Origin of the sequence: Nodosilinea sp. FACHB-141, from assembly GCF_014696135.1 — a bacterium.
Lineage (GTDB): Bacteria > Cyanobacteriota > Cyanobacteriia > Phormidesmidales > Phormidesmidaceae > Nodosilinea.
This window is the reverse complement of sequence record NZ_JACJPP010000012.1, coordinates 115,344-230,686: the sequence shown is the minus strand read 5'-3', so window position 1 is coordinate 230,686 and position 115,343 is coordinate 115,344. Positions and strand designations below refer to the sequence as shown.

Annotated in this window: 95 protein-coding genes and 1 riboswitch (2 of these 96 cut by a window edge); of the genes, 35 read left to right on the top strand and 60 right to left on the bottom strand. The window is 57.4% G+C overall.

Features of this window, described 5'->3' with window-relative positions; genetic code table 11:
- From H6F59_RS13435 to H6F59_RS13425, 3 genes are all read right to left on the bottom strand, one after another.
- Positions 1–7,490 carry the 5' portion of a LamG domain-containing protein gene (locus H6F59_RS13435; RefSeq protein WP_190700518.1) on the bottom strand. It extends 3,940 nt beyond the left edge of the window, so 7,490 of the gene's 11,430 nt are visible here — the first part of the coding sequence; the start codon lies at positions 7,488–7,490; its stop codon lies beyond the left edge, outside the window.
- A 293-nt stretch (positions 7,491–7,783) separates the two neighbouring features.
- Positions 7,784–8,248 (bottom strand): carboxypeptidase-like regulatory domain-containing protein, encoded by a 465-nt coding sequence (locus tag H6F59_RS13430; RefSeq protein ID WP_190700515.1) that lies wholly within the window; start codon positions 8,246–8,248, stop codon positions 7,784–7,786.
- Positions 8,249–8,564: 316 nt separating this feature from the next.
- Positions 8,565–9,908 (bottom strand): acetamidase/formamidase family protein, encoded by a 1,344-nt coding sequence (locus H6F59_RS13425; RefSeq protein ID WP_190700511.1) that lies wholly within the window; start codon positions 9,906–9,908, stop codon positions 8,565–8,567.
- 190 nt (positions 9,909–10,098) lie between these two features.
- On the opposite strand from H6F59_RS13425, the gene H6F59_RS13420 reads away from it, so the two are divergent.
- Together H6F59_RS13420 and H6F59_RS13415 are read left to right on the top strand one after the other, a co-directional pair.
- Positions 10,099–11,325 carry a glycosyltransferase family 2 protein gene (locus tag H6F59_RS13420; protein WP_190700508.1) on the top strand — a complete coding sequence of 409 codons (1,227 nt, stop codon included), beginning with the start codon at positions 10,099–10,101 and terminating at the stop codon, positions 11,323–11,325.
- A 171-nt stretch (positions 11,326–11,496) separates the two neighbouring features.
- On the top strand, positions 11,497–13,425 hold the full coding sequence (locus H6F59_RS13415; RefSeq protein ID WP_190700505.1) for an amino acid transporter: 1,929 nt from the start codon (positions 11,497–11,499) through the stop codon (positions 13,423–13,425).
- Between the two features lie 6 nt (positions 13,426–13,431).
- On the opposite strand, the gene H6F59_RS13410 is transcribed toward H6F59_RS13415, so the two are convergent.
- The 4 genes from H6F59_RS13410 to H6F59_RS13395 all read right to left on the bottom strand — a co-directional run bounded on the left by H6F59_RS13410 (position 13,432) and on the right by H6F59_RS13395 (position 16,677).
- Entirely contained in the window at positions 13,432–13,755 is a 324-nt protein-coding gene (locus H6F59_RS13410; RefSeq protein ID WP_190700843.1) for a YnfA family protein, read from the bottom strand.
- The gene (locus H6F59_RS13405; RefSeq protein WP_190700839.1) at positions 13,755–15,128 is read right to left on the bottom strand and encodes a cytochrome P450; all 1,374 of its coding nucleotides are present in this window, start codon (positions 15,126–15,128) and stop codon (positions 13,755–13,757) included. Before H6F59_RS13405 ends, H6F59_RS13410 begins: the two co-directional genes overlap by 1 nt.
- Positions 15,129–15,255: 127 nt before the next feature.
- On the bottom strand, positions 15,256–15,459 hold the full coding sequence (locus tag H6F59_RS13400) for a heavy metal transport/detoxification protein (RefSeq protein WP_190516723.1): 204 nt from the start codon (positions 15,457–15,459) through the stop codon (positions 15,256–15,258).
- Between the two features lie 201 nt (positions 15,460–15,660).
- The gene (locus H6F59_RS13395) at positions 15,661–16,677 is read right to left on the bottom strand and encodes a formamidase (RefSeq protein WP_190700502.1); all 1,017 of its coding nucleotides are present in this window, start codon (positions 16,675–16,677) and stop codon (positions 15,661–15,663) included.
- Positions 16,678–16,857: 180 nt separating this feature from the next.
- On the opposite strand from H6F59_RS13395, the gene H6F59_RS13390 reads away from it, so the two are divergent.
- On the top strand, positions 16,858–18,171 hold the full coding sequence (locus H6F59_RS13390; protein ID WP_190700499.1) for a glycosyltransferase: 1,314 nt from the start codon (positions 16,858–16,860) through the stop codon (positions 18,169–18,171).
- Positions 18,172–18,187: 16 nt separating this feature from the next.
- Here H6F59_RS13390 and H6F59_RS13385 read toward each other — a convergent pair whose 3' ends face one another.
- Together H6F59_RS13385 and H6F59_RS13380 are read right to left on the bottom strand one after the other, a co-directional pair.
- On the bottom strand, positions 18,188–18,508 hold the full coding sequence (locus H6F59_RS13385) for an AzlD domain-containing protein (protein ID WP_190516716.1): 321 nt from the start codon (positions 18,506–18,508) through the stop codon (positions 18,188–18,190).
- A 38-nt stretch (positions 18,509–18,546) separates the two neighbouring features.
- A complete protein-coding gene (locus H6F59_RS13380; RefSeq protein WP_190700496.1) occupies positions 18,547–19,284 on the bottom strand; it encodes an AzlC family ABC transporter permease in 738 nt (245 codons plus the stop codon).
- Between the two features lie 75 nt (positions 19,285–19,359).
- Between H6F59_RS13380 and H6F59_RS13375 the strand changes: the two genes are divergently transcribed.
- Positions 19,360–20,553, top strand: coding sequence for an NAD(P)/FAD-dependent oxidoreductase (locus H6F59_RS13375; RefSeq protein WP_190700493.1), 1,194 nt, complete (start codon positions 19,360–19,362; stop codon positions 20,551–20,553).
- Between the two features lie 138 nt (positions 20,554–20,691).
- On the opposite strand, the gene H6F59_RS13370 is transcribed toward H6F59_RS13375, so the two are convergent.
- The 6 genes from H6F59_RS13370 to H6F59_RS13345 form a co-directional block, all read right to left on the bottom strand.
- Positions 20,692–22,179: a diguanylate cyclase domain-containing protein gene (locus H6F59_RS13370; protein WP_190700489.1), complete on the bottom strand. Its 1,488-nt coding sequence runs from the start codon at positions 22,177–22,179 to the stop codon at positions 20,692–20,694.
- Positions 22,172–25,276: an ATP-binding protein gene (locus H6F59_RS13365; RefSeq protein WP_190700470.1), complete on the bottom strand. Its 3,105-nt coding sequence runs from the start codon at positions 25,274–25,276 to the stop codon at positions 22,172–22,174. Before H6F59_RS13365 ends, H6F59_RS13370 begins: the two co-directional genes overlap by 8 nt.
- Before the next feature lie 296 nt (positions 25,277–25,572).
- The gene (locus H6F59_RS13360; RefSeq protein WP_190700465.1) at positions 25,573–26,535 is read right to left on the bottom strand and encodes a sulfotransferase domain-containing protein; all 963 of its coding nucleotides are present in this window, start codon (positions 26,533–26,535) and stop codon (positions 25,573–25,575) included.
- Positions 26,536–26,750: 215 nt separating this feature from the next.
- On the bottom strand, positions 26,751–27,581 hold the full coding sequence (locus tag H6F59_RS13355; RefSeq protein WP_190700461.1) for a DUF5602 domain-containing protein: 831 nt from the start codon (positions 27,579–27,581) through the stop codon (positions 26,751–26,753).
- Positions 27,582–27,815: 234 nt separating this feature from the next.
- The gene (locus H6F59_RS13350; protein WP_190700459.1) at positions 27,816–28,298 is read right to left on the bottom strand and encodes a hypothetical protein; all 483 of its coding nucleotides are present in this window, start codon (positions 28,296–28,298) and stop codon (positions 27,816–27,818) included.
- Between the two features lie 38 nt (positions 28,299–28,336).
- Positions 28,337–28,789, bottom strand: a complete 453-nt coding sequence (locus tag H6F59_RS13345) for a cupin domain-containing protein (protein ID WP_190700454.1) — start codon at positions 28,787–28,789, stop codon at positions 28,337–28,339.
- 421 nt (positions 28,790–29,210) lie between these two features.
- Between H6F59_RS13345 and H6F59_RS13340 the strand changes: the two genes are divergently transcribed.
- From H6F59_RS13340 to H6F59_RS13330, 3 genes are all read left to right on the top strand, one after another.
- Positions 29,211–33,197: a WD40 repeat domain-containing protein gene (locus H6F59_RS13340; RefSeq protein ID WP_190700450.1), complete on the top strand. Its 3,987-nt coding sequence runs from the start codon at positions 29,211–29,213 to the stop codon at positions 33,195–33,197.
- Between the two features lie 237 nt (positions 33,198–33,434).
- Positions 33,435–33,701: a hypothetical protein gene (locus tag H6F59_RS13335; RefSeq protein WP_190700445.1), complete on the top strand. Its 267-nt coding sequence runs from the start codon at positions 33,435–33,437 to the stop codon at positions 33,699–33,701.
- A 50-nt stretch (positions 33,702–33,751) separates the two neighbouring features.
- On the top strand, positions 33,752–35,956 hold the full coding sequence (locus H6F59_RS13330; RefSeq protein ID WP_190700441.1) for a hypothetical protein: 2,205 nt from the start codon (positions 33,752–33,754) through the stop codon (positions 35,954–35,956).
- Positions 35,957–36,039: 83 nt separating this feature from the next.
- Here the strand turns inward: H6F59_RS13330 and H6F59_RS13325 are convergent, their stop codons facing one another.
- Entirely contained in the window at positions 36,040–36,192 is a 153-nt protein-coding gene (locus H6F59_RS13325) for a hypothetical protein (protein ID WP_190700438.1), read from the bottom strand.
- 104 nt (positions 36,193–36,296) lie between these two features.
- Between H6F59_RS13325 and H6F59_RS13320 the strand changes: the two genes are divergently transcribed.
- The 3 genes from H6F59_RS13320 (at position 36,297) to H6F59_RS13310 (ending at position 39,824) form a co-directional block, all read left to right on the top strand.
- Positions 36,297–38,039: an adenylate/guanylate cyclase domain-containing protein gene (locus H6F59_RS13320; RefSeq protein WP_190700435.1), complete on the top strand. Its 1,743-nt coding sequence runs from the start codon at positions 36,297–36,299 to the stop codon at positions 38,037–38,039.
- Positions 38,040–38,109: 70 nt separating this feature from the next.
- The gene (mtnA, locus tag H6F59_RS13315) at positions 38,110–39,213 is read left to right on the top strand and encodes an S-methyl-5-thioribose-1-phosphate isomerase (protein ID WP_190700432.1); all 1,104 of its coding nucleotides are present in this window, start codon (positions 38,110–38,112) and stop codon (positions 39,211–39,213) included.
- The gene (locus tag H6F59_RS13310; protein WP_242021455.1) at positions 39,162–39,824 is read left to right on the top strand and encodes a class II aldolase/adducin family protein; all 663 of its coding nucleotides are present in this window, start codon (positions 39,162–39,164) and stop codon (positions 39,822–39,824) included. Before mtnA ends, H6F59_RS13310 begins: the two co-directional genes overlap by 52 nt.
- A 274-nt stretch (positions 39,825–40,098) precedes the next feature.
- Here H6F59_RS13310 and H6F59_RS13305 read toward each other — a convergent pair whose 3' ends face one another.
- Complete coding sequence (locus H6F59_RS13305; protein WP_190700430.1) at positions 40,099–40,674, bottom strand: HD domain-containing protein; 576 nt, start codon at positions 40,672–40,674, stop codon at positions 40,099–40,101.
- Between the two features lie 375 nt (positions 40,675–41,049).
- Between H6F59_RS13305 and xdhA the strand changes: the two genes are divergently transcribed.
- From xdhA to H6F59_RS13290, 3 genes are all read left to right on the top strand, one after another.
- Positions 41,050–42,510 (top strand): xanthine dehydrogenase small subunit, encoded by a 1,461-nt coding sequence (xdhA, locus tag H6F59_RS13300; RefSeq protein WP_190700427.1) that lies wholly within the window; start codon positions 41,050–41,052, stop codon positions 42,508–42,510.
- A gap of 88 nt (positions 42,511–42,598) precedes the next feature.
- Complete coding sequence (xdhB, locus tag H6F59_RS13295; RefSeq protein ID WP_190700424.1) at positions 42,599–44,929, top strand: xanthine dehydrogenase molybdopterin binding subunit; 2,331 nt, start codon at positions 42,599–42,601, stop codon at positions 44,927–44,929.
- An 84-nt stretch (positions 44,930–45,013) separates the two neighbouring features.
- Entirely contained in the window at positions 45,014–45,979 is a 966-nt protein-coding gene (locus H6F59_RS13290; RefSeq protein ID WP_190700421.1) for an XdhC family protein, read from the top strand.
- A gap of 364 nt (positions 45,980–46,343) precedes the next feature.
- Here H6F59_RS13290 and H6F59_RS13285 read toward each other — a convergent pair whose 3' ends face one another.
- From H6F59_RS13285 to glnT, 11 genes are all read right to left on the bottom strand, one after another.
- Positions 46,344–46,586 (bottom strand): ChaB family protein, encoded by a 243-nt coding sequence (locus H6F59_RS13285; protein ID WP_190700418.1) that lies wholly within the window; start codon positions 46,584–46,586, stop codon positions 46,344–46,346.
- A gap of 375 nt (positions 46,587–46,961) precedes the next feature.
- Entirely contained in the window at positions 46,962–47,234 is a 273-nt protein-coding gene (locus H6F59_RS13280; RefSeq protein ID WP_190700415.1) for a hypothetical protein, read from the bottom strand.
- Between the two features lie 185 nt (positions 47,235–47,419).
- Complete coding sequence (locus H6F59_RS13275; RefSeq protein WP_190700413.1) at positions 47,420–48,808, bottom strand: reverse transcriptase domain-containing protein; 1,389 nt, start codon at positions 48,806–48,808, stop codon at positions 47,420–47,422.
- A 475-nt stretch (positions 48,809–49,283) separates the two neighbouring features.
- Positions 49,284–50,417 (bottom strand): DNA replication/repair protein RecF, encoded by a 1,134-nt coding sequence (recF, locus tag H6F59_RS13270; protein ID WP_190700408.1) that lies wholly within the window; start codon positions 50,415–50,417, stop codon positions 49,284–49,286.
- A gap of 83 nt (positions 50,418–50,500) precedes the next feature.
- Positions 50,501–52,570 carry a glycogen debranching protein GlgX gene (gene glgX, locus H6F59_RS13265; protein ID WP_190700405.1) on the bottom strand — a complete coding sequence of 690 codons (2,070 nt, stop codon included), beginning with the start codon at positions 52,568–52,570 and terminating at the stop codon, positions 50,501–50,503.
- Between the two features lie 173 nt (positions 52,571–52,743).
- Entirely contained in the window at positions 52,744–53,529 is a 786-nt protein-coding gene (locus tag H6F59_RS13260; RefSeq protein WP_190700402.1) for a hypothetical protein, read from the bottom strand.
- 147 nt (positions 53,530–53,676) lie between these two features.
- Positions 53,677–54,828 (bottom strand): aromatic ring-hydroxylating dioxygenase subunit alpha, encoded by a 1,152-nt coding sequence (locus tag H6F59_RS13255; protein WP_190700398.1) that lies wholly within the window; start codon positions 54,826–54,828, stop codon positions 53,677–53,679.
- Positions 54,829–54,844: 16 nt separating this feature from the next.
- Complete coding sequence (locus tag H6F59_RS13250; RefSeq protein WP_190516652.1) at positions 54,845–55,618, bottom strand: ABC transporter ATP-binding protein; 774 nt, start codon at positions 55,616–55,618, stop codon at positions 54,845–54,847.
- A 249-nt stretch (positions 55,619–55,867) separates the two neighbouring features.
- On the bottom strand, positions 55,868–56,659 hold the full coding sequence (locus tag H6F59_RS13245; RefSeq protein ID WP_190516945.1) for an ABC transporter permease: 792 nt from the start codon (positions 56,657–56,659) through the stop codon (positions 55,868–55,870).
- Positions 56,660–56,794: 135 nt separating this feature from the next.
- Positions 56,795–57,838: an ABC transporter substrate-binding protein gene (locus tag H6F59_RS13240; RefSeq protein ID WP_190700395.1), complete on the bottom strand. Its 1,044-nt coding sequence runs from the start codon at positions 57,836–57,838 to the stop codon at positions 56,795–56,797.
- 77 nt (positions 57,839–57,915) lie between these two features.
- A complete protein-coding gene (glnT, locus tag H6F59_RS13235) occupies positions 57,916–59,277 on the bottom strand; it encodes a type III glutamate--ammonia ligase (protein ID WP_190700392.1) in 1,362 nt (453 codons plus the stop codon).
- Positions 59,278–59,383: 106 nt separating this feature from the next.
- Positions 59,384–59,525, bottom strand: a riboswitch (guanidine-I (ykkC/yxkD leader).
- Between the two features lie 259 nt (positions 59,526–59,784).
- On the opposite strand from glnT, the gene H6F59_RS13230 reads away from it, so the two are divergent.
- The 3 genes from H6F59_RS13230 to H6F59_RS13220 all read left to right on the top strand — a co-directional run bounded on the left by H6F59_RS13230 (position 59,785) and on the right by H6F59_RS13220 (position 62,795).
- Positions 59,785–60,195, top strand: a complete 411-nt coding sequence (locus tag H6F59_RS13230) for an Npun_F0494 family protein (RefSeq protein ID WP_190700389.1) — start codon at positions 59,785–59,787, stop codon at positions 60,193–60,195.
- Positions 60,196–60,351: 156 nt separating this feature from the next.
- Positions 60,352–61,842, top strand: a complete 1,491-nt coding sequence (gene cobQ, locus H6F59_RS13225; RefSeq protein WP_190700385.1) for a cobyric acid synthase CobQ — start codon at positions 60,352–60,354, stop codon at positions 61,840–61,842.
- Between the two features lie 26 nt (positions 61,843–61,868).
- Complete coding sequence (locus H6F59_RS13220; protein WP_242021454.1) at positions 61,869–62,795, top strand: carbohydrate ABC transporter permease; 927 nt, start codon at positions 61,869–61,871, stop codon at positions 62,793–62,795.
- Positions 62,796–62,920: 125 nt separating this feature from the next.
- Here H6F59_RS13220 and H6F59_RS13215 read toward each other — a convergent pair whose 3' ends face one another.
- The 3 genes from H6F59_RS13215 to trmD form a co-directional block, all read right to left on the bottom strand.
- Entirely contained in the window at positions 62,921–63,307 is a 387-nt protein-coding gene (locus H6F59_RS13215) for a phospholipid-binding protein (protein WP_190516637.1), read from the bottom strand.
- Positions 63,308–63,667: 360 nt separating this feature from the next.
- Positions 63,668–64,150: a 2-C-methyl-D-erythritol 2,4-cyclodiphosphate synthase gene (ispF, locus tag H6F59_RS13210; RefSeq protein ID WP_190700381.1), complete on the bottom strand. Its 483-nt coding sequence runs from the start codon at positions 64,148–64,150 to the stop codon at positions 63,668–63,670.
- A 144-nt stretch (positions 64,151–64,294) separates the two neighbouring features.
- On the bottom strand, positions 64,295–65,017 hold the full coding sequence (gene trmD / locus H6F59_RS13205) for a tRNA (guanosine(37)-N1)-methyltransferase TrmD (protein ID WP_190700377.1): 723 nt from the start codon (positions 65,015–65,017) through the stop codon (positions 64,295–64,297).
- Between the two features lie 177 nt (positions 65,018–65,194).
- On the opposite strand from trmD, the gene H6F59_RS13200 reads away from it, so the two are divergent.
- Entirely contained in the window at positions 65,195–66,013 is an 819-nt protein-coding gene (locus tag H6F59_RS13200; protein ID WP_190700374.1) for a cyanophycinase, read from the top strand.
- Here the strand turns inward: H6F59_RS13200 and H6F59_RS13195 are convergent.
- The 3 genes from H6F59_RS13195 to H6F59_RS13185 form a co-directional block, all read right to left on the bottom strand.
- Complete coding sequence (locus tag H6F59_RS13195) at positions 66,010–68,130, bottom strand: serine/threonine-protein kinase (RefSeq protein WP_190700370.1); 2,121 nt, start codon at positions 68,128–68,130, stop codon at positions 66,010–66,012. The two genes, H6F59_RS13200 and H6F59_RS13195, sit on opposite strands and share 4 nt — an antisense overlap.
- Before the next feature lie 115 nt (positions 68,131–68,245).
- Positions 68,246–69,358, bottom strand: a complete 1,113-nt coding sequence (locus H6F59_RS13190; protein WP_190700367.1) for a YgcG family protein — start codon at positions 69,356–69,358, stop codon at positions 68,246–68,248.
- Between the two features lie 178 nt (positions 69,359–69,536).
- Positions 69,537–70,421, bottom strand: a complete 885-nt coding sequence (locus H6F59_RS13185) for an EamA family transporter (RefSeq protein WP_313887205.1) — start codon at positions 70,419–70,421, stop codon at positions 69,537–69,539.
- 475 nt (positions 70,422–70,896) lie between these two features.
- On the opposite strand from H6F59_RS13185, the gene H6F59_RS13180 reads away from it, so the two are divergent.
- Entirely contained in the window at positions 70,897–71,394 is a 498-nt protein-coding gene (locus H6F59_RS13180; protein WP_190700829.1) for a DUF456 family protein, read from the top strand.
- Between the two features lie 3 nt (positions 71,395–71,397).
- Here H6F59_RS13180 and H6F59_RS13175 read toward each other — a convergent pair whose 3' ends face one another.
- The gene (locus H6F59_RS13175; RefSeq protein WP_190700359.1) at positions 71,398–72,048 is read right to left on the bottom strand and encodes a class I SAM-dependent methyltransferase; all 651 of its coding nucleotides are present in this window, start codon (positions 72,046–72,048) and stop codon (positions 71,398–71,400) included.
- 353 nt (positions 72,049–72,401) lie between these two features.
- On the opposite strand from H6F59_RS13175, the gene H6F59_RS13165 reads away from it, so the two are divergent.
- The 3 genes from H6F59_RS13165 to H6F59_RS13155 all read left to right on the top strand — a co-directional run bounded on the left by H6F59_RS13165 (position 72,402) and on the right by H6F59_RS13155 (position 78,737).
- Positions 72,402–72,581: a hypothetical protein gene (locus H6F59_RS13165; RefSeq protein ID WP_190700353.1), complete on the top strand. Its 180-nt coding sequence runs from the start codon at positions 72,402–72,404 to the stop codon at positions 72,579–72,581.
- 501 nt (positions 72,582–73,082) lie between these two features.
- A complete protein-coding gene (locus H6F59_RS13160; RefSeq protein ID WP_190700350.1) occupies positions 73,083–75,914 on the top strand; it encodes a caspase family protein in 2,832 nt (943 codons plus the stop codon).
- Between the two features lie 57 nt (positions 75,915–75,971).
- A complete protein-coding gene (locus H6F59_RS13155; RefSeq protein WP_190700347.1) occupies positions 75,972–78,737 on the top strand; it encodes an AAA family ATPase in 2,766 nt (921 codons plus the stop codon).
- Positions 78,738–78,876: 139 nt separating this feature from the next.
- On the opposite strand, the gene H6F59_RS13150 is transcribed toward H6F59_RS13155, so the two are convergent.
- Positions 78,877–79,107: a photosystem II protein, Psb35-related gene (locus H6F59_RS13150; protein ID WP_190700344.1), complete on the bottom strand. Its 231-nt coding sequence runs from the start codon at positions 79,105–79,107 to the stop codon at positions 78,877–78,879.
- A 428-nt stretch (positions 79,108–79,535) separates the two neighbouring features.
- Here H6F59_RS13150 and H6F59_RS13145 point away from each other — a divergent pair, with 428 nt between their 5' ends.
- Entirely contained in the window at positions 79,536–80,096 is a 561-nt protein-coding gene (locus tag H6F59_RS13145; RefSeq protein WP_190700340.1) for a pentapeptide repeat-containing protein, read from the top strand.
- An 86-nt stretch (positions 80,097–80,182) separates the two neighbouring features.
- Here H6F59_RS13145 and H6F59_RS13140 read toward each other — a convergent pair whose 3' ends face one another.
- Entirely contained in the window at positions 80,183–80,914 is a 732-nt protein-coding gene (locus H6F59_RS13140) for an MlaE family lipid ABC transporter permease subunit (protein WP_190700825.1), read from the bottom strand.
- 716 nt (positions 80,915–81,630) lie between these two features.
- Between H6F59_RS13140 and H6F59_RS13135 the strand changes: the two genes are divergently transcribed.
- The 5 genes from H6F59_RS13135 to H6F59_RS13115 all read left to right on the top strand — a co-directional run bounded on the left by H6F59_RS13135 (position 81,631) and on the right by H6F59_RS13115 (position 87,397).
- Complete coding sequence (locus H6F59_RS13135; protein WP_190700337.1) at positions 81,631–82,650, top strand: hypothetical protein; 1,020 nt, start codon at positions 81,631–81,633, stop codon at positions 82,648–82,650.
- Positions 82,651–82,694: 44 nt separating this feature from the next.
- Positions 82,695–83,108: a hypothetical protein gene (locus tag H6F59_RS13130; RefSeq protein WP_242021451.1), complete on the top strand. Its 414-nt coding sequence runs from the start codon at positions 82,695–82,697 to the stop codon at positions 83,106–83,108.
- Between the two features lie 133 nt (positions 83,109–83,241).
- Positions 83,242–83,682 (top strand): hypothetical protein, encoded by a 441-nt coding sequence (locus H6F59_RS13125; protein ID WP_190700332.1) that lies wholly within the window; start codon positions 83,242–83,244, stop codon positions 83,680–83,682.
- Between the two features lie 74 nt (positions 83,683–83,756).
- Positions 83,757–85,808, top strand: a complete 2,052-nt coding sequence (locus tag H6F59_RS13120) for a hypothetical protein (RefSeq protein WP_190700329.1) — start codon at positions 83,757–83,759, stop codon at positions 85,806–85,808.
- 389 nt (positions 85,809–86,197) lie between these two features.
- The gene (locus H6F59_RS13115; RefSeq protein ID WP_190700326.1) at positions 86,198–87,397 is read left to right on the top strand and encodes a hypothetical protein; all 1,200 of its coding nucleotides are present in this window, start codon (positions 86,198–86,200) and stop codon (positions 87,395–87,397) included.
- Positions 87,398–87,563: 166 nt separating this feature from the next.
- On the opposite strand, the gene H6F59_RS13110 is transcribed toward H6F59_RS13115, so the two are convergent.
- The 10 genes from H6F59_RS13110 to H6F59_RS13070 all read right to left on the bottom strand — a co-directional run bounded on the left by H6F59_RS13110 (position 87,564) and on the right by H6F59_RS13070 (position 93,989).
- Positions 87,564–88,088 carry a PAM68 family protein gene (locus H6F59_RS13110; RefSeq protein ID WP_190700323.1) on the bottom strand — a complete coding sequence of 175 codons (525 nt, stop codon included), beginning with the start codon at positions 88,086–88,088 and terminating at the stop codon, positions 87,564–87,566.
- Positions 88,089–88,276: 188 nt separating this feature from the next.
- Positions 88,277–88,546 carry a 30S ribosomal protein S15 gene (rpsO, locus tag H6F59_RS13105; protein WP_190516600.1) on the bottom strand — a complete coding sequence of 90 codons (270 nt, stop codon included), beginning with the start codon at positions 88,544–88,546 and terminating at the stop codon, positions 88,277–88,279.
- Between the two features lie 92 nt (positions 88,547–88,638).
- Positions 88,639–89,265, bottom strand: coding sequence for a Holliday junction branch migration protein RuvA (gene ruvA / locus H6F59_RS13100; RefSeq protein WP_190700320.1), 627 nt, complete (start codon positions 89,263–89,265; stop codon positions 88,639–88,641).
- Positions 89,262–90,086, bottom strand: a complete 825-nt coding sequence (locus H6F59_RS13095) for a hypothetical protein (RefSeq protein ID WP_242021450.1) — start codon at positions 90,084–90,086, stop codon at positions 89,262–89,264. The genes ruvA and H6F59_RS13095 overlap by 4 nt, the downstream gene beginning before the upstream one ends.
- The gene (coaD, locus tag H6F59_RS13090) at positions 89,996–90,547 is read right to left on the bottom strand and encodes a pantetheine-phosphate adenylyltransferase (RefSeq protein WP_190700317.1); all 552 of its coding nucleotides are present in this window, start codon (positions 90,545–90,547) and stop codon (positions 89,996–89,998) included. Before coaD ends, H6F59_RS13095 begins: the two co-directional genes overlap by 91 nt.
- A 77-nt stretch (positions 90,548–90,624) precedes the next feature.
- The gene (locus H6F59_RS13085) at positions 90,625–91,143 is read right to left on the bottom strand and encodes a GNAT family N-acetyltransferase (protein WP_190700314.1); all 519 of its coding nucleotides are present in this window, start codon (positions 91,141–91,143) and stop codon (positions 90,625–90,627) included.
- A 9-nt stretch (positions 91,144–91,152) separates the two neighbouring features.
- Entirely contained in the window at positions 91,153–91,743 is a 591-nt protein-coding gene (locus tag H6F59_RS13080; protein ID WP_190700311.1) for a tRNA-(ms[2]io[6]A)-hydroxylase, read from the bottom strand.
- A 42-nt stretch (positions 91,744–91,785) separates the two neighbouring features.
- On the bottom strand, positions 91,786–92,247 hold the full coding sequence (gene aroQ / locus H6F59_RS13075) for a type II 3-dehydroquinate dehydratase (RefSeq protein WP_190700307.1): 462 nt from the start codon (positions 92,245–92,247) through the stop codon (positions 91,786–91,788).
- Between the two features lie 157 nt (positions 92,248–92,404).
- Positions 92,405–92,536 (bottom strand): hypothetical protein, encoded by a 132-nt coding sequence (locus tag H6F59_RS26750; RefSeq protein ID WP_255524794.1) that lies wholly within the window; start codon positions 92,534–92,536, stop codon positions 92,405–92,407.
- A gap of 127 nt (positions 92,537–92,663) precedes the next feature.
- Positions 92,664–93,989, bottom strand: a complete 1,326-nt coding sequence (locus H6F59_RS13070) for a competence/damage-inducible protein A (protein WP_190700304.1) — start codon at positions 93,987–93,989, stop codon at positions 92,664–92,666.
- Positions 93,990–94,145: 156 nt separating this feature from the next.
- Between H6F59_RS13070 and H6F59_RS13065 the strand changes: the two genes are divergently transcribed.
- Positions 94,146–95,888 carry a glycosyltransferase family 39 protein gene (locus H6F59_RS13065; protein WP_190700301.1) on the top strand — a complete coding sequence of 581 codons (1,743 nt, stop codon included), beginning with the start codon at positions 94,146–94,148 and terminating at the stop codon, positions 95,886–95,888.
- Here the strand turns inward: H6F59_RS13065 and H6F59_RS13060 are convergent.
- Positions 95,844–96,902: a glycosyltransferase family 4 protein gene (locus H6F59_RS13060; protein ID WP_190516582.1), complete on the bottom strand. Its 1,059-nt coding sequence runs from the start codon at positions 96,900–96,902 to the stop codon at positions 95,844–95,846. The two genes, H6F59_RS13065 and H6F59_RS13060, sit on opposite strands and share 45 nt — an antisense overlap.
- A 319-nt stretch (positions 96,903–97,221) precedes the next feature.
- Positions 97,222–98,505 carry a serine hydroxymethyltransferase gene (gene glyA, locus H6F59_RS13055; RefSeq protein ID WP_190700298.1) on the bottom strand — a complete coding sequence of 428 codons (1,284 nt, stop codon included), beginning with the start codon at positions 98,503–98,505 and terminating at the stop codon, positions 97,222–97,224.
- Positions 98,506–98,962: 457 nt separating this feature from the next.
- On the opposite strand from glyA, the gene crtB reads away from it, so the two are divergent.
- Positions 98,963–99,889: a 15-cis-phytoene synthase CrtB gene (gene crtB, locus H6F59_RS13050; RefSeq protein ID WP_190700294.1), complete on the top strand. Its 927-nt coding sequence runs from the start codon at positions 98,963–98,965 to the stop codon at positions 99,887–99,889.
- Positions 99,890–100,012: 123 nt separating this feature from the next.
- The gene (locus H6F59_RS13045) at positions 100,013–100,531 is read left to right on the top strand and encodes a thiol-disulfide oxidoreductase DCC family protein (RefSeq protein ID WP_190700291.1); all 519 of its coding nucleotides are present in this window, start codon (positions 100,013–100,015) and stop codon (positions 100,529–100,531) included.
- Positions 100,532–100,647: 116 nt separating this feature from the next.
- On the opposite strand, the gene H6F59_RS13040 is transcribed toward H6F59_RS13045, so the two are convergent.
- From H6F59_RS13040 to H6F59_RS13030, 3 genes are all read right to left on the bottom strand, one after another.
- Positions 100,648–100,974 (bottom strand): DUF2973 domain-containing protein, encoded by a 327-nt coding sequence (locus H6F59_RS13040; RefSeq protein WP_190700289.1) that lies wholly within the window; start codon positions 100,972–100,974, stop codon positions 100,648–100,650.
- A 103-nt stretch (positions 100,975–101,077) separates the two neighbouring features.
- Complete coding sequence (locus H6F59_RS13035; protein ID WP_190516570.1) at positions 101,078–101,344, bottom strand: TIGR02450 family Trp-rich protein; 267 nt, start codon at positions 101,342–101,344, stop codon at positions 101,078–101,080.
- A gap of 114 nt (positions 101,345–101,458) precedes the next feature.
- Positions 101,459–101,911, bottom strand: coding sequence for a hypothetical protein (locus tag H6F59_RS13030; protein WP_190700286.1), 453 nt, complete (start codon positions 101,909–101,911; stop codon positions 101,459–101,461).
- A 110-nt stretch (positions 101,912–102,021) separates the two neighbouring features.
- Here H6F59_RS13030 and H6F59_RS13025 point away from each other — a divergent pair, with 110 nt between their 5' ends.
- The 4 genes from H6F59_RS13025 (at position 102,022) to H6F59_RS13010 (ending at position 107,627) form a co-directional block, all read left to right on the top strand.
- Positions 102,022–103,467, top strand: a complete 1,446-nt coding sequence (locus tag H6F59_RS13025) for a phenylalanine--tRNA ligase subunit alpha (RefSeq protein ID WP_190700283.1) — start codon at positions 102,022–102,024, stop codon at positions 103,465–103,467.
- 66 nt (positions 103,468–103,533) lie between these two features.
- Positions 103,534–105,552, top strand: coding sequence for a CHASE3 domain-containing protein (locus H6F59_RS13020; RefSeq protein ID WP_190700281.1), 2,019 nt, complete (start codon positions 103,534–103,536; stop codon positions 105,550–105,552).
- Positions 105,521–107,038, top strand: coding sequence for an ATP-binding protein (locus H6F59_RS13015; protein ID WP_190700277.1), 1,518 nt, complete (start codon positions 105,521–105,523; stop codon positions 107,036–107,038). The genes H6F59_RS13020 and H6F59_RS13015 overlap by 32 nt, the downstream gene beginning before the upstream one ends.
- A gap of 139 nt (positions 107,039–107,177) precedes the next feature.
- Positions 107,178–107,627, top strand: a complete 450-nt coding sequence (locus tag H6F59_RS13010) for a response regulator (protein WP_190516558.1) — start codon at positions 107,178–107,180, stop codon at positions 107,625–107,627.
- A gap of 207 nt (positions 107,628–107,834) precedes the next feature.
- Here H6F59_RS13010 and H6F59_RS13005 read toward each other — a convergent pair whose 3' ends face one another.
- From H6F59_RS13005 to H6F59_RS12970, 8 genes are all read right to left on the bottom strand, one after another.
- Positions 107,835–108,140 carry a hypothetical protein gene (locus H6F59_RS13005; protein ID WP_190516556.1) on the bottom strand — a complete coding sequence of 102 codons (306 nt, stop codon included), beginning with the start codon at positions 108,138–108,140 and terminating at the stop codon, positions 107,835–107,837.
- A 68-nt stretch (positions 108,141–108,208) separates the two neighbouring features.
- Entirely contained in the window at positions 108,209–108,814 is a 606-nt protein-coding gene (locus tag H6F59_RS13000; protein ID WP_190700807.1) for a hypothetical protein, read from the bottom strand.
- Between the two features lie 181 nt (positions 108,815–108,995).
- Positions 108,996–110,168 carry an MSMEG_0565 family glycosyltransferase gene (locus H6F59_RS12995; protein WP_190700274.1) on the bottom strand — a complete coding sequence of 391 codons (1,173 nt, stop codon included), beginning with the start codon at positions 110,166–110,168 and terminating at the stop codon, positions 108,996–108,998.
- Position 110,169: 1 nt separating this feature from the next.
- Positions 110,170–111,162: a sll0787 family AIR synthase-like protein gene (locus H6F59_RS12990; protein ID WP_190700271.1), complete on the bottom strand. Its 993-nt coding sequence runs from the start codon at positions 111,160–111,162 to the stop codon at positions 110,170–110,172.
- A gap of 315 nt (positions 111,163–111,477) precedes the next feature.
- On the bottom strand, positions 111,478–111,996 hold the full coding sequence (locus H6F59_RS12985) for an MSMEG_0567/Sll0786 family nitrogen starvation N-acetyltransferase (RefSeq protein ID WP_190700268.1): 519 nt from the start codon (positions 111,994–111,996) through the stop codon (positions 111,478–111,480).
- A 5-nt stretch (positions 111,997–112,001) separates the two neighbouring features.
- A complete protein-coding gene (locus H6F59_RS12980; RefSeq protein ID WP_190700265.1) occupies positions 112,002–113,090 on the bottom strand; it encodes an MSMEG_0568 family radical SAM protein in 1,089 nt (362 codons plus the stop codon).
- A gap of 100 nt (positions 113,091–113,190) precedes the next feature.
- Positions 113,191–114,237 (bottom strand): Nit6803 family nitrilase, encoded by a 1,047-nt coding sequence (locus H6F59_RS12975; protein WP_190700262.1) that lies wholly within the window; start codon positions 114,235–114,237, stop codon positions 113,191–113,193.
- A 61-nt stretch (positions 114,238–114,298) separates the two neighbouring features.
- On the bottom strand, positions 114,299–114,781 hold the full coding sequence (locus H6F59_RS12970; RefSeq protein WP_190700261.1) for an MSMEG_0572/Sll0783 family nitrogen starvation response protein: 483 nt from the start codon (positions 114,779–114,781) through the stop codon (positions 114,299–114,301).
- A 369-nt stretch (positions 114,782–115,150) separates the two neighbouring features.
- On the opposite strand from H6F59_RS12970, the gene H6F59_RS12965 reads away from it, so the two are divergent.
- On the top strand, positions 115,151–115,343 hold the beginning of the coding sequence (locus tag H6F59_RS12965) for an MSMEG_0569 family flavin-dependent oxidoreductase (RefSeq protein WP_190700259.1). The gene runs 1,088 nt beyond the window's last position; only the first 193 of its 1,281 coding nucleotides appear in the window; it begins with the start codon at positions 115,151–115,153; its stop codon lies off the right edge, out of view.

Sequence of the window (115,343 nt, the reverse complement as noted above, 5' to 3'; positions counted from 1 at the left end):
GGATTGCTGAGGTCAAACAGCACTTCTCCCGCTTCGTCGCGCAGAAATACATCGCGCTCGACCTCATCGACATTCACCTCGACCGAGAAGCTATTCTCTGACTGCACGCTCTTGGTGGCCTGCACGTTGAGCCGGCCGCCAAACATGGCCTCAAAGCCAAACTTAAAGCCCACACCGCTGATGGCCACGTCCAGGTCGGCAAAGATGCCCGCCTGCCCCTTGAATGCGTAGGAGCCGCCGTAGCTCTCCTGCACCACGTCCATGGTTTCCTGGGTTTCGGCAAACAGCCCGCCGTCCGCCGTCCAGACGTAGGTGTTGGCCAGGTTGCGCTTCTCTAGCCGGGGCAGGTTTTGCAGCACTTCTTCACTGCCCAGGTCACCGCTCTGGCCAAACAGCACATTCTGGCGGCGGCCTACAGCTCCCGCGTCGTACTGGTCGTAGTAGGCTTGCACCCGCTCCTCTTCGCGCTGGATGCGCTGCTTGAGGGCAAAGGCCTCAATCGGCTTATAAAAGCTGCTGTCGCTGCTAAAGGTGAGGGCATTGGGGTAGGCCGCATCGGGGGTGAAGCCGATCTTGCCGTCGAGGGTGCCCTGCTTGGTGTAGGCGGGGTTGATGGGGAAGTTGATGATGTTGCGATCGGGCGGGATGTCGGGGTTAGGGCGCATCTGGTACGACACCAGGGCGCTGTTGTGCTTGAGGCGCAGGGCAAACACATCGGCGGTCTGCGACTGCACCAGGGCAAAACCCGTGTTTTCGGGAATAAACCGCCGACCGACATCGCCAAAGGCAACGGCATTGGCAGGCTCGACAAACCCTTGCAGCTGCTGCTTGCTCGATAGGTTGGTGGTCAGGCCCAGGCTGGTGCTGCCCGAGCTGAGCCAGCCCAGGGAATTTTCAAACTTGGCCTTGATGCCAAAGGCGCTGTCCGCGTCGGCCACCTCGGTTACCAAGCCAATACCGGCTTCGACATTGGCCCCGGTCAGCAGCCCGGCAGTCAGATCAAAGCTGGAGTCAAAGCCGCTTTCTTTATCAGCGGAAAAGGTGAAGTTAGTTTTGCTGGCCTGCTTGAGTTCAACGGAGCTAGCCCCGTTGTAGTTGGCAAATTCACCGAGCACGGCCCCGCGACTGGTAAGGTTTTCGCCGGGGACTGGCGGCGCCCCTTCGATAAAGCCGATCAGCTGCGGATCGAACTGCACCTGGCCGACCCATTCGGTGACCAGTTCGCCCACCTTAAAGCCAGTGACTAGCTCCCACTGGCCGTCTTTAATCAAGCCGTAGCAGCGCTTGTAAATGCCGAACAGGTTGCAGTCGACATCGGTTTGCAGATCGCCGTATTCCTGCACGGCGGGGGTGCTTTGGAGGCGATCGCTAAAGGGAGTCCTCACCCCCGCCAGGGCGCTGCGCACCTGGGGAGTGTCTTCGCCGATGGGGGCAGTGGAAAGCACAAACTCAGCGTCAACTGGCGTCAGATCATTGCCCAGCAGCGAGAAGTCGGAGAGCACTCCGGCCCTCTGAGTGTCAAAGGGATAGTAGGCGAGCAGGTCTTCGCGGTTGTCGAGGAACTGCCCATTTTCGCCCAGTAGCCGCCGGAACAGGTTATCTTGCAGCTGCTCTGGGGTGCGAGCCGTTTGCCAGATTCGCACTTCCTCCAGTTCACCCTGGAAGAATTCCTGGGTTCTGTTGCCGCGTTGCAGCGCACCCAGGGTGAACTGAGCCTGAGGCGAGAGCAGGACGGCGCGGCTGGCCGCTGGCACGAGTTCACTACTCAGCAGCTGCCCGTTCCGGTAGAGCACCAGCTGCGACCCGCTGGGGTTGGGGTCTTTGACCCACTGCACCGCTCCTTTGAAGCGGGCATGGCTGCTGCCCTTGGAGTCCAAGGCGATCGCGCCCTCCGCCTCCTCAAAGCGCCACCAAGCGAGCAGTCCCTTTTCGCCACCCTGAATTGTAGGTTTGATACTGCCTGCCTCCAAAGGCACATTCCACAGGCGAATTTCGGCCAGGGTGCCGCTGAGGGGGGCGATCGCAGAGCCGTTGCCGAACCCGTTGCGGACGGTATTGAGCAGATCGCTATCCCGCTCTAAATCACGCGCCCCAGCGTTGACCCCAACCGCCAAGGCTACCATTTCGGCTTGCTGGGGGTTGGCCATGCCGCCGTTATTAGCAACAAACAGAGCCTCAGCGGAAATGTACACGCCGTTGATGCTGTCCAAATCGTCGCCCGCTGGGTCGAAGCTGGCCAGACTAAAGCCCGAGCCAAACTCTAGTGGAGCATTGCTGTTACCAATGTCCAGGGGCTGCTGGGGCTGTCCGGCATTGAAGCCGGGGCTGGTGCTGCCTCCATTGCGGCCGTCCTCCTGGCGGGGGGTGCCGGTGGTGTCGCTGCCGGCTTTTTTGTATTCAAACAGGCCGTAGGGCTGGCCGATAGGGGTGTTCGCCTTGCCATCCACAAAGAACTGAATCGCATCCCAGGAGACAATATCGACTCCAGTTTGCTGATCGCTATTGTTGCGCACCGGGCTGGTGATGGTATGGCGCTTGCGGGTGACGGTGACGGTGTGAAACTCGGTGGGGTTGGGAATGGGCTGGGAGATGAACAGGTGTTTTTTGCCCCTGACATCCTCAAAGGCGAAGACCAAACGGCCTGCCGAGTTGAGGTAAAGGGCGTAGGGCACGCGCTGCTCGGAGTCTTCGGTAGCGCTAAGTTTGCCCTTAGTGAGCAGGGCGCGGGGCTGGCTCAGATCATTGACTTTAAAGGCCGCTTCGATGGTCAGATCGCGGTTGAGGTCGAGGGTGAGGTCAGCGCCTGCATCCAAAAAGGTGCCGGGCTGGCCATCGAGCTGCACTCCGTAGGACTGGTTGAAAACCGCTGCCAGGTGGTTCCAATTGCCCGCGGCAATCTTTTGCGATGACTGCACCAGTTGCTCACCCACTCCAGCAAACACCGAATAAGCCGGAATGGGAGACTCTGTCGGCTGGGGATTGCCTTCGAGCTGACCGTGGTGGCCAAAGCGGGCGTGGTCAGTGGCACGGCGATTGCCAAAGTCGTCGAAGCGCCAGCAGCCCACCAGGTCGGTTTCGTTGCCGCTGAGTTCGCGGGTCATGTCAACAGCGATTTCGGTCTGGGTGCGGCCCCGCTGCCAAATGCGAGCCTCAGCGATCGCCCCAGTCAAAATTCGCACGCGATCGCTCGGGTTAGGGTGAGCCCCCAGGCCCCAGTCAGCATCAATGGGGATGGCCCCGATCGCATCGGCCTGTTCACCCAAAGCAATGCCGTTGCGGTACAGCCGCCAGTGGGTGCCGTCGTAAACCCCGGCCAGGTGAACCCAGGCGTTACCGGTGCGATCGGCGGCGGGCATGACGATGGCCACCTTGTGGTCGGTGCCGTTGTGGCTGCCCGCTTCGTAGCGTCCTTCGTTAATGCGCAGAAAAACCTGGGGGCCGCTGGCGTTGCCGTGGACAATGATGTTGCCCAGGTTCTCGTTTTTGGCGGGTTTGACCCAGGCCTCTATGGTGATGGCCCCAGCAAAATTGAGTTGGGTAGCGTTAGGAATGCGCACCAGGTCAGTGCTGCCGTTGAGGGCGATCGCCGTGGTCAGCTCCTCGCGCTTCAGCCCCAACAGATAACGGGTGTCGGTGGTATTTGCCGCTGGTTGGTAGTGGAGCAGGCGCGATCGCAGACTGGCCTCGGCGATTTGGCTGGGGCGCACCCAGGCTTCTAGCGTCAGGTCAGCCTGGGGCGAAAACCGCCGTAGCTGCTGGTCAAAATCGGCGCTGGAGGCCTCCAGCCGAGCGTGGCTGTCTTGGCCGTCGAAGGCATAGGTATGGCCTGGAGCCTCAGAGACCCAGCGGCTAGAGAGCGTCAGACCGCTGTGCACGGTGCCATTCTTCACCGCCTGGCCGGCGCCATTGGCAATAAAAGCCAACAGCTTAGAGCCGGAGGAGAGGTCAGCACCGCCCTGGGTGGTGCTGGCCTGCACTGCATAGTCATATTCCAAAAAGAACACGGGTAGCGGTGCGGTGGTGGAGCTGGCCGCCTCAGTGCGAATGGCCAGCTCCGTTGCGCCTTGGTCTACGGCGGTTTCGAGAGTGGCCTTAAAATCGCCGATAAACAGCGTGGCCCCAGCCGGTAGCGAGCGGTGCAGCCCCCCCGCTACGGTTAGGGTGTCGGCGCGCCCAGAGGTGAGAACGATTTCGCCGCGACCGACAAAGGTGCGATCGCCCGCGAGGCCATTTAGCACCTTGGCAAAGCCCTCGGGAGCGCGGGGTACTTGGTGCCAGGTTTCAATAATTGTCTGGCCGCCGGCTTTGTTCTGAATGGTGACAGTGCAGGCGGAGTCAGCTGCCTCCCCAGCCACATTGAGGCGAATGCGATCCATCTCGGCCTCGGTGGAGCGGGCAAAACCCACTACCGCCTCTGCCCCCAGGGCATCATTTAGGACATAGCGCGCCCGCTGGGTCAAGGTTTTGTAGTAGGCCACAAAAAATTGGTCATCGGTACCGCGAAAATACATCGCCACGTTGCCCACGGCGCTATCGAACAATAGCGGGGTGTCATCTGACCAGGCGAAGGTGAGCAGCCCGCCCGCCACCGACAAGCCGTTGACATCGCTGTGCACCAGCGGCATGGTGGCGGCAAACCCCTTATTCAGCAGGTTTTGCAGCGCAGCCAGGGCGGTGCGATCGCTCGTCACTGCCTGCTCTAGCTGCTGCCGCTGCTGGTCTTGATCGGCACGCAGGGCTTCAATGCTGGTGCGAATGCCGCGCAGCTCGTCGAGCAGAGTGCTGAGGTCGGTGGTCAGGGAGTCGAGCGATCGCTGCAGCGCGTCGCAGTGATTGCGAAAGGCTGAGTTTTCGGAGATCTCTAGGCTGGAAATGCGATCGTTAAAATTGCGACCGACAAAGGCCGTAGTATCGGTAAACGTGTGGGCAAACCCATTTTGGCCGCTGTTGCGGTTGGCGTGCTCGAAAACAGTGACTTGCAGCGCCGGCAAAAACAGCTGTGACCCTCGCCCGACGCGAATAAAAGCCGAAATGCTAATGCTGCTGATCAGATCGTTGAAGTTGTGCTGATTGAGCTGGGTATAGCCCACAAAGCGGGGCGAAAAGCTGTTGCCAATGGCATTCAGACCAAAGGATAGAGAGCGGCCACCAAAGTTAGCGTGCTCGTGTAGGGTAACCCGAGCATTGCGCAGAAAATCTAGCAGCTGCTGTAGCTCTTGCTGGCCATTCGCCTGGAGATTACGCAGCTCGCGCAGTCGGCTGAGCTTAGCCGGTAGATTGAGACTATCTAAACTGCCCGCCGGCACGATGAGCCCGGTGCTGCGGTTAGCGATCGCATCATCCACAATCCTAAATACCCGATTGAGGTAGTCGATTTCCTCGCTCAGGGTTGTCACGCGCTGGGTCTTTTGAGTGATGGCGCCCTGCAAGGTACCAATGCGATCGAGTTCGGCGTTGACATCCACGGTGCGAGCCGCCTGCTGCTTTTGGCTGATCGCGGCCTGCAACGCCTCAATCTGGGCCAGGGCAACACTCACATCGGCAGTGTCGTCGGCGCTTAGGGTTTGGTCAATCACCTGCTGAATTGCCTGAATTTGGGCTAATTCAGCGCTCACATCCACTGGGTCGCCGTCGCGCTCCACCGCTACGGGCTTGAGCCGCAATTTGTCGGCGACCTTGGCCAGGCGGCCGTTGGCAGAAACACCAAAATCAAGGGTGGCAATTTCTTTGCGATCGCCCCCAGACGCTTGGGTCGCCACCGCCAGCATCACCCGCGCTCCCTGACGCAGGGGTTTGGCCTGTTGGTCGTAGCCGGTGCGGGCCTCCTGCTGCTGGAAGTAGAGCAGCGAGGCGATACCCGACTCGACGGTGCGCCCCTCAAAGCGGAAGCTGTCGCGGTTCACTCCGGCGTTTTCGCCAATGGGTGCGTCGGAGGCTACCCAGGCGCGGTTGGCAAAGCCCGCCGTCATGGTGCCGGGGGCATGGTTGCTGGTGTGGTCAAAAATTTCGCGGCCAGAGCCTTCGTCGAGTCGCCAGTAGGCCGCTAGCCCCAGCTCGTGGCCAGAGAGGCGCAGGCCGCGATCGCTGCGAATTTCTCGCTCCGATCGCGGCCGATTCCACAGGCGAATCTCGTCGATCAGGCCAGAGAAGCTGTGGCTGGGCGCGCCGATCAGCGTGATGGCCGCATCCACTGGCACCTTACCCACACTGGTGCCCGCTGTGCCTTCCTGGCGCACATCCACGGGCAGACCATTGACGTAGAGGTGATAGCCCGCATCGTCGGGGTCGTTGCTAAATACCACCGCCAAATGGTTCCACTGGTTCGATCGCAGCACCTCTCCGGTGATGAAGGACTGAAACCCAGCGCCATCGCCAAAGCCCACCCGCACCCGGCGGTTGTCCACAATCCAGATCGAGGGTGGTGCCGTGGCGGTCTTGTCGTCATTCCCCAGCAGAGCCTGCTCTAGCGCTTCCCCCGGCTCCGGTGCGGTAACGCGGGGGAAAATCCACGCCTCCTGACTAAAGCCCTGGCCGAGGCGAACTCCTGGGGCCAGCACCACGTGGTCACTCTCCTGGCTGAAGTTCAGCGCCGTCTCGGCGGCATCGCTGCTGGGGGCAGATTGAGTGCCTCGGGTGTTGAACAGGCCCTCTAGCGATCGCTCCACGTTGTAGGCATCGATCATTCCTGTGGCGCTGTTAAAGGCAAAGATCTGCCAGCGCGACACCTCGGCAATGGTGGTGGGCAGCAGCACGATCGAAAACCGTCCCTCCTGCAAGTTGCGAATAAACGACAGCTCCTGGGTGGGCTCAAAGAAGGGCTGATCCTGCATGTCGCGCGCGCCCAGGCTGTCTTTGGTGCTCTGGGGGCGAGTCTTGCTGCGGCTGCGGCGAAAGCGCACCTCTAGATTGAGTTTGAGCTGCGGTACCGGGGCAGCTTCCCCAGCCTGGGATGCGCCCGACGCCCCCGACAGCACAAAGCGATCGACCAGCAGCGTCGAGTCTACGATTGGGATCTGGCGGTTTTCGGGGCCTTCAACGGTGATTTGGTCGGGGTGGTTAGCGGCGATCGCCTGGCGAAACACGTAGACAAACCGCCCATCTGACATCGCTTGAAATGGAGCATCTGCCGTCAGCCGCGCGGTTCTAGAGAGAAACTTGTCTACTTCGTTGTCGGCTACCACCACACCCGCATTGACCGGGGTGCGGCTGCCCTTCTTCACCGTCGGCAGCAGCAGCTGATCGGCGAGGCCGAAACCTACTTCAGCAATTTCTTTGGGAAACTCCAGCTCCTGGGGCTGGTCAGCCCAGCTATTCACGTCGAGGGAATTTCCCTGACCATTGAGATTTAGCACGGAATAATAGATGCGGCGCTGGTCATCCATCGCCAAGGCAATCACGGTGCCCTGGTGGCGCACCAGCACGGGGTAGCGGTAGTTGCGATCGCTGTAGCGCTTGATAAAGCCTTCTAAAACGGGGGCTTGAGCAGTCATGGAAAGGTTCTCCTGAGGGGCTTTGCGATGTCTAGCTAGGAGCAGCGAACCAGAGCGCAGCGCTGGAACTCTCCCTAGCAATTTTGGGGAACGCAGGAGAAGCTACAGAGAAAACACTGTTGACTACGGCGAGGGTTTGGTGATCGTTCTCACCAACCGCAATGATTAAAGCCAGTGCCTTGGGGTGACAGGTCAGCTTGGCGAAAGCAGGAAAGGCCCATAGCAAAAACCTCCGGCATCCCAACGTTGAGGGATACTGGAGGTCAGTTGTTTTAAGTGTTTGAGGAGACTGTCTAGCGACGGCGGCGGGTAAACCCTAGCCAGGCCAGCGCTCCACCAATCGAGATCACCAGCGGCATGAACGCAGCGGCGGCGCGGTAATGCACATCTTCGGTCGAGTCGAGGCTGATGCCGTCGTAGATGATGCCCTTGTCGCCCACGGGCACAGTCCAGTAGTCGGCGTGGCTCTGGGTGTCGTCCTCAATCGAGACTTCCCAATCGCCGGGGATCGACTCGTCGGGCAAAAACGCGAACCGGCCCTCGCGATCGGTGGTGGTGGTCATCCAGGGTTCGTCGGGGTTGTTGGGTGCATAGATGTTGACCGTTGCCCCCACAAAGGGTTCGCCCGAGCTAAACAGCGACTGAAACTCTAGCTGATTGTCGAGGGTGTAAAAGGTTTCAACCTGGTGCGCATCGGCCTGGGCCGGAAACCCCACCAGCACTAAACACATTACCAGAGCAACAAGCAACCGTTTCATAGCACAAGCAATCCGTAATTCGTGTGGCCTTCATTCTAGCGAGAGTTGCGGCGAGCTGAAGACCACACGCTCAAGTCAAGCAAGCGACTATACCCAGGACCTGCGCTGGAAACCCACTATCGGCGTGGATGACTGCTTGTCTTGAAGTCTTATCGGCAAAGAACGGGCTTTGGCCCTAGGAGAGCCAAACCGCTAGGCGTAGCTGAGGTGGAACGACATGTAGCCCAACGCCACCGTTTGAATTTTGCTGGATTCTGCTAGCGCGCCACCTAACCTACACATGGGGTCATTGGACTCAGACGGCTGTCACCCATCCTTAGGCACCGGGCAGCACGGCCTTTTTGATCACGCCGTGGACGCCCCAGTTGCCATCGACAATTTGGGTGACGCCAAAGTCGGTCGCCACCGACATGAGGCTAATCGCTTCATCTTCGCCCATACCTTGAGTGGTCATGAGAAAGTGGCGCATTTTGTGAAAAGCATCGCGCATGGCCTTGTCGATGGACGACTGGCCAAAGATGTCTTTTTGGGCTGTATCGCCCAGTTCTTCGAGGTAGTTGGCGTAGCTAAAGCCATGGACGACGTACTCTTCGTCGTTCTCAAGCAGTGGGTAGTAGAGGTCTTCGAGGATGGTGCCCGCCAGATCGCTCTGCTTATGCACCGTGACCTGAATTTTGCCAGTGAGAGAAGTTTCAATCGCCGTGCCCGACAATTCGGAGTCACCTTGGGCAGCGTGGGGGTCGCCCAGCGACAGCAGCGCCCCTTCAACGGCAATGGGGTAATACATAGTGGCCCCTTCGCCAATGCGCCAGTTATCGATATTGCCGCCAAAGTAGCTGGGGGGCACCGAGTCAACAAAGTCGGCCTCACGGGGAGCCAAACCAATCAGGCCAAAGTGGGGGCGAATCGGCACCTTGACGCCCTCTAGCACCTCATAGTTTTTGTCGATGGTGGCGGGGTCAACGGGCACACCGGGGTAGTCGATGGTCTCGTGGACAACGCCAAAGGGGTCGGTTTGGGGCGTCCAGCGGAAGTTGTAGAGGGCGGTGGCGTAGTCTTCGGTTTCAGTGGCGTCTAGCTCGTAGATGGTGATCACTTCACGGGGTTTGGGATCTTCAATCAAGTCTTTGTAGTGGAAGCCCCACCAGGCGGCGGCATTGCTGCCGAAGGTGCGCCCCTGGTATTCGGGGTTGCCGCTGGGTCGCGGTGCCACGTCTAGGATTTTGACTTCGAGTACGTCACCGGGTTCGGCCCCGTTAATGTATATAGGTCCCGTCAGCACATGCACGCCCGCCCCTTCGCCTGCGCCCGTGGTGTAGACCTCGGGGTCAACGGAGCCCGCCCCCCGGCGATCGACGCCTTTGCCCTCAGGAGTCCAGGCGAAGACGCTCTCGGCACCAGGGTCGCCCATGACCATGAGGGAGGCGTCGTCGTTGGCGTGGTGGGTGAGGGTCTCGACAGTGACAATGTCGCCGGAGTTGACCGTGAGCTTAGGCTCTAGGGATTGGCTGAAGTAGCCCCAGTGCACGGTGTCGGCATTGGCCGCGAGGTAGTGCTCTTTGGGGGTCTGGGCGATCGCCCGATTGATCATCAGCCCACCAAAGCCTAGGGCCACGGCCAGGCCCAGCCCTAGTAGGCCAAAACGCCATTGTCTAATCATTCAAAAACTCCTCAATTCTGACCAGGAACGACTTAATCGACGTGGCTACGATGCTACGGGGGGGGATAGATAGGGGTTGTAGTCTAAAGAACATTCCAAAGTAAAGAATTGAGCCGGTGGGCGGCATCGAGGGGCGATCGCTGAAATCATCGCCCCCCAATCCGAGCTGCACATAGTAGATTGCTACAGGATGGCGGCGGGGAAAGCGGGCATGGGTTTAGACAAGTTCATTTTGGGGCTCGACGGATTGCTGGGGGTGGCGCTGGTGGCGATCGCGGCGTTCTATTTCAAGCTCACCCAGTCGCTGGCGTCGGCTCCTCGTCTTCAGCCGGTAGGGACATCCCTGCCCTCAGCACCCTCTGTGGATGTGGTGATTCCGGCCTACAACGAAGCTGACAATATTCGCGCCTGTGTGGAAGCGGTGCTGGCGACTGAACTGTCGGGGGCGCAACGGTTTGACGTTTGGATTGCCGATGACCAGTCCACCGATGCCACTGGGGCGATCGCCGCAGAGCTGGCGGCCCAGCATGGCAACGTTCACCACTTGGTGGTGCCGCCGCGCCCTGAGGGCGAGGTGTGGCGCGGCAAAAACTGGGCCTGTGCCCAGGCGGCAAACGTTGCCCAGGGCGACTACCTGCTGTTTATCGATGCCGATGTGCGGCTGTCGCCGGGGGCAATACCCGCTGCCCTGGCCGAAGCCCAAATCCACCAGGCCGACCTGCTGAGCTGTGCGCCCAAAATTGAGTGCAGCTGCTTTTCAGAGTGGCTGGTGCAGCCGATTATTATGAGCGCGATCGCGATCGCCTATGACTTTGAAGCCATTAATGAGTCTACCGCCGTAGACAATGCCTTTGCCGCTGGGCCGTTTATGCTATTTCGTCGCGCCGCCTACGACAAAATCGGTGGCCACGCCGCCATCGGCGACGTGATTGTAGAAGATGTCGAACTCGCCCGCCAGATTCGGCGGCACGGCCTCAAGCTGCGCTACGTGCTGGGCATTGATCTGCTGAGCGTGCGGATGTATTCCTCTTTTGCCACCCTGTGGGAAGGGTGGACCAAGAACTACTACTTGGGCACCGAAGAAAACCTGCCGCTGACGCTGCTATCGGCCTTCACCATCGCCATGGTGTTTGTCATGCCCTGGGTGGGGTTGCTGGCGAGCCTAATCGTCACCCTACTCAAACCCGAACTCTCCTCGTCTATAGCGCTCTTATACGGATTGACGGTGTTGACCCTGGCGGGCTATGGGCTGCTGAGGATCACGGGCTATCGCCAGGTGGGGGTGCCGCTGCGCTACTGGTGGCTGAGCAGCGTGGGCGGACTGGTGGTCGTGGCGATCGCCCTCACCTCCATCGTCAAAACCAAGACCGGCTGGGGCTGGACCTGGCGAGGGCGATCGCTCAAGCCTCAGCATTAGCGATCGCTTCATCCCTGGGCCACCTGCCGGCACCTCAATGTCTTTTGCCCAGTCACCCTACGTACTTTGGCGGCAATGGCTACAGCGGCAAACCTCAATACAGTTGATCAAGGGTGACACTAAGCGGTTGACTAATTAATGTACTGCCACTACCCCGTAGGAATGCCGTAGATGGTTAAACGAATGAGGCCATCAGCCACATACCGCAGACGGTTGCTGCGCTGGTTAGTTGAGTCCGATCGCTCAGGGAAGAGCAGCCACGCGGTGAAACACCCCTGGTGGCAGGTCATGTGCCTGACTGGGGTTGATTACTTCTCCACGCTGGGCTACCAGCCCGGCATTGCGGCTCTAGCGGCTGGGGCGCTATCGCCTATTGCGACGCTGATTCTGGTTTTACTCACTCTGTTTGGGGCGCTGCCGATCTATCGGCGGGTGGCCTCGATGAGCCCCCATGGCGAGGGGTCGATCGCCATGCTCGAGCATTTGCTGCCGTGGTGGCAGGGCAAGTTTTTTGTGCTCTGCCTGCTGGGGTTTGTGGCGACTGACTTCATCATCACCATTACCCTCTCCGCTGCCGACGCTACGGCCCACATTGTCGAAAATCCCTTTGTCCACGATTTTCTACATGGGTACGAAGTGCCACTGACTATCTGCCTCATTGCTTTCCTAGCAGCCGTTTTCTTAAAGGGGTTTCGGGAGGCGATTGGGATAGCGGTTTTTCTAGTCGCAGTCTACCTGCTGCTCAACCTGGTGACCATTGGTGTGGGGGGCTATCAGATTTTGACCCATCCCACAGCGATTGCCGATTGGTGGAGCCTGCTATTTTCCAGGAATAGCAATCCGGTGGTGCTCCTGGCCTTGGCCGCGCTGGTATTCCCTAAGTTAGCGCTGGGCCTGTCTGGGTTTGAAACGGGGGCAGCGGTGATGCCTTTAGTCGAAGGCGATCGCAGCGATACCGAAACCGCTCCAGCTGGTCGTATCCGCAACACCCATAAGCTGTTGACCACCGCAGCGGTGATCATGAGTTTTTTCCTGATTACTAGCAGCTTGGTCACGACGCTGCTGATTCCGCCGCCAGAATTTCAGGCAGGAGGAGCCGCTAACGGAAGAGCGCTGGCCTATCTGGCCCACGAGTACCTGGGGGATGGGTTTGGTACCCTCTACGACCTGAGCACGATCTCGATTTTGTGGTTTGCTGGGGCCTCGGCTATGGCTGGGTTGCTCAGCATTGTGCCCCGCTATCTGCCCCGCTATGGCATGGCTCCCAGCTGGACCTTGGCCGCCCGACCGCTAGTGCTAATTTTTACGGTAATTGCTTTTGCCGTCACGATTATTTTTCGCGCCAGCGTTGAGGCCCAGGGTGGAGCTTACGCCACGGGGGTGCTGGTGCTGATGAGCTCAGCGTCGTTGGCGGTGACGTTGGCGGCTCGACAGGCGCGATCGCGGCGGGGCATGGTCGTGTTTGGCACCATTACCCTGGTGTTTTTCTACACCACCATTGTCAACATTATTGAGCGACCTGACGGGGTCAAAATTGCCGCATTCTTTATTGGTGCCATTGTTTTCACCTCACTGATTTCGCGCGTTTGGCGCTCTACAGAGTTGCGGGTTGAGCGGTTTGAAATGGATCCCATCGCTCGGCGTTTCATTCTAGAAGAAAGCGAGCACACCATTCGCATCATTGCTAACCGCAAGCAGGCCGGGGATGAACAGGAATATTCCCTCAAGGAAACCGAGGTGCGGGAAGACAATCACATTCCCTCGACCGATTCCATTCTGTTTTTAGAGATCGAGGTTTCAGACGCTTCAGACTTTATGGAGACAGTGCAGGTAGAAGGAGTGCAGGTGGGCAATTACCGCATTTTGAGAGCCAGAGGGTCGGCGGTGCCCAATACGATTGCTGCTATTCTGCTCTACATGCGCGATGAAACCGGCAAATTGCCCCACGCCTACTTTGGCTGGATTGAGGGCAACCCAATTCAATATCTGCTGCGCTTCATGTTATTTGGCGAAGGCGATATTGCCGTGGTTACTCGGGAGGTACTGCGCAAAGCTGAAAAATCCCCCAGACGCCGTCCGGTAATCCATGTGGGAGGGTAGTGGTCGCTAGCTGCGAGGGGCGTACATTATCATCAAAACGCCCAGCAGCACCACCCAGCCACCCAGCAGATCGAAGCGATCGGGTTTCACCTGGTCAACCAGCCATCCCCAACCAATGGAAAGCACGATAAATACGCCACCGTAGGCGGCGTAGGCCCGACCAAAATGCGTGGGCTGGAGGGTGGGCACTGCGCCATAGATTCCCAAAACGACCACCCCAAGCACTGCTAACCAGGGGCTCTTGCCCTCGCGCAGCGCCAGCCACACCAGGTAGCCCCCACCGATCTCACACAGGCCTGCAAGGATAAAAAACAATAGAGATTTCACCATCATGGTTGACGCTGCCCAGTTTGGTCGGCGGTAACCTGCGTTGGAGCGATCGCGCGTTTTTTGAAAACGACCTTCAGCCCCGATCGCGGCCTGAGCGTCGGAATCGGCGTCATCTCCAGGTTCTGATCGGGCACCAGATCCCAGGTGTAGTAGCGCAGCAGATGGGCCGCCACTAGCTTGATTTCGAGCTGGGCAAAGGCCAGGCCCAGACAGATGCGGGGACCGCCGCCAAAGCCCACCAGGCTAAAGTCGGCCCGCTTGTGCTCGGCCCGCTCGGGGCTAAAGCGATCGGGGTCAAAACGGTCGGGGTCGGTGTAGATGGTGCGATCGCGGTGGGCGGCGTCAATTCTATACAGTGCCATCCAGCCCTTGGGCACGCGATAGCCGTTGAACTCAAAGTCTTTGACCACACCGCGAAAGCCCCCCGCCACGGGTGGGTACAGCCGCTCCACCTCTTTGACGATCTGGTCGAGGTAGGGCATCTGCCGAATCTGCTCTAGGGTTACGGCGTCACTCGTCTCCATCAGCTGCGCCTGCTCCTGTCGAGCCTGCTCCCACACATCGGGGTGCTGCGCCAGCGACATCACCAGCGAGGTCAGCATCGAGGTGGTGGTCTCGTGCCCCGCAAACAGCATTAGCAGCGCCTGAGCCTTGAGTTCTTCGAGACTGAGGCGGTTGCCCTCCTCATCTTCGCTGTGCACCAGCAGACCCAGGGCATCTTGGGTAGGTCGGGCCTGGCGCTCTTTCACTACCTGCTCAATGTGGTGCAAAAGCTGGTCTCGCGCTTTGACAGCTTTGCCAAAAGGGGTCCACCCCCAGTGAATCGGCGGGGCAAACAGGCCGTTGGTCAGATCGGCAAACCACTCCGACATCTGTGTGGTCTGGCTACCTGGCTCACTGCCCAGCAGCAGCGTGCTGGCGATGTCAAAGGTGAGTTGCTTCATTTCGTCAAACCAGGTGAGCTGTCCCTGAGCGGCCCATTTTTGGGCGTAGCGCTCGGTAAGGCTCTGCATGGTTTCTACATACCCAACCAGGGCCGGGCCGTGAAAGGCGGGCATGAGGAGCTTGCGGTTGCGGCGGTGTTCTTCACCCTCTTGCAAAAACAGCGACTCACCCAAAAGCTGTTTGAATGTGCCAGGCCACCCCTCCCGCCACGAAAAGCTGTCCATATTGGTGGAGAGCACAAACTGGTTAGCCTCTGCCCCCATCAGCACTACCGTGGGACGGCCCAGCAGACGCGTCTTAAAAATAGCCCCATACCTAGCCTGACGCTTTTTGGCGAACTCGCGGTCAAACAAAAAGTTGAGGGTTTCGCCGACAACCGGCAGGCCAAAACTCCCAGGGGGCAGCGGGGCAGGGGTAGAAGCAACCATGGGCAGCAATAGAATGCAGTGGTCAAAAACCGCTCGCGAAGACATGGTCAAAGACCAGTCCCCGAAACCAGTGCATTCTAGAGTAGCGCGGAGCTGCGATCGCAGGCCTTGGACAATCTGGCCGAACCTAGCTAGCAGAAGCTATTTTGTGCCCCGATGCGGTGATCAGCTGCTTGAAGGTTTCTTCGGAGGCTTGAGAGCTAATGGTGACGGTTTTTGCCTGAGTATTGATGTCAATATCAGCCTCAGGTTCAGTGGTCAAAATCAAATCTTTTAGCTCTTGCGCCGATTTCTGATCGCTCAGCGTCGGAACTTGGAACGTTAATGCCATGCTGATTTCTCCACTTCTACGCCCATACTGTAGGCCGCTCAGGCAGCGCTGCCGTCTGTAAAAGGGCAGAAGTCGGGCATAAATGGGAGAGATTTATTAGGGCGATCGGGGTGTGATGTATGGGGTATAAGGTATAAGGTCCGCCATAAACCCTGCACCCTATACCGCTACACCCTTTTGGGATAGAAACTAGCCGCTACCTTAGTTCAAGACCGGCGATAATTCTTCGCCCTTGTAGTCGCGGGTAGGCACCGGAAAACCGCAGGCGGTGCCGTCTTGGTGCACTACCTCATCCTCCCAGGGCAGGCGGTAGCGCTCTTTCACCATGTCCTTCATATAGGTGTAGGGACAGTCTTGGGCACCGCCTTTGACCGCTACATAACCGCGATGGCCAAACTGGTAAATGTTGTTCTCCACTCCCCAGTGAATACGGGCCTCGCGCACCAGGTCGGGGCGCACCTCAGCGGTGATGATTTCGTCGGGGCGGTGGCTGCCCATCACCAGCGGCGTGCCGTCGAAGTTGACGATCATACCTTCGCCCATGGAGTCGAAGCTACCGTCGCTGCCGCACATGCACACCGACGCCGTCACCATCAGGTTGCAAAAAGCGTTGGCCTGGTTGGTGATCTGCCACGAGTGGCGAATGGGGGCCGTGTAGCCTGCCGTGCGAATCATGATCTCGGCTCCCTTATAGGCGCACTCGCGGGCTATTTCGGGGAACATACCGTCGTGGCAGATGATCAGTGCCAGTTTGCTGCCGTTGGGACCGTCACAGACGGGAATACCCACATTTCCAGGTTCCCACGGCTCTACAGGAATCCAGGGGTGGAGCTTGCGGTAGTAGAGCTTGATTGAGCCCTGGTTATCGATAATCAGGCCGCTGTTGTAGGGGTTGCCGTCGGGGTTGTACTCCATAATCGAGAAGCAGCCCCAGATGTCGTTGTCGATGCAGGCCTGGCGAAAGGCGCCGACTTCGGGGCCATCCAGACTGCACATGATCGCAGGGTTGGTGTCCATCGACAGCCCGTGGAGCGAATATTCGGGGAACACCACCAGGTCCATCGTGGGCATGTTGCGGCGGGCTTTGGCAACCATTTCGCAAATGCGCTGGGTTTGGGCGGCGAGATCGCCGGGGGTGACGACGTTGGGCAGTTGCAGTTGCACCATGCCCAGCACCACGCCGTTAGGAGATTTGTTTAGGCCACCAAGTCCACTCATGCTGATTTCTCTCTGGAACAACCTGACTCGAAAGTCGAAGAGCACTATAGGTCTAAGGCACTGGGGTGTTGGTGTTCAATATTACGTAATTCTTGCCGCTTCTCTAACTGGGCTATGGCCACAGCTACAGTTCAGCGGCTGCTACAGTAAAGGCGCTTGTATTGCCGGATCCTTAGCGCTATGCCTATCTCAAAAATTACCCTGGTTGCGCTCGGATCTACGGGCGACTGTATGCCCATGCTCGCTCTAGCTCAGGGTCTTCTGCAAGCCGGATACCAACCTACTGTTGTCACCCACGAGGCCTTCACAGACTTGGTGGAATCCTACGGTATAGAGGTTGCGCCCCTGGCGGGAGACTATCGGGCATTCTTTCGATCGCAGGAGGGACAGCGGTTTTTGAGGGGCGAGTTTCTGCCCTGGGAACAAGCGCCCCAGTTTGCCAAGAATTTGCCGAGACAGCTAGAGCAGGTTTTGGCGGCGGCCCAAGGCAGTCAGGCCATCATCGCGGGGCCACTGGCGCTGTGGAGCTATCACGTCGCCGAAGCGCTGAATCTGCCGCTGATTGTTGCGGCCAGTCTCCCCATCGTAGAAACCGGGCTGTTCCCGTTTCTTGGGTTTGGCGACATCCCAACGAGCGTCAATCCAGTGCAGTCAGCGCTGAATTGGGCCAGTTATCGACTGGTGGATGTTTTGGGCTGGGTACGCGATCGCCCTACCCTAGAAGCCTTTCGGGAGAGACATCAGCTACCAACGCTGCCGCCGCTTGGCCCTCGGTACCGCGCTCACCATCCCAAACAGTTGCAGCAGGTGCCAATTTTGCACCTCTACAGCGAAGCCGTCATTCCCCGCCCTGCCGACTGGGCTCAGTCATCCCATTCGGTGCATGTGACCGGCTACTGCTTTCCTCAAGCGTCTCAACCCTACCAGCCGTCCCCAGACTTGCAAAACTTTCTCGCCCAGTCTCAGGGAGAAAGTTCTACTCCGACGATTGCCCTTGGCTTTGGCAGTATGGCGGTTGCCGATGAGCAGGCGATGCTTCAGCTGTTGCTAGAAGCGGTAGATCGAGCCAACGTTAGGGCGGTGCTGCTGGCCGGCTGGGGGCTCACCCAAGCGGGGCAATTGACTGACCGGGTTTACGCCGCTCCATCCATTCCCCACGACTGGCTGTTTCCTCAGGTGTCGGCTGTGGTGCACCACAGCGGCTCAGGAACAACCGCGGCTGGGCTGCGGGCTGGTTTACCCGCTATAACGGTGCCTTTTTTTGGCGACCAGCCTGCTTGGGCAAACCGCCTCACTCAGCTTGGGGTTGCGCCGCCGCCCATCCCCATTCAAAATCTGACGGCGCAAAATCTGGCTGCTGCGATCAAGCAGGTATTGAGCAACCCAACCATGGCCGCAAAAGCCAGAGCCCTAGGAGAAACCATTCGCGCTGAGGATGGCGTCAACTGCGCTGTCAGTATTATCCAGGCCTACGTAGATTCGGTGGGTTGGTAATCAGATGCTCTGTGGCTCAGCCCACCAGCCACTGCCAGCCCCAGAATGCGGCCATGCCGCCCGCGATGGTGAGCAGCAGGTTTTTGCGCCAGAGAGCGAGGACGACGCAGGCGATCGCCCCCACCAGTCGTGCATTCTGCCAGCCCAGCCACAGCGTCTCACCATCGGGCAGCACCACTGCGGGGACGACGATCGCCGTCAGCACCACCGGGGGCACGTAGCCCAGCGCCCGCACCACGGTCGGCGACAGCTGAATGCGCCCGCTAAAGGCCAGCAGCACATAGCGAATAACGAAGGTTACCAGGGCCATGGAGGCGACGAGAAGCCAGTCATTCATAGAAAATTTTGAACTTTGAATTTTGAATTGGGCAGACGTTATCTTTTGGACTTGGGTCTGGGAGTGAGCTGGGTTTCGAGCCAGTAGCCGCTGGTGACGCCTGCGATCGCCGCCACCATCAGTCCCAATTTGTGGGGCAATCCGTTCGCTAGCACGGCCACAATTCCGGCAACGAGAATCGCTCCTACCATCGGTCGCGTCGTCGCGTAGGGAACGATCATGCCGATGAAGGTCGCCACCATGGCAAAATCTAGCCCCCAAGCAGCCGCGTTGGGGATTAGCTGACCCACCGTTAGCCCCAGCCAGGTGCAGAGAATCCAGTTGCCGTACATCGTGACCGCTGCACCCAAGTAGTACCAGTGCTTGTGGGGGCTAGGGTCGGGCTGCACATAGCGGCGAATGGCGATCGCAAAGGCTTCATCCGTCAAAAAGAAGCCAATCACCGCTTTCCACCGCTGGGAGGAGCGCTGCACGTAAGGTAGCAGGCTGGCGGCGTAAAGCATGTGGCGCAGGTTCACGACCACCGTGGTGAGCACGATCAACGGTAGGGTGCTGCCCGCCGCCAGTAGCCCCAGGGCAATAAACTGCGATGACCCGGCAAATACAAAGGCCGACATGCCGATCGTTGCCCCAAACGATAGGCCGCTGCCCTGGGCCAGAGTGCCAAAGATAATGCCAAAGGGAATCGCCCCCACTACCAGGGGAACAATGTCTCGCGCCCCGGCCAGGGCCTCTTGGCGGGGAGAGCGGCTGCTCAAGTCGGTCACTGTAGCCAAAAGAAATCTCCGCAAAGCAGGATGACTCTTTCCATTTTGAGTTAGAAGGTAGAAGAGGTATCACGGCTTTTCACTATGGCAGACGCTCCCCAGCAAATTTGTATCCTCGGCGGTGGCTTTGGCGGCCTCTACACCGCTCTGCGCCTCAGCCAGCTGCCGTGGGAGGGTACCCCACCAACGATTACTCTGGTTGACCACCGCGATCGCTTCCTCTTCCTGCCCTTGCTCTACGAGCTGGTCACCGACGAACTGCAAACTTGGGAAGTGGCTCCGCCTTACGCCGAGTTGCTGGCCGGTACTGCGGTGCAGTTTCGTCAGGCAGAAGTCACCGGCATCGACCTCGATCAGCACCGCGTCAGCCTCAGCGACGGAGTGACACTTACCTACGATCGCCTGGTTCTGGCCCTGGGCGGCAACACCCCAATGCACATGGCCCCAGGTGTGGCCGAGCATGCCCATGCCTTCCGCACCCTGGAAGATGCCTACCACTTAAAGGAACGGCTGCGCCTGCTTGAAGCTTCCAACGCTGAGAAAATTCGCGTGGCGGTGGTGGGCGGCGGCTATAGCGGTGTCGAGCTAGCCTGCAAAGTAGCGGAACATTTGGGGGAACGAGGCCGAGTACGCTTGATCGAAAGCACCGACACGATTCTCCGCACCTCGCCTGAATATAACCGCGAGGTGTCCCAAAAGGTGCTCTCTGACCTGGGAGTGTGGATCGATCTCGAAACCACCGTAGACAACGTCACCACCGACACCATCAGCCTCACCTTCCGCGAGCAAACCGACATTTTGCCGGTCGATCTGGTGCTGTGGACTGTGGGTACCCAGGTCAACCCCGTCATTGCCGACCTGCCCCTCAAGCACAACGAGCGCCAGCAGGTGGTGGTGAAGCCCACCCTAGAGGCGATCGATGTCCCCGGCGTCTATGCCCTGGGCGATGTGGCCGACTGCCGCGATGCCGAGGCTCAGCAGGTGCCCACCACGGCCCAGGTCGCGCTGCAACAGGCCGACTTTGTCGGGTGGAATATCTGGGCCGAGCTTAGCGATCGCCCCCAGCTGCCCTTCCGCTACCGCCACATGGGCGAAATGCTCACCCTTGGCACCAGCCGCGCCACCCTCACCGGGTTGGGCATTCAGCTCGACGGCGAGCTGGCCCACGTGGCTCGACGCTTGGCCTACCTCTACCGCATGCCGACGTTCTCGCACCAGGTGCGCGTCGGGCTAAATTGGATGACCAAACCCCTGCGAGATGCGCTGGCAGCAAAGTAGGCAGCAGTCGCAAGATTTGGTGTTGCTGACTTGAAGCATGGCTTTGGGTAGGGGCACGGCCGTTTGCCCCTACGAGAGACGCTTTTGTGTGAGGACATTAAGCCGCTCTAAAAGCGTTCAACCATTTGAACGGTTAGATTAAGGCGATGTCTCGATTGAGCTGGCGACGCTTATATCTGGGGCGATGACGTATTGATTGCGCCCAGCCTGCTTGGCGGCATAGAGCGCCCGGTCGGCCAAGGCCAGGGCAGCGGTAGCCTGGGTGCCATGCTGGGGCACCGCCGCATAGATGCCAAAACTCAGGGTAAGTCGGTGGGTGGGGGCGTCGGCGATCGCCACTTTAGCGATTGCGCCTTGCATCTGCTCGACCACCCCAATGGCACCCGCCAGCTCAGTATTGGGTAAGAGCACCACAAACTCTTCACCCCCATAGCGAGCTACCAGGTCGGCGGGGCGCTTCAGGCAGCTCTGAAGCGCCTGGGCCACCGCTACCAGGCAGGTGTCGCCGCTGGGGTGGCCATAGGTGTCGTTAAACTGCTTAAAGTAGTCGATATCGCATAGAATCAGTGCTAGAGATTGCTTTTCCCGCTGTAGACGCCGCCATTCTCGCGTTAGCCGCCGATCAAAGCAGCGTCGATTGGCAATTTGCGTCAGCCCATCGGTATTTGAGATACGCTCTAGCTCCTGGTTGGCCGCGCTCAAGCGCTGATGCAGCTCGGCATGCTGAATCGAAATTTCGAGCTGCTGCACAATTAGGGTCAAGGTCTCGACCTCTTGCTGAGCCCAGGAGCGGGCGCAGGGATCATTTTGCACCACCAAGCCGCCCCACAGCTGACCCTGCTGGTGAATTGGCAAATACAACTCTTGGGGAACATCGGACCTACAGGAAGATGGCGCGGTGGGGGGAGGGAGCGGAGCCGCTTCGATCAGAGAAATCTGCTGCTTGGTGAGGTTGGGCACCACCGGAGGGTGGTGCTCTAGGTAGGGGCAGCCCAGCCCTTGAACGCAGAGTTCTGAGGACAGACCGTCGCCAGAAAGCGCCAGCAGTTTGCAGCCCTGGGGGTCGCAGGAGCGGTAAACCATCACCCGACGCGCCGTCAGCAACTGCTGAATGGCCTTGACGGTGTTGTTGAGAATGTCTTGTAGATGGATAGAGGCGTGAATGTCCTGCACGATCTGCCGCGAAATCGCCTCCCACTGGGCTTGAAACTGGGCTCGTTTGCGCAGCTGGCTCAGCTCTAAGTGGGTGCGAATGCGGGCTAGCAGCTCGACTACGTTGAAAGGCTTGGTGACATAGTCGACTGCGCCACATTCAAAAGCCTGGGCCAAATGCTCAATTTCATGGCTAGCCGTCAAGAAAATAACGGGAATATGTGCCGTTGACAGATTCTGCTGGAGCTGGGCGCACACGTCGATGCCACTCATTTCTGGCATCATCAGATCGAGCAAAATCAAGTCGGGTTTGACGTCGTTTAGCCGGTCTAAAACCTGCTGCCCGCGAGTGGCAAAGGTGGTGCGATAGCCCACCGTGTCCAGCACCTTCTGCAAAATCTTGAGATTGGCGGGCACGTCGTCGACGGCCATAATCAGGCACTGAGCAGGCTCAAACACCGGAGGGTTAACCATTGGCAGGAGCCTCACCCAAAGCCGCGACCTGGTGAGTCAGCGTCTCTAGCAGGGGCGCAAACGCATTCACGGTGTGGGGCAAATGTTCCCAATCAAACTCTTCTAGCTGCGTCGTCAGAGTGGTCAGGTAGTCAGACAGCGGTGGGTAGGGGTAAACCACGAGCGCCCCTTGCAGCCGTTCGACAAAGGTTTCGAGCGATCGCGTTTCCAGGGTTTGCCGCAGCGGTTGCCAGCAGTCAGCGGCGATCGCCTGGAGCTGGGTGAGCAACGCCAACAGCCGCTCTGGAGTCAGGGTCGCCAGAGCCACCGCACCAGGATTCGCGGCCTGGGTGCTAGAGCGTCTCTCCAAGGTGGGGAGCACCCCAGCGCCCACCACGCGCTGCATCAACTCTAGGAGCTGCTGGCGCTTGACGGGCTTGTGCAGCAACCCGTCGTACAGGTCGTTGGCGAGCATGGCTTCGCCCTCATAGCTGAGCGAAGCCGTAATCAAAATAATCGGAATCGAGCGGGTTAGCTCATGCTGCTTTAGGGCCAGGGCTGCCGCCTGCCCATCCATCAGCGGCATGCGCAGATCGAGCAAAATCAAATCGGGCAGGTGCGTCTGCGCCATCTGCACCCCCTCCAATCCGTTCTCGGCAAACAACAGACGATGGTGGGTATTGCGAAAGTAGCCCGCAATCAAATCCTGGTTTGACCGAGCATCGTCTACTACCAAAATTTTGAGCGGTGCCCACTGGTTTAAATCGGTTTCAGCCTCGGCCGCCGTCGGCTGGGAGCTACCCTCAGGGGCGATCGCCACTCGATTAAACTCACAGATAAATGTGCTCCCCCGCCCCAGCTGACTCTCGACGTCAATAGTGCCGCCCATCAGCTGGGTGAGCCGATAGGTGATCGCCAGCCCCAGCCCAGTGCCGCCAAACTTGCGATCGCTCTGGCCGTAGCTCTGGGTGAAGGCATTAAAAATTCGCTGCTGGTCGGCTTCGGCAATGCCAATGCCCGTATCGGCCACAGAGATCTTTAGATTGACCGAGGATTCACCCGGTACCGCCGGCAACCTCGTACAGGCCACCTCGATATCGACATGGCCCTGCTCGGTAAACTTCAGCGCATTGCCGACCAAGTTAAACAAAATTTGCCGCAGTCGCACCTCGTCTAGCCACAGCGCCTTGGGCAGCCCCGTGCCCAAAATCATCCGCAGCCGAATGCCCTTCTGCGCCGCCTTCTGCTGAAAAATGTGCTGAATATCTTGGATCAACAGTGTAATATCCGTCGGTTCCAGCTTGATATCCATCTGGCCCGCCTCGATTTTAGACAGGTCAAGAATGTCATTAATCAGCGACATCAGAGTTTTGCCGCTAGACGAAATCGCCTCTAGATAGTCAAGCGCCACCGGGTTTTGAATAATGGTTTGCAGCAGATCGGTAAACCCCAGCACGGCGTTCATCGGTGTGCGAATCTCATGGCTCATGTTGGCCAAAAACTCGCTCTTGGCCCGGTTCGCCACCTCGGCGCGCTCTGCCGCCTGCTCTAGGGCCACATTCGAAAAGTTCAGCACGGCCAGCATGAGGGTGCTGCGCAAATCGGCCGCTGCTTCGAGCTGCCGGGGCGACCAGGCCACCGATCGCTCCCTCACCAATTCTTTCCACAGGTCGAAAGAATGGCGGGGGCAGAGCTTGGGTTCTCCGGCCTCATCGAGGGTGACGCTGGCGCTCAGCTCACCCGCCCAGTGCACCGTTTCGATCTGTTCGGGGCGAAACAGCAAAATGTGGTACGACACGGGCCGGGGCTGCTGCAGAAAGATCGAGATCGCCAGCACCCCAGCTAACTTTACCGACCACTGCTCGCTTGGGGGGTACGCCTGCGCCAGCGCCGGGGTGGCAAACACCTGGTCTTCGCCCTGCTCGGCCAGCCAGTCAATCAGGGCTTTGACCTCGGCCTGGGCCGGAGTAGACCCCACCAGGGCATAGTCCTGATCTAAAACCAGAGCAACCCCCTCGGCCTCAAACATATCCAACAGCAGATTGGCATTGGTGGTGAGGGTTTTGAGCACCGCGTCTTCGGTTTCGTTGATAGCGATGCCGAGCTGCCCCAGCAGGGTTTTGTTTTGGGCTTGGTAATAGCTGCGCTCCTGCTCCTGGTGCCGCATCAGCTCTAGGCTGGCCACCTTGACCAGCATCGTAAACGCCATGCGGGTAATTTTGGGCACCGGCTTGGGCTGGTAGTGATGGCAGGCCACCAACCCCCACAACCGCTGATCGTCGGTGAGCGAAAAAGTCATGGAGGTGCTGACGCCCATGCGGTGTAAATAGTCGATGTGGGGTAGCGATACCCCCCGCAGTTCGGCAGCACCCAGGTCTAGGGGGCCTTTGACCGGGTTCTCCTCCGGTACCAACGGCACGGGCACATAGTCGAGATTGGGAATAAACCGGAGCGGGTTTTCATAGAACAGCGATCGCGCCTCGCGGGGGATATCGGTGGCTGGGTAGTGTAACCCTAGATAGCTCTCGTGGTCGCTGCGGTTGACTTCCGCCACCACCACCCCGCTCTGATCGGGCTGAAAGCGATACACCATTACCCGGTCAAACCCGGTCAACCGCTGAATTTCGTGGGCAAAAATCTCGACCAGCGCCTGCAGGTCTGAGGCGGTGCCAAAGGCGGCGATCGCCGTGTTGATTTGGCAGCATAGCTCCTCCGACATGGGTTCGTTGGTGGTCTGCGGCTCTAGCTCCATCAGCACAGTCTCTTGCTGCCAGTGCAGGCTGACCGCAAAGGACTGCTCGGTTGTCGAGTGGGTTAGGGTGAGGTAGGCCGACGCCTGGGTTTGGTCGAGGCAGTGGCGCAGCAGCTCAATATCGGCGGCGGCAAAGACCACGGTTAAGGGCTGCCCGATCAGCGCGGCGGGGGGCTGGTGCAGCAGCGTCTCGACATTGGCGCTCACCTGCAAGATCGTCAGGTCTGGGTAGCTCAGGGAGAGCAACAGGCCGTGGGGCTGAATGCTCTTGATGAAGCGGATCGGATAGGGATTGCAGACCTCTAGGGCAAGCAAATCGTCATTGTTGAGCGATCGCAGGGGTCTATAGTCAAGAGTTTCAGCCATGCCAACCTAGCCGAGGAAGTGCTAGCAGCTAGCAGCTGTTAGCGTTTACATCATGTCCAGCTGAGAGTCGTTTTCCTACCGACAGTTACTCGCTATACCGTTCATAATGCCCACAACTAAAGCCACCAGGAGCTAAACTACCCAACCTAAAGTAATTCGAATTATTCGATCGCAGCGTGACGATTTCTGCTCTAACCGCATCAAAGGTGCGGCTCCATCATCCCTACGGCAAAGCCACCCTAGGCGTCTGGCTAGGGTGGCTTTGACCGCAGTGACTGAGCTTTTACAAGAGAAGCCTAACCTACTGGTAGTTCGCCATTGGCTAGCCAGTAGGCGCAATCTTTGCCGAGCTGGGCCTGGGCCACAGACTCATACCATTCGATATCCTCAGCCGTGAGAATGTCGCGCCAGCGACCATTGGTGCCTTTGTTGATAAAGGTTTTGGCCCCACCCGCAAAGATTTGACCGGCCAGGGGCGCGACCTGCTCAGCGTGGCACTTCATATAGTCGAAGGTGCAGTGCTCTACAATGCTGTCCCACTGGGCTTCGTCTACGGAAATTTCCAGAAATTCAGCAATGCGGTGCATTTGACCGGGCAGATCGGCCTTGAGCTGGGCGTAGTGCACCATCAGCACGTTGGGCAAGTGGCGCACCTCCCACCACGATCGCATGTTGTCCCACAGCGACCAGAAGGGGTAACCGTCGCCCTGCAACCAGTCATGGAAGTACTGCCGAATTGAGCTGCAAGGCGGTTCGAGGGGTGGCCCTACTAAGCCTGGCGTGTTGTTCACCAGGTCATAAAATAGGTCATTGGCGTTAGCGTGGTGGTTGTAGAGGCTCCACAGCACGTCACGACCATCGCGGCCAATGTAGATGTACTTCGCCTGAGGCGAAAAGACCAGGGCATCCACCGGCAGGTGCGTCTTGAGAAAGCGGCGGTGGGTTTGGGCCTCCATGGCGGCCAGTTTCACCGGGGCGGGGGGCACCCGCAAATCCATCCAGGGCGACATATCGCCGACATTGAGCCCCTCCTGGCCGTTAAAAATCAGCTGGGCGATAATCTGCTGCATCCAGGTGGTGCCAGACTTGCCGTAGGTGGCAATTACAACGTCGTCGTCGCGAAACTGAAAGTCATTCCAGATGGTGGAGTCAAAGTGGTGGCTATGCAGTTCGTGGGTCTTGACGGGCCAGTTGTTTGCCCAGGCTCGGTTGGGGTCTGCAACTGGGGTTTGAGCAGGCTTGTGAATGGCTTGGGTCATCGGTGGCTCTCCTTGGCAAGAGGTGAAATGTAGTGGTTGTTACACAGCTTCAATAGCTACAAGCGGCGGCGCAGGCTTTCCTGACAGACGATGATTTCGTTGAGTTAACGTCCGTGGGTAGCATTCCCAACGGGGTCGGCTTAGCTGTGAGAACAGTTGAGCGTTACAGAACAGACAGAACGGCGAGTTTGCGATCGCCCTACCATGCCCTGTTTCTAGGGCTGCCAAAAATCCGTCAGCGCCACGGTATAGGTCTGGTCGGCTTCGTTGTAGGCGATGCGGTAGCGGGTGGGGTAAAGCCCTGGTTTGGCGTAGTTTTGGGGGAGGGCAAAGGCCCCTTCAAAATCCTGTTGGCTGCGGAGAAAATCGAAGGACACCATGGGTTCAATGAAGGCGATCGCCCCTTCATAAAAACCGTAGATCAGCGTGTGGTCAAAGCCGTGGGGATGGCCCTGAAACTCTGCCGCCGTGGGGTCGGCCCAGTGGGCCCCCATGCGGGGTTCGGCACTGTCGGGGGCCATTACGTAACCCGCCGGAATGTACTCTGGGGCCGGAGTTTTGTAGGCTTTCTCCAGGTCGGCCCCCTGAGCAGTAATGGCCTCGCGCTCAGCGGGGGTCAGAGTGTAGGCGTGAATATCGAAGTGGGCATCGCCGTAGATCGGTTCGGGGGGGTGCCCGTGGGGCCGCCAGTCGATAGCAATGTGGTCGATCGCCGTAGATTCAGCCTGAAAGGGCAGGGGCAAGATGAGTTCGGTGCCCTCCTGGGGCAGCCCAGCTAGAGCCGCCGCTGTGATCGTCACCCCCACCTCTTGGGGATGGTTTTGGCTGTCTAGCGCAACGTAGGTGCGCACGGTGCCGTTGCCCAAGGTCTGGGGCTCGCCTTCGATCACAGACGGGTCGGTGTTGTCTTCGGAGGCCGAGGCCATGCCCGCGATCGGCTGGGGATTGCTGTCCAACGCCATGTCTGACACTTGAGAGTAGCCAGTGGCCGAGAGCAGCACCAGGGCAGCGCTAGTGCTGTAGAGCAGAATTTGAAAAGGACGCATGGGGGCTCCGTGGGGGTAAGGGGGTAGGGGGTGGATGGGTGGGAGGGTAGGAGGGTGGATGGATGGGGAGTGATGGGGTAGGGGGCGGGGGGTTAGTTCGTGGGGGGTGGTGATGGGTTAATCGAGGGGGTGGGGTATTGAGGAGAGAGGGGACTCAACTTAGCCGAGGGAATGTCTTGCTCAAGGCGATCGCCAGGGGCGGTAAAAGCTGAGGGGGAATCCGGCTGGCCTGGACTAGCGGGCTGGGGCGAGGGCGAACTGATCGACTAGGGCGGGCAGATGCTCGGGGCTAAAGACGGCCTGGTATTTAACGGCCATGACTGGAGTGAGCAGCTCTAGCATGAGCCGGTTTTCGACCCAAAATTCGACTACGTCAAACAGGCCGTCGCGGTTGGCAAAGAGTACGCGCCAGCCTTCGCGATCGCCAATTCGCTCAATTTCTTCGAGGCTCATGGGCACCGAAATAGCGGCGTGAAATGCGGAGTACTGAGGCCGCTGTGAAGTTAGCTGAAAGCCTGCCTGACCCTCGTGGCTATCGGGAAAGATCTCTGATCCGGTGGGGTAGACCTCGATCGCGGTGCCATGGACATCGGCGGCTAGGGTCATGTAGCTGCCTGGGTTTGGCGGAAAGGGAATCACATAGCCCTGAAAAATTTCGGCCATGACGGTGGCTACGTGGAGCGGATCGTTAGCGCTGATAGAAATGTGGTGAATCATTGAAATCTCCTTAGTTGCTAGGGGTGGCAGTAGGCGAGTTAGCGCAGTTCTAGACCGTACTTGGTGCAGATTTCCTGCATGGTTTCCATATCGGTGGTGAGATCTGAGACGCGATCGCTCACTTCGAGATAAAACGCTTCGGCAGAGGCTGGGGCAATCAACAGCAGGGCGCGACCCACCGGGGAGAGAATCTTAAAACCGTGCACTGCACCGGCGGGCACATGGGCAGTGCTGCCTGCGGGGCAGATCTGCTGCTGGTTGCCGATCAGCATTTCGAACTCCCCTTCGAGGACGTAGAACGTTTCTTCCCAGGGGTGGCTGTGCAGGGGAGCACCGCTACCGGCGGTATCGGTGAGTTCAGCTAGAGCGTAGTAACCATTGGTGTCTACGGAGGTCAGTTTGCGAGTGATGGTGTGGGTGAGCATCTGGTAGGCTCGACCCTCGTCAGACTCTAAAAAGATGGGGCGTTGGCGTTGCAGAGTAATCGTCATCGGAGTTCTCCTTACAGCATTGATAAAGGGGGTTGGACAGAACATTTCCCTGCCGGGAGGCTTGGTGAAGCAGAGACGCAACCTACACGGCCAGTCTTGGTTGGCGCTGCCTCACTCAGCCGACCTGGTGTTTAACCATGTCCCCAATATCGTCAGAAAGCCTTGCTGTCACCAGAGAAGATACGGATAGTTAGGCGATCACTTAGATCCCTTAGTTAGGCATCAGTTTCGAGTTAGTCGAGCCTGCTCAAGGAGCGGCGCATTCAGGGTTGTGCAATGGTCAAGGCCAACCCGACGTCGCCGCCCTAGCCCATGCTTAACTCGAACTTATCTCGGTTAACTGACGTAAAATAAGTAACATTCCTGGGTCTGCGGCTGACCGTATGCCTGATTGTTATTCTTTGATCCACCTTGACCCGCTATGCCCGCTAAAAAGAGTCGCCGTCGGGGAGTAGTTTTATCGCTAGCGGGCCAGCGCAAACTGGATGCAGCACGCCGACAGCTAGAGGCAACCCTCAACAACGGCGATCGCTTCACCCTCGAAGAAATTAGCGATCGCACCCGCCTCGCCCTCAGCACCGTCACCCGCGTGCTCGACGGTCAAAACGGCGTTGACAAACAAACCCTCGACCAATTCTTCGCCGCCTTCGACCTACTCCTAGAGCGCACCGATTACCAACACCCCAACCCTGGCGAACTCTCCCCACCCGAAACCCCAGCAACATCCCAACCCCCTACCCCCTACCCCTCCACCCCTTCACCCCCTACCCCCCTTACCCTTGACTGGGGCGAAGCCATCGACGCCTCCCTCTTCTACGGCCGCGCCACCGAGCTTGACACCCTAGCGCAGTGGATTCAACGCGATCGCTGCCGTCTGGTCGCCATCCTCGGCATGGGCGGCATCGGCAAGACGGCGCTGTCGGTAAAGCTCGCGCAGAGGCTGAGTGAGCGGGAGGGTGGGAGGGTAGATGGGTGGGAGAGTAGAAGGATGGATGGGTGGATGAGTCCGCCAAAAGCCGATGCCTTAGAAAACCAAGCAGCAAATTCCCTCCCTACCCCCCTACCCTCCCACTCGCCTACCCATCCACCCTCCCACCCATTCACCCATCCACCCTTCTCCGCCATCATCTGGCGCACCCTCCGCAACGCCCCGCCCCTAGAGCTGCTGCTCACCGATCTGATCCAGGTGCTCTCGGGTCAGCAGGAAAGCCCTTCGACGCTGGCGGTTGCGCCGCTGCTCTCGCGATTGATGCATTACCTGCGGCAGCAGCGCTGTCTGCTGGTGCTCGACAACGGCGAAACGCTGCTGCAAGAGGGAAAACTGACCGGGGCCTACCGCGAGGGCTACGAAGCCTACGGCGAGCTGCTGCGTCAGGTGGGCGAGCTGCCCCACCAGAGCTGTGTGGTGCTGACCAGCCGCGAAAAGCCCTCGGTGCTAGCTGATATGGAGGGGGCGACGCTGCCGGTGCGATCGCTGACTCTGCCCGGCCTACCGCCGGCGGATACTGACCAAATTTTTGATGCGATTGGGCTGTCGCGATCGCCCACCGGACGCTACCAGCTGCTCAACAGCTATAGCGGCAATCCCCTAGCGCTCAAGATCGTCGCCACCTCCATTCGCGAGCTGTTTGGCGGCGATGTCGATGCGTTTGTGCAGGAAGAAACTACCGTTTTCAACGGCATTCGCCGCCTGCTCGACCAGCAGTACCAGCGCCTCGCGCCCCTAGAGCAGCAGATCATGGGCTGGTTGGCGATCAACCGCGACTGGGTAACCATTGCCGATTTGCAGACCGACATCGTGCCCGCCATCCCCAAGCAGCGCCTGCTCGAAACCCTAGAGTCGCTGGCGCGGCGCAGCCTGATCGAGCAAAAGCATGCCCGCTTTACCCAGCAGCCCGTGGTGATGGAGTATGTGACCGAGCGCCTGATTGAGCAGATCAGCGACGAGATTATCGCTATGCCTCAGGTGGCCCCAGCCGAGGGGCTGCTGATTGACCGCTATGCCCTGCTCAAAGCCACCGCCAAAGAATATATCCGCGATAGCCAGACCCGGCTGATTTTGCAGCCCATTGCCCAAAACCTCTGCGCTCGCTTTAATTCGACCGCTGCCCTCGATCGCCAGATGCGGCAACTGCTGACCCTGCTGCGGCAGACCTTTACCCAAAGCTATAGCTACGGGGTCGGCAACCTGCTCAACCTGATGCAGTACCTCAAGCTCGACCTCACCGGCTACGACCTCTCGGGGCTGACCATTCGTCAGGCCGGCCTGCAAAAGACGCCTCTGCAACAGGTCAATCTGGCCCACGCCAACCTAATCGCCTGCCGCTTTGCCGAGCCAGTGCCCCACCCCAACGCGCTGATTGCCAGTGCCGACGGTGACTTCATTGCCATGGGTGGTGAAGACGGCATGGTGCAGGTGTGGCAGGCCTCTACCGGGCTGCCGGTCTTCATCATGCAGGCCCACAGCACCTACATTTTTGCCCTAGCCTTTAGCCCAGACGGGCAAGTGCTGGTCACCGGCAGCATGGATACGGGCGTCAAATTTTGGGATATGGCCACCGGCCACTGCCTGCAAACCTGGCACTACGACCACCCTTGGGGGCTGACCTTTAGTCCTGACGGCACCGTGCTGGCTGGCAGCCTAGGCGACACCAGCCGCTCCATTCTGTTGTGGAACTGGCGCACGGGTGAGGTGCTGCAATCGCTCACCGGGCACAGCGGCCCCGCCAACGGCATTGCCTTTGGCCCCCACCCGATCGCCATGGCCCCCGGCGAACCGCCCCGCCGCATCCTCGTCAGCTGCGGCCAGGATGGCCTGGTCAAAGTGTGGGATATCGACAGCGGTGAATGCCTGCACACTATGACCGAGCACATCGGCATGTGCTGGACGCTGGCCATGCACCCAGGGGGCGATCGCTTTGCCACCTCCAGCTTTGACCACACCGTCAAAATTTGGGACATCGCCACCGGCACCTGCCTGCACACCCTGCGCGGCCACACCGCCGAAGTCTGCGGCGTTCACTTCAGCCCCGACGGCCAGCTGGTCGCCAGCGCCAGCAGCGATCGCACCCTCCGCCTCTGGGATGTCGCTACCGGCCAGTGCCTCACCGTGCTCACCGGCCACACCGACAGCGTTTGGGGCACAGCCTTCATCAACGGCAACACCCCCGACGGCCAGTGGCTCCCCGGCCAAGCCCTAGTCAGCATCGGCATCGACCAAACCATCCGCTTCTGGGACGTCAGCCGCCCAGTAACTCCGTCTTCTCCCCAGCCGCCTGAACAGACACACAAGTCTCCCCCACCCCTTCACCCATCCACCCTCCTACCCTCCCACCCTCCCACCCTCCCACCCTCCCACTCCCCCACCCCCACCCCAATCTCCGGCCACTGCCTCAAAACCATCCAAGGCGGCAACGCCGGACTGCGCTCCATCGCCTGTCACCCCCACCGTCACCTGATCGCCAGCGGCGGCCTGGGGGGCACCATTCGCCTGTGGAACGAGGCCGGTGAATGCGTGCAAACCTTCACCGGCTACGAAGGCAGTATTTGGAAGGTCGCCTTTCATCCCCGAGGCGATCTGCTGGCTAGCGCCAGCCTCAACGGCGAAGTACATATTTGGGAGTTGGCCACGGGCCGCTGCCGCTACACCCTGCGTCGCGAGAACAACTCGTGGATTCAGGCCTTTGGCTACACGCCCCAAGGCTACCTGCTCAGCGCCACCAGCTCCGACGCCACCATTCGCTATTGGGATAGCGACAGCGGCGAATGCCTGCGCAGCATCGTGCTCGACCCCGACGCCTATCTGTTGGGCCTAGCTGTAGAGCCCCAGGGTCAGTATTTTGTCACCGTTGGCAACGACGGTGCTCTGCGCTGGTGGGATGTAGAAACCGGCGCAAGTCTGCGGGTGGGCGGTGGCCAAGAGGGCCACACCTGGGGGGTTACCATTCATCCTCACGAGCCACTGATGGCCACTGTCGGCAACCTATCCGACATCAAGCTTTGGAATGTGGAAACCGGGGAATTCCTCCACAAACTGGAGGGGCACACCGGTATTCACGGCGGGCTAGTATTTAGCCCCGACGGGTCGCTGCTGGTGAGCGGTCGCAGCGATCGCACTATCCGCGTCTGGGATGTCGCCACCTGGAATTGCCTGCGGGTGATCGAGGGCCATACTTCAATCGTCACCGCCGTCATTTTTCTGCCCACCCCCGCCCCCGGTAGCCGCTACCCCATGCTGGCCAGTTGCAGCCTTGATGAAACCATTCGACTGTGGAATGTGGAAACTGGGGAATGCCTCGCCATCATGCGCCCCGATCGCCTCTACGAAGCAATGAATATCACCGGCATTACTGGTCTCTCTCCCAGCGAAATCGACATCCTCAAAAGCCTGGGGGCGGTAGACCTGTAACTTAAGTTGCGGGGTTGGCCAGCCCAGGGGCAGGCAACGGTGAAACCAGCCCAATCCTCTGTCAACGGTGACAGTGTCGCTTTAGCAGTGCCACTTTGAACGAGCGTCTATTTCAACCCACTGCTCCGCATGGCCTAGGACAAGATTGACGGTGTGGAATGCTGCGACTTTTTGCCGCTTGCTAACCTTGGCCAGCGGCCCCACCGTTACCCTCCACCCCTGTCTTCCGCCGTTTCTATGCAGCGCAGATTTTTACCTCTTACCGCTCCGGCCCAGCCGGTGGCGGCCACGGCTGACCAGGTGGTGTTTACGGCCCCGCTACGTCCGGAGTTTAGGGATTGCACGGGCAGCGCTAGCGCTGAACAAATGGCCATGTATCAAGCCGAGTTTGCCGGGGGTCAGGTGCGCTTTACCCTCAATCTGCTCGGCGACGGCACGCGAGAGGTGCTGGCCTCTAGGGTTTCTGTGGATCGCCCCTATGTCTTTTGGCGAGCGGTTGAATAGACCTCGCGATCGCTCACTCTTCCCTCTGACCCAACCATTCTCTGGCAACCATGATTCGCTCTATTCAGTCGGTTTTATTGTTGGGTGTGCTGGCGATCGCGCCTTTGGAAAACGCCATCAACCCCATTTATGTAGCTCAGGCTCAAGCGGCGGCTACTGCCGTTTGCGACCCCAATGCTCCCCTGCAAAACCGGCTGGCCATGGCGGAGGATCAGGTGCGGTCTGCCATGGAAAGCGCTCAACCCGATATGGCCCTGTCATCGTTACAAGAGACTTTGACGATTGCTGGGCAGCTGCAAGACGGGCGGCGGCAGGCAGATCTACTACAGCAGTGGTTGCTCGATGCTAACGAGGGCTACCCAACGACGCGGTGGCAGCGATTGACCCAAGGTGATCAGGCGGCGCGTTGGCGTAGCCTCCCGGAACGGGAATCGCCCCAGCTTCGGGCCACCCTGGATCAGTTTTTGGCGTTGGCCAATCAGCTGCCCTCGGGCTACAGCTATGTCAAAGCGCGATCGCTCGCGGCGATTGCCCGCTACTACACCGTTTTAGAGCAGCGTGAAACCCCATCTGCTAGGCAAGCCCAAGAGCAGGCGCGGCAGGCAGCAACCTTGATTCGCGGCAGCGATTTCACCGCCAGTGCGCTGATCGATATTGCTGAAACCTACGCATTCATGGGCGATACAACCTCGGCGTTGGTAGTGCTGATCCAGGTGGGGGGAGCGGTTGAGCAAATTCCGCCCGGCACCTCTGAGAGGCTGAAGCTATCTATTTTGCAGCGCATGGCAACTACCTATGCCCACATTGGCCACTTCGCACCCGCCGAAGCCATTGCTGCCGATTTGCCCGATGAGTATGAGCTGAGGTCGATCGCGCTGCGGGGGATAGTGGAAGGGTCAATTACTGTGCGAAATCTGAGCGCGGCAGAGACGACAGCGCAAGCTATTCCTGCTGCGACCCAGCGCATTTTGGCCCTGGGCAAGGTGGCGATCGGCTACCACAACGCTAACCAGCCCGCCTATGCCGCTCGGGTGATGGCCCAGGCCAGGGAGCAGGCCGAGTCGGCTACGGGCTTAAATGCAGAGTTTGTCTTTGGAACCTTAGTTGACACCTACCTTCAGCTGGGGCAACGGGACGAAGCCCTTGAGCTGGCCCAAACTCAGCTCAAGGTCACTCAACAGGAGTCGATTAAATCGGTGATGGTGGCTTACAGCCAGGCCGGGCAGCAGGATGTGGTTGAGGCGTGGCTGTCAGGCCAGTTGAGTGACCTTCAGGCGATCGCTGACCCCTGGGAACAAAGCTTTTCCTTAGGGAGCCTGCTGGAACTGGCGATCGACATCCAACAATTTGACTGGATTCGTCAATCCTGGAGCCAGCTTGCGGCTATCAGCTACGGCCCTCAAGATGAGCAAATAGTCAGTGTCGTCACCGCCTACGCGGCCACGGGGCAATACGACCAGGCAGCGGCGTGGGCCAAACAGCTGCCCCTGGCCAATCGGCCCGTCTTGCGGGTTCGGCTGCTAGCGGCGATCGCGCTGAGCGCTCATCAGGCCGGTCAAACTACCTGGGCCAACAATTTGCTCCAGCAAACGTTGCAGAGCATAGACGATCTGGTCGCCACTCATCAGCGCCAGTTCCCCGAAGAGGTGACGCAAAGCGCGGCGATCGAGCCCGGTGCCCTCGTCGCCATTGCCGTTGTCTATGCCCAAATGGGGCAAGCCGACCTCACCCGCGAACTGCTGCAGCGGGTCGGTACCATCGAACAACCCTTTGAGGTATTTATGGCGGCGAGGCAGTATGTCGGGGCGCTGCAGATCGCCCGGGCTACCTCTCCCGCAGAGGTACGCATTGAGCGCTTGCAGAGAAGTGCAACAGCTCTGCTGCAGCAAAACCGTTTTGATCTGGCCCTGCCCGTGGTCAACGAACTCTCTGAACCCAGCCGTCAGGCTCAGCTCCTGCTGGCGATCGCCCAACGCTATGGCGATTTGCAGCAGGTCGAGGCCGCGCTGCCCATCTTGGCTCAAGCCTTCCAGGTGGCGCAGACCATCCCTGGCGAAGAATCCCAGGTCGATCGCTTCGGGACCGAGGGCTACACAGTCATCGATAGGGAGGACGATCGAGGCAGTTTGCTAGAAGCGATCGCTCTGCAATATGCCCAGCTGGGGCAGGGCGATCAAGCCCGGCAGGTGGCCAATCAACTTCGGTCAACTCATTTACGCCAGCAGGTCATGGCATCCATTCGCTGCATTCTATAGCTGTAGCCAGTTCGGTTCAGACCTTTTCTGAGCGAACAGTGAAACGTTTGAACGTTTCAGCATTGCTGAACTGAGGCAGGAATTTAGGTAAGGGCGCGCAGCCAAGTCAAAGGTTTTATGGCCGCTTGCCCTGACAGGCAATGCCGCATCAGCCTCAAGCGCCGCTGCATGTTTTGCCAAGCGTACAAACCCTTGGCCAGGGTGGTTGTGTTGTGGCCGTTGTAAACCGCAGCCATGACCATACAATTTGGCAGTGGTCAAATACGAGCCTGCTCCCTGGTCGATGAGGGTATAACTTGACAACGCAGGGATCTGCGAACCGGCAGTAGAGCGAGGGTGCGTGAGTAGTCAGAGCAAACTGATTGTGGCCAAGCTGCGGCGGAAGAATCGGCGGCTAGGCCTATTTCTGTCGCTGGGGACGCTCGGCGTGTTGGGACTGCTGTATTTGATTTCGGCGGCCTTCGTCACCCAGAGCCTGGGTCGGCTGGAGACCGTTACCGTTCGGCAGGATGTGCGTCGGGCCATTGATGGGGTTGACCGCGAACTCCGAGGGCTGTTGGTCAGCACCTGTGACTATGCTCGCTGGGACGAGTTTTATGCCTACATGACTACCAGCGATCGCACCTTTGAGCGCGAAAACTTTGCTTCCAGCAGCCACTTCACCAACCTGCTGAATGTCGATGTGCTGGCCGCCGTACTGCCTGACGGGCAGATGCGCTATGGGCAACAGCTCTCTCAACAGGGTATTGCGCCGACCCCGCTACCGACATCGGTGAAGACTTACCTGCAAAACTGGGCTCAGCAACAGAGCATTGCTCAGACCCAAGATACCCAGACCGGTTGGCTTGCCAGCGAGTCAGGCCCAATGCTGCTGACCATTTGTTCCGTCACCAACAGCGCCGAGACAGCTCCGCCCCAAGGGGGGTTTGCTATGGGCAGAGTACTCAGCCGTTCTCAGATTCAACGTCTGGAGCAGCAACTGCAAGTGCAGATGAAACTAGTGGATCTAAACGGCTCCCTCAGTCCCAGCGAGGCCGAGATCCGCGATCGCCTGATCCGCCAGCCCAAAATTGGTGACAGTGCCCTGCCCGACGATGCGATCGCAGTTGTCCCAATCACGGGCGATCGCATTGCTGGCTACGCCCGCATAGACGACATCAACGGCACCCCCCTAGCGTTGTTGCGGGTGGAGCTGAACCGCGACCTGCACCAACAGGGCTGGCTGGCCAGCCAGCTGCTGGGCGGGGTGTTGCTGGCGGCCGGGGTGGGGTTTGGCTTGCTGGGCCGGTGGCTGCTAAAACAACTCATGCAAGAAAGCCAGCGTCTGGCGCGGGCTGAGCAAGCCCTAGCCCACGAGAGCGTCCTGCGCCTGGCCAACGCCCGCTACCAGGAAAAGGCCGTGGAGCTAGAAATTACGCTGAAGGAGCTGAACAAAGAGAAAGAGCGCTCCGAGCAACTGTTGATCAACATCCTGCCCGAGTCGATTGTGCAGCGGCTGAAGGAGAACGACACTTCAATTGCTGAGCACTTTGACGAGGTCACAATTCTGTTCGCCGACATCGTCAACTTCACCCCCATCGCGGCCCGCCTGCAGCCCTTCGAGGTTGTAGAGCTGCTCAACGGCATCTTTTCCGAGTTCGACGACCTAGTAGAAGAATTTGGGTTGGAGAAGATCAAAACTATCGGTGATGCCTACATGGTGGCAGCGGGGTTGCCTGTGCCGCGCACCGACCACGCAGAGGCGATCGCCAATATGGCCCTGGCTATGCAGCAGCGGGTTGCCGACTTCCGCTCAAAGACAGGCGAGGCGTTTCAAATTCGTGTTGGCATCAACACTGGCACTGTGGTCGCCGGAGTGATTGGAACCAAGAAGTTTATCTACGACCTCTGGGGCGACACGGTTAACGTGGCCTCGCGGATGGAATCGACTGGATTAGCTGGCGGCATTCAGGTAACAGCAGCAACCTATAACTGGTTGAAAGACCGCTATGACTTTGAGGTGCGCGGCACAGTGCAGGTGAAGGGGAAAGGGGCAATGGAGACCTACTGGCTGCGGGGCAAACAGTCCACTGAAGAGGGATAGAGCCCAGCACGCATTGAGCTAGGCGGTCTGTCATAATAAATATTGGAATTTTGGGGGCTAGAACAGGCCTGTGAAAATTAACGGCGAGCCAACAAGAAGCATTCGTTTACACCCAGACAATCCTCGCGTTGTGCAGGTGATTGACCAGCGCCAGCTGCCCCACCAGCTCACCTGGATGGACCTGAGCTCGGTGGATGAGGCGGCCTATGCCATCAAAGATATGGTGGTACGCGGTGCTCCGCTAATTGGGGCCACCGCCGCTATGGGCATGTATTTGGCGGCCCTTGATGCGGTTTCTGAGCCAGACTTTCGCGACGTTTTGACCCGGGCCGCCAACGCTCTGGGCCAAACCCGCCCCACGGCAGTCAATCTGCATTGGGCGCTGACCTCCCAAATGAAGGCCCTACAACAGGCGACAACGGCCTCAGAAGCAGTCAATTGCCTGCGGCAGAACGCTGAGGCCATCCTCGATGCCGACGAAGAACAGTGCCGCCAGATCGGGCTCCACGGGGTGCAGCTGATCGAAGATATCTACGCTCGCACTGGGCAAACCGTCAATATTTTGACCCACTGCAACGCTGGCTGGCTGGCCTGTGTTGACTGGGGCACCGCCACCTCGCCCATCTACCAGGCCCACGATCGCGGCCTGCCCATTCACGTTTGGGTCGATGAAACCCGCCCCCGCAACCAGGGGGCCAAGCTCACCGCCTGGGAACTGGGACAGCATGGCGTGCCTCACACGGTAATTCCTGACAATGCCGGGGGCCACCTGATGCAGCACGGCATGGTAGATCTGGCGATCGTGGGCACCGATCGCACCACCCGCCAGGGCGATGTCGCCAACAAAATTGGTACCTACCTCAAGGCCTTAGCTGCCCACGACAACGGCGTACCTTTCTACGTGGCCCTGCCCTCCTCCACTATCGACTGGACCCTGCGCGACGGGGTGAAAGAGATTCCCATTGAGCAGCGCAGCCAGGACGAAGTGAAGTACATCGATGGGCTGTCTCCCCACGGGGTCACCTCGGTGCTGATCTGCCCCGAATCTTCCCCCGCCGCTAACTACGCCTTTGATGTCACCCCCGCCCGCCTAGTGACGGGCTTGATCACCGAACGGGGCATTTGCCCCGCCTCAGAGGCCGGGCTGCTGAGCCTGTTTCCAGAGGCGGCCTAGCGGCGATCGCCATGATTCCCGACGAAGGTGTAATCAAGTACGTCGGCCACTGGACACCTGGCGCGCCGCTGGACACGGCTGAGCTAGCAGAGTTGATGGCGTGGCGCGATCGCATGTGGCAGGCACAGCAAATTGGGCTATACCCTAACGGTATTGGCTACGGCAATATCAGCCTCCGGCGATCGCCCCGCAGTTTTGCCGTCTCGGGCACCCAAACCGGGCACCTGGCCCAAACCACGACTCACCACTACACCCTGGTCGACTCCTGGGATATCGATCGCAACGCCCTCCACTGCACTGGGCCGATCCAAGCTTCCTCAGAATCGCTTACCCACGCGGCCCTATACGACTACAGCAGCGCTATTCAAGCAATTATTCACGTGCACAATCGCCCGCTGTGGCAGCGTGGCCAGGGGGTGCTGCCCACCACCGCCGCCAGCGTTCCCTACGGCACCCCAGCGATGGCCTACGAAATGAGGCGGCTGTTGGATCATGATGACCTGATGCAAACCCGCATTTTGATCATGGCGGGACACGAGGAGGGGGTCTTGGTGTTTGGCCCCACCCTAGAGACTGCGGCTCAGGTGCTGCACCAGCATATAGACAACTAGTGTTTCGTCACATTTAAAGCCAAGGATCGCACTAAATCTGTGTGCAACGCTATAAAGTGAGATCCCCCACTTCACCGCCCCCTACCAAAGGGGTTCTCAAGAGCCTACCACCCCCTTTCAAGAGGGGAGGGGATCGGTGCAAGATAATTTGTAGGGTGCATTCGCGAAGCAATGCACCACACCCAAGGAACAGGCTAGAAGCAGCCACGATCCCAATTTTTAGTATCAACAAACCACTAGCGGCCCCCGTTCCTTACCCCTCAAGCCTCTTGATCTACGCAACTACCGCTGCCAGCGCCTGTCGTCCCTGGGCAACGATCTCGTCATAAACTGCTTCTAGAGCTGGATTGCAGCCTCGGCACCCGGCCACGACTCGATCAGCCCAGTCTAAATATTCGCGCTTTCGCTCTAGCGACCAGCCGTCGGGGGGCGAGGTGGTAATGTTTTGCACATTGGCGGCTTTGTCGGCGATTTTAAGCTGCTTCGCCTGGGGCGACAGGTGGGGGGCGTGCTCCACTTGCTGTTGTTTGCGCTCTGCCTTGGGCAAAGTTTTATCGTCAGTGACTTCTTCCACCACTCGCCGCACCTCGGGGCCAAAGTGGCGCTCGATCTCCTCTGGAGTGGTGTCGGTATCTTCTACCGTGTCGTGGAGAATGGCGGCCTGTAAGGTCACCAAATCGGTCACGCCGCCTTCGCTAGCTAAGAGTTGCGCGACCCGAATGGGGTGGTTGATGTAGGGCGAAGCTTCTTTATCTTTGCGGCGCTGGTCGCTGTGTTTGGTAGCTGAGAAGTGCAGAGCCTCTAGCAGAGCAGTAGTAGCAGGGGCGGAAGCCAAAGCAGATGAAGTCATGGTTGTGCAGAAAATCGCTTTCATCCAGCATGACCGATCGCGATGGGCAACGACATCAATTTGGGGTGTGGCCAAGGCAATGGTTAAGCACCTGCAGAATTGACAAGCGCGCCTTACCTGGTTCGCTAATCGCCATTGGCATCGCGAGTCATTGATTTAATGAACTTTACCCACTGAAACCGCAACGCCAACTAGTCGGCAGCGATCGCCACCTAACGCACCGGTCCAAACCACAGCTCGCGCAGTAGGCTTTAATCAGTGTCCTAAACACAAATTAAATTTAGTCAATTTGTCATTCTGCCTACTAAATTGTCGCTAAGTTGAACACTAATCTCATGGCCCGTGGGTACACGTTTTTAGCCGCATAAAGCACCTGTGACTCAACAACTCGACATTCAACTCAGTTTTACGGTCAATGGAGAGCCTGTCTCTGTTAAAGACGTTTCGCCCGCGATGACATTGCTGGAGTATCTGCGCCTGGGCGGGCGAGCAGGCACCAAAGAAGGCTGCGGCGACGGCGACTGCGGGGCCTGCACCGTAGCCCTGATTGGCGAAGGAGCCAACGGCCAACCCCAATATCAAGCGGTGAATAGCTGCCTGATTCCCCTAGGGGCGGTGGTGGGGCGGCAGGTCTTAACCGCCGACGGCATTACCCAATGCCAAATTCCTAAAAATGCCTTTGTTAAGGAGCCCGTCACCGCCGACCAGCTTCACCCTGTGCAGGCCGCCATGGTCGAAACGGGCGGCTCTCAGTGCGGCTACTGCACCCCCGGCTTCATCATGAGCCTGTTTGCCGCCTACTACGACGGCACCCCTAACGATCTCTCAGTGGAGGGCAACCTCTGCCGATGTACGGGCTACATCCCCATTCGTCGCGCTGCCCAAATGGTGGCCGATGCCACCGTTCAAGACCAATTCTCAGAACGGCTGGTCTCTGCCTCGACAGAACTGATGCCCCTAGCCTACACCACCCAAAACAATGGCCACAGCGAGCAGTTCTACCGTCCCACTCAGCTATCAGAGGTGTTGGACTTGTTGCAGCAGTACCCCGATGCCACCTTGGTCGCTGGGGCCACAGACCTGGGCCTGGAGATGAGCTGGCATCGGCAGCACTACCCCGTGTTGATCTCCTTGGAATCGATCGCCGAATTGAAGCAGATCCACCAAACCGAGGACCATGTTGAAATCGGCGCGGCGGTGCCCCTCAGCCACATCGAGGCCAACCTGCACGGCATCTTCCCCAGCTTGGATGAGATGATCCACTGGTTTGCTGCTCGCCAGGTGCGCAACCGGGCCACTCTGGGAGGTAACATCGGCACCGCTTCCCCGATTGGCGACCTGCCTCCAGTTCTCCTGTCGCTGGATGCGACCCTGAAGCTGGCTGGCTCCGGGGGTGAAAGAACACTACCTTTAGCAAACTTCTTCATTGGCTACCGCCAAACCGAATTGCGGCCTGGTGAAGTGATTGTCTCCGTCCAAATTCCAAAAGCCCCGACAAACGGTACCGATCGCCGCCTGAGCCAGTCTTACAAAATTGGCAAGCGCGGCACCGACGACATCAGCATTGTGGCAGCGGCTTTTGTGGTGGATGTGGATAGTAGCAATCAAATTCTCCATGCGCGGTTGGGCTATGGCGGGGTGGCGGCGACTCCGGCCAGGGCGATCGCAGCCGAAGACTTCCTTGTGGGTAAACCCTGGACTGCTGACACCATTCAAGCCGTGAAACCTATTCTTCAAGAAGCGTTTACGCCCCTCACTGACCTGCGGGGCAGCGCCGAGTACCGCCAGCGCCTGGTGGTGAATTTGTTCGAGAAGTTCTTTGTGGAGTTTTCGTAGCGTAGACCCTGCTGCCTTCTCCCCCAGCCCCTCTCCTAGGGAGGAGAGAGGGCCAGTTCACAGTCAAAAATCCCTAGCGAGATACCCCATGAGCCCAGTTGGCAAGCCCAAAAGTCATGAAAGCGCCGTGGCTCACGTCAGCGGCACGGCCGTCTACACCGACGACCAGCGCGAACCGGCGGGAATGCTGTCGCTGTATCCGGTGCTCTCACCCCACGCGCGGGCGAGAATCACCAAGCTAGATGTGGCCCCAGCGCTAGCGGTGGCGGGCTGCATTACCGTGCTCACTGCCGCTGACGTGCCGGGAGAAAACAACACTGGCGTCATCATCCACGACGAAGTGCTGCTGCCAACTGACGAAATTAGCTACTACGGCCAGGTCGTAGCCTGGGCCGTGGGTGAAGACGAAGCAGCCGCCAGGGAAGGGGCAGCCAAAATTGTGGTGGAGTACGAGCCGCTGCCGGCGATCAAGACGGTGAAAGAGGCGATCGCAGCCAACAGCTACCACAACGATCCCCAAATCATTCGCCGAGGTGACCCCGATGTGGCCCTGGCCGAGGCCGAGCATACCTTTACGGGCGAAATTGAAATCGGCGGCCAAGACCACTTCTACCTTGAGACCCAGGTCAGCTGGGCCATTCCCGATGGCGAAGGCAACCTTCAGCTCTACACCTCGACCCAACACCCGACCGAAACCCAGGAGATCGTCGCCCGTATTCTCGGCCTACCCAAAAACCGGGTGGTCTGCACCTGCCTGCGCATGGGCGGTGGCTTTGGCGGCAAAGAATCCCAGTCGAACCCCTTTGCCGCGGCAGCCGCCCTAGCTACCTACAAAACCGGCCGACCCGCCCGCTGCCGCCTGCGCCGCCACCACGACATGCTGATCACCGGTAAGCGCCACGGTTTTCTAAGCCAGTATGAGGTGGGCTTTAACAGCGACGGCACGATTACCGCTATGAAAGCAGTGCTGACCGCCGATGGCGGCTGGAGCCTAGATTTGTCGCCTCCGGTGCTGGGGCGGGCCATGCTGCACGTGGATAACGCTTACTACGTGCCCAACCTAGTGATTGAAGGGCACATCGCCAAAACCAATCGGGTGTCGAACACCGCCTATCGCGGCTTCGGCGGCCCCCAAGGCATGATCGCGATCGAGGAAGTGTGCGATCGCATTGCCCGCACCCTTAACCTGCCCCCCGACGTGGTGCGCGAGCGCAACTTCTACCACGGTGAGGGCGACACCAACCGCACCCACTACGACCAAGACATCGTTGACAACCGCATCGCTCGCGTTTGGCAAGAGGCCAAGGCCGGGGCTGACTATATGGTGCGGCGGGCGGCGATCGCCGCCTTTAACGAAACCAGCCCCTACAAAAAGCGCGGGCTGGCTATCACCCCAGTCAAGTTCGGCATTTCCTTCAACAACGTGCAGTACAACCAGGCGGGGGCGCTGGTGCTGATCTACACCGACGGCAGCATTCAGCTCAACCACGGCGGCACCGAAATGGGGCAGGGGCTGCACACCAAAATGATTCAGATCGCCGCCAAGGCTTTAGGGGTGAAGGTCGATCGCCTGCGCATGATGCACACCAGCACCGACAAGGTGCCCAATACCTCGGCCACGGCTGCCTCTAGCGGATCAGACTTGAATGGCCAAGCGGTGAAGAATGCCTGTGAGATTTTGCGCGATCGCCTCGCTGCCGTCGCCGTGCACATGCTGAATCTCGATGCCCCCGAAGACATGGTCTTTGAGGACGACTGGATCTACTGCCGCACCTACCCCAGCGCCCGCATCACCTTCGATGAAGTGGTGAAGCAGGCCTACAGCGAACGCATCAGCCTCTCCGCCACCGGCTTTTACCGGACCCCCAACATCTTTTGGGATGCAAAGCTCAGTAAAGGTCGCCCCTTCTACTACTTCGCCTACGGTGCCGCCGTTTCTGAGGTCGAAGTTGATGGCTTCACCGGCACCTTTAAGCTGCGCCAGGTTGACATCGTTCACGACGTGGGTGAATCCCTCAATCCTTTGGTAGATAGAGGCCAGATCGAAGGGGCCTTTGTGCAGGGCATGGGCTGGCTCACCATGGAAGAGCTGGTATGGGACGGCGAAGGCCGCCTGCGCACCTTTGCTCCCAGCACCTATAAAATTCCCACCATCAGCGAAGTGCCTGAGCAGTTCACCGTGCACCTACTCGAGCGCGCCGCCCAGGATGGCGTGATCTACGGCAGCAAGGCCGTGGGCGAACCGCCGTTTATGCTGGCCATGTCGGTGCGAGAGGCGATTCGCGCCGCGGTGGCCGCCTTTGGAAATGCTGACTATGTGCCTCTGGCGCTACCAGCGACCCCGGAAGCAACGTTGTGGGCGATCGAGGCGGTGAAAGCAATGGTGAGGCAGGGGCAACCTGTGGAAGTTGTATCGTAATTTGCTAAGTGGAAACGGGGTTTGTTGGGCGATCGCCTATTCAAACAGCAACCCCGTTTCTTGCCATACGAAACTTGTCTACTCATGGTGAACTGCTTTCAACAACTGGCGCAGGCTCTCGCCTATGGCCCGACGGTTCTTGCCACCGTTACCAGCGTGAGGGGTTCCGTTCCTCGCGAGGTGGGAGCCAAGTTAGTCGTTGATGTTAATGGCCAAGCCTTCAACACCATTGGCGGCGGTGCCGGAGAAGCTAAGGTGCTGCGCCAGGCTAAGGAAGTGCTGCAAACCGGCCACAAGCAGTTTGTAGACATTGACCTTTCTGGCACTCCCCAGGGACAGACCCAGGGGATTTGTGGGGGTCACATGCGGGTGTGGCTTGAACGATGGCAGGGGGAAGCGGCGAAATTTCTAGTTCAAACGATTTTGCACCAGCTCCATCAGGGGCAGTCGGTAACGCTGGTGACACCTTTAGATGGAGTTCACGATCCGTACCTGGCAGATGAACCTGTTTCAGTAGACGCGGCGATCGCCTTTGTAGAAACCCTCGAACCGCCGCCCACGCTGCTGATTGTCGGAGCGGGTCATGTCGGCATTCAACTCGCTAAAGTCGCTGCTCTGATCGGCTTCCAAATAGTTGTGCAGGACGATCGCCCCGAGTGGGCTAACCCAGAGCACTATCCCCAGGCCAGCCAGATTTTGACGGGGGAGGTTGAGGGGGCGATCGCCGCCCTCGCTGCCCACCAAAACCTTTACGCTGCCCTGGTTACACGCGGCTACACCTACGATCTCGACGCTTTGCAGCAGTTGCTTCAGCGTCTCATTCCCTGTCGTTATATCGGCATGATCGGCAGCGAAAAACGGGTGCGCCAAGTCTATGGGGCGATCGCCCAGGCAGGCATTGCTAAAGAAAGGTTAGCCAATATCTACGGCCCCATCGGGCTAGATATTGGGGCGCTCACTCCAGAAGAAATTGCGGTCAGCATTAGCGCTGAGCTAATTTTGGTGCAGCGGGGAGGCACGGGGCGATCGCTTTCTGAAGGGTTACGCTAAAGTCTGTTTAATAACTAAAACTGTCAAACTGTTACATGTAAATTTTGTCTAGCACGTCCAAATCAACAGAGCATATCTTTAAGGGATTAGCTCTTTTCAGACCAGAAATACTAAGTACAAGTTTAATGCTAGCTACAGCAGGCTAAATGCGAATCAAGATAGCCCAAGATATCAGGATTCCAACCTGTCGAGCATGTTTTAATTCTTCGTTATTCTATTTTCGTTCATATAAAATGAGTGGGCAAAACTACGACCTTGAATTTGGTCGCAGCAATGCCCACTTTACATCTAATAACTCCAGCTAGAAGCCAGTTTGAGTGGCACCCATGTCACAACTGTGCAGAACGCCAACTCTCAAACAAGCCTAGTTACCAGGCATGGTACCTGTGCTGCTTCTGGAATCACGGTCTTCAGCTCTGAAGTACCACTCGCCATTGCTATCTTGGGCAAAGGTGTTTTTCACCGAGCTCCAAGCCACATCGCGGGCACCGTCTTCGCTAAAACCGTCGCTCGAAGCAGCATTAAAAGCTGCCATAAAAATTTGCTTAGCCTCTTGGGGCAGCGACTGAGTATCTTGGGGCAAAGCTTCTACATTTTCGTAGGGCATTGGATTGTCTCCTTAGTCATGCGGTAGTTCTTGCATAAACCTTAAAGCACTCGAAGCGGCCTCAACCTCCTTCTTCAGCTGTAAAATTTCCTCTTCTAACCGCTCCTTAAGATGGAAATTGCGACCGCTTGAGTAGTATCTCAATTTTCTCTTGTCAGACTAAATTGCAGTACTGATTTGGCTATCGCCGTTGCTGGCGTTCTGTCTCAGACAACGCCGGGAGTTTGAGCCATAGTGAGCACTAAAACGTACTGGCAACTGTGCGATCGCCCCACCTCACCTTGCCCATAGCCAAACTCCACATTCCCATTCCAGGCTCCCTTGAACCCGAGATGATGGTAGCCCTAGCCCAGCGCAGTAGCCATCGCTATCTATTCAAAATTGACGAACTGCCCAAAACTGCAAGACGCTAAGAATGCTGTCCAGGCTCAACACCGACAGCACGCTACCGGCGCTGCCAACGCTCAAAATGCTGCCTGCACTGCCAATGCTCAAGATGCTACCCGCGCTGCCGATGCTGAGAATGCTGCCGGTGCTGCCAATGCTGAGAATGCTGCCCGCACTACCGAGGCTCAACAAGCTAAAGTAGCTCCCTCGACTTAAAACAGCGCGATGCCGTAGGGGAACAGCGTGACCAATAGAAGGCATGTTTTATCCGTAGTATTGCAGATTGCTGAAGATGAATAATACATTGCCCATATGATTTGATATAGCACCTGCTGTCAGTATGCAGGCATCCATCTTTGTTTATTAGTACTTGGATAGGAAAATGCGGATTGATCTTAATAGAGAGAAGCCACTCTAAAACTAACTAACAAAAAATTTTCACAGCATCAGATGACTTCAGCAGAATTGATACACTCACATTTCTTAACTCCTTTAAGACGAAAGAATTCCTGACTCAAGCTAGCTAGTCGTGCATTCCTGAAATCAGAGCGCTTCAATCTAAGGCCATACTTTCTGTAAAAATAGACACTTACCGACTGACGAATCCACTTGTCTAATTCATACAACTGCTGAACGTTTGTCGTGACCGAGAAAAATCCAATCCAACTTCTTGCGCGATCACCATTCACACCTCCACACAAGTTACAGAGTTCTGCACCACACCCAAGCACCTTTCGATTGATGACGTTCTTGATAAGGAACTTAAACCTATAAAGCGTATTACTCCCAGTCTCGTAGCTTGACTCTTGAAAAAGCTTAGCAGAGATTCTTTCTTTAAATTTTTGAACGTTTTTATCTTGAATCTCGATACAATCAGTAGAAAAAGCAAAACCCACAAAGTTTAAATACTTGTTTTGAATATAAACGTGCTTAGTCTTAGGCTCTTTATGTAGTTCCAGTTCCAACTTTGAAAGCTTCTCACCTATGATCGCATGAACATCTACAAGCAGCTCACCTCGCCGTAAAAGCACAATAAAATCATCTGCATATCTTACATATTTAAGTTCGTATTGTTTAGACAGATCCTCAACGATATACTTGTCGAAATCGTGCAAGTAAAGATTTGCCAGCATTCCAGACAAGACGCCTCCTTGAGGAATGCCAATTCTTCTGCTCCTAACCCCTGGCTTTCTATGGTGACAATTTCCTCGCCTCCTTCCTGGAGTTTTCAACTTTAAAGAAGTCCCATTAGTTTTAAAGAACCTTTCCAAAAGACTTGTCGTCATTGTGTTAAGTCCAAAAGAGTCTTGGACTTTTGCCGTTAACTTATCATGCGATATATTGTCAAAAAATTTAACAATATCTGCATCCAAGGCATAACAAAATCCACGTTCTATATGCCGGTGTATTAATTTTGCAGCAAGGGGAGCTGACTTACCTTTCCTGTAAGCAAATGAAGCGAGATTGAGCTCCAAAGTTTTGTTGAATAAACGCTCAAGATGCCTGTATGTAGCTTCATAGAGTAACCTTTGAACAAGCACATCTCTTATCGAAGCAATCGATAAAACACGCTCGCCACCATCAGGTTTAGGTATCTTGATTTCTCTATATGGATAGAATTGGTATGTATTATTGCTTATACGCCTGGCAATATTGTTAGAACGAAACTCAATATCTTCTTTAAATGCTTTATACGAAATACCATCAGCACCAGTAGGAATGTCAATTTTTTTTGTAATCCTATCAGTCTTAGTCAACTCATATTTTATAAATTCAGCCTTAATTCTCTCAGGAGTGAAAAATCGCAAAAGCTCTTCATCAGGGAAAAATAACATGGTAAGTCTATATACTCTACAAAGCCCCGATTGTAGAGTTCCCTTAAGATGCTCGCTTCCAATATTGAGTACAGAAATGTAAAAATATTTTATAAAGCGCTCCTATCGAGACAGGGATCGTGGAGCGCTATGAAATCACCTGTCGGCCTTGCTTAGCAAGGCAATCCATAATACTCATTTTTCAAATGAGTATTAGAGGAACCATATGTCAAGGTTATGATCCATGATTTGGTGGTCCTCTGTTTCTGGTTCCAAAACCATTATAATGGTTAAGGAACCTGGACCCACTCGGGACGAGAGAGTGTCTCGTGTCAAGCTCAAAGGCTTAAACTCCTACATTATTCTACACGAAATATAAGAAGAGCGCCCTTTTCTCAGTCCCACACCCTTCCAACCTACAATCGACGTAATGTAACCCCATAGTTTGGAAGAGTATGAAAATACAAAGGTGACTGAAGGTAGCTTAAAAAGCCTCTTAGTTGCCCTCAATCCGCCCCGCCTTCACCGTCAAAATTTGCGATGAGGTCATCCACTGGCTGCCGAAAGCCCCCAGGTGGGTGGTGGTGATGATGGTTTGAAAGCGGTCTTGAATGGCTTCTAAAAGCTGGTTTTGGCGGTTGAGATCCAGCTCGGCCAGCACATCATCGAGCAGCAGAAGAGGTGGTTCGCCAACAACCTCGTCGATCAAATGTAGCTCCGCCAGCTTGAGCGCCAGCACCAGGGTGCGCTGCTGGCCCTGGGATCCGTACTGCCGGCTGGGGGTGTCATTGATGGTGAACTCAATGTCGTCGCGGTGGGGACCAACCAGAGTGGTGCGCTGGTGCTGTTCTGCGATCGCCCTCAACTTAATCTTCTCCAAAAAGCTGGCCTGAATCACCTGCGGGTCATCCTCTGTCATTGGCACATTGGGCTGGTAGTGCATGCGCAGGTCTTCTCGCTGGCCGCTGATCGCCTGGTGCCACTGGTGGGCAATCGGGGCGAGGCGATCGATCGCCCTGGCCCGACGCCGAATCACCCGCGTGCCCAGGGCCGCTAGCTGGGCATCCCACAAGGCAAACTCGGTGGCGTCTAAGGCCGGGGCAGGCTCGCCGTCGTCATCGCCAAAGGATTTTTTGATCAGGGCGTTGCGCTGCTTGAGCACCTGGTTGTACTGGCTGAGAATGTGGGCATAGACCGGCTCTAGCTGGATCAGCAGCGTGTCGAGCCAATCGCGCCGCCCGCCCGGCCCGCCCCGCACCAGGTCGAGATCGAGGCTAGAGAACTGCACCGCGTTGAGGGCGCCGAGAAAGTCGAGCTGTCGCCGCAGCTTTTCGCCGTTAAGAACGGCCGTGCGCCGTCCCGCTTGGCGCAACACCAGTGAGAGGTCGGCTATGCCCAACTCTTTGCGCACCGAAGCGGTGATTTGGGCCATGGGCTGGTCTTGCTGCACTAGGTCGCGATCGCGGCTGGTGCGGTGCGACTTCAGCGTCGCCAACAGCTCCACCGCCTCTAGCAGATTCGACTTACCCTGGGCATTTTCCCCCACCAAAATGGTCTTGGGAGCGGCAAAGTCAATCTGCTGCTCGCCGTAGTTGCGAAAGTGCCTGAGCGATAAATGGGTGAGGTACAAGGGAGAAAGCCAAGGCTGATCTGGGTTTAGGATACAGGACAGCGTAGAGGATCTAAGCATTGAGCCTGCCGAGCCATGGAACGCTAGCCCTGCGGCCGGCTCATGAGCACTACGGTCGATCGTGGCCCCACCGGGTAGCGATCGCTTTCAAACACCGGGGCTTCCTCGGGGTAGCAAAAGTCGCGGGGGGGCGGCACGGCGGTATCAACAATGCGGTGCCAGCGATCGTGGGGGCCAAGCCCCGGCAGGTCAAACATCAGCGCCTCCCAGTAGGCATTGAGCATGACGTGAATTTGCTCCTTAGCGTCGGGGTAGCGCAGGGTAAAAGCCAGGGTGCGGGAGTGCTCCGACCAGTCGGGCTGGTTGAGGGTGGTGCCATGCCAAACGATGTGGGGTTCGTAGTGCCAGGTGGTAGTTACCCGCAGCAGGTGCTGGAGCTGAAATACCTTCAGGTTTTGAATGAAGTGAATTAGCCCCTGGGTAAAGCGCAGCAGCGGTTGTTCTTTCTCTACGGCATCCCAGTTAAACCAGCTCAGGTCGTTGTCTTGGCAGTAGGCGTTGTTGTTGCCGCGCTGGGTGCGGCGCACCTCGTCGCCCATCAGCAGCATGGGAGTGCCTTGGGACATAAACAGCAGGGTGAGAAAGTTTTTGATCTGCCGCTGGCGCAGCTGCTCGACCTCAGGCGGGGCAGTGAGGCCCTCTACCCCGCAGTTCCAGCTGTAGTTGGCGTCGGTGCCGTCGCGGTTATGCTCGCCGTTGGCCTCGTTGTACTTGTGGTCGTACGAAACCAGGTCGTTGAGGGTAAAGCCGTCGTGGCAGGTGACAAAGTGAATGCTGCGGTTGGGCTCGCGGTTGGGCTTTTGGTAAATGTCGGGGCTGCCCAACAGGCGGGCGGCTAGGTCGGGCACCACGCCCTCGTCACCTTTGATAAACTGGCGCACGTGGTCGCGGTAGGGGCCATTCCATTCGGCAAAGCGATCGCCGATAAAGCTGCCCACCTGGTATAGCCCCGCTGCATCCCAAGCCTCAGCAATGATCTTGGTACCCGCCAAAATCGGCTCCGACTCAATGTTCCACAAAATCGGCGGGTCTTCTAAGGGGTTGCCGGCCATGTCGCGCGACATCACCGAAGCCAGGTCAAAGCGAAAGCCATCCACGTGCATCTCTGACACCCAGTAGCGCAGACTGTCGAGAATCATGCGCCCGACAACGGCGTGGTTGGGCGACAGCGTATTGCCGCAGCCGCTGTAGTTGGAGTAGTAGATGGGGTTGTCTTCGAGCATATAGTAGGTTTCGTTGTCGATGCCCTTAAAGCTCAGGGTGGGGCCTTCGTGGTTGCCCTCAGCAGAGTGGTTAAACACCACGTCGAGAATGACTTCGATACCGGCCCGGTGTAGGGCCTTGACCATGTCGCGAAACTCGTTCACCGGCCCCAGAGGGTCTTTGCGGGAGCTGTAGGCGCGGTGGGGGGCAAAAAAGCCCAGGGTGCTATAGCCCCAGTAGTTGTCCCGTCCGGGCATCGCATCTTGGGCATCGAATTGGTGAATGGGCAGCAGCTCAACAGCCGTAATGCCCAGTTCTTGCAGGTAGGGAATTTTTTCGATTAGCCCGGCGTAGGTGCCCCGCTGCTCGTCGGGCAGGCCAGAGGACGGGTGGTGGGTAAAGCCACCCACGTGCATCTCGTAGATGACGCTGCTGGAGTAGGGAATGTGCAGGGGGCGATCGCCCTGCCAGTCGTAGTTACGGGTATCAACTACCACTCCTTTGAGGGCGGTGGCGCAGTTGTCGCCGGGGCCAATGGCGCGGCTGCGATCGTAGATGTCGTCGCCGACAACGGCGCGGGCGTAGGGGTCGAGCAGCACCTTGGTGGCATCGAAGCGGTGGCCGCGGGCCGGATCAAAGGGGCCGTGAACCCGATAGGCGTAGATCTGGCCACTCTTTAGCCCCGGCACAAACAAGTGCCAGTAGTAAAATGTGCGGTTCCACAGCGGGTCTAAAGCAATTACCCGGCTGGGTTCGGTGAGGTCGTCGGCCTCAAACAGCAGCAGGTCTATACCAGTAGCGTGTTTGGAGTACAGGCAAAAATTAACCCCCACAGCGTAGACGGTGGCCCCCAATGGGTAGCTTTGGCCAGGGAGAACTTTTGGACTCATACGCGACCTGTGTGCTGAATGCTGACAGTACCTCTGCCGATGTTGCCTAGACTGTCCTACCAGCCCTGAAGCAGAAACCGGCCCGATGAGGGCGACCATGCCCCCAGAGATAGCCTTAGAACGTCAGGCTTTACCTTATCACCGAGAGTTTGTCAGATACCCAGGCTCAATACTTAGTTAAGCTCTAGGCTCTGGCTCACTGGGGCCGATCGCTCTAGCTGCCACAGACCAAGCGGGTCATCCAAATCCAGCGGTGTCCAGTGGGGTGGGGTGCCCAGGCTGGCCTCAGTGCCAAACAGAGCCTGCCAGGTGCCCTGCCGATACTCCCAGGCAGTGGCAGAAAACGCGCGAAAGTTCTCTGCCTCCAGCGAAGAGTCAGCGGTGGGCGACTCTCCGCTGGAGACACTTTGCGATTCTCTAGTGGAGACGCTCTGCAATTCTCCACTGGAGACGCTGCGCGAACGCCACTGATGCACCAAAACGGCCCAGTTGCCCACCCGGAGGGCCTGCCCCTGCTGATCTGACCGTTCTAGACGCCACACCTGCACAGGGCCAGGGTGAAGGCGATACCAGTGCTCAACAAAAGGGTGGAGACCGCCCTCATCATCCTCACAGGTGCCATGCTCTAAAAAATCGTCTGGCCCCAGCCAGTGATAGTTGCTGGTGTCGGGCCACTGCCGTGGGGTAAGGGCAAGGCGATGGTGCCAGGTACAGATCGGGGGGGACTCAGTCCAGCTAAAGGTGCCGGCAAAGCCCAGCAGGTCGGCGTCAAAGCGCGATCGCCAATCCATCGCCCGATACCGCTCTGGCGTCAACCGTCCTGCAAAGGGAGCACTGCGCACATCGGCAAAGTAGGTTTCGGCTTGAATCCACAGGACCGATTGGCTGGTTTCGATGGGGCCTTGGTCGAACTGGATGGAGCGGCGTTGCCAGACGCCGAGGAAAGGGTTGGAGGGCATGGGGAGGGGGTGGGAGGGTAGGCGGGTGGATGGGTGGGAGGGTGGATGGGTAGGGTGGGCAGTGCCCCACCAGCGTTAACCCTAGCGCTATACAACTAGGGTTCCGCGAGGGGGGAACGGTGGTTTGCCCGCGCTCAAGCCGTGCTGTTATTCGGTACCACCAACGGCGGCAAGGGCGTCCCAAATCAGTTTTTGCTGGTGGATAATTCGTGATTCTAAACCGTTCACCGGGCCGGGGGTGTAGGCACCGCTGGCGTAGCCCTGCTGGACACTTTCGGTGAGCACCATGTCTTCCTGCATGAAGGCTTCAAATTCGGCTAGCAGGGTTTCGGTGGGTGGACAAAATGCGGGGTCGCCGTAGAGGTCTAGGGAAACTTGGCAAGACTCGACGGTGAGCGGCTCAATGTGCAGCCAGGCTAACAGACCGTTGGGTAGCCCTAGCAGGTGCAGGTTAGGGTAAATGCCGTAGGTAAAAAATCCCTCGCGGCTGCGGCCCTGGAGGGCCGGTGAAATAGGGTTTTCGGCCTGCCAGTCGGCAGTAGTGGGTGTGTAGAGCAGGTTAACGAAGGCTTCGAGCTGGTGCTGGTAGCGGCGAATGGGGCCTTGCACTTGGTTTAGGGTGGTGCGGTGGGCGATCGCCACGTGGTAGTCGCACAGGGTGTTGTCGTGGTAGTTCTTCCAGTTGCAGGCGACGGTGTATTGCTTGGCCGCCAGGGGTTGGGTGGCGGGGGTGCGGTGCTGCCCTAGGTGCTCGGGGATGCTGCCGAGAAACTCGACTAGCGGCGGCGCACTGTCGTCGAAGCAGACAAACATAAAGCCCGACCAGGTCTCTAGCCGCAGCGATCGCAGGGGGAAATTCTGCTTCTCAAACGACTCCGGAAACTGATTTTGGGAGGGCACACCCACCAAATCTCCAGAAAGGTCATACACCCAAGCGTGGTAGGGGCAGACCAGCTTTTGACAGGGGTGAATGCCCGCTTGGGGCGACAAAATTGCGGCCCGGTGGGGACAGAGGTTGTAAAAGGCCCGTAGCTCGCCATCGTTGTCTCGAACGAGCAGCAGGGGAGCGCCCGCCACCGACTTGGCCCACACCATGCCTGACTGAAGGCGATCGCCATCGCCCGCGTAGAGCCAAGTGCGACGAAAGATCGCCCGCTGCTCTATCGGAATCCATTCAGGATTGGTGTAGTGGTCAGCGGTGAGTAAAAATTGTTCTGGCAGCCCGTGAACGTCGGGAGGAACCGGTGAGGACCCTTGGGGGCCGGTCTTCGACCATTGCAGCGGCAGACTGGAAACCATCAGCGTTCACTCCCCATCAGCTCACTAAGGCTGGCGTCGTCTTTCCCCGCAGCAGATCCATAATGCCTTCGCGGTAGTCTTGAAAAGCGCGATCGCGGCGAATGGTGTAGGTGCGATCGCTGGGCAAATCCACAAACACCTCCCGCTGAATGGTGCCGGGGTGCGCCGTCAGCACGTAGATTCGCTGGGAGAGAAACACCGCCTCATCAACATCGTGAGTAATCATCAAAATGCTCACCCCGGTGCGGTTCCACAGGTCGAGCATAAACTGCTGCATGGTTTCCTTGGTCTGCACATCTAGCGCGCCAAAAGGCTCATCCATCAGCATAATTTTGGGCCGGGAGGCCAGGGTGCGGGCGATCGCCACCCGCTGCTTCATGCCGCCAGAAAGCTGCTTGGGCAGCGATCGCGCAAACTTAGTCAGCCCCACCACGTCTAGATAGTAGGAAGCCATCTCCCGCCGCTCCCGTGGTCCCACGCCCTGAAGCTTGAGGCCAAATTCGACATTTTTCTGCACCGACATCCAGGGGTACAGGGTGTAGCTCTGGAAGATCATGCCGCGATCAGATCCTGGCCCCGTCACCACTTGACCATCCACCGTCATTTCCCCCGCCGTGGGCATATCTAGCCCTGCCACCAGCCGCAGCAGGGTAGATTTTCCGGAGCCTGAGGCCCCTACCACGCAGACAAATTCGCCCGTTTCCACGTGCATGTTGATGTCATCGAGCGCCAGCACTGGCCCTTGGCGGGTGTCGAACTGTTTGCTGAGGTTGTTGATTTCTAAGTGCATGGTGGGGAGTGGGGGTAGGGGGTGGATGAGTGGATGGGGAGGAGGGTGGATGGGTATGCCGTAGGGTGGGCACTGCCCACCAAAGCTAGATTGAGTCGGATTCAGGATGAATAGAGAGGGTGGGATAACCCTGGTTAGATCCCCCTTGCCCCTTTTTAAGGGGGTTACGGAGTGAATCTTAGAACGTGAGAATTTGAGGGGATCTATCTGAGCGATCGCGCACCTCACAAGCTGAGGGAACACCAGCGCTCAATCTATCGCCCATTTACAAGTGGCTTTCATCAACCCTCGCAATGACAAATCTAGGGCAAAGCCGATTACGCCCAGAATGATCAGGCAGGCAAAGATTTCATCGGTGTTGAAAAACTTTTGGGCCAGCACAATCCGTTTGCCCAGGCCGTTTTCTGCCGCCACCAGCTCCGCCACTACCACCAGGTTCCAGGAGGTGGCAATGTTGATGCGAAAGGTGTCGATAATGTTGGGCACCACGTAGGGCGTAATCACCTGAAACAGCGCCTGCCGCCGCTGCCCGCCTAGGGTGTAGGTGGTTTCGAGCAGGGCCTTGGGCACAAACTTCACCGCATCCATGATCATCAGGATGTTGAAGAACACGGTGCCCATAAAGATCAGGGCGATTTTGGGTGCTTCGCCCAGGCCCAGATAGATCAGCAGCAGCGGAATGAAGGCGGGGGCGGGCATATAGCGCACCACGCCAACAATGGGTTCGAGCAGCGATCGCACGCTAGCAAAGGCTCCCATGGCAATGCCGATGGGGATCGACACCAGCGCTGCCAGCAAAAAGCCCACAGTCACCCGCATAATGCTGGCGGCGGTATCTTCCAGCAGAAAGCCATCCGTCCACAGCCGCCCTAGCGCTTGAGCCACCTGAATCGGCGACGGCAAAAACTTGTCATTCACCAGATCCAGGCTAGCCACTATCCACCACAGAGCAAAGGGCACCGCAATGGAGAGCACCATCAGCGCCGTGCTCATCGGTTTGGGAATGTCGTCGGCCAGTCGCCAAAAGACACTAGGCTTCATGCCTTGGGGGGCGGTGGACGCGGTGGAAAAGGAAGGGGAAGCGGGAGTCACAGGGGTTAGCCCAAACGTACAACAAACCTGAAAAGCATTAGCCCCCATCATCCACAGAACGGCGATCGGGGCTTGCATCAACGGCTACTTCTTGGCGGTATAGGCCTTAATAAATTGGTCATCGAGAATAGCCTCTAGGTCGGGGGCCTCGGGGATAAACTTAAGCTCCACCATGAATTCGGCCATTTTCTGAGAGGCGTAGGGCATGTACTTCATGTCATCACCGCCTGCGCTAAAGGCTTCTAAGTTTTCGTCTAGGGTGAAGATTTTGGTGCCCTCGGTATACTTCTCAAACTCGGTGTCGCTGACGCTGGCTCGCTTTGCCATAATCTCGTTGGCCCGCTCAGGGTTTTCCTCAATAAAGGCCAAAATGTCGAACCAGGTATTCACCAAGGCTTGCACCTGGTCGGGGCGGCTGTCGATCAGCTTTTGGGTCACTACCAGCAGGTCAGGAATCGCGCCTGGGAAATCTGCCGAGCTCGCCAGCTCTTTGCTGCCTTCGCGCGAAAGCGCCGTTTCCCAGAAGGGTACCCAACCCGCAAAGCCATCTACCTGCTCGGCAGCAAAGGCCGTGGCCGCAGCCCCGGTTTCAAGATTTTTAATTTCTACAGCGTCGCGGGTTAGGCCAGCATCTTCGAGGGCCAGGCTGAGCAAAAAGTCACCCACTACGCCCTCTTCTAGGGCAACGGTTTTGCCAGCCAGATCGGCGACGGTGTCGATGCCCTCAGCCCCAATCACCTTGTCGTTACCGGCAGAGTTGTCGTTGACCAACACCGCCACCATGCCGTTGACGGCATCCCCTGCGAAGGAGATGGTGTCGTTGAGGGTTTGGCTGTTGGCATCGAGCTGCCCGGCGGCTAGGGATTGAATTGATTCTAGGTAGCCGTCAAACCAGATCAGCTCGACGTTGGCCCCATTCTTTTCGAATAGGCCCTCTTCTTCGGCGATCGCCCAGGGCCACCAGCCCGCCCAGCTGCTGTAGCCGAGCTTTATGGGTTCCCCCGCTGTAGCAGTCGCAGGGGCATCGGCGGGGGCATCGGCCTGGGGCGCGTTTTGAGCACAGCTAACGGTAATCAGCAGGCTGCAAAAAAAGGCAAACAGCGTGGGTAAAAAGGTACGTCGTTTCATGGCGGTGGATGTTTGAGACTCAAAAACTACAGGGAAAGCTGTGGGTGTTTGGGACACCCTGGAGCGAGGGGCGAGCGCTAGAAAAACTTGAGATACCGCTTAATTTCCCAGTCAGAAATGTGGGTGTGGTACTCCTCCCATTCCCGACGGCGAAAATCAATGTAGGTCTGGTACATCAGCGGCCCCATCACGGCCTGGCTGAGCGAGTCGGCCTCAAAGGCGTCGATCGCCTCTTGCAGCGTGCGAGGCAGCATGTCGATGCCCATCGCCTGCAGGTCAGCTAGGGAGTAGTTGTACATGTTTTCGGTGTGGGGGTCACCGGGATCAATCCCCTCAGCAATGCCCTCTAGCCCGGCGGCGAGAATCATTGCGGCCCCCAGATACGGGTTGGTGGCAATATCGGCAGCGCGGCACTCGACCCGGCCTCCCGCCAGGGGAATGCGCAGCATGTTGGTGCGGTTGTTGTTGCCGTAGCAGATGTAAACCGGGGCCCAGGTAAAGCCCGACATGCTGCCCTGGCGCAGCAGCCGCTTGTAGCTGTTGACCGTGGGGCAGGTGACGGCGCAGATCGCCTTGGCGTGGCGCAGCACCCCAGCAATAAACTGGTAGCCCAGCTTAGAGAGCTTGCAGCCGCGTGGGTCGTCCGGGTCTTCAAACAGGTTTTGCCCGGTCTGGATATCGGCCAAAGACATGTTGTAGTGGGCGCCGCTACCGGTGCGATCGCCGAAGGGCTTGGGCATAAAGCTGGCGAAATAGCCGTATTTGCGGGCGATCTCCTTCACCATCAGCCGAAAGAAGGTGAGGCGATCGGCCATGGTCAGGGCGTCGCTGTAGGCAAAGTCGGTCTCAAACTGGCCGTTGGCGTCTTCGTGGTCAAAGGAATAGACATCCCAACCGAGCTGGTTCATGTATTCCACCAGTTCGCTCAGCCAGGGGGCGTTGTCGAGCAGGCTGGGTAGGTCGTAGCAGGGTTTGGCAAGGTGGTCGCGATCGCTCACCGGCCCAAAGCTACCGTCAGCGTTTTCCTTGAGCATGAAAAACTCGGTCTCGATGCCCAGGTTAAAGGTAAACCCCATCGCCGCTGCCTTGGCCAGCATTTGCTTGAGAATGGTGCGGCAGCAGGCCTCAAAGGGTTGTCCCTTGAGGTAGAGATCGCTGGCAAACCAGGCGACTTCGGGCTTCCAGGGCAGCACCGTGGCCGAGGCCGGGTCGGGCATCGCCGCCACTTCCTCATCGCTAATCTCCTGGGGCACCCCATCGAGGGCCGCGCCGGTAAACAGCTCTGAACCCGCCATCATTTGGCCCAAGTGAGCCAGAGGCACCATTTTGGCCTTGCCCATGCCGTGGATATCCACATAGCTGGCCAGGGCGTACTTGACACCTTTATGCTCCAAAGAGGATTTCAGCGCTTCGATTTCAGGAGTTAGCGGGTGGGCCATAGGTGGGTAGGGGTAAATGGGCGGATGGGTAATGAATAGGTGCTACAGGAGGCAAACCGTCATGAAACACAACAGCCCGAGAGAATGGCCAAGCAATGCTTCGCTATCCTCCCGGGCTTTTATCCCGCCGTGTACCAGAGGCCGTGAGCCCTGCTGTTGAAGCGAGGCCAGTAACTTATCTGGCGGTTTCTCTCGGACCAGACGCTCCACCGCAGCGGCGGCAAGCCGGAACCCTAGAAACCGTTTGGCTATTAAAACTAGTTGAGTGACTGGTGACTTAAGTCAACGGTTGATGCACTAATAGGCTTAGCAATTGCTCAACCATTAGAAAGTAACCGCTGTTACTAATAAACCAAATTCAGGCCTAAAAATAGAGTTTTTTCCATAAAAACTAAGGATCCTGAGCTGCACTTAAATATATTCGGATAGGCAGAATTCTTCTCCGCTTTTCGCCCGACCGACGGTGAAATAAACCTACAATTTAAGGCAGTCACATTTTCTAAACCCATGGCCCCAGTTGAGTCTGATTACGCCATTGCCCTTTGCTATCCCCGGCGATCGCTCAAGCGGGCCGAACGCGCCTTTCGGTGCTCTTCTTTTCGGTTAGATCTGCTAGCGGATATGCGATCGCAGAGCATTTCCATTCGCCAGGTGAGTGGACCAGCCGGGGTTAAAAGCCGCTATAGCCGTCGAAATCTAGCCGAGCTTCAGGCCGAAAACGAGATGATGTGGCTGATTGCCGTGGGCATCTTGCGCCGCGAAGTCGATGGCCAGGGCCTCACCGACAGCTTTCGTCTCACCCCCATGGGGCGGCAGGTGTTTGAGCACCTATCTCCCCTGAGTCCGGCCCAGTATCGCCCCACCCTAGGCGATCATCTTTATAATGCATGGTGCCGGTGGGTGCGCTGGCCCTTCTAGGCCGGTTATCATCGCCCAGCTGGTAGCAGGGCTATATCGTCCTGATGGGTTGCGTTGTTCCTGAAGAATCTGCATAGACAGTGGCTACGGCTCGGCAAGTAAATCTACTCCGGCTCTAGCCCTACCATCGAACTCATTCAATTTTGGAGACGCTCCATGAGAGCAATCATGGTAGTGGGAACAGCCTCCCACGTGGGTAAATCATTGATTACCACGGCCCTTTGCCGCATTCTCAGCCGTCGGGGCTGGCGGGTCGCCCCCTTCAAAGGGCAAAACATGGCCCTCAACTCCTACGTCACCGCCAACGGTGGTGAAATGGGCTATGCCCAGGCAGTGCAGGCCTGGGCCGCAGGCGTGCCCCCCCAGGTAGAGATGAACCCTATTCTGCTCAAGCCCCAGGGCGACATGACCTCCCAGGTCATTCTCAAGGGCCGAGCCGTGGGGCGCACCACCGCTATGCAGTACTACGAAAACTTTTTTGACCAGGGCTGGCAGGCCATTCAGGAAAGTCTCACTCGCCTCAGCCAAGACTTCGACTTTTTGGTTTGCGAAGGGGCCGGTAGCCCGGTGGAGGTCAACCTCAAACACCGCGACCTCACCAACATGCGCATCGCCAAGCACCTCAACGCCCCCACTGTGCTGGTGGCCGACATCGATCGCGGCGGCGTGTTTGCCCACATCATTGGCACCCTAGAGCTGATGGATCCTGAGGAGCGCGCCCTAGTCAAAGGGATCATCATCAACAAATTTCGCGGCCAGCGCGAGGTGCTTGAGCCCGGTCTAGCCTGGCTCAAAGAGCGCACCGGCATCCCCGTCCTCGGCGTGGTGCCCTGGGTTGAAAATGCCCTCCCTGCCGAAGACTCCCTCAGCCTGCTCGATCGCACCCCCGGCAGCAAAAAACAGGCCGACATCACCATCGCCGTCATTCGACTGCCGCGCATCTCTAACTTCACCGACTTCGACCCGCTGGAGGCCGAGCCAAACGTGCGGGTGGTTTATCTCAGCCCCAAAGAGAAACTCAGCTACCCCGATGCGGTGATCATCCCCGGCACCAAGACCACCATTGCCGACCTACTGATTTTGCAGCGCACCGGCATGGCCGAAGAAATCCAAAACTATGTCGCTGCAGGGGGCACGGTGATGGGCGTCTGCGGCGGCTTCCAAATGATGGGCCAGTTCTTAGCCGATCCTGAAGGCATTGAGGGCCATGAAGGCCGCTTCCCCGGTCTCGATCTATTCCCGCTGAGAACAGTTATTACCCAGCAAAAGATCGCCCGCCAGCGCACCGTCAGCTCCCGATTTCCCCAGGAGGGGCTACCGGTGTCGGGCTACGAGCTGCACCAGGGCCGCACCCAGCTCCTCCTCTCCGAGGGGCAAGACGAAAAGGGCACCAAGTTCGAGTTCCTATTTGAAGACCGCAGTTTAGGCGTAGTCGATGTCAGTCAGTCGCTGTGGGGCACCTACCTGCACGGCATCTTCGACAACGGCCCCTGGCGGCGGGCTTGGCTCAACCGTCTGCGCCAGCAGCGGGGTCTAGGGTCACTGCCCACCGGCATCCCCAACTACCGCGAACAGCGCGAGGCCATTCTCAATGAACTCACCGAGGCAGTAAGCGAACATTTGGATTTAACACCGCTGCTGGGATAATCATCTTCAGCTATTTTCGGTATCCCATGACTGCATCTCCGCACAATCCAACGGGTAAACCCTGGCCGCTCAATATCACAGTTCCTCAGGTAGCGATCCCCTACCTATTTCTGCTGCCGGCACTGGCGGCACTGGGAATATCGGTATTTTGGCCTGCTCTTCGAGCCTTTTATCTCAGTTTCACCACCTTTGGAGTTGACCTGACGGCGGCCCCCACCTGGGTAGGCTCGGCCAATGTGCAGCGGCTGAGAACCGACCCAATTTTCTGGCAGACGGTACGCAATACCCTGATTTATCTAGCTGGAGTCGTGCCGATCTTGACCTTTGCGCCACTGGGATTGGCGATTTTAGTCAACCGGCAACTACGGGGCATTCACTGGCTGCGGGTAGCCTACTATTCTCCGGTGGTGGTGTCGATGGTGGTGGCAGGCATTGCCTGGCGCTGGCTCTACGCTGAGACCGGTCTGTTTAACCAAGTACTCAAATCTTTGGGACTGACGGAGAACGGTATTCCCTGGCTCACCAGCCCAGCCCTGGCGCTGTTTAGCGTCATGGTGGTGACGGTATGGAAGGGGCTGGGCTACTACATGGTGATCTATCTGGCGGGGCTCCAGGGCATTCCCCAAGACCTGTACGAGGCGGCGGCGCTGGATGGCTCTGACGGCTGGCGACGCCATTGGGATATTACGCTGCCGCTGATGCGGCCCTACCTGGTGCTGGTGAGTGTGATCTCGGCGATCGCCGCCACCAAAGTCTTTGAGGAGGTCTATATCATGACCCAGGGCGGACCGCGCCACAGCTCTAAAACCGTGGTCTACTACATCTACGAGCAGGCCTTCCAAAAGCTCGAAATTAGCTACGCCTGCACCATTGGGCTGGGGCTGTTCTTAGTCATTCTCGTGCTGTCTGCCCTGCGTCTGACAGTTAACGATGGCTCAACGCCTATGGCTTAAACAAATTAGCGGTCTGCCAAGCCAAAACTAACAGTCAAACGACAGTTTGGAATTAAGGTGTCCAGTTCATAACCGGCCTTAAATCCGATACCTTAAGCCCTAAACCCTGGCTTATTGGAGCTTGCTTAAGCTACCCGCGCTGGCTGGGCTAGCTCTAGAACGTTAACCTGCACGTCGTGCACTTCGACGTGGGTTGCGCCTTCAGTATGCAGCGCCAAATTAACTAGCTGATCGAGCAGGTCTAGGGTGTCTACCTGGCCGCTGAGAATGACAGCCGAGCCGCGCTGCTTGACAGTGATTTGCTTGACAGCATCGCGCCCGACCTGACTGTGGTAGCTCGCCTTAATGCGCTTAGCCAAGCCGTAGTAATCGTATTCGCCGTTTAGACCTACCCGCTCGGGGGGAATGGCCGATAGTGCTGCGATCGCCTGGTTTAAATAGCTAGATTTGGCATAACAAACTCCACGAATGGTGTGGCCCGTTGCCACCAGCGATTGCATGACGTTAGTCATTTGAGCCCTACCCCTTTGTCTCTGGGACAAAAACCAGCACCTACAGCTACCAACCCACCTGGATTAGCTTTGAGACCAGACCTAGATCGAGGCTCAGCAGTAGATACACGGCCATTACCGCAAATTCCGCTTCAAAACCTTGTCAAACTTGAAGATATTATAAAGTAAGTTTACGGGTTTCTCGAACAGATTAAGTATCTTTTACAACCATTGCCGAGAGTTGTGCTGTCAAAGCTACATCTACTGCGGACTGGCCATAAAGATTTAACAAAGTGGTTTGACCCACGCCAAAACAAAAGGTTCCCGCCTCGGGTGGGCTAAATTTTCAGCATCCTGTGAAACGCTTGTGGGGAAAGCCTCTTAGTCAGCAGTCGTTAGGAGCGCTACGGCATAGGCGGCGATTCCCTCCTGGCGTCCCACGGGGCCAAGTTTTTCGTTAGTGGTTGCTTTAACCCCTACCTGATCGGGGGCCAAGCCCAGCTGATCCGCTAGGCGCGATCGCATCGCCTCGATGTGGGGCTTTAGCTTAGGCTGCTCGGCCACCACCACCGAGTCAATGTTGCTCACCTGCCAACCCCGCTCCTGCACCATCGCATTCACCTGCGCCAGCAGCTTTAGGCTGTCGGCCCCTGCCCACTGCGGGTCTCCCGGCGGAAAGTAGAGGCCGATGTCGCCCAAACTCAGCGCCCCCAGCAGCGCATCCATAATCGCGTGGGTCAGCACATCAGCATCGCTGTGGCCATCCAGCCCCAAGTGATGCGGGATGGTGACGCCGCCCAGTATGAGCGATCGCCCCTCCACCAGCCGATGAATGTCGTACCCGTTGCCAATCCTGATCCCCATAAGTTCTCGTCCCTATATCTCTTAAATTCTTTGGATGAATACGTTTTCCTGAACGGTGCATTGCTCCGCTAATGCACCCTACGTCCTGCATGATTATCCGCTCACCCTTACTCATCCCTCCTACCCATCCACCCATCTACCCACCTACTCCCCACACTCCTCCACCCACCGCTCATATAAATCGGGCCGCCGCTGCTGTGTACGCTCAATCTGCTGCTGCCGTCGCCACTGGGCGATCGCCTCGTGGTTGCCCGATCGCAGCACCTCCGGCACCTCCCAGCCGCGAAAGCTGGCGGGGCGAGTGTACTGGGGATAGTCGAGCAGTGGGGTTTCAAAGCTCTCGTAGCGCAGGGAGTCAGTTTTACCCACGGTGCCCGGCAGCAGCCGCACCACGCCATTGATCAATGCCAGGGCCGGAATTTCGCCGCAGGTGAGCACAAAGTCGCCTAGGGAAACCTCCCGCGTCAGCAGATGGCTGACGCGCTCATCGACCCCTTCGTAGTGGCCGCAGATCAGCACCAGCTGATCGAGCGTGACGAGATGGCGAAACAGGTCTTGAGTCATCGCCTCGCCCTGGGGGGTGAGCAAAATCACCTCGCGCCGGGGCAGCACGGGCAGCGATTCTACCGCCGCAAAGATGGGGTCAGGCTTCATCAGCATGCCCACGCCACCGCCGTAGGGTTCGTCATCGACCCGGTGGTGCTTGTCCGTTGTAAAGTCCCTGGGATTGGTAAGATAAACTTCTGCAATTTGGCGGGCCAGGGCTTTACCAATCAGCCCTGACTCTAGAGGGGATGCAAAAAAGTCTGGAAACAGGCTGACAACATCTACTCTCAGATGGGAAGCCCCCGAAATGCCAGTTGTCATAGCCTAGACTGCTGAGGCCTAACGACCTGATGGGTTGAGTAAACGTCATCCATGTCCAGAAGTGGAGTCCTACCGGTAGGAAAACTACAGATCTTGAGCTGGACTTGGTATATAACGCTCTCTATCATGCAGTAATTGAGTCTAGGTAGCAATTTTCGTCCCTTTGTTGAGCGGCCCATGTCTCCCGTCAAGCACCATGCGATTCTGGCCATTGGTGGCGCAGAAGATAAAGTTCACGGCAAAGAGATTTTGCACACCTTTTTCGAGCGGTCTGGGGGGACGGCGGCCTGCATTGGTATCATTCCCTGCGCTTCACGGGATCCGGTAGCAATTTCAGGTCGCTATCAAGAGATTTTTGCCGAGATGGGCGCTCCCAAGACGGTGGTGATGGATATTCGCGATCGCGCCCAGGGGGAAGACCCCACCTGGGAAACCATCGTCGAACCCTGCACCGGTGTCTTTATCACTGGCGGCGACCAGGTGCGCCTCTGTGGCCTACTGGCCGATACTCCCCTCATTAACCTGGTGCGGCAGCGGGCCCAGCTGGGCGAAATCACCCTGGGCGGCACCAGCGCTGGAGCTGCTGTCATGGGCCACCACATGATCGCTGGGGGCGGCAGCGGTGAGTCGCCCAATCGGTCGCTGGTAGATATGGCAATCGGTCTGGGCTTTGTGCCCGAGGTGATTGTCGACCAGCACTTTCACAATCGCAACCGCATGGCCCGGCTGATGAGCGCCATGGCCATGCAGCCCAACCGTCTCGGGTTGGGCATTGACGAAGACACCTGTGCTCTATTTGAGAGCGACGGTAGCTTTCGGGTGATCGGCAAAGGAGTAATTGCCGTGGTCGACCCCAGCGATATGACCCATACCAACGAGCCCGACATTACCGCCTCCGACCCGCTCAGCATCCACGGGCTGCGGCTGCACCTGCTGGCCCACGGCGATCGCTTTGACGTTAACCACCGCAAAGTCTTAACTGTGGCCAAGAGCTAGGGCTCTGGGGGCTGATCCAGACTCCAGAGTCGAATGTAGGGCTGGGTGCCACCAATGGTAATAATTTGGCCGTTGGGCTGCACCGCAAAGCGCCAGATATCGGTTTCAAAGCCGGTAATCCGTTGAATCGGAGCCTTTTGCTGCAAATCCCACACCAAAATCGTTTTGTCAGCGTCAGCGCTCCAGAGCTGAGGCCCCTCTAAACGCAAGGTGTTGACGTAACCTTGGTGACCTTCCAACGCTGCGCTTTGGGACTTTGTAGCCATATCCCAAAGCAGCACATTTTGATCGGCTGAGGCACTCACTAGGGTTTGATCATCGTCGGTAATTTCAATGCGGTTGACAAAGCTGGTATGCCCTTCCAGGGTGGTGGGCAAACTAGCCGCGCCCGTGGCGCCATCCCTTAAACTGGCCCAATCCCAAAGCTGGAGGCTTTTGCCGCCGCTGATCAGCATGGTGTTATCGCGGGTGAACAACAGATCGTTTAAGGTGCCATCGGCCTGAAGAGTGTGGCTAGGACCAGCTGCCGACATGCCCGATAGGTTTAGGGAGCCGGTGGCGTCGGTCAAAGGCCACAGTTTGATGCTCCCCTCGCTGTCAGCACTCACCAGCGTGCGGCCATTGCGACTGACCTCCAAAGCGCGGATGGGTGTGCCGTGGGCATTGTCAAGCTGTCCTAGGGGTTGGCCATCGGGCAGCGACCAAAAGCGAATGGCGCGATCGTCCCCGGTGCTAATTAAGGTTGTCTGGTCAACGGTGGTGGCGATCGCCTGAACCACATTGGCATGAGTCAGGGTGTGACGCAGGGTGTTGTCCTCCAAATCCCACATTCGAACCGTGCTGTCAGCACTGGCAGAGATCAGCGTTTTGCCGTCTCGTAGCAGCAATAGATCGTAAATATCATTCTCGTGTCCAGTCAGGATCGCCACCGGGCTGACGGTCAAATTCTGGAGAGCCGGTGCTGTCACCCGAGAGTCACTCAAGGCCAAGGGTAGTGCCCCTCGGCTCAGCGCGTACCAGCCTAAGGGCACCGCCAGAGCTAGCCCCGTGAGACCGGCCAGCAGCCAGGGGCGTTGGTCTAACCAGGGGGGCAAAAAGCTGCGCGAAGGTTCAGGGAGAGTCTGGGCCTCGTGGGGGTTGAGGGTCGTTAGGGGCCAGGTCGGTGCCGAGGTGTTGTTAGTCGAGCGAGGCAGGCCAGAGACTTGGCGCGATCGCACCTGGGCCAGACGTTCTAAAATTGCCTCGGTGTTTTGGGGGCGATAGGCGGCCGCCGGAGCGATTAGATTGTCAATCAAATCGGCCAGAGGGGCAGAAATCTGCGGCGCTGCCGACCGCCACGCAAACGCATTGGTACGCGAGTTGTAGATCGCTGGGTCGTTGGGCAACTTGGCCGTCATTAAATAGATGAGCGTGCGACCCAAGGCATAAAAGTCAGACTGGGGCACCGCCTGGCCCTGCTCCTGCTCGGGGGGCGTGTAGCCCGCCGAACTCACAGTCGTAATGCCGCTATCGCCCAGGTTAGCCATGTAGGTTTGGGTCATCTCGCGGGCCGCCCCAAAGTCAACCAGCACCAGCTGCCCCGAGGGGCGCAGCATAATGTTTTCGGGCTTGATGTCGCGGTGAAAATAGTTGTGCTGATGCACCAGATCGAGCACATCGGTCAGCTGGGTGAGCCACAGCATGGCCTGCTTTTCACTGATTGGGTGGTTGCCCTGCTGCACCATCCACTGCTTCAGGTTGGGACCTTCGATCTTCTCCATCAACAGACAGTGAGAAGGCTCGCCACCATTGGCTGGGTAGTAGAGGAAATAGCCCTCAGGCTCAATCCGAGGCACCCCCGGATGGTTGAGCTGGCTCAGCACCTGGGCCTCGCGGCGAAACAGCTCCACCACTTTGTCGTTGGTGTTGTAGCCCTCTTTGAGCACCTTGAGAATTTTGGGGACGTTGCGCTCGTAAGCTTCATACACGCGGCCAAAGCCGCTGTCGCTGCTAATTAGCCGCATCACCCGGTAGCGACCCTGGAGCACTAAAGCCGACCCACAGGCCATGCAGGTAGGACTGCCCCCATTATCGGGATGGTTAGGCTGACGGCAATTTGGGTTGATACAAAGACTCATAGCCGACGTTAGAATGCATTCCCTGTGTAGCAACAGTGTTCCACGGAATGCAGGCGGTTTGTCTAGGCAACGGCCTTTCTTTGCAATTGGTCAACCGCCAAAAGGTAGGGTTCAATTACCACTTGCCGCTGGCTCCGCCCCCTGAAGACGACCCACCCCCCGAAGACGAGCTGCCCCCAGAGGTTGAGCCACCGCTAAAGCTACTGGAGGATGAACTAGTGCTGTGATGCAGCTGAGCTAAGGTAATGGTCGTTTGGTCGCTATGGTCGCAGTGGCGGCAGTGCCGTTTGGCCAGCGCTTCTCCCGACGAGTAATAGGTTGGCTCTTTTACTGTGGTGCGCTGCACCTCTTCCAGCGTTTTGTAGTGACAGCTCGGACAGGACTCAAAGGAAGTGATTAAGTTATCGAAGTGACGAGCGGTGTGCTTATGGCATTGGGGGCACTCAGCAACGGTGTGAAAGACCGACTGCAGCTCCAGCTCTAAGATTTGCCCTGCGTCTAGGTGGGCTTTGGCCTCGGTATCACTCAGATTGGTCATTCGCACCTGGCATAGCTCGCACTGGGGTCGCCATAGGTTGAGCAACAGTTTATAACCCGCAATCGCAACTCCACCAGAAACGAGCCCGCCTAGGCCGAGAATCAGCCACCCCCAAGGCAGTTTCTCTAGGGCTGTAGGCGGTGGCCCGGTCAGCTGTCCAACCAAGGCCTGGGTGCCTTCATACAAGCCTGTGCTGTAGGCCGAGGTCCGAAAGCGCGGCAGCATGTATTCATCAATTACGGTCTGCATGCGAGCGTCGTAGACGCGGCTGTAGCCCTTACCTAGCTCAATGCGCACGGCGCGATCGCCCTCTGAAAACAGCACCAGTACCCCATCGTTGCGTTGGGCATCGCCAATGCCCCAGGCGTTGAAAAGATTGGTGGCAAAACTTTCAATAGCATCATCCCCGGTTTCGTAAACCCCGATTGAGGGCACTGTCACCACCACGATTTCGATGCCATTAATTGTCTTAACCTGCTCCAACAACTCTCGCAGGTGAGCGGCATCAGCCGGTAGCAGCACCTCGCCGTAGTCGTTGATCTGGGCGTCTTGGCGCTGGGGATAGCCCGTTCGAGCCTGAGCCAGCAGGGAGTCGGCAGCAGTTTGGGTCAGAACAGACTGGACATTAGCGTTGCCTAGGGCTGAGTCAGGAGCGCAGAACACTAAACCCATCACGGCACTCACGCCCATGATTAAGATCCATCTCTGCCGCAGTTTTCCACTGATTGTTGCCACCGGTTAACCCCGCCTCCGCCGTGTTGATTAACTCCAGAATTCCCCTGAACTCGGCGGCGATCACTTCTGCTGTAGGGCAGGCAAGACTCTATTAAATTCAGCAGATCGGCGCGCTTTTGCCAGTACGCTCAACTCAAACAGCCTTGGTAGCAGGCTGGGATAAAGACACACCCGCTGCGGCGAGCGTGACTAAACCAATGGCACCAATCATGGTCAAGCTCAGGGTTTCGCCGAGCCAAAAAAAGCTGATTACGGCGGCGATCGCAGGTTCTAAACTCATCAGCACGCCAAACACGTTCACCGGCATACGGCGCAGCGCCGTCATTTCTAAAGAATAGGGCAGAGTCGAGGCCAGCATCGCCACCCCCAACCCCAGCAGCAAAATATGGGGTGACAGCAGCAGTCGGCCCTCCGCCGCGATCCCGACGGGCAGCAGCAGCAATGCACCCACCGCCATCGACAGCGCCAGCCCCTCCCCACCGCGAAAAGCCTGTCCCATGCGGGCCGACAGCACAATATAGCTGCCCCAGGCCACCCCGGCCAGCAGCGCCATTACCACCCCCCAACTGTCGAGCGCTGGGGTGTTGAGGGGCGATAGCAACACAATGCCCACCGCCGCCAGAGCAACCCACAATCCGTCGAGCCAGCGGCGCGAGTGCAGCAGCGCCACCGCCAGCGGGCCGGAAAACTCGAGCGCGACCGCAACGCCGATGGGAATCCGGGCGATCGCACCGTAAAACAGCGCATTCATCACCGCCAACGACAGCCCAAAGACCACCAGCAGCCGGTAGTCAGCCGGACGGTGCCCTCGCCAACGGGGACGGCACCAAGCCACTAACACCACGGCCGACAACCCCACCCGCAGTAGCACCATGCCCAAGGGTCCCACCTGGCCGAATAAGCTCTTGGCCAAGGTTGAGCCCAGCTGGGTCGAAGCCATAGCGGCTATCACCAACAGCGGCGCTGGCGGGTTAAAGGTAGGCAGCAGGGACTTGGGTAGCCAAGAGTTAGGCAGCACAGGGCAAAGCTCCAAGATCAAGGAGGCGAAAAAGCGTCCTCCAACTCTAACGCTCTCCGACCACTCCATCTAGCGACGGCATCGATACGCTGCTATCACCAGCATAAATATATAGATGTATGGATGGCCGCACCTTCAGCCGTCCTAATAGTGACCCTGGTTTTGGCTATGATCCGCTTTAGACTGTGGCAATTACTCCAGCACCCTGCTCCTAGAGGTGCAACATTTCTCCAGGATGCTTTCTATGCCTGATTTTTTAGCCCTTGACCCGACTCCATCACCGCTCCCACAAGGCCTCTCTGGAGTTTACTCTCAAGTGACTCAGTGGATAGCTGGCTTAGTCAACAGCAGCAGCAACTCCCTGAGTCAGATCGGTCACAGCATCGCTAGCTTGCCTGCTCAGGTGCAGGTATCCACAGCGATCGACACCACCGCGGCGTGGCATTTAGCCCTGTATTGGTTGCTGGTGCTCGTCATGGTGGTGGGGGTAATTGGCGCAGTAGTGCCGGCCCTGCCCGGAATCACGCTGATTGTAGGGGCCATGGTGATATGGGGCTTAGTTGTCGGGTTTGTCGGCCTCAAGTGGGCGTTGGGGGTCGCGATCGCCGCTCTCATCCTCAGCTTTGTCATCGACTACTTGGCTGGGGTGCTGGGGGCGCAGCGAGTAGGGGCCAGCAACTGGGGTCAAATTGGGGCTTTTATAGGCATGTTTTTTGGCCTGTTTGGGTTGCTACCTCTTTTGCCGACGGGCATTCCCCTGCTCGGGCTTTTGATCGGCACGGTGATGGGGGCTTTTATTGGCGAATTTCTGCACCGCCGCGAGCTGAAGCTGCTCCAGCGGGTCAAGCAGTCGGCCAAGGTAGGCTTGGCCATTGTGGTTGGTACGCTAGTCGGCAATGTTTTACAGGGCATTCTTGCCCTGATTAGCCTAATCGTGTTCTTAGCCACTACTTGGCCAGGAAGTTGGGCCTAAAGTTCACCTCTTGAGCGGCTTGAGACCCGCTAGCAGCGCCATCTCGCGCCATTTCCAGTGGCAGTCAACATCGTCAAGCCCAAGCTGCCTTAGCCAGCCCAGCTGAGTTTCCACATCCAGCAGTTGGTTGGAGGGATCTTCTTCGTCGGGGGTATAGCCAATGGCCGCTAAAAACTGGTGGTGCAGCCGCTCTGTAGGAGAAGCCACATGCTCCAGGTTGCAAAAGCAGCCTTCGGGTTCCAGAATTTGGCATATCTCTGCGTAAAGGGCTGCCTTGCGGGGATGTTCGAGGTGGTGAATAGCAAAGCTTGAGACCACTGCGTCAAAGGTGCCGAGGTTGGGTAAAGGCTGAGATAGGTCGTGGCTAACGATAGTAACGTTGGGGTCTGCACCAAAGCGATCGCGCACCGCCGCCAGCATGGTCGGCGAAAAATCCAGCGCTACGCAATTGGCCTCAGGCCGATCAATCTTCAGTAGTCTCAGGAGTCGTCCATCTCCTGTACCCAGGTCGAGAATACGACGAGCCGTTTTGGGCACCAGATCCAGCAGTACAGCCTCCCCCTCGGTGCGGTGCGGAATCGTATCAGCCCGGGCTAGATAATCTAGGGCATGGCTGGCCGAGGTCCATTGGTTGCCGGTCGGAGATAGGGTCATGGCGTTTGCGGATGTAAAGGCGTCTGACATTGCCCATTGTGCAGCGCAGAGATCTCCTCAGCCAGGGCAAAATCTAGGCTCGTCGAACCTTAGCGTCATGGGTGGTCACCGAGAGCGTGACGCGGTTGACGATCGCTAGATCGGGGTGGTGCTCCAACCTATCAGCGGGTTCTACGAGACGCATTTACAAGGGCGACGGCGGCAGCAAAGTCAGCAAATTGGCAGACCGTCCTCAGGCTCTCGCCCTCCTATAACCACTCAGAAGATATGTTCGCTACACCGGGCAGTGGATAACTTCCCCCAGCGTCATCCCCAAACTCAGTGCGCCCAGCTTTCTACCCAAGCCGCATCGCATGGGGATCCGCCTCCCTACGTCAGGCTTCACCAATGAACCCCTAGGCCGTGATTCTGACATAGGGCTAGATATAGAGTATTACCGCCAAATTAAACTATCGGTAGCGCAGAGATGTCAAACCCTGGTGGCGATCGCCCACCAAATCGGCGATCGCCAAGGGCTCAATCACATCATTTAGACAGTCGCTCTAGCGATTCAAAAGACAACAAATTCGCGAAAACCTGAACCCGCATTTAGAAACCAAGAAATAAACTTTCGTTTCGGCCAGATGACGGAAGTACAAAATTACCTATGTAATTTTACGGAAGCCTACTACCAGTTGGCCGATTTGACCCACAAAAGCACGTCATATTTTTCGGATTTCTCTGTTGCGATTAAACCTACAAGGCGCTCAAAAATCGAATGTTTACGCAGATCTACGGATTGATTTATTCCTAAAAAAAGTTTGCTCCTTCAATATTTCTCGTAGGGGTGAAACCCCTCTTAAAGGATTTTGGCCTCTTAGATAAACTTAACCTATTGAGGCGTGAGCACTCAGTTTGAGAGCTAGTTTTCTACAGTTCTCGATTAGCTGAGTCACTGAAAATCTCACCTGAAGTAATGGCTAAAGTTTTTATGTTCCCCTTTCTATTTACTAGTCAGTCAAATTTAGAGAACGCCAAAACAGGGTGCGAGGAAAATGTCAAGGGATGCGCTTGTTGTCGGGATCAATGCCTATCAGCACCTGCCGGTTTTGCAGGCACCAGCCCACGATGCTGAGTCAGTGGCCCGCTGCTTAGAAAGCTTCGCTGAATGCCGCGTAGTCAGGCTTCCAGAGGCCATCACCCATCAAAAACCGGAGATTAGTCAGCGAGGCGGTGTGACCACAGCGCTACTTGAAGAAGCGCTCATCAAACTATTTAAGCCAGCCGGCAAAACCATTCCTCAAACCGCCATTTTTTATTATTCTGGCCACGGTTTACAACGCCAGGCCGGCATTCAAGAAGGCTATTTAGCAACTAGCGATGCCAACCCGGCCGCAGGGCATTACGGGCTGTCGCTGCACTGGCTGCGGCGACTGTTGCAAGAGAGCCCAGTGCGTCAACGAGTCATTCTGCTCGACTGCTGCAACAGCGGCGAGTTTTTTAACATGCTAGAGGCCGATCCGGGTGCCCGAGCCGGCACCGATCGCCTCTTTATGGCAGCGGCCCGCGAGTATGAAGCCGCCTACGAATCTCTCAACAGCAACCACAGCGTCTTCACCCAGGCGCTACTGTCGGGCCTCAATCCCTACAAAATCAAGGGAGGCATTGTTAACAGCCACTCCCTCACAGACACGGTCAACCGAGAACTCAAGGGCGAGCTACAGCAGCCTCTGTTTGAAAGCTCTGGCAGCGAAATTGTGCTCACTCGCGTGTCAGGCATGGTTGCCCCCGCCGGAGATACACCGCCCCCACTGCTAGAGAGACTGCAAAAGCTCCGCTATGGATTTTGCCCCTTTCCGGGAATTGCCCCCTTCGAGGCTGCCCATAGCGAATTCTTTTTTGGCCGTGACGAAATCACGCAAACCCTTGTCGAGCAAGTGCAGTCGTCTCGGCTGTGTGTGGTCACAGGGGCATCAGGCATTGGCAAGACCTCGCTATTGCGGGCCGGGCTGCTGCCCCGCCTAGCTAAAAGCGAAGGCACCACCGCCTGGACGCTGCGCTACTTGGCCCTGGGGTCTTCGCCCCTCACCAGTCTGGCAGACGCCTTTGTTGACCCCGGTGCTACAGGCTTGCATCGAGCCGAACAACTGCGTCGGGCCGAATCGTTTTTGCAGCAAGGAGCAGAGGGATTTTGCCAGCTGATCCAAGCCTTAATGGGGGAACAAGGTCCAGAAGCCCGCCTGGTACTCGCTGTTGATCAGATAGAAGCGCTGCTAACGCCTGGTTCAATCTCCGATCGCGATCGCCGTCTAGTGATCGATTGTTTGACAGCCGCAGTACAAAACGTCCATATTCCGGTTCACTTAGTGCTGGGTCTGCGGACTCACCACCTTGAGAGCCTGAACGAGTTCCCAGACTTTCAGGCTTTGGTAGCGGCCCACAGCCTGGCCGTACCGGCCATGACCTACAACCAGCTCAAGGCCACCATTGTTGGCCCCCTCGAAAAGGTGGGGCTGAGCTATGACGCCAACCTGGTCTACACGCTACTGCTCGACATTGTCAGTGCCCCCGCCGACTTGGCTCTGCTTCAGCTGGTCCTGAAAGAGCTGTGGCTACGGCGAGAAAACACCCCTGACCTCTCCAAGCCGCCGCATTTGACCCTAGCCGCCTACGCAAAGATGGGGGGCATTCGTCACCTGCTTAACCAGCGGGCTAACGAGTTGTACGAGAGCCTTACGGCTCCTGAGCAAGCCGTTGCCCAGCGCATATTTCTGAGCCTTTGCGACCTAGGCGATGGCGCCATGGTGACTCGCCGTCCAGTGTCTTTGCCTGAGCTAGTCACCGAGGCCATGTCCGAGCCCGCTGTTATTGCAGTGCTAAACAAGCTCATAGCAGCCCGGCTGGTGGTTGCCCAAACCCAGTCACAGTTCCCCAGGTGCAATATCGCGGCCCATTCGGTGCCCGGATGGGCACCGGCGGATCCTGACGGTATTCTTTTCACTATTACGGGTGAGCTGTTGAATTCTCAGCCAGCTACCACCAGCATCCCCTGTTTTGACATTGCCCATGAGGCTTTGATCCGCAACTGGCCGCTACTGCAAGAATGTTTGCAAACCCAGGGGCCACGGGTCAGGCAGCAGCGGACCATTGAGGGTGCCGCCCAAGAATGGCAACAGCAGGAGCAGCCTAACCATCCCGACTATTTCTTGAGCAAAACTCGCCTTAACGAGGCAAAAGTTTTTCAGCAGACTCACCCCGAGCAGCTCTCGGTGCTGGCTAACCGTTATTTGGAGGCCTGCGATCGCTACACCAAGCGCTGCGGCCGTCAGCGCCACCTGGTCCGACTGCTAATTCCGCTGAGCATGGCCACCGGCATGTTGACGGCCTACGGCCACAGCTACCTCAGCCAGCCAGCGACTGGGTTTAGCTTGGCGAAACCTGGGGTCAGCGCGGTTACCCCTTCCTTCAACCTTGCCGACCCGCCAACCTCTACCGATGCAGACATTCCCACCCATCTGGGTTCGCCCCAGACAGGAGTAGTGCGCACCAACATGCTTCCTCTGGGGTCGCCCCTGCCCAGCCCACCGCCTCAAGAGCATCGGGCGGCCGCACCGCAGCTGCAGGCAGCCCTGGCCAAGACGGCCCAAAAATTGAAGCCGCTCCCCCGTACCGATGACTCAGAGGCAGCTCAGACCACCCTTGCCACCTCAGCTGCCGCTAGCGAAAGCAGCAGTCTGCCCCCAGCTAACCAGGTAGTCAAGCTTGAGGCTTGGTGGGTTTCGCCCGACGACCCATCAGTGATGATTCAGATTTGGTGTACGCGCACCCAGGCAGAACCGGTGTGTTTTACCTCCACCGCCGCCCGCAGCCAACCGGGGCAGCCCTAGCTCCAGCAAAGAAAGCTATCCTAGTCTTCGTGGCTGAAGCGATGGACGGGGCAAGCAATGCAAATTTTGTCGGTGGCGCTGCAAAACTTTAAGACCCACCGCGATCGCTACTTTGAGTTTCAACCGGGCACCAATGCCATCTGCGGCGAAAATGGCGCGGGCAAGACCAGCATTTTAGAGGCGATCGCCTGGGTGCTCTTCAATTACCAGGGCGACTACGGCAAAGACGATCTGATTCGCAACGGCAGCGGCAGTGCCCAGGTTACGGTGGCGTTTACCTCCAACTATGATGGCCGCACGTACCATGCTCAGCGCTGTACCCAGCGGGGCTACGCTCTATTTGACCCCCAGCTTAACGAGCGGCTACCCTACACCCGCATCAAAGACGAGGTGCTGCCCTGGTTGCGCCAGCACCTTGGGTTAGGCCCCACCACCAACCTAGCTCAGCTGTTTGCTCGCACCTTGGGGGTGCCCCAGGGCACCTTCACCGCCGACTTTTTACAGCCTGCTGAACAGCGCAAAGCGGTGTTCGACGCCATTCTCAAGGTTGAAGACTACAAGCTAGCTTTTAAGCAGATGAACGCCCTGCGCCGCTACGCCGAGGATCAGGCGGAGGCCACTAAGCGAGAAATTACTCAATACGAAGAAGCGCTTACCCTTTGGGATGACCTGCACCAGCGACAGCAACACCTGACCAACGCAATTGGGATCAGCAAACAGCGTTTAAAGGCTTTGCAGACTATACTCGCCACTCTGCAGACCCAGCGGGACGCGCTCAAAGCCCAAGCCCAGGCGGTGCAAACCTTGGCTACTCAGCGCCAGGGGCTGGTGCATCAGTTTGAGGTCAAGCAGACCGCATTAGTCCGACTTCAGCAGTCAGTGCAGCAGGCTGAGCAGGCGATCGCCCTGTGTCAAACCCATCAGCAGGCCTTCAAAGCCTATCAAGCAGCGGAGCAGGCGTTAGAGGCGCTAGGTCAAGCCCAGCAGCAGCGCCAGCACTTGCAGATCGAGTACCAAACGCTGCAAACTGCCCAGAACAAAGCCCAGGTTGAGCTGGCTAGGTGGCAAACCCAGCTCGAATCGTTTGCGGCGACAGAGCGGGAGCTAGCCCAACTTGAGCCGCAGATAGCCACCCAGACTCAGCTTGAGGCCCAGCGCCAAGACCTGGTGCAGCAGCTAGAGCAGGGCCAGCGGTGGCAGCTCCAGCAGCAGCAGTACCAAGCGGAGCTGAAGCAGCTCAACCAGCAGCGGCAACAAGCAATCCAATCTCGCGATCGCTTGCTAGCTCTACAACCCCAGGTCGAGGCCATCGCCGCCCTCGAAGACCAACGCGATCGCCTCCAGCAGCAGCTCAGCCGCCTGGCCGCTGCCCGCCAGTTTGAAGCGGAAATTAATGCCCTGGTGGCAGACAGCCGCCGCCAGGGTCAAGTCCAGCAGTCTGAGATTGAAGCAGTGCTAAGAGATTTAGCGGTGTTAGCCGAGAGCCTGCCGTTGCTCTCAGGCCCAACCTTAGACCGTCTGGAGCAGTCGCTCCAGGGAGCTACCAAGCTGCACGGATCATTGCTGTCAGCCCTAGACGCCATTCTCAGCGACCTAGCAGATCAAACCGACGAGGCCGCCCTTAAGACCGCGCTGCACACCTTAGAAAACGACCTCAAACAGCGCTATGGCTGGCGAGCCGAGTTAGCGCAGCTGGGTAGCATCGCCGTTCAGCTAGAGCACATTCAGCAGGCCCAGGCTGAGTTGACTGCGCAGGGAGAAACTCTTACCCAGCAGCTGGCCCAGCATACCCAGGTACAGACCACCTTAGAAAAGCTGGAGCGAGAGCTTGAGACCCTGGGGCGACCGCGCGAAAAAAGCCAAATTCTCGGACGCACCCTGCAAGACAAAGCCCGGGTGGAGCAGGCCGCCACTGCCCAAGCCACCGCCCTAGACGCGCTAGACCAACAGCTCAAAGCGCTGACCAGTCAGCTAGAGCCCTTTGCCGACCTAGACCAGCGTCTGGCTCAGGTGCAGCGCGATCGCGCCCAACATCAAACAGGCTACAGGCTATATCTACAAAACCAATCGCTGGCTAATCAGCACAGCCGGCTGGAGGCCGAACTCGCTGAGGCTGAGGCCGACCTTGCCAAGGCGTTGCAGCAGCAGCAGGAGGCTGACCAGGCCTACCAAGCTGCCCTAGCGGAGTTCAACCCTGAGGCTGCTGCCACATTAGAAGCCAACTACAGCACGACCAAATCCGAATCTGACCAGCTGGCAGGGAGCCTACCCCAACAGCGTCAGCGACTGACCGACATCGACCAGCAAATTGCTGGGCTTGAGGCGATCGCCCAGCGTCGCGACAGCGCCAAACAGCGGCTCCAGGCTCAGGAAAAGGCTAGACGCTTTATCAATTTTGCCCGTAAGGCCTATAACGAAGCGGGGCCACGCATTACTGAGCAATATCTGCGCAGCGTTTCCCAGCAGGCCGATCGCCTATTTCGTGATCTGCTCAACCGCCCCAACGTAGCTCTGCAATGGACCAGAGACTACGAAATTGTGGTGCAGGATGGGCCTAACCAGCGGCGGTTCATTAATCTATCGGGGGGCGAGCAGATGTGTGCAGCCCTGGCGGTGCGCCTGGCTCTGCTCAAGGTGCTGGCCGATGCCGACATTGCCTTCTTCGACGAACCCACGACTAATATGGATCGCCCCCGTCGCCAGGGGTTAGCCGAAGCGATTGGCCGCATCAAAACCTTTGAGCAGCTATTTGTGATCAGCCACGACGACACGTTTGAGCAGGTAACCGAAAACGTGATTGTAGTAGAGCGGGAGGCCAGCTAATCCTCCCTAAAAAAGCAATGCTGCTCGCTCAGACCCAACGTTGGCGGCAACAAAAAACCGTCCCTGGCTTGGGGACGGCTCTAGAGGTAGAAGTTCTACAGAAAACAACTGCTGCTGGATGGGAATCAGCAGCTAGCTATTACTTAGAAATCACGCTGCTCGAAAAGGCATCACCGCTGTAAGCAGGTACGCGATCGCCGAAGTCGGTGGACTGGCCAGTCACAGACAGAGCCAGTTGATCAAAGGAATCAGAACGCCAGTTGCGCTCGTGGATTGGCTTAGTTTGCTCACCCCGGAAATAAGCTTGGGTGCCAATCAGTGCAGCAGCGACCCAGCCAATGACGAAAAGAGAAATCAATAGGGCAGTCATAAATAAACCTCCAGTGCGGGATGGTGACGGTCGCAAAACGCGCCGCTCACCTAACTCAGCGATGCAATCGATGCCGATGCATTGCGCTTATGTAACTTAATGTAAATCAAATGTAACAAAATGTCAAATTAGATTGCGGAGAATGGCTGCAAATGATATCTCTCTTGACCAAGTGGCGGAGCCAGTGCTCATCGCTCCCCTTACCCTCCCAAAGCTGACCACGAAGCAGCTCTAGGAGGACACAAATATTAAAAGGTCCCTTGGGTATATGCTCTGCAAAAGCGTCTAGGATGAGATCCACGGTAAATGCGTCAATAGCCCTCACTGCAAGGGTTTGAGCAATTGATGAGACGCACGGGTCATTTGCATTGCCCAGACGATTGCCTGTCTGCGATCGCTCAATCTAGCCTTCTCTACACGGCCTTCCCATGCATTCCTACACGCGCTACTCCCTTGACCTACTCACCCAAAACTACAGTCGTGGGCAGCTCAAGTTCCACCATTTAGATCTGCGGAACGTATCGCTGGAGGGTATGAAGCTGCCCTTCGTTGAATTTATTGACTGCAACCTCTCGGGCCTAAATCTATCGGGGGCTTTTATGCCGGGAGGCGTGTTTACCCACAGCCTCTTGCGCAAAAGCAAACTCAACTGGGCCAACCTCATCGGCAGCGACTTCTTTCGGGCCGATTTATCTGGCGCTCACCTCAACCGCGCTCTGCTTTCAGGAGCCAAGCTGACCGGCATCAATCTTCAGAGTGCTGTTCTTAAAGAGGCCGTGCTCAGTGGCAGTGACCTGCGCGGCGCCAACCTCAAACGGGCCTGCCTGCGGGGCGCTAACCTCAGCCACGCCAACCTCCAGGGAGCCGATCTGCGCGAAGCTGACCTGACCAACACTGACCTCGACGGGGCCAACCTGATCGGGACCATGATGCCCGACCACACCTACATAGACTTTAATTTTGACATGCTGCCAGCCGGGGCAGAATAGCACTCCAGCAGTTTTGTCCAACCGTCGTCGCTATAGGACTGCGGTTTTGGCAAGGGAGCCTGAGTCGATTGCAAGCTAGCAATGACCTAGTGCAGCGCCACCTCAGCACCGCCGAACAACACCAGCGATAGAAAGAAGTCGACCATAAACAGCCCCACCCAGGTGGTAACCACCGCTGAAGTCGCAGCTCGACCGACCGACCGGCTACAGGTGGTCGTCAACCCCCAGGTGCAGCCCGCCAAAGCGACGATGGCCCCAAACAAAACCGATTTGATCAAGACAGCAATCAGGTCGTTGAGCACCATCAGCGATCGTACTGAGTCTAGAAACTGTTCCACGGGCATTTCGTAGAACAAAAAGGCCACCCCAGCTCCGCCGACAATTCCCAGCACGAGGCCCAGCACCGTGAGCACTGGCAGCATCACGCAGCAGGCCACCACCCGAGGCACCACTAGGTAGTCAATGGGGTCTGTGCGCAGCACCTTGAGGGCATCGATCTGGTCGGTCACCTTCATGCAGCCAATCTCAGCCGCGTAGGCTGTGCCCACCTGCCCAGCCATGATTGCCGCCGTCAAGATGGGGGCCAGTTCTCGGCAGAAGGCCATAGCAAAGGCCCCACCCAGGGCGTGCATTGCTCCAAAGCGCTCCAGCTCGCGCGCGGTTTGCACAGTAAAAATCATGCCAGCAAAAACATTTGTCAACAGCACTGGAGTCAGGGTGAATGGCCCTGCCGCAACCATTTGCTCTAAGGTCCGCTGGCCATTGACTCGGCCACGCAGAATGCGCATGAGCACCTGTCCGCCCAAAAAGCAGGCCATCACAATGTGATAAGGGCAAGATTTCGCCCGCACGGTCACTGCCGGTCGGGGTTCAGGCCGGGAGACACAGCCGGAGTTGGTCAACTCTGGGAGGGCAAAGGAACGCCGCAGGGCTTTGTCGTAGGCCTTAACCATGGCAACAACTCGTAGGGTAGATGGGCAGAGGTAAATTACCAAGCTCAGAGTGCCCTAATAGAGCAGTTCTATGGAGCTGTACTGCAACGGCAGCGACGACGAAGATGCCCTCTACTCAAGCGTGAAATTAGGCCTGAATCAGGTTAATGCCGCGCCCCAAGCCAGCGCAGCCAACATTGGCCAAGGCCAAGCACTAAAGGCAATTGTGATAAATCGTCACCAAGGTGCCCCCAATTTACAGAGCCTGACCGGGTTACCGACGTTTCTTCCGACAATTTTCACAATTTTGGCTGCTTTTTGAAGCGAAACCCGTTCTTAGGGGGATGCCCGGCACTGCCGCTTCAAACCACATCAACGCTTACCTACTGCCAACTCTCCTAGCCCAGCTTCTCTAGAAGCCGAAGAAGATAGTACGTTCTTTAGTACGAATCCCAAAAGAGCATGGTACACTTGTACCAAATCTTTCGGGACTGCCCCTTGGCCAGGTGATTGTCGGTCATAAGCGATCGCTCTACACCAGCCAGGTGAGTTGATGGGCAGGGTTAATGGTTTTTGGCTGCTCCTCACACGGTTACCAGACAATGGATTTTCAAAGCATTCAAACCAAACTCACCAACACAGTCAACGCCCTGAGCCAAAACGATGCCCCCGTACAAGTTGACTGGGCCAGTGAACCATCGCTGCCAAGCACAGTGGTGCGAGGGTCTCAGGCTGTCCCTGGAGGGCCATCGCGCCCCAGCGTAGATTTTTCTACGGCTATTAATGCTCTGCAATGGCGCTCTGAACAGGCAGGGGGAGCCGATCTAGCGGCCAGCTTACCCGCTGGATCAGCGCCTGCAGAAGTCTACCTCAAACGCCTGAACGCTATGGCGCACAAGATTAACCAGCTATCGTCAGAGCAGGAACGGGCGATCGCAGAAATGCAGCTGATCCGGGCTCGCTTGACTCGCACTCATCCCATTGCCAACGCCCAGGGGCAGCCTATAGCGCCTCCCTACCTCGACGTCGAGCGGGCAGTTCTAGCGTCGGCAGAGATGGATAGCCAAGGCAATATCGTATTGGCTTACCGTACCGTTAGCCCCACCCCATCCCCTGGGCCTCGGGCCAATCCTATTGGAGCCGAGGTCAACCAGCTGGCTGGCCATTTGCGCACCACCTATGGTCCTTCTAAACGTCGGGGGCGAAGCCAGTGGAGTGCCCTAGCTTCTGATTTGGTCGCCCTGGGGCAAGAGCCGTCTGAGCTGGTTGCTCGCCTGAGCCGCACCGTATGGAATACCGGGTTGGCGATCGCTCGCTTTGTGGCCCCTCAGCAGGCCAGACCCTCGGTTGCGTCTAGTGCTCCACTGGGGCAGCCGCAGCGAGGAGCATCTCTTTCTGTGGTTGACGGGGTGCTGTGGTTGGGGGGTGGAGTCATTGGTCGACTGGCTTTGAATCTGCTACTGGCCGCCTTTCCAGCGCTTTGGTCAGTAGCAGTAGCAGCAATTACCGCGATCACAGCCTATGCCCTCTACCGAGCAACCCTGGCCCCCAAACTAGCCTTTGGCCCAGCCATTCGGGTGTTTTTGCTGGTTTTAGGACTGGTTGTGGGCGGCCGGCTCTAGCGCGGGTTAGCTCTATTCTTCATTGAGTTTTAAGGAGGCAGCTGATGGTTCCAATGCATCCCCAGAGAGAGAAAATCACTTTGGCAAATGCCAAGCCCTTTATCGCAGGGGCCATTGTGTTAGCCATCGGGTTACTGGCCATCGACGGTCAGAGGCTGGGCGGCTGGTTGCAGGCGGCTGGTACCCAGAGCGTTGAGGGATGCGAAAAGATTGTGCAGAGCACTGCCCAGTTGAGCCGTGAGCAGCTCGCTCAGCTGCTGGTCGTGCCCGAGCGTGACCCGAAAGAGAATGTGCGCAAGATTGTTGCCGAGCCCTACTGTAGCCTGCCTCAGCTCCAAGTACGCTCTGGGGTAGTTTCAGAGCGCGAAGCATACCCCATGGCGTGGGATCCGACCGTTCAGCTAGTAATTCTGTACGAAAATGACGAGTACGCTGGCTACCGCTTTCGGTTTCAATAGTGCCCTGCTGCTGAGCGGCCAATTTGGCTGGAGACCCCTAGGCTCCTGGGCAAGAGGTCGGTTTTCTCAGCCCTGGCGCTCGAGCAGACTACCCCTTGGACTCGGCCGACTGGCCCTAGGTCTAGGATTGGGCATGCTGCTGCTTGGCCTGGGTGGTTGCGGCAGGCTGACGCCGATGGCGCCCCGTCAGATTGTGCTGAAGCAAGCTTGGGAGATCGAATCGGGCGATCGCGTGGCTGGGCAATTAGTAACCGGCAGCCTGGGCGATATTTCGATCCGGCTGCAGGGTGCTCGGCTGCGCGCTCCTTTTACGGGCCAGGTAGAACTGGCAGCCAAGGGGTTTAACTGTATTTACTTTTCGAGCCCAGAGGTACCGGCCTACCTGTTTCGCTACTGCGGTGTTAGCCGTCCCCATTTGGGACCCATTGAAGCCGGAGACGTGATGGGGCGCGGGCGCTACATTCACTTTGCCACCCTGCGACGGCAGCCCGATGGCTCCTGGGCTATGGTCGAGCCCTCCGATCGCGTGCTGGAGCGATCGCTCAATCGACCACCGCCACGCTTACCGTTCTAGGCCTAGCCGCGCTGTTTCAGAACTCCAATCAACTCCTTTAAGCCTGCTCCCGGCAATTTAACCTCCTTCTGCCCATGAAGCTACATCTCACTCTCCTAGCCGCTAGTGCTCTGCTGGCACTGCTTTGCCCGACTGCGGTGCAGGCCGACGACGGCATTCTTAGCTTTGAGCTCTCGCCGCCTCAGTGGGTGGAGCCGCCGCCGATCGCCGAGGCTGTCGCACCAGCGGTAGACAACGCCAACCAGCCCCTGCCCATTCCGGCCCAGGCAGCCAATCCCCCAATGCGCTACCACTCCCCCCAGCAGCTGCCGGCGGGGGTATATCAGCGCGGGGTAGCCGTAGGTCTGAATGAGAGCACATCGGCCACTGCCCTGTTGCCACCGGCTCCACCGCTGTCCATGGCCCCAGTGATGGTGGCTGCAGCTCCTGAACCAGTCGCCCCAGAACCCAAGGTTGAACCACCAAAGGAAACGCAGCGGCTAGCCCTCGATTTTGGGTTGGAACCCTCAGCGGCGGTGATCATGGCCCAGGCAAAATTGTCTGAGCCTAAAGCCACTCCCAACCCATTGTTAGGTCTATTTGAAGGCAACTCAGATTCTCTAGTAGCCAGGGCAGTGGGCAGTGCTGAGGGCACTCGCACTCCCAACGGCGCGATTAATCCTGCCTATTTTGGCCACACCGACCCCGGCAACCGTGTGTGGAACATGGGCACGTTTTCCTACCAGCACGGGGCTCAAACTCCCGAAGAAGCCGACCAAAAACAGCTGGCCCGACTTCAAAATCAAGGGGATGTGCTGCGCCAAAGAGCCCTCAAGCACGGCCTGAACCTTACCCTTGAGGAAACCCTCAACGGGCTGGACCTGGCCAATCAATCGCCCCTAGCCGCCATCGGGCAGGTGGGTTACATTGAGCGTCTCGCTGAGGCTAAGGCGAATGGATACGAGGGTTCTGAGGCCATTTTGGTGGCTCGCACCCGTTCCTATATCAACCCCAACACCGGGCGCTGGAATGCCCCTGGGTTGGGCAACACCGAAGCCGGCATTCGCCGTGACCAGCAGCGCCGGGCCAGTGCCGTAGCCCAGGCGATCGCTGCCTATGAGACCCAAAACCCTGACCTCCATCCCCAGACCTGGGTGCTAACCCCTGCCCCCGAGCCTGAAAGCTTGGTGGCTCTGAACAGCTCTGAGGCGGAGCCTGTAGATGAGGTACTGCAAATGTGGACTTCTCCCAGTGACCCTGTTGCCCAGATTGAACCGACCAACGAGGCGGTCGCCGCTTCGCCAAACCCAGCTGAGGCCAGTGACACCGATCCGCTAGCAGCACTATGGCAGGTTACCGTCGAACGCTTCTCCCAAGCGGCGTTCCCGTCAGGAGCTGGCACCTCGCCGCAGACAGCCTCCCTTGCTAACGCCCTGTTTAACCGGGGCAATGGTTCTGCTACCACAACCGCCGTCCCAGACCACGACGAGGCAACAGCTCCACCGCCAGCATCGGTTGCTAGTAGCGATAGTGCACCTTCTGCCGATGAGACATCACCGACCCCGATACCAGCAGCGGCTACCGACAGTGGAGCTCAAGAGCTTGGAACAGATTTGGTGCCGTCTGCCGCTGCACCTCCAGCAGAGACGGTAGCGGAGCCAGCTGCGATCGCCCCTCCATCCTGGGCCGACGCAAGAGAAGGTAGCCAATCCGTTGTTCCAATCACTACTACATCCCCTGTACCTGGGGCATTCCCCGACAGCACGATCTATATGCCTCAGGCTACCGTTGCAGAACCCGATGCGCAGCCAGCTACAGCGCCTCAGGAAGACCCTGTGTCTCCGGCAACCGAGGTTACCGCCAATCCAGAGGCCGAACCGCCCGAGGCCCCGGATGCCCTAAATACTTCAGCAGCGCCTTTAGCTGTTCTAGAAGCGGAACCTACCGCTGTCCCCGCTGACGCGGCGAGCACTCCTGAGCCAGAAAAGCCCTTGGGGTTCGAGCAGGTCAGCTCAGACGACCTGTCGCTGAGGACCTCTCCCACGAATGTCGAGCCTTTAGAACCAGAGGCGATCGCCCTACCAGATGCAGAGCCAAGCCAAGTCATTACCCCAGACGCTGCACGGGAAGGCGCCTCAGCTCAGTAGTCCCTTGGGTATCTCTAGTTGATCTACAGAAGCAGAGCTTGGGTATAGAGAGAACACCATCAGCATTGCCTGGGTTGCTGACAGAAAGTCGTCGACCGAAAGACGCGACGCCGCAAGAATTGCGATCGCGAGCAAAGCAGCCAACTTTTAGCGGTTGACCAACAACAGCACTGATCACAACACTGGAACAGTCCTTTCTAGTAGTGTTTTAGTCCTTGTAATGTCCTTTTCGTCACTGCCGATTCTCCAACAGCCTGGGCAACTGACTGCAAATCCAGCAAAATAGTAAAGTCTCTCATAAAGATTAATAGGCTGATCTTAAGAATTTACCTTCGCGTCTTGCCCCACGCCTAGCATAAGGAAATCCTGATCGTTATCTTGCCAGGCCCATGCCGGAGCCCGACACTCACTCTCCATCCAACGACCTTTCTGCCCTTGACGTGCAAAGCGGCAGCCCGGCTATTGATAGCCGCCTCAATGTGGACCAAATGCTCTCTCTAATCGATAGCATCTTGCCCTTTGAGGCCTGTCTCTACCACGAGATTATTCCTCTCTCTGTGGAGTCGAGTTGCCTACACCTCGGCATGGTCAACCCGTCGGACACCGTCGCTACGGAATATGCCCGCAAGCAAGTCTCCTTCATTCACTGCTCTGTAGTGTCGTGGCCCGTAGCCTCTGACTGGCAGCGCAAAATGCTCTCTAAGTATCTAAGTCACGCATCTCGGCAAAAAGCTAAGCCCCAGCCGCAAGATGAGGCAGTGCCCCAGCCGCAAAACCAGGTCGATGAGTTTCTCACGTTTATTGTTGATAGCCCAGAAGATCTGAGAAGCGATCGCCCCACCCCAGTCGCTGACAGCCCAAAAGAATTGCAGAGCGATCGCCCAGCTCCCAACCTGCCGCCTGCTCTCTCTACTCCAACTCCGCCCCAACCTCAACCTCCAGGAATTGAGCTAGAGTCTCAACCCCTAGCCCTTGTGCTTGACCCGATTCTTAGCCAGGTTCCGCTTAACCAACTACATCGCTTACCGCCCCCTAAACTTACCCAGGCGCTGCTTTATCAGGTGCTAACCGAGGGCATTGGGCGTCTCTATCTAGAACGGCGAGCCGCCCATGGTCAAGTGCTCTGGAGCAGAGACGGCGTGGTTCAAGCCGCCCTAAAAAACCTGAGCCTCGACCAGGTTCAAAGCGTCATCAACGAACTCAAGCGGCTAACGCATCTGCCCCTGCTACCAACTGCCCAACCAAAACAGGCCGACATTGAGCGGCTGTACAAAGGCGAACGCGTGTTGCTGCGCCTGCGGCTAATGTCGGGTGCCCACGGCGAAGAAGCTACCCTTCAAGTCCTACGGGGAGCCGCCCTCAAGTTTTATCAGCAGCAGCAAATTAAACAGATGGGAGAGGATGCCCTTGGGGTTGCTCAAACCCTGCAAAAACGTATTTTTGAGATTCGTCACCGGGCTCGCCAGTCGCTGACAATTGAGCCTCCTTCGGCGCGGACACTGGAGGCCTTGAGTCAGCTGCTCAAAATGATGGAAGAGCAGATTGAGCAGATTATGAAGTCGTCTACTGGTCCAGACAGTGAGACATAGCCCTGATCAAAAAGGCAGGAGCTATGGCAAAAAATACAACGCAAAGAACGAAAACCGTAGGAAATATTGGGTGTGCCTAAGCCCGGCATTCTGGAGAGGCTTTACTGAATGCCCAAGCGGCTATATTGTCGACCCTTAGAAGTCAGGTGGATATCCAGTCTTGGCCCTAGCGCTCTGACTTAGCACCCCAGGCGCCGGTTACACGGCCAAAGTTAACTCGAAACTCGTCTAAGCCCAACCAGGTGCCGGGGCGTTCTTCATCCCAAGATGCTGACAGCACACCATAAGTAAGGCCTACTACCCCCAGGCCAAAGCAGCCTAGGGTTACTAGCAGTACAAAGTAAGAAGGCAACTCTACTACCTGATTAGCTACGAGATAGTAGCTAACGAAAAAGGTCAGTATTCCCAGCCCCGTGGGGACGCCGGAGAAGGCCAACATGCGGCGCAGCATGCGATCGCTCACCACCTGAGGGATAGCGGTTGTTGCACTGTTCGACCGCTTAGCTTCAGCTGGCTTTTTGCTAGCAACAACTGGCTTGGCCGCAGCAGGTTTATTCACGGCAGCTGGCTTTTTGGCTGATTTCTTTGTACGGGCTGGCTTAGCAGCCTTTGGTGACTCATCGGCAGGCTTGCTACCACTCTTACCACCTGGCTCAAAGGGCAGCCGCTTTCGGGAAGACTCAGAGGCCATAGAGCGCTACACGGACTACAACAAGCGACAGGAATAAATGGGCGTTGGGCTAGCGGTGCTAGCCCAACGTTCTTACCTAAAGGCAAAGTCAAATAACGCGATCGCAGTACCCAACTCAGGCTACCTACCAGAGAACCTCGCTGAGTTCAACTCAACTTAACCCAGCTAATCTGGCTTCGGCGGAAAACCTAACCGCGAATACCAAGCTTTTGAATCAGCGCCCGATAGCGCTCGGAATCTTGCTTTTGCAGGTAGGCCATGAGGCGCTTGCGATGACCAATCATTTTGAGCAGGCCACGGCGAGACGAGTAGTCTTTTTTGTTCTTTTGCAGGTGGGCGCTCAGCTGATTGATGCGTTCGGTGAGCATAGCAATCTGCAGATCGGCGGAGCCGGTGTCAGTTTCGTGCACTTGATAGTCGGAAATAAGTTCCTGCTTACGCGCTTGCAACAGAGTCATGGGACAGACAACTTTTCTAGAAGAATAATTTTGAGCCAGGATTTTTCACTATAGCATAGGGTCTACTGCACCCATCTGGTCTCAGCAGAGGATTACTGGCTGAGCCATGCGATCGCCTCGCGCACCCAACTTTCTGGATCCGCCGTCTTTTGCAAAGCAGAGCTACGCCCTACCGCCTGAAGCGCCTTGAGAATCTCGCTCTGGCTATAGCCTAGGGCGCTCAACGTAGCTTCGACCTCTTCGTAGAGAGTTGGTATCGGCCCAGCATCGGGCACCAGGCCCACCCCCGACTGAGTTTGCCAGTCTTGCAGCTTGGTTTTAAGCTCTAGCACCAGACGCTCAGCGGTTTTGTTGCCTACCCCTGGGGTACGCGACAGCAGGCGGGTGTTACCACTAACTACCGCCTGGGTCAGCTCGGCCTCGCCCAAGGTGTCGATTAGGGCCAGAGCCATTTGGGGACCAATGCCGCTAACGCTAATTAGCAGCCGAAACAGGTCGCGCTCTTGGCGCTGGCCAAAGCCAAACAGTACCGCCTGGTCTTCGCGAAAATAGAGGTGGCTAAAGAGCTGCACCACTTCCCCGAGGGGCGGCAGCTGCGATAGCTGGCGGGCGGGCACCTGCATGTCATAGCCCACCTGATTGACGTCTAGGGTGACGATAATTTTGTGGCTACCAGGCTTTTGCACATCGGCTAGCACCCCCTTGAGATAGCTGATCATGCCGAGGGGTCAGGCTTTTGCGGTGGACGAGGGCGATGTGAAGGGCGATCGCTCCCAGCATCGGCGCGGAGGTCCGATGGCATCGCACTGGGCGACGAACCCTTACCGGATTTGGGGCGCTGGGTTGGAGTTGGCACCGGGGCTTCCTTCGGTGGCTGAAGGTGGCTGCGCCCGTTTTGAATGATGCGCAACATCTGCGATAGCTGCTGCTCTACGCTGGAGAGCACCTGGTCAGCGTAGCCATCGGCCTCCTGCTGAATCATGTCTTGCTCGTCTAGGGCCTTTTGGCGCAGGGACTCCCACTCACGCTGGGCTTGAATCTGCATTTGCTCAATGTCACCCATCACCTGGGTACGCAAGCTATCGCAATCCTGCTGGGCCTGGGCTTTGAGCTGTTGGGCCATTTGCTCAGCCTGGCGCACAATGCCAAGTTCATCCAGTATTTGGGCTGCCTGCTGCTCAGCAGCAGCAATCAGTTCTTGGGCATAGCGCTCAGATTCGGCCAGCAGGCTGTTGCGCTGCTGCAAAATTTGCACCGCTTGGCGAAAGGCCGGCGGCAGGTTAAGGCGAATAGCGTCGAGTTGGTCAAGCAGCTGATCCTCATCGACCAGGGTACGCCCACTAAAGGGCACCCGGGGACTAGCCAAAATCAGCTCTTCGAGCTTATTCAGCTCCTGTTGAATGTCGATGTCGCCAGGGTTAGGCAGGCCCGAGTTTGTTTCCGTCGCCTCTACAGACAATCCATTGGTTTGGGCACCGGCACTGCGGGACTGGGCGGTGCGGGGCTGAGCGTTGAGGCGGGAGGGTTCTGGGCGTAGCATTGGTAAATGTCTCGCGCTACATGGTGGGGAACAAGGTGGTCGATGGGGCCGCCAAAGCGGGCAATTTCTTTGACCAGGCTGCTGCTAAGAAAGCTGTACTCTGTAGAGGTTGACAAAAAAAGAGTCTCAATATCATCGGCCAGGGTCTTATTAGTATGCGCCATTTGCAGCTCTTTTTCGAAATCGGAGAGCACTCGCAACCCCCGCAGCAACACCTGGGCATGGCGCTGCCTGGCATAGTTGATGGTGAGACCATCGTAATGGTCAATGTCTATATTGTTGAGATGCCTCACCGATCGCTCGATTTGCTGAATCCGCTCGTCGGTAGAAAACATGGGCACCTTGTTGGGATTGCTAGACACCAGCACGATCACCCGCTCAAACAATCGACTGCCGCGGGTAATGATGTCTAAATGGCCCAAGGTAATGGGGTCAAAACTGCCGGGATAAATGGCAATCAAAACGGCTTAGCCAGTATTCCAGGGTTAATGTGGCGATTATAGCTAATTTCTAGCCATTAAGGCTTAGACCCGCACTTCTATAGGACGGGATGGTTAGCCGGAGAGGGCAGGCGCTTGCGGTAGACGCGATCGCATCGAGCTGTTTCCACCCCACTGGCAGCTTCGTAACCACTGGCTTCGTACAGCATGACCGCTTCCTTTAGTACCGAGGCCGTTTCTAGCCAGATATCGGTAAAGCCGCGCTGCTGAATAGCAGATTCTAATGTGCTGAGCAGGTAACGCCCTAGCCCTTGGCCGCGCGCCTGAGGCAGCAAATACATCTTGCGCAGCTCCACGGCACCATCCCCGCGCTGGGTAGGACGATAGCCAGCGGTACCGACCAGCACACCGTCAAGCTCTACTACCCAAAATTCGCCGCCCGTCTCCCAGTAGCAGTCTTCGACTTCTAAGGCGTCGCGATCGCTATCGGTCGGTTCACAGGTGAGGCGATATTCCTGCAGCACCTCGCTAATGACGGCAACGGCAGCCGCGCGATCGCGCGGCTGCCAGCTGCGAATTAGGTAAGGGCCAAAGGTGCTGCGGTGTTCTAGCGGCATCGAACGTCTCTAGCTATGAATGCGGGGCTGGGGGTGCAGGCGAGCCAAAATCTCGCTTTCGGCAGCGGCCAATTCAGCCAGTCGCGCTTCTACCTCGGCACGGGGAAAGCGCCCAGTGGCCAGCACCCAGTAAGCCCCATAGTGGCGAGCCTCTGAAGCCATGAGACTGCGGTAAAACTGGGCCAGTTCAGGATTGGAACAGTGCTGGCCCAGCAAACCTAACCGCTCGTGGCTGCGGGCTTCGATCAGAGCCGACACCAACAGCACGTCCAGCTGACGATGGGGTTCGTCGGAGCGTACCTGCTGACGCAGAGCGGCTCCATAGGGAGGTGGCGGCAAGGGGCCAAAGGCAACGTGGCGACGCTCTAGCCACTGGTTGACTTGGGCAAAGTGGGCCAGTTCTTCCTGGGCGATCGCAGTTAGCGCTTTCACTAACTCAGCATCCGACGGATAGCGGTTGATCAGGCTCATGGCCACCCCCGCTGCCTTGCGCTCGCACTGGGCATGGTCGAGCAAAATCACGTCCAGATTGGCCAAAGCTTGCTCAACCCACGCCTGGGAAGTTGGTGTCTCTAAAAATTTAATCGTGGCAGTGGCCATGCAACCTCGGGGAGGGTTTAGCGCCGATCCCAGTCTAAACTACTAAGAATCTGCGGGCACTTGATGCCGGTCTTTGAGGTATTTCACCAACGCGTGCAGGCCCAGACGATAGCTGTCAGCCCCAAAGCCGCAGATTTGACCTACAGCCACCGCAGCAATATATGAATGATGCCGAAAGGCCTCGCGCTGGTGGATGTTGCTGAGATGCACTTCGACGGTGGGAGTGCCTACGGCTGCGATCGCATCTCGAAGGGCCACGCTAGTGTGGGTGTAAGCCCCAGGATTGATTAAAATGCCGTCTTTTTGACCAAAAGTAGCCTGAATGCAATCCACAAGCGCCCCTTCACCGTTCGATTGAAAGAAATCCAAAGAGACGCCTAGGGTAATCGCCTCAGCTTCTAGGGATGCTTCGATGGTAGCGAGTGTTTGCCGACCATAGATCTCGGGTTCTCGCAAGCCCAGCATGTTGAGATTGGGGCCATGAACAACTTGAACCCTTAGCAATGCTCGTTGCCCTTTGGATTAATGTTTACGCTAGCAATACCATTTGCTTACTCATTCTCTATACGAGCACAGCGCTCCAAGTCACAAGTGCTGCACTCAAGAATGATATCAAGCGACAACATCGCTAGACTCTAGTCAAAATCTTTTAAGAGCACCCCTAACGGCGGGGTTCTTCTACCGGAATAGGAATCAAGTCAGGTTCTGCCTGATGCTCAGGGCCAAATAGAGCTTCAATTACTCTATCAACCCAGTCGCTCAGCTTTTCGAGAGCCTTTTCGATGTAGTCCATTAGGGCAAACTCCTTACTGGCACATGCCACCCTGGTTGCTCTTACCTAAAACCAGCTCTAGGCCAGATGGGGGCTGCATTTATCCATAATTACATAATAGCCATTTGAAGCAAATGATCAACCTACGTTACAGCAGGTTGCGTCGTAGAGCATCTAAGGCAGAGAGGGCACTGAGCTGGCGTACCCAGTCGCGCCCTCGATAGCCAGAAAACTCGTGTTTATACGTCAACACCTCGCCCCCGGGAGTAGCTAGGCCTATATAAACCAAGCCTACAGGTTTGGTCTCGCTGCCCCCGTCTGGCCCGGCAATGCCAGTGATGCTCAAAGCCCAATCGGTTTGCAGCAGCGCCTTGACGCCTAGAGCCATCTGCTCCGCCACGATCGCACTCACCGCTCCCTGCTCCTCTAGAACAGCGGCATCCACCTTCAGAAGATTGACCTTGACCCGGTTATCGTAGGCAATCACGCCGCCGTGAAAGTAAGCAGAGCTGCCGGCCATGTCGGTCAAGAGCTGCCCCAAGCCACCACCCGTACAAGACTCGGCCACGGCTACAGTTTGCTGTCGAGCCAGCAGCAGTTTGCCAACCACCGAGGCCAGAGTATCGTCATCGGCACCGTAGCAGTCAGCGCCGACTAGCTTCCGAATGCCAGCTTCGACCGGCTCAATTTTGGCCAGGGCCGCAGCGGTGGAGTCGGCTCTCGCGCTAATGCGCAGCTTGGCTTCGCCTTTGCTGGCGTAGGGGGCCACCGTCGGGTTGCCTTGGCTGAGGTAAGCAGCAACCTGCTCCGCTAGAGCCGATTCACTAATGCCCCAAAACCGCAGCATGCGGCTGACGATGGTGGTGGTCACCCAGCCCTGGGCGCGCAGATAGGGTACAGCGGTCTCTTTCCACATGGCCTGCATTTCTCGCGGCACACCGGGAAAGGTCATTAGAGTTAGGCCAGGCCGGGGCGACCAGATGATGCCGGGGGCAGTGCCTTGAGGATTGGGTAGCACCATCGCCCCCTCAGGCAGCAGCGCCTGTTTGCGGTTGCTGGGGGGCATGGTCCGGCCCCGGGCGGTAAATTTGGTCTCAATGTCTGCCAGCAGGTCGGGGTGTTCAACCAGAGGGGCACCAAACAGGTCAGCCAGCGTCTCTATGGTGAGGTCATCGGGGGTAGGGCCCAGACCTCCCGTGAAGAGCAGGAGCTGCGATTCCATACCCGAAGGCTTCGCAAACCGCTCGGCCGCGGTAGTCACCGCCTGTTGAATGCGGGCCGGGTTGTCACCCACAACGGTTTGGTAGTAGTGGGCAATGCCTAGACTGGCTAGCTCTTTGGCCAAAAACTGAGCATTGCCATTGAGAATATCCCCCAACAGCAGCTCAGTGCCCACGCAGATAATCTCTGCACTTCTGGTGCCAGAGGGCAAATTGTCCGTCTCAGAGGGCTGAAATGCTGGGCTTGAGGTCATAGAACGTCCTAGGGGCGAAATGGGCCAGAGATGGGATGGCCGAGGCGCAATAGTGTCATTATGGCCATTGCAGGGAAGCCAGGAAAAGCCCATTTGGCTCATTGGCAAAATCCCTAAAATTATGTCGCGCATTGGTTGTTTAGGGGAGGCTACCCGATGGCAGGTTGGAGCGAGGGGGATAGACCCGCCGGGGGCGATGGTCAAAAACCTGCCCTAGGGGGCGATCGCAAACCGGGCTGGGCTACCGGGCTGCTAGCCCTGGTGTTAGGGGGCCTACTCTACCGCGCTATCGTGGCGCTCTGGCTGTTTCCGGGGTTTGACGAAGCTTATTACTACCTCTACAGCCGCTACCTGAGCCTGAGCTATTTCGATCATCCGCCCATGGTGGCCATCACAACCGGGATAGGCTGGTGGCTCACAGGAGTCATTTCACCTTTTACCATTCGCCTGGGGGCGCTGCTGCTCTACTGTCTCAGCTTAGGGCTGCTGTACCTGGCGGCAACGCGGCTGTTTTCAGCGGCGGTGGGGCAGATGACCGTGGCTATTGTCACATTGATACCGCTGTTTAACATTGGCTTTGGTATTCTCACCTCTCCCGACAACGGGCTGATTTTGTTTTGGAGTGCCACCCTGCTGGTCGCCGCTTGGGAGTTTTTTCCCCATAGCGACCGGATTGAGGACCCTAAGGCAAAAGCTTACGTACCCAGCTGGCGCATTGTGCTGTTGGGACTAACGGTGGCCCTGGCGGGGTTGAGCAAGTACCACGGCTTTGTGCTGGGCATTAGCCTAGTGGGGTTTTGTGTCGCCTATCGACCCTACCGCGCGGCGCTGCGATCGCCCTGGACCCTGCTTGCCCTGGGTGTATTTATTCTCACCCTCTTCCCCCTCTGGTACTGGAACAGCCAGAACGACTGGATTTCCTTTCGCTTTCAGCTGGGCATGCGATTTGACAGCAATGCTGCTCCCGCTGGCTTTAGCCTGGGGCAAATGGTGGGCTACTGGCTGCTGTCAAATGTTTATCTGTTTCCCCTAATTGGCTTTCCGCTGTGGTGGGTAGCAGCAAGACAGAGCGCTAAGCAGGTGGTATTCTGGCGTTCCCCCGGCCTGAGCGACAGTGAAGTCCAGGAGCATCACAAACAGGGTTTCGTTCTGTGGCTATCGCTGCCGATTATGCTGCTGTTTACCCTGCTAGGTGGCAAGCAGCAGATTTTGCCCGCCTGGCCCGCCCCTGGCTACTGGGGCATCGCCATTTTGCTGGCCGCTCAGGTGCTGGTTTGGCAACGCGATCGCCCTCGCCTCATTCGGCGCTGGCTGTGGGGTTCGGGGCTGTTTTTAGGCTCGCTTTCCATGGTGGCGCTGCTTCATCTGAAACTGGGCGTTCTGCAAAAACCAAGCACCTACGCTCTGTTTGGTGGACTATTACCCGTCGAGCAGGATGGATCCACAGAACTGATCGACACGAGCCAGCTCAAGCGGCAGTTTGCCAGCAATCCAGAGATCCAAGCAGCTCTCGATGAGGTGGAGTTTGTCTTCACCAACGAGTATTACCTGGGGGGCTACTTTGCCATGGCTATTCACCCTCTAGTCAATCTGCCAGTGACAGCCTTTAGTCAAGACGCGCGCGGTTTTGCCTACTGGTTTAACCCCCAAGACTGGGTGGGGCAAGATGCGCTTTATATGACGCTCGATCGCTTTGCCCAAGACGACAGAATTGTAGAAGGCTATCGCTCCCTATTCAACAGCATTGAGCCGCTAGGCACTGTACCAATCATGCGCGGCGGCGAAGTGACCGAGACCATTCACGTGTATCGCGCCAACAACTTGCGGCAGGCCTACCCCTACCCCTACGGTCCCTCAGCGGGTGCGCTGCCGCAGCCGCCAGCCGGTGTAGCTGAGTAGCGCGGTAGCAGCTAGGGCATAGACTAGACCGCTGGGCATGCCTGCAAACGCCAGGGCTAAACTGCCGGCCCACAGAGTCAGCACGTAGATGAAGAGCACCGTCACCCGATGAGACAGCCCCGCCTGGAGCAGCCGGTGGTGTAGGTGGCGCTTGTCGGCTACAAAGGGGGATTTGCCTGCTCGCAAGCGATCGACAATCACGGCCGACATATCGAGAATCGGCACCGCCAAAATTAGGTAAGGCAGCAGTACCGCAGCGGTAGTCACCGTTTTAACCAAGCCGATAACCCCAACCCCCGCCAGGGTAAAGCCCATGAAGTAGGCTCCCCCATCTCCCATGAAAATCTTGGCCGGGTTGAAGTTGTAGCGCAAAAAGCCGAGGGCTCCACCGGCTAGGGCTGCAGCAATTAGCGCCGCTGCGGGCTGGTTCATGTAAAGACTTACCACCAGCATCACAACTGCGGCAATGCCCGACACCCCTGCTGCTAGACCATCGAGGCCGTCGATCCAGTTGATGGCATTGGCCATGCCCACCAGCCACAGAATGGTCACCGGCAGGCTGATGAAGGCGGGCAGCTGGGTAAGCCCGTAGAAAGGAATCGTGAGGAAGTCGATGCTCACGCCTACGTACCAAGCCATGGTGGCCACCACCGCCTGCATAAACAGGCGGCTGAGGGGCGAGAGGCCAAACAGGTCGTCGGTAAGGCCAATGAGAAAGAAGGCCAACCCGCCGAGGGTCACCCCCCAGATCTGAAACTCTTGGGGTGGGGCTAAATGGGCTCCGGCAGCATCAATAAAGCCGCCCATAGACCATACGACCAGCAAGGCTAGCAGCGTACCAATAAAAATTGACACCCCACCCAACCGCACCATGGGCTTGTCGTGTACCTTACGTTCGCCGGGCTGATCGACTCGCCCACTTTTAAGGCCGATGCGGCGCACGATCGGTGTCGTGCCCAGCACCACCGCGGCGGAGATACCAAAGGCCAACACGTGATACAGATAAAACGGCATCTCACTCCCCTCTATGGTTGGAGAAACTCTCTCCTGGCTAGCCACCTCCCTAGCCCAGGCCTAACCCCAGCAAACTAGTTCTTTGGCCATCGCTAATCACCTCGGGTAGCCCTAGGGACTGCCCTTAACCAAGGTCGATCAGGCCAAAGGGTAATTTGGCCCGAAACAGTCCATAGGATAGGCCGAGTCTTGTCAAATAAGCAAAAACTCCATGCAATTATGACAGATCATTAAGGAGTAACCCTAACTTTCTGCGGTTTTGCATGGAGTTAACGCCTGACCTGTGGGTCAAAGGCTTATTTGAGAAGGTATTACACCCTTAGACCAGAGCTGGAACTAGCCCGCCTAAGTGGGTATAGAGGGGGAAGCGATCGCACAAGGCCGCCACCCGACGCTTGCAGTGCTCAGCGATCGCCGCATCTTCGGGATTGAGCAGGCGATCGGCGATGATGTTGGCGATCTCAGTGAACTCAGCCTCGCCCATGCCGCGGGTGGTCATCGCCGGAGAACCCAGGCGCAGGCCGCTGGTGACAAAGGGCGACTCGGGGTCGTAGGGCACAGTGTTTTTGTTAGCGGTGATGTTGACCTCACTCACCAGCTGATCGGCGCGCTTGCCGGTCATGCCGATAGAGCGCAGATCGACCAGTACCAAGTGGTTGTCGGTACCGTCAGACACTACCTTGATGCCCCGCTGCTGGAGCTGAGCCGCCATGCGCTGGGCATTGGCGATCACTTGAGCAGCATAGGCCCGAAACTCGGGTTTGAGAGCTTCGCCAAAGGCCACCGCCTTAGCCGCAATCACGTGCTCCAATGGCCCGCCCTGGCTACCGGGGAACACGGCCTTATCAAACTTTTTGCCCAGTTCGGCATCACGGGCCAATATCAGGCCACCGCGAGGGCCGCGCAGGGTTTTGTGGGTGGTGGTCGTCACCACGTCACAGTGGGGCAGGGGGTTGGGGTGATAACCGGCAGCCACCAATCCAGCGATGTGGGCGATGTCGGCCATCAGGTAAGCACCAACTTCGTCGGCGATCGCGCGAAACTTCTCAAAATCGATCACGCGGGGGTAGGCCGAATAGCCGCAGATGATCAGCTTGGGTCGGTGCTCTAGAGCCAGCTCACGGATCTGGTCAAAGTCGAGTTGTTCGGTCTCGCGGCCAACGCCGTACTGAACGACATTAAACCACTTGCCCGACACGTTCACGGGCGAGCCGTGGGTCAGGTGCCCGCCGTGGGAGAGATCCATGCCCAGGATGGTGTCGCCGGGCTGAAGCAGGGCCAGAAACACGGCAAAGTTGGCCTGGGCTCCAGAGTGGGGCTGCACGTTGGCGTGGGCGGCACCGAAGAGTTCTTTGGCGCGATCGATCGCCAACTGCTCGGCCTCATCCACAAAGGCGCAGCCACCGTAGTAGCGCTTGCCGGGCAGCCCTTCGGCATACTTATTGGTCAATACCGATCCCTGGGCCGCTAGCACCGCAGACGAGGTAAAGTTCTCGCTGGCGATGAGCTCGAGGTGGTCGCGCTGGCGTTGTAGCTCGCGCTGAATAATGCTGGCCAGCAGCGGATCGGACTCTTGCAGAAAATCAAAGTTAGTTTGAGGCACGGGCAAGGCTCCCAACAATCGACAGAACTAGACAGACAAAGGGGACCGTTAACGGGTAGCCGATAGAGCGCCTTCCCCCAAAGCGGTGCTGCTTGCTGCCCTGCAACTCCCGCAGGAATCGCTTCGCGAGGCTCAGTCCATGGTGGAGCGCAGAGAACCCACAGCGGGGATTTGGCATCAAGCAGTTTAATACGCAGTCTATTATCTTATCTGGATGGCCTTCAAATGGGTAGTCAGCCCTGAATACGCTGGGAATAGAGAGCACGCATTTGGAATTTGCGGACAAATGTTACGGATTGCAACATATAATCTTTAGGAACGGCAGAGGCAGGGTTGCTTCGGGGAATGGGCCGATTTCAACTGTTTTGCCAAAGTTGGGTGCAGTTGTGAGAGGCTAGGTTAAGCAGAATTGCCTGTAGTCGGTTTGAGATTTATATTCTCCAGGTTTGGGTCATTAATGCTGCAACTGACGGATTCTCCCCCCATCCAATCCCTATCCTCCGTTGAGGATGCCTACGAGGTGTGCCGACGCGTCACGGCGAAATATTCCAAGACGTTTTACACCGGCACCATGCTGATGGCCCCTGCCAAGCGGCGCGCCATCTGGGCTATTTACGTCTGGTGTCGCCGCACCGATGAACTCGTGGACGGGCCGCAGGCGCAGTTCACCAGCGAAAAGACGTTGGATCGGTGGGAGTCGCAGCTAGAGTCAATTTTTGCCGGCTGCCCAGTGGATGACGAGGATGTCGCCCTGGTAGATACCTTGGAGCAGTTCCCCCTCGACATTCAGCCCTTTCGCGACATGATCGCGGGCCAGCGGATGGATTTGCACCGCAATCGCTACGACACTTTCGAAGACTTAGAGCTGTACTGCTACCGCGTAGCCGGCACCGTAGGGTTGATGTCGACCACAGTGATGGGCATTGATACCCAACTGCAAACCGCTCCCTGGAGCCAGCAACAGCAGCTCGACCCCACTCCCCAGGCGATCGCCCTAGGCATTGCCAACCAGCTCACCAACATTCTGCGCGACGTGGGCGAAGACGCTCGCCGAGGCCGCATTTACCTACCCCTAAAAGATCTGGCCGCCTTTGACTACACCGAAGCTGACCTGGTCGCTGGTGTTGTAGACGAGCGCTGGCGTGCCCTCATGGCCTTTCAGATCGATCGCGCCCGTCGGTTTTATGCCGAAGCAGAGAGCGGCATTGGGCTGCTAAGTGAAGACGCTCGCTGGCCCGTGTGGGCTGCTCTGGCCCTCTACCGTCAGATTTTGGACGTGATTGAAAAAAACGGCTACGACGTGTTTACTCAGCGGGCCTACGTGCCTTCTCTGCGCAAGCTGCTCACCTTGCCCAGCACCCTGCTAAAAGCTCGGGTGCTTTAGACTAGCGACGTTTAGCCGTCTAAATCGCGAAATCTAATGGTTCTCGCAGCAGACCAAGGTCGAGGTTGTTAAGATATGTGTAGGGAATAATTTTTCCTTGCACTGTCTTGGCCTCATATTTCTATGACGACTGCCGCTGCACCTTCTGCCCAAACACCCCATGCGATCGCCTGGAAAATTAAGCTGCTCTATGATGGCGACTGTCCCCTATGTCTGCGGGAAGTCAATTTTTTGCGCAAGCAAGACAACGGCCGTGGGCTGATCGCCTTTACCGATATTGCGGCTGACGACTACAACCCCGCAGACAACGGCGGTATCGATTTTGCCACGGCCATGGGTCGCATCCACGCTGTGAAGGCCGACGGCACCGTGATTCAGAATGTGGATGTGTTTCGCCAAGTCTACGCAGTTCTAGGTATTGGCTGGATCTACGCGCCTACCCGCTGGCCCATCCTTGGCCCGCTGGTCGATTGGGTCTACGGTCTGTGGGCTAACTGGCGTCTAGCGATTACCGGCAGGCCCAGTCTCAAGACGATTTTGGCCGAGCGTGAAGCCCGTCTAGCCGAGGGCTGCGGCAATCCAGAAACTGATTCTACTTCTGGGTCGGTTGACGAATCCCTTGCCAATCGCTGCCGCATTTAGAGCAGTGCCGATCTCCAGTCTCCCCAGCCAACACAAGCAGATATCAAAAAGGCTGGGTTCTCTTAAAACAGAACCCAGCCTTTTTAGTTTCAAGGAAGTTGGTTAACGAGTGGCGTCTAACGCTCAGACTCAGAACCGCTATCTTCTGGCTCATCGAGGGGGCTGCCAGTGCCGTTGTAGAGGGCGTCGAGTTGGTCACGGGCATCTTTTACCGAAATGGATCGCATGACCAGCAGCGGTTCGCGAATTACCTGGCCGTCTTGGTCAAGCAGCTCTGGGTGGGGCATGGGGCGATCGCCTGAAGCGTTCTGCTGGCTGCCGTAGGTTCTGGGCGATTGGGGATTGCGGGCGTTACCGCCAAGCAAAATCAAGTTTCTGACCAGGTTGGCGATCGCCATGATCGCCAGAACCGCAAACGCAATAATGTAAACCACGTGCCACATAGCTGCTGTCCTCTGGCGAACCTTTGCCTGTACTGACTCTAACGCGTTTTAGGTCTGCGTGCTTCGCCAGATCAAAAACTCAAATGTCAGCACCTCTTAACCTCTAGTTTAACCAAAATAAGTCTTCCTCAGCCGGGGGAGCTGACGGGTTGAGGGGTTGCCACCCCGGCTGCCAGAGGGCACGATTTTTGAGCTGTTTGGCGTTGACCCACAGCCGCACCGTGGGATCACAGGAGGCTACCAGCTCCGCAAACACCCACTGGCCATCCTGCTTGCGGTTGGTCACCTGAAAATGTCGCCAGCCGTCGGTCTTTTGGCAAGCCGTCCATTTTGAGCCGAGCAGGTGGGGATATTTTTGCTTGCGGGGCATTGGGGAAGTAAGGGTGTAGGGAGTGGGGGTGAGGGAGATTTAAGCGTTTAGTTCTGAGTTGCGGCAGAAAAATTCAGCACTTAAAACTCAAAACTCAAAACTTTCACCCCTCTCCTATCGTATACCGCTGGCTTCGAGGCGTTTTTTGATGCCGCCCATGTGCACGGCTCGGGTGCTGATTTGAGCCTGCTTTTCACCCAGCAGTACGTAGACGCGGCCTGAAAGTAGCTGGCGCACAAAGGGACGGCGGTAGACCAAGATGCCCTCTAGGTTGGCTTCGGCATCTTCGGTGTAGCCCATTTCAGCTAGGGCAGCATCTAGCTCCCGCTTGAAGGTTTTGCGGCTGTTGATGGGCAGGGTCAATGTGGTGCTGCGGTTAACGAAAGCACCTAAGAGGCCGCCCGCCGTGCCAAATAGGGTGCCGTATAGGTTGGGCAAGCCAGTGTCTAAACCAATACCGAGAGAGTTGACCGCCAGTAGGGCTGTAACTAGGGCAGTGCCAGAAAAGTAATACAGAAACGTAAAGCCGAAACCGGGACCGGAGGGCAGAGTAGGCTCGTCAGACATAGTAGGAAAATCCCTTGCATCCGGGCAGTGGTGTCTATCTTTTCATCAATGTTGGCCCTTGGGAATGGGGGAAGATTGATAGGCTGATAGAGATTTTCTAAACCTTGGCTATGCTCGACCTGCTTCAGCTCACTGGCAAACAGCGGCAGTTTATCGACCTGTTGCAGCAGCAGCAAACGGTGGCGAGTCTGCGATCGCTCTGTGCCCAGGCCGGGTTCGACTTCAACTTTATCAATGGTTTTTTGCTCAGCGGGGCTTTAAATGGCTACGTGCAGTGGCAGGAGCACAGCCAGCAAACCTGGGCGCTGACGGCCAGAGGAGAGGATTTGGCCGGCGTGCTGCCGGGGTCTCTGCTGGCGGATCGGCTGCTGGCTGGCCAGTGTGATCGCGCCCAGCTCCAGGCTGAGCTCGGCCCTGCCTTTAGCCTCAACTACGGTGCCCTGCGGCGCGAGCAGGCCGTCGATTTGATTGATGGCAATGGTGAAGGGACTGTAGCCGTGCTGAAGTCGTCGGTGTTAGGTGCCTACCAGCAGCGGCAGGGAGTGTTTGAGGCGATCGCAGCGGGCAAGGTTTTAGATGCCAGCGCAGCGTCCTCGCTGGAATGGCTCCAGCAGCAGGGTTACATCGCCAGCCGGGTCGAGACCGACTACAGCCTCACCGTGCTCCCGGCCCTGCAAACCCTGGACCTGGGGGATGTGGTGACGACCCTGACTAGCGAGCTAATTTTGTCGGGCCAGTGGCGGCAGGCCGACCTCAAGCCCTACGACATTCACGCCGAGGTGCCCAATGTCGCCTATGGACGACCCACCATTCTCACCCAGTGCATTCAGCGCATCCGCGACATCTTCTTAAACATGGGCTTCGACGAGATGTCGGGCTACATGGTGGAGTCGGCCTTTTGGAATTTTGACGCCCTGTTTACCCCCCAAGACCACCCAGCCCGCGAGGTGCAGGACACGTTTTATCTGGCCAACCCCCAGACCCTACCCCTGCCCGATGACCCAGCCCTAGTGCAGCGAGTCAAACAGGTGCACGAAGCCAACTACGGCGGCCACTGGACCGAGGCCGAAGCCAGCCGCGCCATTCTGCGGGCTCACACCACGACCTCTACCGCTCGCCGCCTGCACCAGCTCCAGGGCAAAGACGGCAAATACTTCTCCATCGATCGCGTCTTTCGCAACGAAACCGTCGATCGCACGCACCTAGCCGAGTTCCACCAGATCGAAGGCGTGGTGGTGGGTGAACTGCTCAGCGTGCGCACGTTGATGGGCTACCTGACCTATTTTTACGAACGATTGGGGTTTAAGGATCTGAAGTTTAAGCCGACCTATAACCCCTATACGGAGCCGTCGCTGGAGGTGTTTGCCTATCACCCGCCGAGCGATCGCTACATCGAAGTCGGCAATTCGGGCCTATTCCGCCAAGAAATGCTCGCTCCCTTGGGCTGCGGCGAAAAAGCCACCGTGGCCTGGGGCCTCGGTCTAGAGCGCATTGCGATGCTGCTCTACGACGTAGAAAAGCTCTCTGACTTAATTGGCCCTGACATTCGCCTTTAAGGTTCAGCACCTGGGCCGCGTTGACCCTCAGGTTGGCGCTGCTGGGGAGCGCAGTAGCATAAAAGCATGATTCTTATCGTTCCTCAAACCCAGTTTCGCCGTAGGCTGACCCGCGCGATCGCCCTGCCCATCGTCCTACTGCTGCTTTTGTCAGGTATTTCCATCTGGCAAACTACTCGGTTATTGTCGGCCTTGGACTGGGTAGACCACACAAGCAGGGTGATTTCGCAAGCCAACTCGGCTCAAAATCTTCTGTTGGATATGGAAACTGGCTTTCGGGGGTATCTGCTGACCGGCGAGCAAGAGTTTTTGGAACCTTACGAGCAAGCTAACCGGTTAATTGAGCCCAGGCTGGAGGAGTTAAAGACTTTAGTTTCAGACAATCCGAGCCAGGTTGAGCGAGTTGTTGAACTGACGGCATCCTTTCAACGGTGGGAACAACAGGTTTTACCTGCCATTGCCCGCCGGCAGCGGGGCGAGTTAGAACCGTTAAGTGATCTCAGGGGCCGAAAACAGATCATGGATCAAATGCGGCAACAGATCGCCGAGTTTATTTCCACGGAGGAGCGGCTGCGAAGCCAGCGCAGTCAGACGGCTCAGGCGACGACTCAATCCGTTATTTTGACCAGTTTGCTTTTGGCAGCTGGCATCGGTGCCATGCTTGCCTATTTCATCTACCGCCAAATTTTATGGGTCTCGCGGGTTTACAAGGATGCCCTGCAAACAGCCCAATTGAGAACTCAGGAAGCTGAACAATCGGCCATTTCACTCCAGCGCAGCGCTCGACGACTGGCGGCTCTACACGACATTGACCGAGCAATTTTAGCCGCAGAGCTAGACAGACCTCTGATCGGCAAAGCCCTTACCAAAATGCGCCAAGTTGTGAAGTTCCAACAGGCGTTTGTGGCTATTTTCGATTTAGAAGCCGAAACCGCTCAAGTCTTGGCCAGCAATAGCCAGGTCGGCGAACTGGCCCTGCCGGTGGGCACTCGCCTCACCGTTGCCGACTTTGCCCTCGAGCAGACCATGCTCAACGGCGTTCGCTACGTTCAAAATCTGTCCACCGCAGAAACCTGCCCACCGGTACTGGTGCAGTTGAGAGCCCAGGGATTTTTAAGCTGCCTAAGTGTGCCCCTCCGCGTAGACCACACCCTCGTGGGCGAACTCAACCTGGCATCGACTGAGCCGGCGGCCTTTGACGAAGAAGCCCAGGAGATTGCCTTTGAGGTGGCCAACCAGCTGGCGATCGCCCTAGAGCAGACCCGGCTTCGCACCCAGCTCCAAAACTATGCGGCGCTACTAGAGCAACGGGTTAGCGATCGCACCGCTCAGCTAGAAGAAACCAACCAGGAGCTAGAAGCGTTTACCTACTCGGTTTCCCACGATTTGCGCGCGCCGCTGCGCACCATTCATGGGTTTGCCAATGCCCTGCTTGAAGACTGTGGTGAGCAACTAGACGACCTAGGCCGCAACTATATCGCTTCCATCATGGAAGATGCGGCGCAGATGAATGGACTAATCAGCGATTTGCTGAACTACAGCCGTCTCACTCGCACTCAAATTAGTCTACAGCCCACAAAACTAGCTGAAGTCGTAGAAGACGCTTTGAAGCAGCTAACGGCTCAAATTCAGGAAAGGCAGGCTCAGATTGAGGTTGCGGCGGCCTTGCCTGGGGTCATGGCCCACCGCTCAACCCTCATTCAAGCCGTGACCAACCTCATCGGCAATGCCATCAAGTTTGTTGAACCCACTACCCAACCACAGATAGATATTTTTGCCGAAGAAACGTATCACAATGGGCGCCGCTGGATACGAATGTGGATCGTAGACAACGGCATTGGCATTGCACCCGAACACCAAGAGCGAGTCTTCCGCGTCTTTGAGCGCCTGCATGGGGCCGAGAGCTATCCTGGCACGGGCATTGGCCTAGCCATTGTGCGCAAAGGGCTAGAGCGGATGGGCGGGCAAGTCGGAGTGGAATCGCAACTGGGCCGCGGCAGTCGGTTCTGGATTGCGTTACCAATGGCTGTTCCCCCATCCCATAATTTGACCCATGACCCAACCCCTCCGAATTCTTCTCATTGACGACAACCGCAGCGATCGCCTCCTAGTGCTGCGGGAATTAAAGCGTGAATTTGACCAGCTAGACGTTCAGCAAATTAACAGCTCCGGTGAATTTAGTCGGGCCATCAGAGCAGGCAACTTCGACGCCGTGGTGACCGACTTTCAACTGCGCTGGACCACCGGACTAGACATTCTAGAAACGGTGAGACAACATTATCCCCGCTGCCCGGTAGTGATGTTTACCAATACCGGCACCGAGGAAGTTGCCGTCGAAGCAATGAAGCTAGGCCTCGATGACTACATTCTTAAAGAACCCAATCGCTACATCCGTGTACCGACTGCCGTTCGAATTGCGCTAGAACGGCGGCAAGTACAACAACGAGCTGCCCTGTTAGAAATCCGCCTACAGGGGTTGCTGAATCAGGTCAAAATCGGCATTTTTCGCTCTAGTTCAGAGGGCATCCTGCTGGAAGCAAATCGTGCTTTTCTAGAATTATTGGGCGCAGAGTCACTGGCTCAAGCGAGCGAACTCAATTTAATTGATACTCGCCATTACTACAGTCTTTTAATCGATTTACCACCCCCCCAGCAGCAGGAGCAGGAAGTGCAGCTGCACAGAAGCGATGGAACTGAATTTTGGGCCCTTTTAACCACAACGTTGAATACTGTTGAGGGAATTACCGTTATCGATGGCCTGCTCGAAGACATTACAGAGCGTAAGCAAGGTGAAGTAGCCCTGCAAGAACTCAACGCCACCTTAGAAGCACGGGTGCAAAAACGAACGGCCGAACTGGAAGCGGTAAATCAGGATCTTGAAGAGTTCACCTATTCCATCTCCCATGATTTGCGTGCTCCCCTGCGCGCCATTCAGGGGTTTGCTCAAATTTTGTTAGAAGACATTGGGCCTTCCTTAGATGCGAGCAACTCAGAATGCTTGCATCGCATTTTGGCCAACACCAAGCAGCTAAATACCCTGATTACCGACCTACTGGCCTACAGCCGCATGAGGCGGGTTGAAGTCGCTCTGGAGTCGGTCAATCTATCCGTCGCCTTAACAGACGTATTAGCGACCTTGAAGCCGGAGCTGCAAGAACGCCAAGCCCAAATTACTCTTGAAGAACCGCTGCCGATGGTTCGAGCCAATGCCCCCATGCTCAATCAGGTGTTGATCAACTTACTTTTAAATGCGGTTAAGTTTGTGGCCAATGGTGTGCAGCCCCAGGTACGAGTCTGGGCGGTTGAAAACCGGCCGAACGAAGCAACCGGGGAGCCATCAACCATTCGTTTATACCTGGAGGACAATGGCATTGGTATTGCGTCAGAGCACCAGCAGCAAATCTTTAGCCCCTTTGCTCGGCTACACAGCGAAGCAGACTATCCAGGGACTGGAATTGGGCTAGCGATCGCCCGCAAAGGCATAGAGCGCATGGGTGGGCAAATAGGCGTTGAATCCCAACTCGGGCAGGGCAGCCGATTTTGGATAGAGTTACCTGCTGGAAAGCCGTAAGGCGCGCCCGATTTTGGTTGCAAGGTCTGATCCATCTCTAAATTAGTAGCCTTGAGTTGCCATACTGAATAGCGTGAATAATTTCTCCAGTTCTTCCTGAATCAAACTAATCATCACTCCCCCCGGTTGCCCCTCTCCCATGAGCACAGAACACACCATATTACTGGTCGAAGACAATCCTAAGGATGTTTTTTTAGTGCAGCGGGCCTTTCGCAAAGCTAATATCACCACCTTGGTACAGGTGGTCAGCGACGGTGATGCAGCACTTCAGTACCTCAACGGAGAAGCGCCCTACAGCGATCGCGCCACCTATCCATTGCCTGTATTTGTACTGCTCGATCTCAAGCTACCGCGGCGATCGGGGGCCGAAGTATTAGCCTGGATTCGCCAACAGCCCCAACTCCGGCGCTTGCCCGTGGTGGCGCTCACCTCATCCAGAGAATATACCGATGTCAATCGCCTCTACGACTTGGGTGCCAACGCCTACATTGCTAAACCGCCCGACTTTGATCAGCTAGTCGATATCCTTAAAACGCTAAATCTCCACTGGATTACCTATAACGAAAAACCCCAGCTGGGTCTGATGTAAACCAAAAGAGTGCCAACCATGACAGGCCAGAGGCCCATCTCACAAAAGTTGGTCATTTGCGTCTTGGGATTCTCTGGGAAATTCTTGTGGAATAGCCGTCTCGGCTGTCCAATCTTCAACAATCGCCCATAGCGATCGCTCGGAGCCCTTTGAATACCCTAGCTGCCTTGGAGCACTTAACCAACGTGAGGGTGGCTGTACCTTGTTCTAAGCGGCAGCGTCTTTGGGCTCATCGTCGTTGAGCTTATTGTCTAGGACACTTACCAGCGTCTCTAGATCCAGCGTAAGCTGCTCAGTGGGTTCAGAATCAGCGCTATCTTCCGAAGGAGCCTCAGAATCACTCTCAGCCGATGTCGCTGCTTCATCGCGCTCTAACCAGGGCGAATCGAAGTGGTGCCAGGGGAGCACAGGCTCGTTGGGCAAACTCTCAGTGAGCACGGTAATGTTGCTCGCATCGGGCTCGGGCAACGCCACGCGCCGCTCTAGAGTCGTTTCTTGCTGTCCATCACTCATACTGGTTCCCGCTAAATGCGGTCAAAAACGTTAGAGCCAGAGCTTCTAGCAGAGTCTCTAGACTGGCGCTAGATTAACCCAGAAGATGACCCGGTAGCCACGTAAATTACCAGGATATGTACCAGCATGATAACAGTTGTGCTCCAGATGGTGTAAGCCGCATATTTAAGGCTTTGCGAAGTATCTTCAAGCCGTTGCTTGTTGGCATTGTAGGTTTCAGACAGATTGACCAGCATTTGCAGCTGGTAATCTTGCTCAGACAAGGCCAGATAGGTTTCTAAAAATTTACGATCTTCTAGATTAGGAGTAACGGCCACCTGACGGGGCAAAAACGCCCCCATCAGCAGCGAGAAGCTGGCCAAAAACCCAACAATTTCGGCGATGCTAAACACGCTACCGCTTACCAGCAACCGCGAAATGCTGAGGCTCGTTAGCAGCGCCCCGTTGGCCACAAACAAGATATTAAGCTTGGTGGTCAAAATTTGGCTTTGCTCATTTTGCTCGCGCAGCACCATACGCACGTCTTGAGCCGCTAGAGCCAGCGTCGCCGGGGGAATGGTCAACGGCTCGGGGGCTGGCTCTTCGACGGGCAAACTGAGCTGCACCTCATCGGGTGGAGCATCGACTAGAGGCAGTGTATCGGCAGGGGCAGGGGTAGAAACAGCATTGACCATGGCAGCAGCCACTCAGACGACCCTCTTGAGGTGAACAGATAGATTGGAATCCTGACAGGTTCCAGAAACTCGGTTTTGCAAAATTTGACCGGCGGCCGTGCTCTAATTAACGGCGGCTGCCCTGCATCTATGGTAGTCAGAATTCTCTCTGCTGAGCGGGGTTTGAGTGGCAAATTCGCCGCTATATTAGGGTTTGGTAGTGAGTTACGTGCAGGCTGGCCGATTTTTCCCAAGTGTAGTTGAGCAGCACCGTCTGACTATGCTGAACGAGCTGATCTGCTGTCCTAGGGTCTAGCGCCGCAACCATGGCGGCAGCAATGGCAGAGGGCAAATCAGGATTGACTAATAAAGCCTGATTTGAGCTAAGAAATTCGGTAAACGGGGGCTGGTCAGCGGTGATGACGGGTAAGCCTGAGGCGATCGCCTCCAGCACCACCAGCCCCCAGCCCTCTTTGGTCGATGGAAAGCAAAACACATCGGCGGCGCGGTAAAGCGCAGGTAAATCCTCATCGGCAATCACCCCTGGGAGCAGGACGGATTGACCCATCAATGGGCCGTGCTGCTGCTCTAGATCCTTCGCTCGGGCAAAGAATCTCTGCCGATAGGGTTCGTAGTCAAATAGGGTGGCCCCGCCCGCAATGACGAGCTGCGCCTGGGGATAGGTGGTGAGCACCTGGGCAAACGCTTCTAGCAAACGAATAGAATTCTTGCGCGGCTCAATACCACCTACGGTGAGAAAAATAGGTGATCCGGTCAGGCCGTAGCGAGCTTTGCGAGCCTCTTCTTGGCCAGAGGGAGTTGGAGAGAATCGCCGTAGATCCACGCCGTTGAGCACTCGGGGGGCTTCAATACCGTACTCGTCGCGGAGGGCTTGGTGCCAGCGATCGCTCACGCACAAACACAGATCAGGATCCCGAATCGATTTATCCTGACACCGTTGCAGGTAAACGCTGGCGTAGTCTTCGATGTGGTGAACAGTACGCACTACGTTGGGCACTCGGCCCTGCTGCCGCAGCTGCACCAGGGCATTGGCCCCAATGCAGTCTTGGGCGTGGTAGATATCGTGGCGATCGGGACAAGCCAAAAAGTAATCGACAAATTCTTGAATACGCCGGCGAATCAGCACGTCGATAGCTTGATCAGGGGATAGGCCAGCCGAGGGCGGTTTAGCAAGTACTAACTGAACCTTGGCTGGAATCGTTCGATCGAAGCCTTGGCCGTCTTTATCGAGGACATAGATGCAGACTTGATGCCCCAGTTCTGTAAGCGCCGTCGCCAGCTCTAGAGTATGCACAACGCTACCCCTTAGCTTGGTGGAGTAGGTAAGCAGCGCAATTTTGAGGGGTTGAGCCATATTAGACCTCGTGGACCTTGTCACCAAATCCGGTCAGGGCTTCGGTGGCGAAGTCCCAAAAGCAAAGGGAGACTTCACCGAGCTTCAGGGTGAGCGTTTGACCTTCAGTAATTTTGCCCACGGGTTCACACACCAACCCTCGGTCGTGGAACGGGGGTTGTATTTGTTCTACGGCTTCGGGGCGCACGCTGAGCAGATAGCCGTAGCTGGGAAAGCTGAGCAGCCACGGCAGCAAGTCTACTTGAGGGGGTGGGGCGATCGCCCCTAAATTCAGCACCGCCCCACAGTTTGATGTCTCCAGCAACATCAGTGTGGTGCCCACAATGCCGCCCATGCTGATGTCTTTACCGGTGTCGCAGAGGCCCAATTCGGCCAGGGCAGGCAGCAGATTTAGGTTGGCTTGTAGGCGATCGCGCTCACACTCTGTCGCTGCGTTCCAAAACGGGTATTGGGGGTGCATGTGCCCCTGCATGTCGGTAATGTGGAGCAGCACATCCCCCGGTTGAGCGCTGAAGCTGGTGATCAGGCGGTTGGCCCGACCTAGAATGGCGACTGATAGAGCCGTGTAAGGGCTATGGCAGCTGGTGTGCCCACCCACAATCGGCACGTTGAAGGCTTGAGATGCGGCCACCATGCCCTGCCATAGGGGATCCACTGATGTGGCGGATGGGCTCCAGATGGTATCGACTACGGCGATCGGGCGGCCTCCCATTGCATAGATATCGCTGACGTTGACCATTACAGCACACCACCCGGCAAACCAGGGATCAGTCTCCACCAGGGTAGGCCACATGCCCTCCACGGCTAGCAGCAGGTAGCCCTCGCCGTCGGGGATGGCGGCGCAGTCATCTCCTAGCAGAATGGGTTGCTGGGTGGTAGAACGCACGTAGGTGCCCAGGCGGTCTGCCGCTGTTTGAATGTCTTGTTTGTGGAGGATGCCGAGCGATCGCCGCAGTTCGGCAGCCAGTTCAGATAGCTTTAGCTCGTCTGACATAAATACTTGAGGGATGCTTGGAGAGGTTACCTGGTGATGCATGGAATGTATGGCTAGCGAAGGCGAGTGTAGGAGAGCCAGATTTGCCGCTGGGGCCATTTCGCTGGCCCCAGACCCCCGTCTCGAAGAGCGTTCCGCCGCCCTTCACCCCACGGAAAGGATTAGCTGGTCATCGGTTTAAACCTATGTTTTGCGAACTGATGGGTGGCAATCTAGACCCCGAGGTAGCAACCATTCTCGCCTCACCCCTCCATCACCCCGTAGCTCCATCCCCCCTTCACCCATCCACCCCTCTCCCCCTAACCCATCCACTCCTCAAGACACCTGCCGCAGCAGCCCCGCCAGCCCAGGCCGCACCTCGTCACCGGGGGGATAGTGGGCCAGATCGGCCTCCATCAGGTGATGGTTGCGATCGCAGAGCACCATCTCCTCTAACGAGTCCCAGTGGAGGCGCTGAAAGAAGCGGACGTTTTGCTCTTGAACGGTGGCGAGGAAGCGATCGCAGCCCCAGGTATTGGCCGTCGTCACTGCTTTGTGAATCAGTCCTTTGCCGATGCGCCCCACCCGGCGATAGTTGGGATGAACCCCCAGGCGTCCGCCGTACCAGAGCCGGGGCGATTTTTCGTAAATGCGCACCACGCCTACGACGCGGTTTTCTGGGAGGGCTTCGTGGTCAATGGCGACGATGGGGTAGGCGACGCCATCCAAGCTGTCGGCGTCGTCGTGGTCAAACAGCCCCTGTTCTTCGCAGAAAATGGCCTGACGCAGGGCAAAATAGCCTTCTAGATCGTAGGGCGACGTCGCTAGTTCAAAGCTGTAGCGATGGAGAGCCATAGTGATTAACCCTCAAACGTAGACAGAGCCGAACAAGCGCCGCATTTAGCGCAGCCTGCCTTTATATCTGCCGAGGCCATGCCCGACTGCTTCAGCAGCGCCCCCACCCGCTGGTAGAGCGTGAACATAAACTCGCTGCTGGGGGAAGGATGATGGGCCAGTGGCGTTTCGCCGATGGGCACAAAGGGCACCACGAAGGGGTACACGCCGAGCTGGATGAGGCGATCGCTCGCTTCCACCAGGGTTTCTAAGCTGTCGCCCAGACCCGCCAGCAGGTAGGTGCTCACCTGGCCCCAACCAAACACGTTCACCGCCGCCTCAAAGGCCGCAAAGTAGACGATGAGAGGAACCTCCGCCTTGCCGGGCATAATTCTGGCTCGCACGTCAGGATCCACCGCTTCAAGGTGCATGCCCAGGCTGTCGACGCCTGCCGCCTTCATGCGCTCAAACCAGGCGAAGTCGTCAGGGGGCTCACACTGGGCCTGAATGGGCAGGTTGGGTACCCGCTGGCGAATGGCGGTGGCACATTCGGTCAAGTAGGCAGCACCGCGATCGCTCGTATTCGGCGTCCCCGTCGTCATGATCATGTTGGTTATCCCATCTAGCCGCACGGCGGCTTCGGCTACCTCCGCCAGTTGTTGCGGCGTTTTGCGGGCAATGGTGCGACCCGCGTCTAAGGACTTTTCGATGGCGCAGAATTGGCAGGCTGTGGCCGGGTCGCGATAGCGCATGCAGGTCTGCTGCACCGTGGTAGCCAGCACATCGCGCCCGTGGAGAAGGGCAATCTTCGAGTAGGGAATACCATCGGCGGTGGTCAGACCGTAGAATCTGGGGGCATTGGGCACGTCGATGGGGGTGATGGCTTCTCCCGAGGCCTCTATATGCAGGGGGCTGGCGGCGGTAGCTCTGAGGGTGTAAGGAGAGTGGGCGGCGCTATCGTTGTAGACCGGCACCATGACGGTAGTGCCGTCGATGGTGATGGCGCGGTGGTCAGAGGGGCCTGCCCCGCCTCGCCGCCCCGCTGCTCCAGGGGTGGATTCCACCAGCCGCAGCCCGTGGGTTTGTAACTCTGTAATTAACCGCTGCTTGTTCATGGCCTGATATTCAATACCCGATAAAAACCTGCGTCAATCACTGCCGCTAACGACTGGATAGCGAGCACACACATACCTATTGAGCTACGAAAACTTTGACCTAGGAGGTTGGCAGACCAAGGCTGTTGGGGGGTAGGCCAACGGCTGCTTCGTCTACTAACGCTGGGGCAGTCTGCGAGGCTCCGTTCATGCCGGAGGAAATTTGGGCCGCTTGGGCGGGCGTTTCTACCACAGACCAGGGTTCAGCATTTAACCGCAGGCGCAGCAGGTCGGGGCGGGCATAGTGCCCTACCGAGTCCATCATGCGCTTGCGTTTGGTGATTAGGGAGAAGTCGAGATCGGCGATCGCCAGCCCCTCCCCCTCGCTAATCGGCTCTGTCAGGGGCACTCCCTCGGGGCTAATAATGGCGGTGTAGCACCCCCCCGACAGCACTCGCTGCATCCCCTCATCAGCAGTAATCTGCTGCTTTTGCTCTGGCGTGAGCCAGCCGGTGGCGTTGACCACAAAGCAGCCCGACTCTAGAGCGTGATGGCGCATGGTGACCTCCATTTGGTCGCCAAAAATCTGCCCCACCATCGACCCCGGAAACTGACCGCAGTGAACCTGCTCGTTCTGAGTCATCAGCGCATAGCGGGCGAGAGGGTTGTAGTGCTCCCAGCAGGCCAGCGCCCCGACGCGCCCCACCGCTGTTTCCACCACCTTCAGCCCGGCCCCATCCCCTTGCCCCCAGACCATGCGTTCATGGTAAGTGGGGGTGATTTTGCGCCGTTTCAGCACCAGGGTGCCGTCAGCGTCAAAGATTAGCTGGGTGTTGTAAATCGAGCCAGCCTCCCGCTCGTTCACCCCCAGCACCACCACCATGCCGTAGGAGCGCGCCGCCCGGCCCACCGCATCGGTCACCGGTCCCGGCACTACCACGGCCTCCTCGTACAGCCGCATGTGCTCTTTACCCATGAGAACGGGCGGCTGCACAAACGAGAAGTAGGGGTAGTAGGGAATAAAGGTTTCTGGAAAGACGATTAGCTTCACCCCGGCCTGGGCCGCCTGGGCGATCGTCTCCAGCACCTTCTCGGTGGTGCCGTCGCAGCTAAACAGCACAGGGCTAATCTGCGCAGCAGCAGCTCGAATGGTTTTGGTGTAATCCATGGATTTGGGGGTGGGAGGAGGGGTGGTGGGCACTGCCCACCCTACGCAGGCTGACGAGTCTCTACATGGTCCAGGTGTCGAGAATGAAGGCACCTTCTTTGCGGTGCATTAGCACGAGGTCGAGCACGTCGAGGGGGTTGATGGGGCGAATGCCGGGGATCAGAGAAGGCTCACCATGGCCGTAGAGGGCCTGGAGGGCAAAGCGGCAGGCGTAGACCTTACCGCCCAGCTCCATCACCTTGACGAGTTGGTTGTTCATCGCCATGTGGCCGGGGAATGCTTCATCGCCCAGCTTGGGGAAGCCGCGCTGCACACCTAGGGTGACGCCAGGGCCGTAGAGCAGTACCGTGGTCTCAAAGCCCTTACGGATTAAGCGAGTGGCTTGAAGCAGGTTCACCAGACCGATGGATCCTTCAAAGGCCACCGTGTGGAAGGTGATCAGGGCTTTTTCGCCGGGTTCGGCCTGCACATCGGGAAATACTTTCTCTTCGTAGTCAACCAAAAAATCCCCAGCTTGGTGGGCTGGCAAAGTTACTTCAGGCATAAATTCAGTTCCTTGCAAAGTTGCTGGCAGCGCCGGATGTCTGGCTGCATGTCTCAGCACCTTACGGGCGATCGCAGGAGGCTCCCGTATCAGCAACTACAAACTTTGGTGGTCTGACCTAATCAACAGGGGCGCGGGGGCAAATCGCTAGTTTGGGGGTTTGGGCTCGGGGATACCCCTATCACTTTCGATAGGTAGGCTGGTCAAATTCACGCTCAACGAGGGAAGGTCAGGGCGATCGCACCTACCCTCCCTGCCACTAGCGCTAGATCAAGACTTTCGGTAGCCGGGGTTACAAGCATCCCCTGAGCAACGGCCTAGGGTACGAAAAAGAACGACCCATCCCACACCACTTGCAGGACCTGCGGTATGACTATGCACTACGGCGTAATTGTGATTGGCGGCGGCCAGGCAGGGCTGTCGATTAGCTACTGCTTAAGTCGCTTAGGCATCGACCACATCATTTTTGAACAGCACCAGGTTGCCCACTCCTGGCGCACCAAGCGGTGGGATTCGTTCTGCTTGGTCACTCCTAACTGGCAGTGCCAACTGCCTGGCTTTC

Excerpts from the sequence above, each read along its gene's own strand:
- H6F59_RS13430 (WP_190700515.1), bottom strand. The coding sequence starts at position 8,248 with ATGAAACGGTTGCTTGTTGCTCTGGTAATGTGTTTAGTGCTGGTGGGG.
- H6F59_RS13425 (WP_190700511.1), bottom strand. The coding sequence starts at position 9,908 with ATGATTAGACAATGGCGTTTTGGCCTACTAGGGCTGGGCCTGGCCGTG.
- H6F59_RS13420 (WP_190700508.1), top strand. The coding sequence starts at position 10,099 with ATGGCGGCGGGGAAAGCGGGCATGGGTTTAGACAAGTTCATTTTGGGG.
- H6F59_RS13415 (WP_190700505.1), top strand. The coding sequence starts at position 11,497 with ATGGTTAAACGAATGAGGCCATCAGCCACATACCGCAGACGGTTGCTG.
- H6F59_RS13410 (WP_190700843.1), bottom strand. The coding sequence starts at position 13,755 with ATGGTGAAATCTCTATTGTTTTTTATCCTTGCAGGCCTGTGTGAGATC.
- H6F59_RS13405 (WP_190700839.1), bottom strand. The coding sequence starts at position 15,128 with ATGGTTGCTTCTACCCCTGCCCCGCTGCCCCCTGGGAGTTTTGGCCTG.
- H6F59_RS13400 (WP_190516723.1), bottom strand. The coding sequence starts at position 15,459 with ATGGCATTAACGTTCCAAGTTCCGACGCTGAGCGATCAGAAATCGGCG.
- H6F59_RS13395 (WP_190700502.1), bottom strand. The coding sequence starts at position 16,677 with ATGAGTGGACTTGGTGGCCTAAACAAATCTCCTAACGGCGTGGTGCTG.
- H6F59_RS13390 (WP_190700499.1), top strand. The coding sequence starts at position 16,858 with ATGCCTATCTCAAAAATTACCCTGGTTGCGCTCGGATCTACGGGCGAC.
- H6F59_RS13385 (WP_190516716.1), bottom strand. The coding sequence starts at position 18,508 with ATGAATGACTGGCTTCTCGTCGCCTCCATGGCCCTGGTAACCTTCGTT.
- H6F59_RS13375 (WP_190700493.1), top strand. The coding sequence starts at position 19,360 with ATGGCAGACGCTCCCCAGCAAATTTGTATCCTCGGCGGTGGCTTTGGC.
- H6F59_RS13370 (WP_190700489.1), bottom strand. The coding sequence starts at position 22,179 with ATGGTTAACCCTCCGGTGTTTGAGCCTGCTCAGTGCCTGATTATGGCC.
- H6F59_RS13365 (WP_190700470.1), bottom strand. The coding sequence starts at position 25,276 with ATGGCTGAAACTCTTGACTATAGACCCCTGCGATCGCTCAACAATGAC.
- H6F59_RS13360 (WP_190700465.1), bottom strand. The coding sequence starts at position 26,535 with ATGACCCAAGCCATTCACAAGCCTGCTCAAACCCCAGTTGCAGACCCC.
- H6F59_RS13355 (WP_190700461.1), bottom strand. The coding sequence starts at position 27,581 with ATGCGTCCTTTTCAAATTCTGCTCTACAGCACTAGCGCTGCCCTGGTG.
- H6F59_RS13350 (WP_190700459.1), bottom strand. The coding sequence starts at position 28,298 with ATGATTCACCACATTTCTATCAGCGCTAACGATCCGCTCCACGTAGCC.
- H6F59_RS13345 (WP_190700454.1), bottom strand. The coding sequence starts at position 28,789 with ATGACGATTACTCTGCAACGCCAACGCCCCATCTTTTTAGAGTCTGAC.
- H6F59_RS13340 (WP_190700450.1), top strand. The coding sequence starts at position 29,211 with ATGCCCGCTAAAAAGAGTCGCCGTCGGGGAGTAGTTTTATCGCTAGCG.
- H6F59_RS13335 (WP_190700445.1), top strand. The coding sequence starts at position 33,435 with ATGCAGCGCAGATTTTTACCTCTTACCGCTCCGGCCCAGCCGGTGGCG.
- H6F59_RS13330 (WP_190700441.1), top strand. The coding sequence starts at position 33,752 with ATGATTCGCTCTATTCAGTCGGTTTTATTGTTGGGTGTGCTGGCGATC.
- H6F59_RS13325 (WP_190700438.1), bottom strand. The coding sequence starts at position 36,192 with ATGGCTGCGGTTTACAACGGCCACAACACAACCACCCTGGCCAAGGGT.
- H6F59_RS13305 (WP_190700430.1), bottom strand. The coding sequence starts at position 40,674 with ATGACTTCATCTGCTTTGGCTTCCGCCCCTGCTACTACTGCTCTGCTA.
- xdhB (WP_190700424.1), top strand. The coding sequence starts at position 42,599 with ATGAGCCCAGTTGGCAAGCCCAAAAGTCATGAAAGCGCCGTGGCTCAC.
- H6F59_RS13290 (WP_190700421.1), top strand. The coding sequence starts at position 45,014 with ATGGTGAACTGCTTTCAACAACTGGCGCAGGCTCTCGCCTATGGCCCG.
- H6F59_RS13285 (WP_190700418.1), bottom strand. The coding sequence starts at position 46,586 with ATGCCCTACGAAAATGTAGAAGCTTTGCCCCAAGATACTCAGTCGCTG.
- H6F59_RS13280 (WP_190700415.1), bottom strand. The coding sequence starts at position 47,234 with ATGCCTTCTATTGGTCACGCTGTTCCCCTACGGCATCGCGCTGTTTTA.
- H6F59_RS13275 (WP_190700413.1), bottom strand. The coding sequence starts at position 48,808 with ATGTTATTTTTCCCTGATGAAGAGCTTTTGCGATTTTTCACTCCTGAG.
- glgX (WP_190700405.1), bottom strand. The coding sequence starts at position 52,570 with ATGAGTCCAAAAGTTCTCCCTGGCCAAAGCTACCCATTGGGGGCCACC.
- H6F59_RS13260 (WP_190700402.1), bottom strand. The coding sequence starts at position 53,529 with ATGCCCTCCAACCCTTTCCTCGGCGTCTGGCAACGCCGCTCCATCCAG.
- H6F59_RS13255 (WP_190700398.1), bottom strand. The coding sequence starts at position 54,828 with ATGGTTTCCAGTCTGCCGCTGCAATGGTCGAAGACCGGCCCCCAAGGG.
- H6F59_RS13250 (WP_190516652.1), bottom strand. The coding sequence starts at position 55,618 with ATGCACTTAGAAATCAACAACCTCAGCAAACAGTTCGACACCCGCCAA.
- H6F59_RS13245 (WP_190516945.1), bottom strand. The coding sequence starts at position 56,659 with ATGAAGCCTAGTGTCTTTTGGCGACTGGCCGACGACATTCCCAAACCG.
- H6F59_RS13240 (WP_190700395.1), bottom strand. The coding sequence starts at position 57,838 with ATGAAACGACGTACCTTTTTACCCACGCTGTTTGCCTTTTTTTGCAGC.
- glnT (WP_190700392.1), bottom strand. The coding sequence starts at position 59,277 with ATGGCCCACCCGCTAACTCCTGAAATCGAAGCGCTGAAATCCTCTTTG.
- H6F59_RS13230 (WP_190700389.1), top strand. The coding sequence starts at position 59,785 with ATGGCCCCAGTTGAGTCTGATTACGCCATTGCCCTTTGCTATCCCCGG.
- cobQ (WP_190700385.1), top strand. The coding sequence starts at position 60,352 with ATGAGAGCAATCATGGTAGTGGGAACAGCCTCCCACGTGGGTAAATCA.
- H6F59_RS13220 (WP_242021454.1), top strand. The coding sequence starts at position 61,869 with ATGACTGCATCTCCGCACAATCCAACGGGTAAACCCTGGCCGCTCAAT.
- H6F59_RS13215 (WP_190516637.1), bottom strand. The coding sequence starts at position 63,307 with ATGACTAACGTCATGCAATCGCTGGTGGCAACGGGCCACACCATTCGT.
- ispF (WP_190700381.1), bottom strand. The coding sequence starts at position 64,150 with ATGGGGATCAGGATTGGCAACGGGTACGACATTCATCGGCTGGTGGAG.
- trmD (WP_190700377.1), bottom strand. The coding sequence starts at position 65,017 with ATGACAACTGGCATTTCGGGGGCTTCCCATCTGAGAGTAGATGTTGTC.
- H6F59_RS13200 (WP_190700374.1), top strand. The coding sequence starts at position 65,195 with ATGTCTCCCGTCAAGCACCATGCGATTCTGGCCATTGGTGGCGCAGAA.
- H6F59_RS13195 (WP_190700370.1), bottom strand. The coding sequence starts at position 68,130 with ATGAGTCTTTGTATCAACCCAAATTGCCGTCAGCCTAACCATCCCGAT.
- H6F59_RS13190 (WP_190700367.1), bottom strand. The coding sequence starts at position 69,358 with ATGGGCGTGAGTGCCGTGATGGGTTTAGTGTTCTGCGCTCCTGACTCA.
- H6F59_RS13180 (WP_190700829.1), top strand. The coding sequence starts at position 70,897 with ATGGTGGTGGGGGTAATTGGCGCAGTAGTGCCGGCCCTGCCCGGAATC.
- H6F59_RS13175 (WP_190700359.1), bottom strand. The coding sequence starts at position 72,048 with ATGACCCTATCTCCGACCGGCAACCAATGGACCTCGGCCAGCCATGCC.
- H6F59_RS13165 (WP_190700353.1), top strand. The coding sequence starts at position 72,402 with ATGGGGATCCGCCTCCCTACGTCAGGCTTCACCAATGAACCCCTAGGC.
- H6F59_RS13160 (WP_190700350.1), top strand. The coding sequence starts at position 73,083 with ATGTCAAGGGATGCGCTTGTTGTCGGGATCAATGCCTATCAGCACCTG.
- H6F59_RS13155 (WP_190700347.1), top strand. The coding sequence starts at position 75,972 with ATGCAAATTTTGTCGGTGGCGCTGCAAAACTTTAAGACCCACCGCGAT.
- H6F59_RS13150 (WP_190700344.1), bottom strand. The coding sequence starts at position 79,107 with ATGACTGCCCTATTGATTTCTCTTTTCGTCATTGGCTGGGTCGCTGCT.
- H6F59_RS13145 (WP_190700340.1), top strand. The coding sequence starts at position 79,536 with ATGCATTCCTACACGCGCTACTCCCTTGACCTACTCACCCAAAACTAC.
- H6F59_RS13140 (WP_190700825.1), bottom strand. The coding sequence starts at position 80,914 with ATGGCCTGCTTTTTGGGCGGACAGGTGCTCATGCGCATTCTGCGTGGC.
- H6F59_RS13135 (WP_190700337.1), top strand. The coding sequence starts at position 81,631 with ATGGATTTTCAAAGCATTCAAACCAAACTCACCAACACAGTCAACGCC.
- H6F59_RS13130 (WP_242021451.1), top strand. The coding sequence starts at position 82,695 with ATGGTTCCAATGCATCCCCAGAGAGAGAAAATCACTTTGGCAAATGCC.
- H6F59_RS13125 (WP_190700332.1), top strand. The coding sequence starts at position 83,242 with ATGCTGCTGCTTGGCCTGGGTGGTTGCGGCAGGCTGACGCCGATGGCG.
- H6F59_RS13120 (WP_190700329.1), top strand. The coding sequence starts at position 83,757 with ATGAAGCTACATCTCACTCTCCTAGCCGCTAGTGCTCTGCTGGCACTG.
- H6F59_RS13115 (WP_190700326.1), top strand. The coding sequence starts at position 86,198 with ATGCCGGAGCCCGACACTCACTCTCCATCCAACGACCTTTCTGCCCTT.
- H6F59_RS13110 (WP_190700323.1), bottom strand. The coding sequence starts at position 88,088 with ATGGCCTCTGAGTCTTCCCGAAAGCGGCTGCCCTTTGAGCCAGGTGGT.
- rpsO (WP_190516600.1), bottom strand. The coding sequence starts at position 88,546 with ATGACTCTGTTGCAAGCGCGTAAGCAGGAACTTATTTCCGACTATCAA.
- ruvA (WP_190700320.1), bottom strand. The coding sequence starts at position 89,265 with ATGATCAGCTATCTCAAGGGGGTGCTAGCCGATGTGCAAAAGCCTGGT.
- H6F59_RS13095 (WP_242021450.1), bottom strand. The coding sequence starts at position 90,086 with ATGCTACGCCCAGAACCCTCCCGCCTCAACGCTCAGCCCCGCACCGCC.
- H6F59_RS13085 (WP_190700314.1), bottom strand. The coding sequence starts at position 91,143 with ATGCCGCTAGAACACCGCAGCACCTTTGGCCCTTACCTAATTCGCAGC.
- H6F59_RS13080 (WP_190700311.1), bottom strand. The coding sequence starts at position 91,743 with ATGGCCACTGCCACGATTAAATTTTTAGAGACACCAACTTCCCAGGCG.
- H6F59_RS26750 (WP_255524794.1), bottom strand. The coding sequence starts at position 92,536 with ATGGACTACATCGAAAAGGCTCTCGAAAAGCTGAGCGACTGGGTTGAT.
- H6F59_RS13070 (WP_190700304.1), bottom strand. The coding sequence starts at position 93,989 with ATGACCTCAAGCCCAGCATTTCAGCCCTCTGAGACGGACAATTTGCCC.
- H6F59_RS13065 (WP_190700301.1), top strand. The coding sequence starts at position 94,146 with ATGGCAGGTTGGAGCGAGGGGGATAGACCCGCCGGGGGCGATGGTCAA.
- H6F59_RS13060 (WP_190516582.1), bottom strand. The coding sequence starts at position 96,902 with ATGCCGTTTTATCTGTATCACGTGTTGGCCTTTGGTATCTCCGCCGCG.
- crtB (WP_190700294.1), top strand. The coding sequence starts at position 98,963 with ATGCTGCAACTGACGGATTCTCCCCCCATCCAATCCCTATCCTCCGTT.
- H6F59_RS13045 (WP_190700291.1), top strand. The coding sequence starts at position 100,013 with ATGACGACTGCCGCTGCACCTTCTGCCCAAACACCCCATGCGATCGCC.
- H6F59_RS13040 (WP_190700289.1), bottom strand. The coding sequence starts at position 100,974 with ATGTGGCACGTGGTTTACATTATTGCGTTTGCGGTTCTGGCGATCATG.
- H6F59_RS13035 (WP_190516570.1), bottom strand. The coding sequence starts at position 101,344 with ATGCCCCGCAAGCAAAAATATCCCCACCTGCTCGGCTCAAAATGGACG.
- H6F59_RS13030 (WP_190700286.1), bottom strand. The coding sequence starts at position 101,911 with ATGTCTGACGAGCCTACTCTGCCCTCCGGTCCCGGTTTCGGCTTTACG.
- H6F59_RS13025 (WP_190700283.1), top strand. The coding sequence starts at position 102,022 with ATGCTCGACCTGCTTCAGCTCACTGGCAAACAGCGGCAGTTTATCGAC.
- H6F59_RS13020 (WP_190700281.1), top strand. The coding sequence starts at position 103,534 with ATGATTCTTATCGTTCCTCAAACCCAGTTTCGCCGTAGGCTGACCCGC.
- H6F59_RS13015 (WP_190700277.1), top strand. The coding sequence starts at position 105,521 with ATGACCCAACCCCTCCGAATTCTTCTCATTGACGACAACCGCAGCGAT.
- H6F59_RS13010 (WP_190516558.1), top strand. The coding sequence starts at position 107,178 with ATGAGCACAGAACACACCATATTACTGGTCGAAGACAATCCTAAGGAT.
- H6F59_RS13005 (WP_190516556.1), bottom strand. The coding sequence starts at position 108,140 with ATGAGTGATGGACAGCAAGAAACGACTCTAGAGCGGCGCGTGGCGTTG.
- H6F59_RS13000 (WP_190700807.1), bottom strand. The coding sequence starts at position 108,814 with ATGGTCAATGCTGTTTCTACCCCTGCCCCTGCCGATACACTGCCTCTA.
- H6F59_RS12995 (WP_190700274.1), bottom strand. The coding sequence starts at position 110,168 with ATGGCTCAACCCCTCAAAATTGCGCTGCTTACCTACTCCACCAAGCTA.
- H6F59_RS12990 (WP_190700271.1), bottom strand. The coding sequence starts at position 111,162 with ATGTCAGACGAGCTAAAGCTATCTGAACTGGCTGCCGAACTGCGGCGA.
- H6F59_RS12985 (WP_190700268.1), bottom strand. The coding sequence starts at position 111,996 with ATGGCTCTCCATCGCTACAGCTTTGAACTAGCGACGTCGCCCTACGAT.
- H6F59_RS12980 (WP_190700265.1), bottom strand. The coding sequence starts at position 113,090 with ATGAACAAGCAGCGGTTAATTACAGAGTTACAAACCCACGGGCTGCGG.
- H6F59_RS12975 (WP_190700262.1), bottom strand. The coding sequence starts at position 114,237 with ATGGATTACACCAAAACCATTCGAGCTGCTGCTGCGCAGATTAGCCCT.
- H6F59_RS12970 (WP_190700261.1), bottom strand. The coding sequence starts at position 114,781 with ATGCCTGAAGTAACTTTGCCAGCCCACCAAGCTGGGGATTTTTTGGTT.